Source organism: Pseudarthrobacter adonitolis, assembly GCF_055412845.1.
Map to the genome: position 1 here is coordinate 1 of NZ_JBVAYW010000004.1, position 115,343 is coordinate 115,343.

General features: G+C 63.8%; 99 protein-coding genes, 3 tRNA genes, 7 pseudogenes and 1 riboswitch (1 of these 110 running past the window's edge). Of the genes and pseudogenes, 61 read left to right on the top strand and 48 right to left on the bottom strand.

Annotation, left to right across the window (positions count from 1 at the left end; translation table 11 throughout):
• Window positions 1-512 (top strand): annotated as a pseudogene (locus tag ACZYZ4_RS06050) (hypothetical protein); the annotation flags it as partial.
• 156 nt (window positions 513-668) lie between these two features.
• Here ACZYZ4_RS06050 and ACZYZ4_RS06055 read toward each other — a convergent pair.
• The gene (locus ACZYZ4_RS06055; protein ID WP_463859106.1) at window positions 669-1,367 is read right to left on the bottom strand and encodes a helix-turn-helix transcriptional regulator; all 699 of its coding nucleotides are present in this window, start codon (window positions 1,365-1,367) and stop codon (window positions 669-671) included.
• A gap of 73 nt (window positions 1,368-1,440) precedes the next feature.
• Between ACZYZ4_RS06055 and ACZYZ4_RS06060 the strand changes: the two genes are divergently transcribed.
• The 3 genes and pseudogenes from ACZYZ4_RS06060 (at window position 1,441) to ACZYZ4_RS06070 (ending at window position 3,988) form a co-directional block, all read left to right on the top strand.
• On the top strand, window positions 1,441-2,181 hold the full coding sequence (locus ACZYZ4_RS06060; protein WP_463859108.1) for an alpha/beta fold hydrolase: 741 nt from the start codon (window positions 1,441-1,443) through the stop codon (window positions 2,179-2,181).
• Window positions 2,182-2,247: 66 nt separating this feature from the next.
• A pseudogene (locus ACZYZ4_RS06065) lies at window positions 2,248-3,231 on the top strand (IS481 family transposase).
• 487 nt (window positions 3,232-3,718) lie between these two features.
• Window positions 3,719-3,988 carry a hypothetical protein gene (locus tag ACZYZ4_RS06070; protein WP_463859110.1) on the top strand — a complete coding sequence of 90 codons (270 nt, stop codon included), beginning with the start codon at window positions 3,719-3,721 and terminating at the stop codon, window positions 3,986-3,988.
• 415 nt (window positions 3,989-4,403) lie between these two features.
• On the opposite strand, the gene ocd is transcribed toward ACZYZ4_RS06070, so the two are convergent.
• The 3 genes from ocd to ACZYZ4_RS06085 form a co-directional block, all read right to left on the bottom strand.
• A complete protein-coding gene (gene ocd, locus ACZYZ4_RS06075; RefSeq protein ID WP_463859112.1) occupies window positions 4,404-5,435 on the bottom strand; it encodes an ornithine cyclodeaminase in 1,032 nt (343 codons plus the stop codon).
• A 174-nt stretch (window positions 5,436-5,609) separates the two neighbouring features.
• Window positions 5,610-6,041 (bottom strand): Lrp/AsnC family transcriptional regulator, encoded by a 432-nt coding sequence (locus ACZYZ4_RS06080; RefSeq protein WP_463859114.1) that lies wholly within the window; start codon window positions 6,039-6,041, stop codon window positions 5,610-5,612.
• Between the two features lie 90 nt (window positions 6,042-6,131).
• Window positions 6,132-6,314, bottom strand: a complete 183-nt coding sequence (locus ACZYZ4_RS06085) for a DEAD/DEAH box helicase family protein (protein WP_463859115.1) — start codon at window positions 6,312-6,314, stop codon at window positions 6,132-6,134.
• A gap of 489 nt (window positions 6,315-6,803) precedes the next feature.
• Here ACZYZ4_RS06085 and arfB point away from each other — a divergent pair, with 489 nt between their 5' ends.
• Entirely contained in the window at window positions 6,804-7,226 is a 423-nt protein-coding gene (gene arfB / locus ACZYZ4_RS06090) for an alternative ribosome rescue aminoacyl-tRNA hydrolase ArfB (RefSeq protein ID WP_463859472.1), read from the top strand.
• Window positions 7,227-7,426: 200 nt separating this feature from the next.
• Here the strand turns inward: arfB and ACZYZ4_RS06095 are convergent, their stop codons facing one another.
• The 6 genes and pseudogenes from ACZYZ4_RS06095 to ACZYZ4_RS06120 form a co-directional block, all read right to left on the bottom strand.
• Window positions 7,427-7,618, bottom strand: a complete 192-nt coding sequence (locus ACZYZ4_RS06095) for an acyl-CoA carboxylase biotin carboxyl carrier protein subunit (protein ID WP_463859117.1) — start codon at window positions 7,616-7,618, stop codon at window positions 7,427-7,429.
• Window positions 7,600-7,785, bottom strand: coding sequence for a hypothetical protein (locus ACZYZ4_RS06100; RefSeq protein ID WP_463859119.1), 186 nt, complete (start codon window positions 7,783-7,785; stop codon window positions 7,600-7,602). Before ACZYZ4_RS06100 ends, ACZYZ4_RS06095 begins: the two co-directional genes overlap by 19 nt.
• On the bottom strand, window positions 7,782-8,468 hold the full coding sequence (locus ACZYZ4_RS06105) for an ATP-binding protein (protein WP_463859121.1): 687 nt from the start codon (window positions 8,466-8,468) through the stop codon (window positions 7,782-7,784). Before ACZYZ4_RS06105 ends, ACZYZ4_RS06100 begins: the two co-directional genes overlap by 4 nt.
• A complete protein-coding gene (locus tag ACZYZ4_RS06110; RefSeq protein ID WP_463859123.1) occupies window positions 8,468-10,141 on the bottom strand; it encodes a 5-oxoprolinase subunit B/C family protein in 1,674 nt (557 codons plus the stop codon). Before ACZYZ4_RS06110 ends, ACZYZ4_RS06105 begins: the two co-directional genes overlap by 1 nt.
• 19 nt (window positions 10,142-10,160) lie before the next feature.
• Window positions 10,161-11,510 carry an MFS transporter gene (locus tag ACZYZ4_RS06115; RefSeq protein WP_463859125.1) on the bottom strand — a complete coding sequence of 450 codons (1,350 nt, stop codon included), beginning with the start codon at window positions 11,508-11,510 and terminating at the stop codon, window positions 10,161-10,163.
• A gap of 116 nt (window positions 11,511-11,626) precedes the next feature.
• Window positions 11,627-11,772: pseudogene (locus ACZYZ4_RS06120) on the bottom strand (LamB/YcsF family protein); the annotation flags it as partial.
• A gap of 106 nt (window positions 11,773-11,878) precedes the next feature.
• Here ACZYZ4_RS06120 and ACZYZ4_RS06125 point away from each other — a divergent pair.
• Complete coding sequence (locus ACZYZ4_RS06125; RefSeq protein WP_463859127.1) at window positions 11,879-12,616, top strand: GntR family transcriptional regulator; 738 nt, start codon at window positions 11,879-11,881, stop codon at window positions 12,614-12,616.
• A gap of 17 nt (window positions 12,617-12,633) precedes the next feature.
• Complete coding sequence (locus ACZYZ4_RS06130) at window positions 12,634-12,969, top strand: hypothetical protein (RefSeq protein ID WP_463859129.1); 336 nt, start codon at window positions 12,634-12,636, stop codon at window positions 12,967-12,969.
• A gap of 55 nt (window positions 12,970-13,024) precedes the next feature.
• Here ACZYZ4_RS06130 and ACZYZ4_RS06135 read toward each other — a convergent pair whose 3' ends face one another.
• Complete coding sequence (locus tag ACZYZ4_RS06135; protein ID WP_463859131.1) at window positions 13,025-13,774, bottom strand: LysR family transcriptional regulator substrate-binding protein; 750 nt, start codon at window positions 13,772-13,774, stop codon at window positions 13,025-13,027.
• Between the two features lie 101 nt (window positions 13,775-13,875).
• On the opposite strand from ACZYZ4_RS06135, the gene ACZYZ4_RS06140 reads away from it, so the two are divergent.
• The 3 genes from ACZYZ4_RS06140 to ACZYZ4_RS06150 all read left to right on the top strand — a co-directional run bounded on the left by ACZYZ4_RS06140 (window position 13,876) and on the right by ACZYZ4_RS06150 (window position 15,133).
• Entirely contained in the window at window positions 13,876-14,280 is a 405-nt protein-coding gene (locus tag ACZYZ4_RS06140; RefSeq protein WP_463859133.1) for a DUF5997 family protein, read from the top strand.
• 203 nt (window positions 14,281-14,483) lie between these two features.
• Complete coding sequence (locus ACZYZ4_RS06145; protein ID WP_463859135.1) at window positions 14,484-14,753, top strand: type II toxin-antitoxin system Phd/YefM family antitoxin; 270 nt, start codon at window positions 14,484-14,486, stop codon at window positions 14,751-14,753.
• Window positions 14,750-15,133 carry a PIN domain-containing protein gene (locus ACZYZ4_RS06150; protein WP_463859137.1) on the top strand — a complete coding sequence of 128 codons (384 nt, stop codon included), beginning with the start codon at window positions 14,750-14,752 and terminating at the stop codon, window positions 15,131-15,133. The genes ACZYZ4_RS06145 and ACZYZ4_RS06150 overlap by 4 nt, the downstream gene beginning before the upstream one ends.
• 58 nt (window positions 15,134-15,191) lie before the next feature.
• On the opposite strand, the pseudogene ACZYZ4_RS06155 reads toward ACZYZ4_RS06150, so the two are convergent.
• Window positions 15,192-15,455 (bottom strand): annotated as a pseudogene (locus ACZYZ4_RS06155) (VOC family protein); the annotation flags it as partial.
• 158 nt (window positions 15,456-15,613) lie between these two features.
• Between ACZYZ4_RS06155 and ACZYZ4_RS06160 the strand changes: the two are divergent.
• The 3 genes and pseudogenes from ACZYZ4_RS06160 to ACZYZ4_RS06170 all read left to right on the top strand — a co-directional run.
• Entirely contained in the window at window positions 15,614-16,219 is a 606-nt protein-coding gene (locus ACZYZ4_RS06160) for a hypothetical protein (RefSeq protein ID WP_463859139.1), read from the top strand.
• Window positions 16,220-16,272: 53 nt separating this feature from the next.
• Entirely contained in the window at window positions 16,273-16,875 is a 603-nt protein-coding gene (locus tag ACZYZ4_RS06165; RefSeq protein WP_463859141.1) for a DUF6919 domain-containing protein, read from the top strand.
• Between the two features lie 90 nt (window positions 16,876-16,965).
• Window positions 16,966-17,097: pseudogene (locus ACZYZ4_RS06170) on the top strand (FadR/GntR family transcriptional regulator); the annotation flags it as partial.
• Window positions 17,098-17,168: 71 nt separating this feature from the next.
• Here the strand turns inward: ACZYZ4_RS06170 and ACZYZ4_RS06175 are convergent.
• On the bottom strand, window positions 17,169-18,719 hold the full coding sequence (locus ACZYZ4_RS06175) for an APC family permease (RefSeq protein WP_463859142.1): 1,551 nt from the start codon (window positions 18,717-18,719) through the stop codon (window positions 17,169-17,171).
• 53 nt (window positions 18,720-18,772) lie between these two features.
• Window positions 18,773-20,212: a flavin monoamine oxidase family protein gene (locus ACZYZ4_RS06180; RefSeq protein WP_463859144.1), complete on the bottom strand. Its 1,440-nt coding sequence runs from the start codon at window positions 20,210-20,212 to the stop codon at window positions 18,773-18,775.
• Between the two features lie 107 nt (window positions 20,213-20,319).
• Here ACZYZ4_RS06180 and ACZYZ4_RS06185 point away from each other — a divergent pair, with 107 nt between their 5' ends.
• A complete protein-coding gene (locus tag ACZYZ4_RS06185) occupies window positions 20,320-21,057 on the top strand; it encodes a TetR/AcrR family transcriptional regulator (RefSeq protein ID WP_463859146.1) in 738 nt (245 codons plus the stop codon).
• Between the two features lie 97 nt (window positions 21,058-21,154).
• On the opposite strand, the gene ACZYZ4_RS06190 is transcribed toward ACZYZ4_RS06185, so the two are convergent.
• Complete coding sequence (locus ACZYZ4_RS06190; protein ID WP_463859148.1) at window positions 21,155-21,283, bottom strand: hypothetical protein; 129 nt, start codon at window positions 21,281-21,283, stop codon at window positions 21,155-21,157.
• Window positions 21,284-21,429: 146 nt separating this feature from the next.
• Window positions 21,430-21,512: transfer RNA gene (locus ACZYZ4_RS06195), tRNA-Leu, on the bottom strand.
• Window positions 21,513-21,842: 330 nt separating this feature from the next.
• Between ACZYZ4_RS06195 and ACZYZ4_RS06200 the strand changes: the two genes are divergently transcribed.
• The 7 genes from ACZYZ4_RS06200 to pknB are packed head-to-tail and all read left to right on the top strand — an operon-like array spanning window position 21,843 to window position 31,194.
• On the top strand, window positions 21,843-22,586 hold the full coding sequence (locus tag ACZYZ4_RS06200) for an FHA domain-containing protein (RefSeq protein ID WP_463859150.1): 744 nt from the start codon (window positions 21,843-21,845) through the stop codon (window positions 22,584-22,586).
• Window positions 22,583-23,065, top strand: coding sequence for an FHA domain-containing protein FhaB/FipA (locus tag ACZYZ4_RS06205; RefSeq protein ID WP_463859152.1), 483 nt, complete (start codon window positions 22,583-22,585; stop codon window positions 23,063-23,065). Before ACZYZ4_RS06200 ends, ACZYZ4_RS06205 begins: the two co-directional genes overlap by 4 nt.
• A gap of 2 nt (window positions 23,066-23,067) precedes the next feature.
• Window positions 23,068-24,702: a PP2C family protein-serine/threonine phosphatase gene (locus ACZYZ4_RS06210; protein ID WP_463859154.1), complete on the top strand. Its 1,635-nt coding sequence runs from the start codon at window positions 23,068-23,070 to the stop codon at window positions 24,700-24,702.
• Window positions 24,699-26,096, top strand: a complete 1,398-nt coding sequence (locus ACZYZ4_RS06215) for an FtsW/RodA/SpoVE family cell cycle protein (RefSeq protein WP_463859155.1) — start codon at window positions 24,699-24,701, stop codon at window positions 26,094-26,096. Before ACZYZ4_RS06210 ends, ACZYZ4_RS06215 begins: the two co-directional genes overlap by 4 nt.
• Window positions 26,093-27,550 (top strand): peptidoglycan D,D-transpeptidase FtsI family protein, encoded by a 1,458-nt coding sequence (locus ACZYZ4_RS06220; RefSeq protein ID WP_463859157.1) that lies wholly within the window; start codon window positions 26,093-26,095, stop codon window positions 27,548-27,550. The genes ACZYZ4_RS06215 and ACZYZ4_RS06220 overlap by 4 nt, the downstream gene beginning before the upstream one ends.
• The gene (locus ACZYZ4_RS06225; protein ID WP_463859158.1) at window positions 27,547-29,232 is read left to right on the top strand and encodes a protein kinase domain-containing protein; all 1,686 of its coding nucleotides are present in this window, start codon (window positions 27,547-27,549) and stop codon (window positions 29,230-29,232) included. The genes ACZYZ4_RS06220 and ACZYZ4_RS06225 overlap by 4 nt, the downstream gene beginning before the upstream one ends.
• Window positions 29,233-29,247: 15 nt before the next feature.
• Window positions 29,248-31,194: a Stk1 family PASTA domain-containing Ser/Thr kinase gene (pknB, locus tag ACZYZ4_RS06230; protein WP_463859160.1), complete on the top strand. Its 1,947-nt coding sequence runs from the start codon at window positions 29,248-29,250 to the stop codon at window positions 31,192-31,194.
• A gap of 94 nt (window positions 31,195-31,288) precedes the next feature.
• Here the strand turns inward: pknB and ACZYZ4_RS06235 are convergent, their stop codons facing one another.
• Genes ACZYZ4_RS06235 through ACZYZ4_RS06245 form a run of 3 tightly spaced genes read right to left on the bottom strand, consistent with a single transcriptional unit; the run spans window position 31,289 to window position 32,885 of the window.
• Complete coding sequence (locus tag ACZYZ4_RS06235; RefSeq protein ID WP_463859162.1) at window positions 31,289-31,930, bottom strand: anthranilate synthase component II; 642 nt, start codon at window positions 31,928-31,930, stop codon at window positions 31,289-31,291.
• Window positions 31,927-32,097: a hypothetical protein gene (locus ACZYZ4_RS06240; protein WP_463859164.1), complete on the bottom strand. Its 171-nt coding sequence runs from the start codon at window positions 32,095-32,097 to the stop codon at window positions 31,927-31,929. Before ACZYZ4_RS06240 ends, ACZYZ4_RS06235 begins: the two co-directional genes overlap by 4 nt.
• Window positions 32,098-32,099: 2 nt before the next feature.
• Window positions 32,100-32,885: a class E sortase gene (locus tag ACZYZ4_RS06245; RefSeq protein WP_463859166.1), complete on the bottom strand. Its 786-nt coding sequence runs from the start codon at window positions 32,883-32,885 to the stop codon at window positions 32,100-32,102.
• 175 nt (window positions 32,886-33,060) lie between these two features.
• Between ACZYZ4_RS06245 and ACZYZ4_RS06250 the strand changes: the two genes are divergently transcribed.
• Both ACZYZ4_RS06250 and ACZYZ4_RS06255 read left to right on the top strand, forming a co-directional pair.
• Entirely contained in the window at window positions 33,061-33,315 is a 255-nt protein-coding gene (locus tag ACZYZ4_RS06250; protein WP_463859168.1) for a cell division protein CrgA, read from the top strand.
• 19 nt (window positions 33,316-33,334) lie between these two features.
• Window positions 33,335-33,967: a DNA-3-methyladenine glycosylase I gene (locus tag ACZYZ4_RS06255; protein WP_463859169.1), complete on the top strand. Its 633-nt coding sequence runs from the start codon at window positions 33,335-33,337 to the stop codon at window positions 33,965-33,967.
• 351 nt (window positions 33,968-34,318) lie between these two features.
• On the opposite strand, the gene ACZYZ4_RS06260 is transcribed toward ACZYZ4_RS06255, so the two are convergent.
• The 3 genes from ACZYZ4_RS06260 to ACZYZ4_RS06270 all read right to left on the bottom strand — a co-directional run bounded on the left by ACZYZ4_RS06260 (window position 34,319) and on the right by ACZYZ4_RS06270 (window position 36,914).
• Window positions 34,319-34,792 (bottom strand): carboxymuconolactone decarboxylase family protein, encoded by a 474-nt coding sequence (locus ACZYZ4_RS06260; protein ID WP_463859171.1) that lies wholly within the window; start codon window positions 34,790-34,792, stop codon window positions 34,319-34,321.
• A gap of 686 nt (window positions 34,793-35,478) precedes the next feature.
• A complete protein-coding gene (locus ACZYZ4_RS06265; RefSeq protein ID WP_463859173.1) occupies window positions 35,479-36,360 on the bottom strand; it encodes a rhomboid family intramembrane serine protease in 882 nt (293 codons plus the stop codon).
• An 8-nt stretch (window positions 36,361-36,368) separates the two neighbouring features.
• Entirely contained in the window at window positions 36,369-36,914 is a 546-nt protein-coding gene (locus tag ACZYZ4_RS06270) for a peptidylprolyl isomerase (protein ID WP_463859175.1), read from the bottom strand.
• Window positions 36,915-37,070: 156 nt separating this feature from the next.
• Here ACZYZ4_RS06270 and ACZYZ4_RS06275 point away from each other — a divergent pair, with 156 nt between their 5' ends.
• Both ACZYZ4_RS06275 and ACZYZ4_RS06280 read left to right on the top strand, forming a co-directional pair.
• Window positions 37,071-38,018 (top strand): hypothetical protein, encoded by a 948-nt coding sequence (locus ACZYZ4_RS06275; protein WP_463859176.1) that lies wholly within the window; start codon window positions 37,071-37,073, stop codon window positions 38,016-38,018.
• 135 nt (window positions 38,019-38,153) lie between these two features.
• Window positions 38,154-39,029, top strand: a complete 876-nt coding sequence (locus ACZYZ4_RS06280) for a glycosyltransferase family 2 protein (RefSeq protein ID WP_463859178.1) — start codon at window positions 38,154-38,156, stop codon at window positions 39,027-39,029.
• A 20-nt stretch (window positions 39,030-39,049) separates the two neighbouring features.
• Here the strand turns inward: ACZYZ4_RS06280 and ACZYZ4_RS06285 are convergent, their stop codons facing one another.
• The 12 genes from ACZYZ4_RS06285 to dnaA all read right to left on the bottom strand — a co-directional run bounded on the left by ACZYZ4_RS06285 (window position 39,050) and on the right by dnaA (window position 52,225).
• On the bottom strand, window positions 39,050-39,994 hold the full coding sequence (locus tag ACZYZ4_RS06285; protein WP_463859179.1) for a DMT family transporter: 945 nt from the start codon (window positions 39,992-39,994) through the stop codon (window positions 39,050-39,052).
• A gap of 70 nt (window positions 39,995-40,064) precedes the next feature.
• Window positions 40,065-40,140: transfer RNA gene (locus ACZYZ4_RS06290), tRNA-Ala, on the bottom strand.
• Between the two features lie 72 nt (window positions 40,141-40,212).
• The gene (locus tag ACZYZ4_RS06295; RefSeq protein ID WP_463859473.1) at window positions 40,213-40,329 is read right to left on the bottom strand and encodes a DLW-39 family protein; all 117 of its coding nucleotides are present in this window, start codon (window positions 40,327-40,329) and stop codon (window positions 40,213-40,215) included.
• Between the two features lie 69 nt (window positions 40,330-40,398).
• Window positions 40,399-40,472: transfer RNA gene (locus ACZYZ4_RS06300), tRNA-Ile, on the bottom strand.
• 99 nt (window positions 40,473-40,571) lie between these two features.
• Window positions 40,572-41,243: a DUF3566 domain-containing protein gene (locus ACZYZ4_RS06305; protein ID WP_463859180.1), complete on the bottom strand. Its 672-nt coding sequence runs from the start codon at window positions 41,241-41,243 to the stop codon at window positions 40,572-40,574.
• Window positions 41,240-43,918, bottom strand: a complete 2,679-nt coding sequence (gene gyrA, locus ACZYZ4_RS06310; protein ID WP_463859181.1) for a DNA gyrase subunit A — start codon at window positions 43,916-43,918, stop codon at window positions 41,240-41,242. Before gyrA ends, ACZYZ4_RS06305 begins: the two co-directional genes overlap by 4 nt.
• 62 nt (window positions 43,919-43,980) lie before the next feature.
• A complete protein-coding gene (gene gyrB, locus ACZYZ4_RS06315) occupies window positions 43,981-46,071 on the bottom strand; it encodes a DNA topoisomerase (ATP-hydrolyzing) subunit B (protein ID WP_463859183.1) in 2,091 nt (696 codons plus the stop codon).
• Between the two features lie 374 nt (window positions 46,072-46,445).
• Window positions 46,446-47,003: a DciA family protein gene (locus ACZYZ4_RS06320; RefSeq protein WP_463859185.1), complete on the bottom strand. Its 558-nt coding sequence runs from the start codon at window positions 47,001-47,003 to the stop codon at window positions 46,446-46,448.
• On the bottom strand, window positions 46,996-48,198 hold the full coding sequence (recF, locus tag ACZYZ4_RS06325) for a DNA replication/repair protein RecF (RefSeq protein WP_463859187.1): 1,203 nt from the start codon (window positions 48,196-48,198) through the stop codon (window positions 46,996-46,998). Before recF ends, ACZYZ4_RS06320 begins: the two co-directional genes overlap by 8 nt.
• 45 nt (window positions 48,199-48,243) lie before the next feature.
• A complete protein-coding gene (gene gnd / locus ACZYZ4_RS06330; RefSeq protein WP_463859189.1) occupies window positions 48,244-49,128 on the bottom strand; it encodes a phosphogluconate dehydrogenase (NAD(+)-dependent, decarboxylating) in 885 nt (294 codons plus the stop codon).
• Window positions 49,129-49,148: 20 nt separating this feature from the next.
• Window positions 49,149-50,273, bottom strand: coding sequence for a DNA polymerase III subunit beta (gene dnaN / locus ACZYZ4_RS06335; RefSeq protein WP_463859191.1), 1,125 nt, complete (start codon window positions 50,271-50,273; stop codon window positions 49,149-49,151).
• 530 nt (window positions 50,274-50,803) lie between these two features.
• Complete coding sequence (dnaA, locus tag ACZYZ4_RS06340) at window positions 50,804-52,225, bottom strand: chromosomal replication initiator protein DnaA (protein WP_463859193.1); 1,422 nt, start codon at window positions 52,223-52,225, stop codon at window positions 50,804-50,806.
• A 468-nt stretch (window positions 52,226-52,693) separates the two neighbouring features.
• Here dnaA and rpmH point away from each other — a divergent pair, with 468 nt between their 5' ends.
• The 8 genes from rpmH (at window position 52,694) to ACZYZ4_RS06380 (ending at window position 58,435) form a co-directional block, all read left to right on the top strand.
• On the top strand, window positions 52,694-52,831 hold the full coding sequence (rpmH, locus tag ACZYZ4_RS06345; RefSeq protein WP_003800212.1) for a 50S ribosomal protein L34: 138 nt from the start codon (window positions 52,694-52,696) through the stop codon (window positions 52,829-52,831).
• Between the two features lie 40 nt (window positions 52,832-52,871).
• A complete protein-coding gene (gene rnpA / locus ACZYZ4_RS06350) occupies window positions 52,872-53,282 on the top strand; it encodes a ribonuclease P protein component (RefSeq protein ID WP_463859195.1) in 411 nt (136 codons plus the stop codon).
• Window positions 53,275-53,670: a membrane protein insertion efficiency factor YidD gene (yidD, locus tag ACZYZ4_RS06355; protein ID WP_463859197.1), complete on the top strand. Its 396-nt coding sequence runs from the start codon at window positions 53,275-53,277 to the stop codon at window positions 53,668-53,670. The genes rnpA and yidD overlap by 8 nt, the downstream gene beginning before the upstream one ends.
• Window positions 53,671-53,686: 16 nt before the next feature.
• A complete protein-coding gene (gene yidC / locus ACZYZ4_RS06360; RefSeq protein WP_463859199.1) occupies window positions 53,687-54,667 on the top strand; it encodes a membrane protein insertase YidC in 981 nt (326 codons plus the stop codon).
• A complete protein-coding gene (locus ACZYZ4_RS06365) occupies window positions 54,667-55,233 on the top strand; it encodes a Jag family protein (protein WP_463859201.1) in 567 nt (188 codons plus the stop codon). The genes yidC and ACZYZ4_RS06365 overlap by 1 nt, the downstream gene beginning before the upstream one ends.
• A gap of 20 nt (window positions 55,234-55,253) precedes the next feature.
• Entirely contained in the window at window positions 55,254-55,904 is a 651-nt protein-coding gene (gene rsmG / locus ACZYZ4_RS06370) for a 16S rRNA (guanine(527)-N(7))-methyltransferase RsmG (protein ID WP_463859203.1), read from the top strand.
• A gap of 86 nt (window positions 55,905-55,990) precedes the next feature.
• A complete protein-coding gene (locus ACZYZ4_RS06375; protein WP_463859205.1) occupies window positions 55,991-57,058 on the top strand; it encodes a ParA family protein in 1,068 nt (355 codons plus the stop codon).
• A 66-nt stretch (window positions 57,059-57,124) separates the two neighbouring features.
• The gene (locus ACZYZ4_RS06380; RefSeq protein ID WP_463859207.1) at window positions 57,125-58,435 is read left to right on the top strand and encodes a ParB/RepB/Spo0J family partition protein; all 1,311 of its coding nucleotides are present in this window, start codon (window positions 57,125-57,127) and stop codon (window positions 58,433-58,435) included.
• Window positions 58,436-63,680: 5,245 nt separating this feature from the next.
• Here ACZYZ4_RS06380 and trxA read toward each other — a convergent pair.
• The 5 genes from trxA to ACZYZ4_RS06405 all read right to left on the bottom strand — a co-directional run bounded on the left by trxA (window position 63,681) and on the right by ACZYZ4_RS06405 (window position 69,728).
• On the bottom strand, window positions 63,681-64,007 hold the full coding sequence (gene trxA, locus ACZYZ4_RS06385; protein ID WP_463859209.1) for a thioredoxin: 327 nt from the start codon (window positions 64,005-64,007) through the stop codon (window positions 63,681-63,683).
• Window positions 64,008-64,043: 36 nt separating this feature from the next.
• Complete coding sequence (gene trxB, locus ACZYZ4_RS06390; RefSeq protein WP_463859211.1) at window positions 64,044-65,000, bottom strand: thioredoxin-disulfide reductase; 957 nt, start codon at window positions 64,998-65,000, stop codon at window positions 64,044-64,046.
• Between the two features lie 246 nt (window positions 65,001-65,246).
• A complete protein-coding gene (locus tag ACZYZ4_RS06395; RefSeq protein ID WP_463859213.1) occupies window positions 65,247-66,800 on the bottom strand; it encodes a protein kinase family protein in 1,554 nt (517 codons plus the stop codon).
• 181 nt (window positions 66,801-66,981) lie between these two features.
• Complete coding sequence (murJ, locus tag ACZYZ4_RS06400) at window positions 66,982-69,135, bottom strand: murein biosynthesis integral membrane protein MurJ (RefSeq protein ID WP_463859215.1); 2,154 nt, start codon at window positions 69,133-69,135, stop codon at window positions 66,982-66,984.
• 92 nt (window positions 69,136-69,227) lie between these two features.
• A complete protein-coding gene (locus ACZYZ4_RS06405; protein WP_463859475.1) occupies window positions 69,228-69,728 on the bottom strand; it encodes an NUDIX hydrolase in 501 nt (166 codons plus the stop codon).
• 207 nt (window positions 69,729-69,935) lie between these two features.
• Between ACZYZ4_RS06405 and ACZYZ4_RS06410 the strand changes: the two genes are divergently transcribed.
• The 3 genes from ACZYZ4_RS06410 to ACZYZ4_RS06420 all read left to right on the top strand — a co-directional run bounded on the left by ACZYZ4_RS06410 (window position 69,936) and on the right by ACZYZ4_RS06420 (window position 72,772).
• Entirely contained in the window at window positions 69,936-71,444 is a 1,509-nt protein-coding gene (locus ACZYZ4_RS06410) for a CCA tRNA nucleotidyltransferase (RefSeq protein WP_463859217.1), read from the top strand.
• Window positions 71,441-72,025 (top strand): histidine phosphatase family protein, encoded by a 585-nt coding sequence (locus ACZYZ4_RS06415; RefSeq protein ID WP_104060355.1) that lies wholly within the window; start codon window positions 71,441-71,443, stop codon window positions 72,023-72,025. Before ACZYZ4_RS06410 ends, ACZYZ4_RS06415 begins: the two co-directional genes overlap by 4 nt.
• A 603-nt stretch (window positions 72,026-72,628) precedes the next feature.
• Entirely contained in the window at window positions 72,629-72,772 is a 144-nt protein-coding gene (locus ACZYZ4_RS06420) for a hypothetical protein (protein WP_463859219.1), read from the top strand.
• 14 nt (window positions 72,773-72,786) lie between these two features.
• Here ACZYZ4_RS06420 and ACZYZ4_RS06425 read toward each other — a convergent pair whose 3' ends face one another.
• Window positions 72,787-74,316: a glycosyltransferase family 39 protein gene (locus tag ACZYZ4_RS06425; protein WP_463859221.1), complete on the bottom strand. Its 1,530-nt coding sequence runs from the start codon at window positions 74,314-74,316 to the stop codon at window positions 72,787-72,789.
• A 171-nt stretch (window positions 74,317-74,487) separates the two neighbouring features.
• Between ACZYZ4_RS06425 and ACZYZ4_RS06430 the strand changes: the two genes are divergently transcribed.
• From ACZYZ4_RS06430 to ACZYZ4_RS06485, 12 genes and pseudogenes are all read left to right on the top strand, one after another.
• Window positions 74,488-75,954, top strand: coding sequence for a glycosyltransferase family 87 protein (locus ACZYZ4_RS06430; protein ID WP_463859223.1), 1,467 nt, complete (start codon window positions 74,488-74,490; stop codon window positions 75,952-75,954).
• Window positions 75,947-77,386 (top strand): phytoene desaturase family protein, encoded by a 1,440-nt coding sequence (locus ACZYZ4_RS06435; protein WP_463859224.1) that lies wholly within the window; start codon window positions 75,947-75,949, stop codon window positions 77,384-77,386. The genes ACZYZ4_RS06430 and ACZYZ4_RS06435 overlap by 8 nt, the downstream gene beginning before the upstream one ends.
• Before the next feature lie 56 nt (window positions 77,387-77,442).
• On the top strand, window positions 77,443-79,431 hold the full coding sequence (locus ACZYZ4_RS06440) for a penicillin-binding transpeptidase domain-containing protein (RefSeq protein WP_463859226.1): 1,989 nt from the start codon (window positions 77,443-77,445) through the stop codon (window positions 79,429-79,431).
• A 98-nt stretch (window positions 79,432-79,529) separates the two neighbouring features.
• Window positions 79,530-81,212 (top strand): ABC-F family ATP-binding cassette domain-containing protein, encoded by a 1,683-nt coding sequence (locus ACZYZ4_RS06445; RefSeq protein ID WP_463859228.1) that lies wholly within the window; start codon window positions 79,530-79,532, stop codon window positions 81,210-81,212.
• Window positions 81,213-81,382: 170 nt separating this feature from the next.
• Entirely contained in the window at window positions 81,383-82,156 is a 774-nt protein-coding gene (locus tag ACZYZ4_RS06450; RefSeq protein WP_463859230.1) for a DeoR/GlpR family DNA-binding transcription regulator, read from the top strand.
• A complete protein-coding gene (locus ACZYZ4_RS06455) occupies window positions 82,153-83,349 on the top strand; it encodes an MFS transporter (RefSeq protein ID WP_463859232.1) in 1,197 nt (398 codons plus the stop codon). The genes ACZYZ4_RS06450 and ACZYZ4_RS06455 overlap by 4 nt, the downstream gene beginning before the upstream one ends.
• Window positions 83,350-83,377: 28 nt before the next feature.
• Window positions 83,378-84,875 (top strand): annotated as a pseudogene (locus tag ACZYZ4_RS06460) (bifunctional phosphatase PAP2/diacylglycerol kinase family protein).
• 175 nt (window positions 84,876-85,050) lie between these two features.
• On the top strand, window positions 85,051-86,013 hold the full coding sequence (locus ACZYZ4_RS06465) for an ABC transporter ATP-binding protein (protein WP_463859234.1): 963 nt from the start codon (window positions 85,051-85,053) through the stop codon (window positions 86,011-86,013).
• Window positions 86,014-86,027: 14 nt separating this feature from the next.
• Window positions 86,028-86,915, top strand: coding sequence for an ABC-2 transporter permease family protein (locus ACZYZ4_RS06470; protein ID WP_463859236.1), 888 nt, complete (start codon window positions 86,028-86,030; stop codon window positions 86,913-86,915).
• Window positions 86,916-86,934: 19 nt separating this feature from the next.
• Window positions 86,935-88,302 (top strand): sensor histidine kinase, encoded by a 1,368-nt coding sequence (locus ACZYZ4_RS06475; RefSeq protein WP_463859238.1) that lies wholly within the window; start codon window positions 86,935-86,937, stop codon window positions 88,300-88,302.
• On the top strand, window positions 88,295-88,987 hold the full coding sequence (locus ACZYZ4_RS06480) for a response regulator (protein WP_463859240.1): 693 nt from the start codon (window positions 88,295-88,297) through the stop codon (window positions 88,985-88,987). The genes ACZYZ4_RS06475 and ACZYZ4_RS06480 overlap by 8 nt, the downstream gene beginning before the upstream one ends.
• A gap of 126 nt (window positions 88,988-89,113) precedes the next feature.
• Complete coding sequence (locus tag ACZYZ4_RS06485) at window positions 89,114-90,430, top strand: M18 family aminopeptidase (RefSeq protein ID WP_463859242.1); 1,317 nt, start codon at window positions 89,114-89,116, stop codon at window positions 90,428-90,430.
• 12 nt (window positions 90,431-90,442) lie between these two features.
• Here the strand turns inward: ACZYZ4_RS06485 and ACZYZ4_RS06490 are convergent, their stop codons facing one another.
• Window positions 90,443-92,653, bottom strand: coding sequence for a PKD domain-containing protein (locus tag ACZYZ4_RS06490; protein ID WP_463859244.1), 2,211 nt, complete (start codon window positions 92,651-92,653; stop codon window positions 90,443-90,445).
• Between the two features lie 455 nt (window positions 92,654-93,108).
• On the opposite strand from ACZYZ4_RS06490, the gene ACZYZ4_RS06495 reads away from it, so the two are divergent.
• From ACZYZ4_RS06495 to ACZYZ4_RS06530, 8 genes are all read left to right on the top strand, one after another.
• Window positions 93,109-93,924, top strand: coding sequence for a glycosyltransferase family 2 protein (locus ACZYZ4_RS06495; RefSeq protein WP_463859246.1), 816 nt, complete (start codon window positions 93,109-93,111; stop codon window positions 93,922-93,924).
• 1 nt (window position 93,925) lies between these two features.
• On the top strand, window positions 93,926-94,930 hold the full coding sequence (locus ACZYZ4_RS06500; protein WP_463859247.1) for a glycosyltransferase family 2 protein: 1,005 nt from the start codon (window positions 93,926-93,928) through the stop codon (window positions 94,928-94,930).
• Window positions 94,927-96,276, top strand: coding sequence for a glycosyltransferase family 2 protein (locus ACZYZ4_RS06505; protein WP_463859249.1), 1,350 nt, complete (start codon window positions 94,927-94,929; stop codon window positions 96,274-96,276). The genes ACZYZ4_RS06500 and ACZYZ4_RS06505 overlap by 4 nt, the downstream gene beginning before the upstream one ends.
• A 14-nt stretch (window positions 96,277-96,290) precedes the next feature.
• Window positions 96,291-98,519, top strand: coding sequence for a hypothetical protein (locus tag ACZYZ4_RS06510; RefSeq protein WP_463859251.1), 2,229 nt, complete (start codon window positions 96,291-96,293; stop codon window positions 98,517-98,519).
• A 286-nt stretch (window positions 98,520-98,805) separates the two neighbouring features.
• Entirely contained in the window at window positions 98,806-99,336 is a 531-nt protein-coding gene (locus ACZYZ4_RS06515; RefSeq protein WP_463859477.1) for a glycoside hydrolase family 16 protein, read from the top strand.
• Between the two features lie 70 nt (window positions 99,337-99,406).
• Window positions 99,407-100,744 (top strand): hypothetical protein, encoded by a 1,338-nt coding sequence (locus ACZYZ4_RS06520; protein WP_463859253.1) that lies wholly within the window; start codon window positions 99,407-99,409, stop codon window positions 100,742-100,744.
• A 155-nt stretch (window positions 100,745-100,899) separates the two neighbouring features.
• Window positions 100,900-101,385: a hypothetical protein gene (locus ACZYZ4_RS06525; RefSeq protein WP_463859254.1), complete on the top strand. Its 486-nt coding sequence runs from the start codon at window positions 100,900-100,902 to the stop codon at window positions 101,383-101,385.
• A complete protein-coding gene (locus tag ACZYZ4_RS06530) occupies window positions 101,382-102,398 on the top strand; it encodes an aminoglycoside phosphotransferase family protein (RefSeq protein ID WP_463859256.1) in 1,017 nt (338 codons plus the stop codon). The genes ACZYZ4_RS06525 and ACZYZ4_RS06530 overlap by 4 nt, the downstream gene beginning before the upstream one ends.
• A gap of 33 nt (window positions 102,399-102,431) precedes the next feature.
• On the opposite strand, the gene ACZYZ4_RS06535 is transcribed toward ACZYZ4_RS06530, so the two are convergent.
• The 7 genes and pseudogenes from ACZYZ4_RS06535 to ACZYZ4_RS06565 all read right to left on the bottom strand — a co-directional run bounded on the left by ACZYZ4_RS06535 (window position 102,432) and on the right by ACZYZ4_RS06565 (window position 111,835).
• A complete protein-coding gene (locus ACZYZ4_RS06535; RefSeq protein WP_463859258.1) occupies window positions 102,432-103,931 on the bottom strand; it encodes a lipopolysaccharide biosynthesis protein in 1,500 nt (499 codons plus the stop codon).
• Window positions 103,928-104,494, bottom strand: a complete 567-nt coding sequence (locus ACZYZ4_RS06540; protein WP_463859259.1) for a glycosyltransferase — start codon at window positions 104,492-104,494, stop codon at window positions 103,928-103,930. Before ACZYZ4_RS06540 ends, ACZYZ4_RS06535 begins: the two co-directional genes overlap by 4 nt.
• 722 nt (window positions 104,495-105,216) lie before the next feature.
• Complete coding sequence (locus tag ACZYZ4_RS06545) at window positions 105,217-106,296, bottom strand: glycoside hydrolase family 16 protein (protein ID WP_463859261.1); 1,080 nt, start codon at window positions 106,294-106,296, stop codon at window positions 105,217-105,219.
• Between the two features lie 3 nt (window positions 106,297-106,299).
• A riboswitch (cyclic di-AMP (ydaO/yuaA leader) is annotated at window positions 106,300-106,464 on the bottom strand.
• Window positions 106,465-106,604: 140 nt separating this feature from the next.
• Window positions 106,605-107,239 (bottom strand): annotated as a pseudogene (locus ACZYZ4_RS06550) (PglD-related sugar-binding protein).
• Entirely contained in the window at window positions 107,236-108,363 is a 1,128-nt protein-coding gene (locus tag ACZYZ4_RS06555; protein WP_463859479.1) for a DegT/DnrJ/EryC1/StrS family aminotransferase, read from the bottom strand. The pseudogene ACZYZ4_RS06550 and the gene ACZYZ4_RS06555 overlap by 4 nt, the downstream one beginning before the upstream one ends.
• 235 nt (window positions 108,364-108,598) lie before the next feature.
• The gene (locus ACZYZ4_RS06560; protein WP_463859263.1) at window positions 108,599-111,265 is read right to left on the bottom strand and encodes a LuxR C-terminal-related transcriptional regulator; all 2,667 of its coding nucleotides are present in this window, start codon (window positions 111,263-111,265) and stop codon (window positions 108,599-108,601) included.
• 330 nt (window positions 111,266-111,595) lie between these two features.
• Entirely contained in the window at window positions 111,596-111,835 is a 240-nt protein-coding gene (locus tag ACZYZ4_RS06565; protein ID WP_463859265.1) for a hypothetical protein, read from the bottom strand.
• Window positions 111,836-111,994: 159 nt separating this feature from the next.
• Here ACZYZ4_RS06565 and ACZYZ4_RS06570 point away from each other — a divergent pair, with 159 nt between their 5' ends.
• From ACZYZ4_RS06570 to rpsR, 5 genes are all read left to right on the top strand, one after another.
• Window positions 111,995-113,299, top strand: a complete 1,305-nt coding sequence (locus ACZYZ4_RS06570) for a serine/threonine-protein kinase (RefSeq protein WP_463859266.1) — start codon at window positions 111,995-111,997, stop codon at window positions 113,297-113,299.
• Window positions 113,296-113,784, top strand: coding sequence for a hypothetical protein (locus ACZYZ4_RS06575; RefSeq protein WP_463859268.1), 489 nt, complete (start codon window positions 113,296-113,298; stop codon window positions 113,782-113,784). The genes ACZYZ4_RS06570 and ACZYZ4_RS06575 overlap by 4 nt, the downstream gene beginning before the upstream one ends.
• 251 nt (window positions 113,785-114,035) lie before the next feature.
• A complete protein-coding gene (rpsF, locus tag ACZYZ4_RS06580) occupies window positions 114,036-114,341 on the top strand; it encodes a 30S ribosomal protein S6 (protein WP_011693941.1) in 306 nt (101 codons plus the stop codon).
• Window positions 114,342-114,414: 73 nt separating this feature from the next.
• Complete coding sequence (locus ACZYZ4_RS06585) at window positions 114,415-114,996, top strand: single-stranded DNA-binding protein (RefSeq protein WP_252575441.1); 582 nt, start codon at window positions 114,415-114,417, stop codon at window positions 114,994-114,996.
• Window positions 114,997-115,124: 128 nt separating this feature from the next.
• A protein-coding gene (rpsR, locus tag ACZYZ4_RS06590; protein WP_003800144.1) for a 30S ribosomal protein S18 crosses the window boundary here: on the top strand, window positions 115,125-115,343 show its 5' portion. Its footprint extends 21 nt past the window's final position; only the first 219 of its 240 coding nucleotides appear in the window; it begins with the start codon at window positions 115,125-115,127; its stop codon lies off the right edge, out of view.

Here is a 115,343-nt window from a genome sequence, read left to right on the forward strand (position 1 = left end):
CCTCCATGGCCAGGCACGTCCAGGCCATGGTCGAATTCCAGGACGCCGGCGCCGAGGTCTTCGACTACGGCAACTCCATCCGCGACGAGGCCCGCACGGGCGGCTACAACCGCGCCTTTGAATTCCCCGGCTTCGTCCCGGCCTACATCCGCCCGCTGTTCTGCGAGGGCCTGGGCCCGTTCCGCTGGGTGGCGCTCTCCGGCGACCCGGAGGACATCGCCGTCACCGACAAGGCCATCAAGGAACTCTTCCCCGAGAACAAGCACCTGCACCGCTGGATCGACGCGGCACAGGAACGGGTCGAGTTCGAGGGCCTGCCGGCCCGGATCTGCTGGCTGGGCTACGGCGACCGCGCCAAAGCCGGGCTGCTGTTCAACCAACTCGTCAAGGAAGGCAAGGTCAAGGCCCCCATCGTGATCGGCCGCGACCACCTGGACTCCGGCTCCGACCGCGCCCTCGACGTCGCCAAAGAACGCGGCGTCCGCATCCCCATGCACGAGGCGAAGAACTAGAACCTCGCAGTGGTCACGCAGACCACGGTGACGAAAACGCAAGACCTCCCTCACTTCCTGTGGGAAAGGTACGCCCCCGTATGGTGATTTGAGACAGGGTTTAGGAGCATCTGTCTCATGCCTAGCTGTACTGACCGGAGAGGTTGATTGAGTGACTCACTCGCCCCGACCGTGCACCGGTCTGGCGTTCGCTGGGGGTTCTCCGACCTCGTGGATGGTATGGCCGCCGCAAGCCGTCTTGGTTACGCTGGCTCGCTCGATGCGCGACACGGTGAACCATCGCATTGCGTTGCGCAGTCGGCACCACCCAACTAGGTACCACTGGCCGTTCGTGGAGGCGAACAGCACTGGCTCAACGTCGCGGGTGGTCGTGGTCTCGTCTCTCGATGTGTAGCGAATGCGGATCACTCGCTGCTCGGCCATCGCCTCCTCCAGTGCCGACTTGATTGCGCGAGAAGAGGAGGGAAGCGCGTTGACCCAGACGCGGTGGGCCAGCTTGTCGGCTCGTGCTCGGGTTTTGGGATCGAGGACGTCCAGGATCTTCTGGATACCTGCTGCTGCCAGATCGGCGTAGGGGGCATCGGGTGCAGCGGACACGGCTGCCATGAGCGCCACGGCCTGCGCTGGGGACAGGCTGACAGGCGGCAGGGACGCGCCTATAGCCAATCCGTAGCCACCGCCCGGACCTGGGCGAGACCATATAGGCGCACCGCTGTTCTCTAACGCATCGAGGTCTCTCTTAATTGTGCGCACGGATACCTCGAACTCTCTCGCCAACCGTTCGGCGGAAACCCCCCGCGCGCCGCTGCGGCGCAACATCTCGGATAGAGCATGGAGCCGTTCGACTCGCTTCACAGTTCAGACCCCGACAAATTCATGACATAAATAGTGACATACCCTTGTCCGTAGTGCCTGCGAGGGTAGTGACATGACAACTACTACAAGCAGTCCGACCATCATTCTCATCGCTGGCCACTGGCTGGGCGCTTGGGCTTGGGATGAAGTCCTTGAACACCTGACAACCGACCACTCTCGTGCAATCGCGATGACACTGCCCGGTCTCGACGGGGATGATCCCGAGCGTGCGGCGAAGACTCTCGATGATCAAGCCGCAGCGGTCCTAGACGTCATCACTCAACTCGGGGTCTCCGAGGATCAGCCCGCAACTCTCGTCGCTCACAGCGGGGCGAACGCCCCGGTCAGCCTCGTCCTTGACCGACACCCTGAGCTTGTCCATCGAGTGGTGTGGGTCGACTCCGGCCCTGTGGCGACGGGAAGCGCCTTCGCCCCAGACATCCCGGAGGAGTTGGAGGAGCTTCCGCTGCCGTCCCTCGACGTCCTCGCACAGCAGGCGAGCCTCGAAGGCCTGAGCGCAGAGGTCCTCGAGCGTTTTCGGGCCCGGGCCGTCCCTGAGCCCGGCCCCGTGCTTCGTCAGCCCGTCGAGCTCACGAACGATGCCCGCCGCAAGGTCCGGACCACCCTGGTGTGCTGCTCGATCCCGAGCGCGCAGGTGCTGGAGCTGGCCCGCGCAGGCCATGCCATGTTTGCCGAAGTCGCGAACATCGAGCACCTCGACGTCATTGACCTCCCGACGGGGCATTGGCCTATGTGGAGCCGTCCCCGCGACCTCGCCAAGGCCATTCAGTCAGCGGCTTCTCGAACCAACTGAACTGCACGTACAACCTGAAGGGGTCAGCCGAATACGGCTGGCCCCTTTCCGTCTCCGAGGGAATTCATGACACACCCAAACGCTGCTCTCACACCACGCCACCGGCTGAAGGTTGCCCGCCTCGTCGTCGATGACGGTTGGCCGATCAGCGAAGTTGCCGCCCGATTCCAGGTCTCGTGGCCCACGGTCAAGAGATGGGTCGAGCGATACCGGGTAGGCCAGTCGATGCAAGACCGATCCTCGCGGCCACACCACTCGCCGAATAAAACCAGCGCGAGACCAGTCGCCGTTGCATCACCCTTCGTTTGCGTCTCCGCGAGGGACCCGTTCAATTGGCTTTCCGTTTGGGAATTGCCCCGTCGACGGTTCATCGCATCCTCACCTCGGTTCATCTGAACCGCCTGTCGCATGTCGACCGTGCCACCGGTGAACCCATCCGTCGATACGAGCACGACCATCCCGGCTCCATGATCCATGTAGGTGTGAAAAAGCTCGGCAACATCCCCGACGGCGGAGGCTGGCGCTACGTCGGCCGCCGACAAGGCGAGAAGAACCGCGCCAAGACACCCGGCAAGCCGCGCAATAAACACAGCGACCCACTTCTGGGCTACGCCTACGTCCACACCGTCATCGACGATCATTCCCGCGTCGCCTACGCCGAAATCCACGATGACGAAACCGCCCAAACTGCCACAGCGGTGCTCGTTCGTGCTGTCGAGTGGTTCAACCAGCGGGGCATCACCGTCGAGCGGGTTCTGTCTGACAACGGGGGCGCCTACCGCTCACACTTGTGGCGGACACATGCGCCGAACCTGAAATCAAGCACAAGCGCACCGCCCGTATCGCCCACAGACGAACGGCAAGATCGAGCGCTTCCACCGCACCCTGGCCGACGGCTGGGCCTACGCCCGCTGCTATACCTCCGAGGCTGAGCGTCGTGGGGAGCTACATGGCTGGCTGCACCACTACAACCGTCACCGACCCCACACCGCATGCGGCAGCCAGCCGCCCTTCTCACGATTGATCAACGTGTCCGGTCAGTACACCTAGCCGTCGTAAATACAGCCCGGAGTTCACGTCCGAGGCCATTCGGCAGAACCAGGCACTTCCGGCGTCGTCCGCAGCGCTGCCAAGGCAGGCTTTGGCGCGCTTGTCATTAAGCAGTAATCCCAGGATCTGGGGCACATCATCGCCACCGCGGACCAGTCAGGTATCGCCCTCCTTGTGGTTGATGACGACGTGGGGTGGCGCCAGTTGGATGCGCTCTCCTGGACTCGGCCCTCAACGCCTCAGCCGAAGCCGGCAGCTCACTGTCTACGCTGGGCGTGGGCGACCTTTTCGCGTTGGCTAACGCCATCGCAGCCATGGTTGGTGGTGCCACGGCCATTAAAAATCTGCAGGGACAGGTGTTGGCCTATTCGACCCTCGCACACCAGTCGATCGATGAGGACCGGCGCCAAGGAATCTGGGACGCCAGGTTCCCTATCTTCCAGAAAACCCGGGCCAGCATGCTTCCGCCTTCCGCTCTCACGGTGCGGTGCGGATCGAAGAGGTCCGTCCGGCATTGGACCGGCTGGCCATAGCCGTCCGGGCAGGCAAGGAGCCTCTCGGATCCATCTGGGTGGTGGACCCCAACGGCGACCTGGACTCGGCCGCGGAACAAGCGTTGGAACGGACTGCGGATATTGCAGTCCTTCATATGCTGCGGGCCCGCAGTGCCTACGGCCTGGCACGCCAGCGCGCGGAGCTTCTCCCGCAGACTCCTGGAAGGCGGCGACGACGTCACGCTGATCGCGGCTCTGGCTAAGCGTTCATGTGCTGGAATTCCATTAGACACGGATCTGCGGCCCAACAGCCGGTGAGGTACTGAACCCCCTATGCGCTTCGGAGTTTGAGGGTGTCGGTTCGGCGCTCGTGGCGGCGCTTGCGACTCTGCATCGGGAACTACCGCGATGTGGCTTCCGCGATGAGTGGACAGCCGAGTGTTGGGAGAAGGTGCAGTCCGGGGTGTGGTCGTGGTCCTCGAAACGGGCGAACCGTCAACCGCGTGGCCACGACTGGCCAAGGCAGGCTACCTCCTCGTAGGCAGCGCCCCCGAGCACCTCCGTGTCCGGGCGCCCACTCGATGCCTGCAAGGCATCGTCCATCCCGGTTTCCGGGTGGCCGCCCCGCTGCAGCCGGATGAGGATGACAGCGGAGGGTCCCGGAAGGGCATGGCTGACTTAGGATCCAACCGGAGACAATGCGCCCACTAGGCCGAAGAGGTCTTTGGGGTCTTCCGGGTTGGCGACAAGGTCAATGTCTACGAAGAAATCCGAACCGTCTACGGCGTCGCGGACGAAGCGCAGGGCCGCGAAATCCTCGATAGCGAAGCCCACAGAGTCAAAAACCGTGATCTGTTCCGAGGTTGTGCGCCCCGGGGCATCGTCGCTCAAGACTTGCCAGAACTCGGTGACGGCGAAATCGGCGGGCATTTGCTGGATCTCGCCTTCAATCCGTGTCTGCGGCGTGTACTCCACGAAAACGTCGCCAAGTTCCAGGATGGCGGCATCGAGTTCGGTCTTCCCGGGGCAGTCCCCACCGATGGCGTTGATGTGGACGCCGGGGGCAACGAGATCGGCCGTGAGGATGGTGGCGTTGGCCTTGTCAGCGGTGCAGGTCGTGATGACGTGCGCCCCCTGCACGGCGTCGGCCGCCGAGGACGCCACGGTGATCTCGAACCCCAGCGGTACGAGGTTGCGGACGAACTTTTGTGTTGCGGCAGGGTCGGTGTCCCACACTCTGAGCGCGGTTATTCCGAGGGCGGCCCGGAAGGCCAGGGCTTGAAACTCCGATTGGCTACCGGTTCCGATCATGGCCATGATCCCGGAACCGGGACGGGCAAGATGCTTCGCGACCATACCCGAGGTGGCCGCAGTCCGGAGGGCCGTCAGTAAGGTCATCTCCGCCAGGAACGTCGGGTATCCGTTGTGGACGTCCGCCAGGACGCCGAAAGCCGTCACAGTCTGGAAACCACGGGCCGGATTTGACGGGTGCCCGTTTACGTATTTGAAGCCGTAGGTTTCGTGATCGCTCGTGGGCATCAGTTCAATGACCCCGAACGGGGTGTGGCTGGCGACGCGGGGAGTTTTGTCAAAAGACCCCCAGCGGCGGAAATCGTCCTCGAGGTAAACGATCATCTCCGAGATGATCGTCTCCACTCCCCGGCCGGCAGCCCATCGCACCATGTTGTGAACATCGACGAAACGCGTCATTTGCGTCACTCTTTCCATCTAGATAGCTGATGCCCTCACGGTATGCCGCGTCGATATGCGTCCACAATTACCGAATAGCTCTATATTTGCTAGAAATGCTGGCAGAATGCCAGGCGGATCTACGCACTTCGTCCGTCTTCGATGGTCGCTTGCAGCGGGTAGGGACTTGAAGCACTACCTCAATACGGAGCTGAGCAATAGGCTGGTTTCGCTGTTGACGATGCCGTCGACTGCGCGGATCCTACCCAGCACATTGTCGAAACCGCCGAGGTTTTCGGTGGCCAGCTCCGCCACAAGGTCCCAGCCGCCGTTAGTGGTGTGCAGTGCCCGGATCTCAGGGAAACCCCTTAACTCTCGGATCACCTTGCTGGCAGACCTTCCCTCAACTGCGATCAGGGTGATGGCGTGGATGGCCAGCGGGTCCACTTCGTCACGGACCCTGGCTGTGAAGCCAACGATGGTTCCTGAGGTGAGAAGACGATCGAGCCGGCTGTTTACGGTTGCCCTGGCCACGCCCAGTTTGCGGGCGAGGCTGGCCACTGACGCCCGGCCATCCTCACGAAGAGCGGAAAGAAGCTGCCGGTCAATATCGGTTAGGGCCGTCATGTACAAAATGTACAACAAGCATCGGCAAAATGTGTCTTCACTCAACGGACCGAAAGCATTTCCCCAAGTAAGCGTGCACATCACCGATCCTTACCGTTCATGCCAGTGGTAGTGCACAAAGACTGAGTGGGGCATAGACGCTCCAGAGGCAAACTCAGAACAGACGGTGAAGCACAGGCCGAGGGATCCGAAGTAGCTGAAGTCCTCCGGCAGTGAGGTCCAGGGGACGATGTTGGCCACTTCATCGAGTTCGGCAACGAGAGGGACCCGCAAGCGTGCGGCACCTGGTGCCTGTTTCCTTTCCGGTGAGGGATGTGGCGGGGTCGAATTCTTCGATTACGGGGGTGGGTGTGGTCCAGTCGCGGAAGGTGTTGTGGGACAGGTCCCGGCACATCCGTTGGGTGGTGTCGTGGTGGGTGTTTCGGTGAAGGTGATGGTATTGGCGGACTTCATGGCGCTGTCCGTGTCGGTCAGCTCCACGTCGAGGGGGCTGCGAACGTGGATGGCCTCGAACGGGTCATGGCTGCCAGTTTGGAGGCGAACTGCCACTTGCGGTCATGGTGCTGGCGGGTCGATGCGTTCTTCCGAGACTCTTCCTGCTCGCGGATCCTGGCTGCCTTTCTTCGCCGCTGACTTGGACGCCCTACGGTGTCCGGGAGCCGGCCGCAAGAACGCTGGCTGAGTTTGTAAGAGCATGGGCGCTATCAGGTAGGCCCTAGGCTGAGGGCTTTGATCGCGCCCATAGTGTGCAACGCTGGTTCCATGGATCTGGAGGTGTCGCCCGCGCTCACGATTCCCGCGTCGGAACTCGGCTGGCGGTTCTCGCGATCGGCCGGGCCAGGCGGTCAACACGTCAACACAACGGACAGCCGCGTCGAACTCTCGTGGAACATCGCCGGCTCCGCCGCGCTTTCGGATAGCCAACGGCTGATGCTGCTCACGCGTCTCGAACGACGCCTCGTGGCCGGGGTGATCACCGTGGCCGCCTCCGAGCAGCGCTCCCAGCTGCGCAACCGCGAGAGCGCCTTGGTCAAGCTCTCCGCCCTCGTGGCAGAAGGACTTGCCCCCGAAGGCCCCCGCCGCCGGGCGACCAAACCCACCCGGGGTTCGAACCGCCGGCGCCTCGCCGCCAAGGAACAGCGGGCGGCGACGAAACGGCAACGGCGGCGGCCATCCGCCGAGTAGCGCCGTGGACGTTCCTCGCCGGCTTGGGAATCAAGACAGTCCGCGATCTCGGCAGCACCTAGCACTTCGCCATGGCCGGCGTGCTGGTGGCGCTCTCAAACCACGTCGACTAAAGCACCGCCACACGTTAGGAAACGTCCGGCCGGTTGAGAACACCGGCCGGACCTTCCTTTGTCAGGGCCGCGGCAGGCACGAACGGTTCAGCCGATCAGTGCCAGCACGGCCCCGGCGTTCACCACGCCCCCGGCTTCCGCCCGGATCCCGGTCAGCGTACCGGCGCGGTGGGCGGTCACCTGGGCCTCCATTTTCATCGCTTCAAGAACGACGACGGCGTCCCCCGCCGAAACTTCGGCGCCCGGCTCCACGAGCCACTTCACCACAGTCCCGGCCATGTCGGCCCCAGCTCGCCGGGGTCAGCGGCACCAGCCGCAGCACCGCCGTCGTACTCCCCTTCAAAGGAAACCCCCGCCGGAACGGACGTGCCGGACCGCGCCCAGCAGTCCAGCAGCGCAGCAGGAAGGCCGACGGCGAGTCGCCGGCCGTCGACGTCAACGGTCATGGTGCGCCGTCCCGGGTGCCCACCACCACCACGTTGCCGTGCTGGTCCGCCAGGACCTGCGCCCCCACATGCCGCGGCCGGTCCAGGTACCGCTCCACAAAGCACTCCCCGCGCCCGAAGGCCACCATCGCTTCACGCACCGCAGAATCGAAGGACTCCTCGATCTGATCCATCTCGCGGACCACCTTCAGCCCGCGCCCGCCGCCGCAAAAGGCCGCCTTGACGGCGATCGGCAGGCCGTGCTCCTCGGCGAACTCGCGGACCTGCGCAGCCGAGCCCACCAGACCGTCGCTGCCGGCCACCAAGGGGGCACCGGCGCGGACGGCGATCTCGCGCGCCGTTATCTTGTTGCCCAGCTGACGGATCGTCTCCGAGGTGGGCCCGATCCAGGTCAGGCCGGCGTCCAGGACCGCCTGGGCAGCCGGCATTCTCGGACAGGAAGCCGCATCCCGGGTGCACCGCGCCCCGGACTCCGCCGCTACGCGCAGCAGGTTGGGGATATCCAGGTACGTTTCCGACGGCGCGTTGCCGCCTAGGCTGTACGCCTCACTGGCGGCGGACACGTGCATGGCGTCGGCGTCCACGTCCGCGTAGACAGCCACGGACTCCAGCCCGGCGTCCTCGCGGGCACGGGCAATGCGGACGGCGATTTCTCCGCGGTTGGCGATCAAGGCCTTGCGCATCAGTTGCTTTCGTCTGAAATGTCTGGGGAAGAGTTGGGAAGGTTGGTTGGCAGTCCGTAGCCGGGAGCCCAGCGGAACCGGATGCGGCCACCGATCGGAACCTGGGCGGCCAGGTCCAGCTGGTGGTCCACCACCACGCCGATCACGGGGTAGCCGCCGGTGATGGGATGGTCGGCCAGGAAGAGTACGGGCTGTCCTTCCGGCGGTATCTGGAGCGCGCCGGCCATGGTCCCCTCGCTGGGAAGCTCCCCGTCCCTGCTCCGCCGCAGCGGCTCACCGTCCAGGCGCATGCCAACGCGGTTCGAGCGGGGCGTCACCGCCCACTCCTGGGCGCAGAGCGATTCCAGCGCAGCGGCGTCAAACCAGTCATCGCGGGGTCCGGGAACGATATCCAGGACCGTGACGCCGGTGTCCGGGAAGTCGGGCTGCAGTTCGGGGTTGCCCACAACGTTGGAAGACGTGGCAACTCCCGCGCCCAACAGCTGCCCGGCCGCCAGCGGCGCAGGCCCGATCCCCGACAAGGTGTCCGTGGACCGGCTTCCCAGCACCTCATCGGCTGCCGCGCCGCCGCGGATGGCCAGGTAGCTGCGGAAGCCGCGCCCCGGTGCTCCGACGGTCAGGATCTCGCCGTCGAGCAGGGCAAACGCCGTGGCCATGGGCACCTCGCGCACCCGCTCGGACTGGTCGCCGTCGCCGGGAACATCCGACGGCGTCACGACAGTCAGTGCCGACGGCGCGCCGGCCACTGCCAGCACCTGGTCCCCCACGGCCTGCACGCGTAGCCCGCCGGCAACGGTTTCGACGACGGCGGCCGACGGCTGGTTGCCCACGATCCGGTTGGCGCGGCGCAGGGAGGATCGGTCCAGTGCTCCGGCTGCCGACACCCCGAGCCCGGCGTGCCCGGGGCGGCCGAGATCCTGGACCAGGCTCTGGAGTCCCGGGGACAGGATCCGCAGCCCGGACTCCACGTGCAGGTGTGCAGGGCCAGCCGCGGCACCAGCCTGCGGTTCCGCAACCTCAACGAGCTCGCGCACGGCCCGGAACTGCACGCGGTCACCGGGCGCGGCCAGGGCAGGCTGCTCCTGGCCGAGGTCCCACATGGGTGCTGCGGTGCGGCCGATCAACTGCCAGCCGCCCGGGGATTTCCGCGGGTACACGGCCGAATAATTGCCGGCCAGGGCTACGGAACCGGCTGGAACGGCCGTCCGGGGCGAACTCCGGCGCGGGACTTCCAGCACCTGGTTCTCCCCCACCATGTAGCTGAACCCCGGCGCGAAGCCGCCGAACGCCACCGTCCAGACCTGGCGGGTGTGGGCGGCGATGACGCCGTCAGCGCCCAGCCCGGTGAGCCGCCCCACTTCGGCGAGGTCGTCGCCGTCGTACACGGTCTCAATCTGCACCAGTTTGCCTTCGGCATGGGACTGGACCGTCAGGTCCATCTCCAGCAGCCGGGCCGCCATCCTGCGCGCCGCAGCGGGTGAATCCGCCTTGACCATCACGGTTTCGGCGGCGGCCAGGACGTCCACCTGGCCGGGCAGCGGCTGCTCCAGCAGGAGGGCCTGCAGGGCCAGGACGTGGTGGAGCCCGGAGAGTTCGGCGAGCACCGCCGTCGTACCTACCGGCCTGACGGCGAGCACCCGGGCCGCGGCAGCGGGCTTGCTGACTGTTTCCATGGGGACCAGGCCGCGCCGCTCAGGCGTGGCTCTCCTGCGCGTCGTCACTGTGCAGCAGGCGGAGGTCCTCTTCCGGCTGCGGGTTCCGGCCGATGGCCAGGCCCACGATGGTGACGATGGACGCCAGCAGCAGGTAACCGGCGATCAGGTACCAGTTGCCGGAGGCCGCGTAGAGGGCGGTGAAGATCAACGGCGCCACGGCACCACCGATCACACCCGCCAGCGTGTAGGCCAGGGAGCTGCCGGCGTAGCGCAGGCGGGCCGGGAACTGCTCGGTGATGTAGGCGGCCTGCGGTCCGTACATAAAGGCGTGGAGAGCCAGGCCCACCACAACGCCGATGGTCAGCATGACCTCGGACTTGCCCTGGATCATGAGGAAGAACACCGGGATCCAGGCAGCAGTCGCGGCGGCCGCAATGCCGTAGACCATGCGGCGGTTGAACCGGTCGGTCAGGGCGCCGGCCAGCGGGATCAGGAACAGCTGGAACGCGGAGCCGATCAGGATGGCGGCCAGCACGTTGCCCGTGGTCATGCCCAGTTCCCGGGTGGCGTAGACGGCCACAAAAACGGTGAAGAGCGCGTAAAGGACGTCCGGGCAGACGCGGGACAGGGCGGCGGAGATCAGCGCGCGGGGCTGGGTGGTGAAGACTTCCTTGATCGGTGCCTTCGGCTGGTCGCCGTGGGCCGCGATGGCCTTGAACACCGGGGTTTCCTCAAGCTTGAGACGGATGATCAGGCCGAAGACCACCAGGAGGGCCGAGGCCAGGAAGGCTACGCGCCAGCCCCACGAGAGGAATGCTTCAGTGCTGAGGGAGGCGGCGAGGACGGCCAGGACGCCGTTGGCCATGAGGTTGCCGGCGGGCGGGCCGATCTGGGCTGCGGAAGACCAGAAACCACGCTTGTTGGGGTCACCGAATTCGCTGGACAGCAGAACGGCACCGCCCCATTCGCCGCCGACGCCGATGCCCTGGGCCAGGCGCAGGAGCACCAGGATGATGGGGGCCCAGATGCCGATTGCGGAGTAGTCAGGCAGCCCACCGATGAGGACGGTGGCGACGCCGATCAGCACCAGGGTGAAGACCAGAACGTACTTGCGGCCCACCTTGTCTCCGAGGCGGCCGAACACGATGCCGCCGATCGGGCGGGCGAGGTAGCCCACCGCGAACGCGGAGAAGGACAGGAGGAGCCCCACAAATTCATCGTTCGAGGGGAAGAAGATCTTGGGGAAGACGAGGGCCGACGCCACCGAGTAGATGGCGAAGTCGTAGTACTCAAGCGACGTGCCGGTAAGGCTGGCGACGTACGCCTTGAGCGCGCCGGGCGGCGGCTTCCTTGCCGCGGCCTTTGCTGCCTTGTTGGTGCTGGTCATGGTTTCCTCCGGGGGGATGAGGGGTGGTGCGGGGGCCTGTGAGGCCTTGGGAAGGGGCTAGAGGAACGAGCCGATGCTGACACCGGCGTCGCCGAGAGAGGACTTCACAGCAGTGAGGTCCTGCGGATGACGCTGGGATCGCCGGCGTGGAATCCGCAGGCCACGTTCGCGCTCCAAACCGAGCCGAACATCGCCAGGTCATCGCCGAGGCTCAGCGTCCGAAGGACTCGCCGACGTCGCTATTCAGGTCAATCGTTGCCATTTGTGATCCCTGTCTCATTGAGTGGTCCTACTAGGATGCATTGGATTTATAGATTGTTCAACAATCCTTCGATTCAACAATGTGACGATCGTGTAAATTCTCGAGTATGGCATCTTCAGACCCGCTCGTCCCCTCTTCCCGCGGTTCGGCGAATCTCACGGCGGACCGGGGTACCCGGACCGCCGCAGGCCGCCTGCGGGTGGCAGTTCCGTCCGTGGCGGAGCGTGTGGCGGACGAACTCCGCCTGCAGTTGGCCGAGGGAGCACTGCTCCCGGGAACACGGCTCACCGAATCCACCATCGCCGAGGACCTGGGCGTCTCCCGGAACACGGTGCGTGAGGCCTTCGCCGAACTCGCCAGCGAACGGCTGGTGGTCCGTCATCCCAACCGCGGCGTCTTTGTGGCAAGCCTGGAGGCAGGCGACGTCCACGACGTATATACCGTCCGCCGCGCCATCGAGGTCAGCGCCCTGCGCGCCGGAGGCAGCCCGGAGGATGTGGCCGCCGTCCGGGCCGCCGTCGAGGAAGGCAAGCGCGCCGCGGCTGCCGGTGACGACGAAGCCCTGGGCACCGCAAACCAGCACTTCCACGGCGCCATCGTGGCCATGGCCGGAAGCCCGCGGCTGAACAGCATCATGGGCCAGGTCCTGGCCGAGATGCGCCTGTTCTTCCACAAAGCCACCGTGGACGCGCAGTTCTACCAGCACTATCTGAAGGACAACGAGACGATCTGTCTGGCCCTGGAATCCGGCGAACTGGACCGTGCGGCTGACCTCCTCCTGGCGTATCTGGACCGCTCTGAAGACAACCTGAGCGAAGTGCACGGCGAAGCCGGACCAGACTGAGCCGGTAGGCTGAAGTGATGAAACGCCGCCTTGCCGCCCTGTCCGCCGTCCCCCTGATACTCCTGCTCTCCGCCTGCGGATCGGTTCAGGAAGTCGCTGAAAACACCGCGAACGATGCCGCCTCCAAGGTGGCAACCGCAGCCTCGGACGAGGTCAAGAAGCAGGTCTGCACAGTGGTGGAGGACGGGCTGGTCAGCGTTCAGGACAAAGCATTGCTGAGCGGGCTGGTGTCCGCCGCGGACGCTGCGGGGGTCCCCGCTGAAATTACGACGCCATTGGGCCAGATCGCCGAGGCCGGGGACCAGGTGCCGGCTGAGTCAGTCGCAGCACTAACGGAAGCCTGCTCGGCTTAGTTCCGACTTTTCGCCGGCAGCGCCGGCCAAATAGCCGGCACCGTCGGAAATTTTGCTAGCGCTTGCCTTTTTTGCGTGAACCCTTGCCGCGGCCCTTGTCCGGATTTGGGGCGTACCGCTGAGCCACCTTCGGCTTCTTGACGGCCGGTCCGCGCCGGTCCGGCTTCGGTTCCTTCTTGGGCTTCTCCTGCTGGGCCGAGGGCTGCCGGGAGCTCGCCGCGGTGCGGCCGCGGACAATCCCGATGAACTCCTCGATGATGTCGTCCGTGGAATCGCTGGGCCAGGCCAGCGCGATCTCCGTGCCCGGGACACCCGTCAGCCGGCGGGCGACGGTGTCCTTGACATTGAAATGCCGGGCCACGGACATGGGCAGGATCACCAGGCCCGCGCCGGACGCCACCACCTGCATGGCCGCTTCCGGGCCACCCATTTCGGCGACGTCCAGGAAAGTCTCTGCCGACAGGTCGGCCAGGGCCACCTCCTCAAACACTGAAATCTCGTGCCCCTTGGGCGCCACCACCACCGGCTGCTCCTCATACAGGGGGATCACGTTGAGGCCCTCGCGCTCCACCGGAAGCCGGACAAAGCTGAGGTCCGCGGAACCGTCACTTAATACGGAAAGCTGGGCGCCGTCGTCGGACATAAACGACTCCAGCGGGATGTCCAGCACGCGCTCTTCCCAGCGGCGGATCCACTTGCCCGGGGTCACGCCGGCCACATAGGCGAAGCGGAGCACGCGGGGCGCCTCCTGCTCCGGCGAGTCGGCGGGGCTGGCGTTCTGGGGGGATTCATTGTCTGCGGGCACGTCTTCACAGTACCGCCCGCACGGCCCCGCAATGCCGGAACTGGTGCAGAGTTGGTGCAGAGTTGGTGCCTTACGGGCGGGCAGCCGGATACCCTTGAACCATGACCTCTGCAAACTCCCAGTCCATGAAGCCGGCCACCGTTGCCAAGAAGCTTGGCATCTACCTGCCGGCAACACCGCAGGAGTTCCAGGATTCAACCATCAGCCGCGCCGATTTCGCCGAACTCCAGTCCAACCCGCCGGAGTGGCTCATGGAGCTCCGCCGCAACGGCCCGCACCCCCGCCCGGTGGTGGCCCAGAAGCTGAACGTCTCAATCAGCGGCCTGGCCCGCGGCGGTGTTGAGGACGCGCTGACGACGGCGGAAATCACCGCGCTGCTGCAGGCTCCCCCGGCATGGCTGGTCACCGAGCGCTCCACCCACGCCGCCGTCCGCACCGAAGCCCAGCGGGTCAAGGACGAAGCTGCCAAGAAAGACGCCAAGAAGGCCCGCGCCCAGGCCGAGTAGCCTCCGCGTTGTGAGTCACTTGCGCTGGCCGAGTGGCCTGCGCTTTTCATAGGCTTGTTCGCGGCTCCGGACCGTGATGGTTCGGATCCGCGGACAGGCCTCTGTTGTTGCCGGGGCCCTACGGTCGTAGTGCCGCCTAGCGAAACGTCTAGATTCTGTTGCTAACAGTAGAACAAGGGCTACATCAAGCGTAGAATGCAGCCATGGACAAGGTAGGGGTTCGGGAACTCAAGCAAAATCCAAGGGCTGTCATTGAGCGGGTTGAGCACGGAGCCACTCTTGAGATAACCCTCCAAGGCCGTGCGGTTGCAGTGATCTCACCTGTAACGCATCGCAAGAAGTGGACTTCATCCGCTGAAGTGGCAATTGCCCTGAAGCTCGCCCAGCTCGGCGCAGACCAGACCGGGTGGCTCACGGAACATGAAGAATCCAGAGATGCCGATCCCCTTGTTGATCCGTGGACTACCCCGTGATCCTCCTTGACACGAATGTCTTGATCGCACCACCGGCCGTGTGGCCAGCCGGCGCCGTGCTCGGCTCGAGCATCATCTCTCTGGCGGAGCTCCAATTCGGAATCCGATCGTCAGCGTCTGAGAAGATCCGCCGCAACAGAGTGCACCGCCTTGCCGTCTGGCGGGAACTAATGGACTGGATTCTCTTTGACGAGCATGCCGCCGAGAGTTATGGCGAGCTGGCTGCGCGGGTCAAGCGCTTGAGGCCCCAACACGCCAGAGGTAAGGACATAATGATCGCCGCCCAAGCCCACTCGCTCGGCATTCCGTTGATGACCCGCAACGCCAGGGACTTCGAGCTGGTCGAAGATGTGGTGGAGATTCTAGGCGTAGGCGACTGAGGGCGGGGCCGACAGTGTCGCGCGCGTGCCACCGCCAAGGCTGAGTAGTTCCGCTCGCGTACTCGGCCTGCACATCCGGAACCCCGAACGTGATGGCCGCGATCCCGGCGTCGTGCAGTGCGTTCATGTAGTTCGCACCGATCGGGTTGTCGCTTGGTTCCAGCAGCAGCCCCACCGACCCGGCATCTGCGCCCGGATCCTTGATGATGAAGAGCTAGTACTCGGGCATCGCCATCAGTGTCTCGAACCCGAGGGTCCCGGTGTAGAACGTATGGGCGGCGGCCGGATCCTGGACATGGATGCTGCACATTTTCAGTCTCATGGTGCCAAGCTACCCGGCCCGCGGCAGGTGCGGGAACCTCCAGCGCGGAACTCCGCCGGCTCAGACCGTCCCTGCCATTGACCCCGATGCCTGGAGGGGTTGCAATGGAAGGAGCAACCCGGAATCCTGGGCCGGGCCTGACGCGGGGAGGTGCCGCAGTGCCGGCATTTGCAGAATCCGTCCTGTTTGGAGCGTTGCAGCTGAGTTTCTGGGGTGCAGTGCTGGTGTGCGCGGTGGCAGCCACGGTCCTAGCTGTCCGCCAGCATTCGACGCCGGACCCTGCCGTCCGCGCCCCGGACCCCGTGTTCTGGGACGTCTTTATGGGATCTGCGGTGGCAATCCCGGCGATCCTCATTCCCACACTTGCGTCGCCCTGGTCCGGCGCGGTCCTCACCGCTCTGGGCACAGGGGCGGGCGTGGCCGTCTACCGGGGCAGTCCCCAAATCCTGGCCTGGCAGGAACACCGCCGGCAGCAGCGGCAGGACCGGCCCGTTCACACCGCCGCGCAGGCTGAACATGACGCACTCCTGTCCCGGTGGAGCCGCTACGAATTGGACCCTGCCTGCTGCATCGACTACCCGGCCATGACTGACGTCCGGCTGCCCGAGACGTCCGCGCTGTTCCGGGCCATGCGGGAGGCAGAGCAGCTGCGGGCCATGCCGCACCAAGGGTACGCTCCCGCTGTCGTCCGCTTTGGCCTTGCCCTCGCCGCGGCGGAACGGGCTGCCGGCATCCCTGCCGGAATCACCGCCAGCGGACATTAACTGCTGTGTCGCCGCCGCTGGAGTCCGGCGGCGGGGCGCCGTAGCATCCGAGGATGGAACCCATAGAAGCGGAAATCCGTGACAAGTTCGGCAGGCGCCTGGAGGATAAGGGGGTTTGGCGGCAGGCCATCACGCTTGCAGCGGCCGGGGAACTGACGGCGCGCTGGCTGGAGGGCAAGAGCGAGTACCAGGCGGCCACCTTCACGGCTCGCTACGACGTCGAAACGGAACCCATCGCGGCGGAGCTGTCCGCCCTGAACAGGAGCGGGCTGTTCACCAAGGAGTCCCAGCCCGGCCTGCGGACCGAAAACTCCGCCCAGCGGCAGTACGTGACCGGCTTCTGCAGTGCAGAAGCGGCCGTGGAACTCCTGGCCCTTTCCACCCGAACTGAACTGGTGACCGTGGCCCATGCCCCGGGCGAGGCCAGCAGCGCTGCCATCCCGGTAACGCTCGACGGCGACGAGGTAGTTACAGTCCTCGGCTCCAGCGAGACTCCGGTGGAGGAAGAGCAGATCCGGGACTGGGCGGAGGAAACCAATGAAACACTGGCGCTGCTGCTCGCCGACTCCTGGTACGTGGAAATCCTGGATCCAGTCTGGGGCCGCAATGACGTGCTGCTGCCCGCCGTCCTTGAAGCCCTTACCGTCCTGCCGTAAGCCCACGCTATTTGTAACTCGGAGTTTCCGGCCTTAAGCGCAAAGACCGGCCGGCCCGCTCCCAACATGTGGCGGCCGCGGGTAGAAATTCGGGGCAGCTTCGCACTGACCCCGCCCGACGACGGCCCCCAGCCAGTCCCGGGCCGCCGCCCCGTGGCCAGCGTCGAAGACCGCCTCCACCTGCTGGAATTCCGGATGGGCGTGGAGGCCGAGGCTACGGCACGCCCACCCGCCTAGGCTCCTAGCGGCCACGGTTCAGCATGCCGCGGCTTGGGCAGGAATTCCAGGGACGCTCAGTTCCCGCGGGCCAGCACCTGCCCCTTGAAGAACTCGGGCCGCAGCCGGGCCATCACCAGCATGATCACCACTCCCAGCAGGATCACTCCCATGCCCAGGATGAACACCATGCCCAAACCGCCCACCGATGATCCGGATCCGTACCCGGGATCCATGGAATCGGAGGCGGTCTTGAAGAACATCACCAGCAGGATGACGCCGCCCAGCAGTGGCGCCAGGAACTTGAAGAAGAAGGCGCGGCCATTGCTGAATGCCTGTGCCCGGAAGAACCAGACGCATGCCAGGGCCGTAATGCCGTAATAGAAGCAGATCATCATGCCCAGCGCCGTGATGGTGTCCCAGAGAGCGTTCTCAGAGGTGGTCCGGGTGATGACGTAGAAAGCTGCGGCGGCAACGCCGGCGGCAATCGTGGCGTAATTCGGGGATTTGAAGCGCGGGCTGACCTTGCCGAAGCGGACCGGGAGTGCCTTGTAGTGACCCATCGCCAGCATGGTCCGCGCCGGAGACACGAACGTGGACTGCAGCGAGGCGGCCGAACTGCTCAGGATGGCGAGGGACATCAGGATGGCGAACGGTCCCATTACCGGCCCGGAGAGGACCGCGAAGATGCTCGACTGGTTGTCCGGATTCCCGGCTCCCAGGCCGGTTTCGCCGACGCCGGCGAAGGACAGCGTTGCCAGCGCAACCGTCATGTAGATCACCACGATCACCACCACGGTTACGGTTGCCGCCCGCCCCGGAGTCTTCTCCGGGTTCCTGGTTTCCTCATTCATGGTCAGGGTGACGTCCCAGCCCCAGTAAATGAAGATGGACAGAGATACCCCGGCAGCAAAGGCTGAGAAGGATCCAACCGCGAACGGGTTAAACCAGTCCGGTGAAATGGCAGTTGCATCAAAAGCGGAGCCGTTGGCCACGTGGCTGAAGGCAGCAACGGCGAACCAGCCCAGCACCAGCAGCTGGAACGCCACCAGCACGTACTGCACGCCCTTGGTGGTTTCCATGCCCCGGTAGGAAATCCAGCAAGCCACAGCGATGAACACCAAGGTGGTGGCGATGTTCAGCGGCAGGTTCTTGCTCAGCTCGCCCAGCTCCGGGTTCCCGAACAGCTGGGCCAGCATGAGATAAAAGAAGTCGACGGCGACAGCTGCCAGGTTGGACAGCACAATGATGGTGGCCGCAATCAGCCCCCAGCCGCCCATCCAGCCGATCCACGGACCAAAGGCGCGCGATGCCCACGTGAACGAAGTACCGGCGTCGGGCATGGCATGGTTCAGTTCGCGGTAGCCAAACGCCACCAGAATCATGGGGATAAAGCCCACCAGGAAGATCGCCGGCAGCTGAACGCCCACCTCCGATACCGTTGGCCCCAGCGCCGCGGTCAGCGTGTACGCAGGCGCGATGCAGGAAACACCGATCACGACGGCGCCGACCAGTCCCACCGCGCCGGCCTTCAGGCCCTTCCCGCTCAGGCCCTTTTCGGCCAGGCCCTTGTCCAGGGCGCCATTCGAGGTGCTGGGTGGCTGTGCTGTCGCTTCTTTGGGGCTCATGGCATTGCCTCTCGTGTGGTCATTCGACGCTGAATGGGTTGGGGCTGGTGCGCTCAGCCGACGGCGGCTGCAGCCTTTTGCGGTGCACCGGAAATGACAGTTGTGGCTGCTGGACCCGCCGCAGCCACAATGCGCGCCGCTGTGCGCTGCCCCATCCGGACCGCGCCGTCCACATGCTGGTAGCCTTCGGCGGCGAGGTCGGACGAGGACCAGTAGATCGGTCCCACGGGGGCGTGCTGGTCCTTGCCATAGCGGTGCAGTCCGCCCAGATCGTAGCTGGCGGCGTACGCACCGCGGGTCCATTCCTCGGAGCCCCAGTCGGATTCGTAGTACACCTCGGGCGCCAAGGCATTGTCCCCCAGGAATCCGGCGATCGACTCCAGCACCACGCGTTTGCGCTCGTCGGCACCCAGCTCGAAGACGGCGTCGGCCTTTTCATCCGAAATGAAGCCCACGAGCGTTCCGCGTGAATCACCGTGGTTGGTGTTGTCGTAGACCTCCTGGACCAGCGAACCGGCGCCGAAGCCCGTGCCGGACAGCCCGTCTTCACGCCAGAACGGCGTGCTGTAGACGGCGTGGACCTTGATCACCAAGCCCAGCGACTGGTGCTGGTGCATCTGGTGCTGCCGCCGCGGAAGCGGCGGGTTAAAGGAGACACGCGAGTAGAGGTTGGGCGGCACGGCCATGATCACAAAGCGTGCGTTCACGGTGGCCCGCTCCGAAACAGCGGTCACGCGGTGGCGGCCGCTGTTTCCGCCGTCGGGGTCTTCGCTCCAGTGGATGCTGCGCACCGGACTGTTAAGTACGACGTCGGCACCCAGTTCCGCTGCCTGCAGCAGGGACACCTGCTGCATCCCGCCGATGACCCGCTTGTCCAGGATGAAGTCCTCATCGGTGAGGTGGCTGAAGGATCCGGCCGAGGCGGCCATCAGGACTGCCTGCAGTGCCGAAAACGCGTGTGCGGGCTTGGTGAGCATGCCGCCGGCGATGAACAGGCCGATGTTGTTGCAGGCCTCCTCGTCGTTGGAGTTCCGGCGCAGCCAGTGGTGGAAGGAGATGGTGTCCAGTTCACGGGCCTTGGGGTGCGCCCAGGGCTCGGTGGCTCCGATTTCCGCGGCGAGGCCGTCCAGAATGCCGATGAGCTTGTCCATTTCCGCGCCGGTGGCTTCACTCACCGGGAAGGAATCACCGGTGTAGCGGGTCTTGCTGCCGTCCGCGCCGACATAGACGGATTCGCCCTCACGGTAGCGGGAGTATGTCTTCAGGCCCAGCTCGTCCAGGAGCTCCAGCAGTGCAGCCTGGTCCGGGGAGACCCACTGGCCCCCGATTTCCAGCATGGCTCCGTCAATGGTGTCAGTCCAGGTCCGGCCGCCCACGCGGTCCCGTGCTTCCAGCACTGCCACGCTCAGGCCGGCCTTCTTCAGCTCGCGGGCAGCGGTGAGCCCGGACGGTCCGGCGCCAACGATCACAACGTCGCGGTCAAGATTCAGCATAATATCCTCTCTGTGGCCGTCCGAGTGACACAAACCACTAAATGAATGCCATTCATTTACTAGAACTATAGCTGTTTCGCGGCCTGCAAGGAAGGCCGGGTGGAATAATGCTGGGGAAACTGCCCGCAGAAAGGCCAGCAATGCCGGCATCACCAGCCGATTCACGAACTACCATGGAGCGCGAACCCATGCCGAAAACCGGTGCGGCGCGGCGCCGCGCTGGGCGGCCCGCCGCAGCCGTCCTGGACCAGGCGGGCATCACGGCAGCAGCCCTGCGTCTGATCGGCAAGAACGGCTACGACGGACTCACCATGGCCGCACTGGCCCGCTCACTTAACGTGGCGCCGTCGGCCCTCTACAACCATGTGGAATCCAAGCGGGACGTGCTCCTGCTCGTGGAAGACCACTTGACTGCCCTGGTGGATGTGACCGCCTTCGCGGCGGAACCCTGGGAGTCCGCGGTGCGGAAATGGGCCTGGAGTTACCGGGACGTCTTCGCGGAGCACACGCCCTTGATTCCAGTCATCGCAGTACTTCCCGTGACTGACGCACCGCAGACCCTCGCCATGTATGAGACCGTCAGCGCCGGATTCCGGGCGGCCGGATTCCCGGAGGAGCGGATCGTGTCCGCCATCGTGGCCCTGGAATCATTCATCTTCGGATCCGCCTACGACGTCACCGCCCCAGACGACATTTTCGATTCCGGCACCATGGCGGAGTCGACGCCGAGCTTCACGGGTGCAGTCCGGAGCCTGGCCGCGCAGGGGCACGAGAAACCTGCGGACGTGGCCTTCAGCCTGGGGCTTGAGGCGCTTATTGCGGGCTTCGGGGCGTTACGGGAGTAGGCGCAGGGCCTTCTCGGCCATCCTGCTCCACCACGCCAGATTCTGCCAGCCACTCTATGGAGCGCCGCCGCATGGCTCGATCATGGAAAGAGAACCATCAGGTCTGAAGCTCGGGGAACTCTGGGAGCGTATTCTCGAACCGCCGGAATGCTCCCTTGGGGTCGATTGCGCGCCAGAGCAGGTCCTTGGCGCGTTCGTCCTGCACGTCCGCGACGAACGATTCCATGTCGCGGTAGGATTCCTGCGGTCAGCATGAGTCAACCGGTGTCCTTCGCATGCTATACCCACGGCTATGGCGCCGGCAGGCCGGATTCGGGCCCCAGCGTAAAAGAAAGGAACCCCGGTCCGAAGACCGGGGTTCCTTTGATTGCGTGCGCGAGGGGGGATTTGAACCCCCACGCCCTTTCGGACACTGGCACCTGAAGCCAGCGCGTCTGCCGTTCCGCCACTCGCGCGCAACTTCTTTTCCATGAATCACGGCCGGTTTCCCGGATCCGCAACCTTGTAAAAGCAGCGAGATCAAGCATAACGGACATCGGCGGCAAAACACCAATTGAGTCCCGGGCGCGGTCAAATTCTGCGCCGGGAGGGGGCCGACGGGAACCACGCAGAGAACTTTTCCGGGGGCCCGGCCGTTGTGGATTAAGGGCATTCACAGGCCTGCCCAGTAGTATCTGATGTAGTAGTGCCCGCCGCTGCCAGGCAGGCCGCCGGGTTCTGAACTGCGTTGTTGGTTGAGTTCCGGAACGAAAACTGCACCGCAGCCGGGGGAAAGGAGAAGGACCATGGGATTGCTGGACAAGGTCGAGCGCGGCATCGAAAAAGCCGTCCGCGGTGTCTTCTCCACCGGTTCGCGCGCCCAGGTGGAACCTGTGGAAATCGCCAGCCGGCTCCGCCGCGAGGTGGACAACAAAGCCCTCACCATTGCCGCCGGCCGCACGCTGGCCCCCAACGTCTTCGACGTCCAGCTCAGTGACGGCGACTTCAAAAGGGCGCAGGAATGGGGCACACCGCTGGCCGAAGAACTCTGCGACGTTGTCATCAACCATGTCCGCAGCCAGGGCTACACCCTGCAGGGCTCGGTGCGGATCTCGTTCCGCCGTTCCGAGAAGTTGCGCGCCGGCGACTTCGAGATCGTCTCATCCACTGAGAAGTCCAAAGCCGGCCCCGGAGTCGCGTCGGCCAGGCCCAACCTGCCGGCGGCCCCCAGCCGCTCGCCCGTGCGGCTACAGCCCGTCCTGGACATCGACGGCCAGCGGTACTCCCTCAATGCCCCGTCCATCGTCCTGGGCCGGTCTTCCGAGGCCGACATCCTGGTTGACGACACCGGCGTATCGCGCCGCCACCTTGAGATCCGCACCGCCAGCGGTGTCACCAGCGCTGTGGACCTTGGCTCCACCAACGGCAGTTACGTCAACGGCCATAAAGTGGCAGGCAGCACAGAACTGACCGACGGCTCCACCATCACGATGGGACGGACAAAGATCATCTTCCGCCTGCTTCCCACCAACCCTGGTGGCCGCCCATGAGCGACCTGACCATCACTGCGCTGCGTTTTGGCTTCCTGATCCTGCTCTGGGTCCTCATCTTCAGCATCGTCTCGGCCATGCGCCGGGACCTGATGGTGGGCCGCAAAGCCGCCGCCGGCACCCCGACCGCCCGGCAGGTCCGCAAAAATCCGGAACTGGCCGAGGCTCCGCCGCAGCCCCTCAAGCAGCAGGCCCACCAACTGGTGGTCATCGAAGGCCCGCTCAAGGGAACCACCCTCCCCCTGGCTGCCAGCCCCATCCTGTTGGGCCGCGCACAGGAAGCCACGCTGGTACTTGAGGACGACTACGCCTCAGGCCGCCACGCGCGGCTTTTCCCGCAAGGCAGCCGATGGTTCATCGAGGACCTCGGCTCCACCAACGGCACCTACCTGGCCGACCAGCAACTTACCCGGGCCCTGCCCGTTGAGCTTGGCGTACCCGTGAGAATCGGCAAGACGGTCATCGAATTGAGGCCATAGCCATGGCCGCTGACCTTCCCGCCGGCGAGGCCATGCCCGTCCAGCGGCCCCTCATCATGCGCTATGCGGCCCGCTCGGATGTGGGACGCATCCGGGCCAAAAATGACGACTCGGCATACGTCGGCCGCCATTTGGCAGTGGTCGCGGACGGAATGGGCGGCCACGCCGGCGGTGATGTTGCTTCCGCCGCCACCGTACTGGACATGCTGCACCTGGACCACGACGACTACGACGGCGATGCCAGCACGGTCCTCGCCGACGAAATCCAGACAGCCAACTCCCTGCTCTCCGAGCTGGTGCACATCAACCCCAAGCTCGCTGGCATGGGCACCACCGTCACATCCCTGCTGCTCGCCGACGGCAAGCTGCACTTCGCGCACATCGGCGACTCCCGGGCCTATCGCCTGCGCGACGGCGAATTTGAACAGATCAGCATTGACCACACGTTCGTCCAGCGACTGATTGATGAGGGCCGGCTCCGTCCCGAAGAGGCCGAGACCCACCCGCACAAGAACGTCCTCATGCGCGTCCTGGGCGACGTTGACGCCAGCCCCGAGCTGGATCTGGACACCCTGGACGTCAAGCCCGGGGAGCGTTGGCTGCTGTGCTCGGACGGGCTCAACTATGTGGCCGGACACGTGGTGGAGCGGACCGTCCGCGAGACAAAGGACCTGCGCGAGTGCGTCGAAACCCTGGTCAACCTGACGCTTGAGGCCGGCTCACCGGATAACGTCACCGTGGTGATGGTGGAAATTACCGAGGAAACGCCCGACGACGTCAGCACCGCCGCCGTCGACATCATCCCTTCCCAGCTGGTCACCGAAGCCCCTGCCGCGGACAACGACGCGGACAGCGCCTCACCGGACCCCGCGGCGGCCGGCGAAAAGCCCGTCGCGGAAGAAGCCGCAGAAAATTCGTCCGCCGCCGAACCGCCGCCCTCCACCGACCCCCACCTCGGCGAGCACCTTTCCGCCGAAGTCCTGCGGCAGGAACTCGCGTCGCGCCCGCACGAACTGGTCGGCGCTGCGGCCACCGCGGCCGAGTCCGGCTCCATCCCCACCATCGCCGGCCGCACCGTGGCCCGACGGGCCGCCACCGTCCTGACGCATAAGGCCGACGCGCCGCTTGCGGAGGCGGATGACGTCCTGGGGCAGCCCAAACCCCGCCGCTGGGTCACCATGTCCATCGCTGCGTTCGTACTGGTGGTGCTGACGGTGGGCCTCTGGCTCGGCTATGCCTGGACCCAGACTCGCTACTACATCGGGGAGTTCGATTCCCGCGTGGCCATCTATAACGGCGTGTCCCAGCGGCTTGGCCCCATCCAGCTTTCAACCCTCGAAGCAGTAACAGAGATCCGGATGGATTCCTTGCCCCAGTTTTCCCAGCAGCGCGTCCGGCAGACAGTTCCCGCGCGTGACCTCTACGACGCCCAGCGGATCGTGAAGAATCTCGAAGGCACCGGCACCATCGCTCCGGCGAATGAGTGCCTTACGCCGTCGCCCGCTCCGGCCGCAACAACTGCGCCGGCGGCAGCAACCACCGCGCCCGCCCCATCGCCGGACCCGTCCGCTCCTGCGGCGGCTCCGCCCCCGTCCGCCTCACCCAGCCCCACTGCCACCTGCGAGGGGGGCCAATGAGCCAGCTCAGCACCATACCCAAACCCCGGCGCAACGTGGAGTTGTTGCTGCTGGTCCTCGCCCTGTCTGTAGGCATCGGCGCCAACATGCTGGTGGGCGTTGACCAGGAGAAGGCGTTCGACTCCGATTTCTGGTTCCAGTCCAGCCTCCTCGCGGTGGCAGCCCTGGTCTTCCACGTGGTCCTGCGGATCCGGGCTAAATATGCTGATCCGGTAATACTTCCTTTGGTGGTCGCACTCAACGGCTTGGGTCTTGCCATGATCCACCGCCTCGACGCCCCCGGGGAGGACACCGGTAACAACCAGCTGCGCTGGACCCTGATCGCCATGGCCGTGGCCATCGGCGTGATCTGGTTCCTCAAGGACCACCGGGTGCTGCGCCGCTTTACCTACATTTCGCTGGCGGTGAGCGCGCTCCTGCTGATTCTTCCGCTGGTGCCCGGCATCTCGGCCGGTGAAATCCTGGGCGCCCGGGTCTGGATCCGGGTGGGTTCCATGACGTTCCAGCCAGGTGAGATCGCCAAGATTACCCTTGCTATATTCTTCGCCGGTTATCTTTCCTCCAACCGCGACCTCATTCTGCTGGCCGGCCGCAAGATCGGCCCGCTGCAGTTCCCCCGGTTCAAAGACATGGGGCCCATGATCACCGCCTGGCTGGTGAGCATCGGTGTGCTGATCTTCCAGCGCGACCTTGGGTCTTCCGTACTGTTCTTTGGCCTGTTCATCGTGATGATCTACGTGGCTACCAGCCGTATCAGCTGGGTAGTGATCGGCGTGGCCCTGATCCTCGGCGGCGGCTTCGTCGCCTCACAGGTCTTCTCGCACGTCGGCCTCCGGATTGACGGCTGGCTGAACGCCTTTACCGAAGAGGTCTATGACCGCTCACCGGGCGGCAGCCACCAAATCGTGCAAGGCCTGTTCGGCATGGCCAACGGTGGCCTGGTGGGAACGGGCTTTGGCCAGGGCCGGCCAAACCTTGTTCCCTTTGCGAACAGCGACATGATCATCGCCTCCCTCGGCGAGGAACTGGGCCTGATCGGGCTCTTCGCCGTCGTCATGATGTACCTGCTGCTGTTCACCCGCGGCTTCCGGGCGGCCCTCGGCACGCGGGATGCCTTCGGAAAGCTCCTGGCCTGCGGGCTCTCGTTCGCGGTGGCGCTGCAGTGCTTCGTCGTCATCGGCGGCGTCACCCGGCTGATCCCGCTGACCGGGCTCACCACACCGTTCCTGGCGGCAGGCGGCTCCTCCCTGCTGGCCAACTGGATCATCGTGGGCCTCCTGCTGATGATTTCGCACACGGCACGTGGCCCCGTCGACACCACACCTTTGCCACCTTCCAAGGGAACTGAACCCCAAGCCGTCGACACACCTACTGAGGCGGTGAAATCCCTGTGAACCAGGCAATCAGGAACGCGTGGGTCGCCGCGATCGCCATGTTCGCCCTGATCTTCGGCGCCATCAGCTACGTCCAGGTAGTGGGCGCCGACGACCTCAAAGTCAACGCCTGGAACAACCGCGCCATCCTTCAGAACTACTGCAACGACCGCGGCGCCATCATCGTGGGCGGAACACCCGTTGCCGAATCCGTCGAAGGTTCGGAACAATGCAATTTCCAGCGGACTTACCCCCAGCCGGCACTTTATGCAGGCCTCACCGGCTACTTCTCGCAGAACTACGGTGCCACCGGCCTGGAAGTAGCGATGAACGACCAGCTGGCCGGCAGCTCAGACCAGCAGTTCTTCGACCGGATCGGCCAGCTCTTCCTGGGCAACCAGCCGAAGGGTGCCTCGGTGGAACTCACCATCGATCCCGCGATACAGAAGCTCGCATACGACCTCATCCCGGACGGCCAGCGGGGATCCATTGTGGTCACCAACCCCAAGACCGGGGCCATCGTGGCCATGGTGTCCAAGCCGTCCTACGACCCCAACCTGATCGCCACCCAGGACCCCAATGCCGAAACCGCCAACATCAATGAGCTGGTCAAGGTCCCCGGCATCAATCTGAACCAGAATGTCAGCGGCCCCACTGGAGAGCTGCTCGCTCCGGGATCGGTTTTCAAGCTCGTGGATACCGCCGCGGCCCTCAGTTCCGGGAAGTACAACAAGGACAGCGTGCTCCCCAACCCGGCCGAGATGCCCTTCCCGGGGATCCAGTACAAACTGCCGAACTACGCCGGGGGCAACTGCTATACGCAGGACACGGCCAGTTTTGCCTTCGCGCTGCAGCAATCCTGCAATACGCCATTCGCTAGCATTGCCATCGACCTCGGACGAGATGCGATCGCCGAGCAGGCGGCAAAGTTCGGCTTCGGCGAGGAGCTGGGCGACCAGCTGAAGCTCCAATACGCCCGAGGCAACGGTTTCCCCGATGACCTGGACCGGCCAGGCCTGGCCCAGTCTGCGATCGGCCAGAAGGACGTGCGCGCCACTCCGCTGCAGATCGCCCTGATGACCGCGGCCATCGCCAACAGCGGCGTGCAGATGAGCCCCAGCCTGGTCAAGACCGTGCGGTCCCCGGACCTCCGGGTCATTGACGAGCCCCAGCCTGACGCGCTCCGGACGTCCACCACCCCGGAAATTGCCCGGCAGATCACCGAATGGATGACCAGTGCGGTGAGCCAGGGCATTGCCCGCGGCGCGGCCGTCCCCGGTGTGCAGGTGGCCGGCAAGACCGGAACCGCTGAACTGGGCAACGGCCTGAACAACTCCTGGTTCACCGGGTTTGCCCCGGCGAACAACCCGGAGGTGGGTGTCACCATCGTCATGGAGGGCGTAGACATCACCACCGGCGCACAGCTAACCAGTCCGAACGCGAAGAAGATTTTTGAGGCGGTGTTGAATAAGTGAGGCCTACAACGGGAATCACCCTCGGCGGCAGATTCCAGCTGACCACGCGGATTGCGATCGGCGGGATGGGAGAGGTCTGGAAGGCAAAGGACCAGGTCCTAGGCCGTATTGTCGCCATCAAGGTACTCAAGGAGGAATACACCGGGGACCCCGGTTTCCTCCAGAGGTTCCGTGCCGAGGCACGCCACACCGCTCTCCTGAACCACGTGGGCATCGCCAATGTCTTTGACTACGGCGAGGAGGATGGCTCCGCGTACCTGGTCATGGAGCTCGTCCCGGGCCAGCCGCTGAGCAGCATCATCGAGCACGAGCAGGTATTGTCCCCCGACCGGACGCTGTCCATGATGGCGCAGACCGCCCGCGCGCTTTCCGTCGCCCATGCCCAGGGGCTGGTCCACCGCGACATCAAGCCGGGCAACCTGCTGATCACCCCCGACGGCCGGGTCAAGGTCACCGACTTCGGCATCGCCCGCCTCGCCGACCAGGTCCCGTTGACGCAGACTGGCCAGGTGATGGGGACCGCCCAGTACCTCGCCCCCGAGCAGGCCACCGGCCAGACCGCGACCGGCGCCTCGGACATCTACTCACTCGGCGTGATCGGCTACGAGTGCCTCACCGGGCACCGGCCGTTCTCCGGCGAATCCCAGATCGCCATTGCCCTGGCCCAGGTCAACGACGCCCCGCCGCCGCTCCCGGAGACTCTGCCCAAACCGGTCCGCGCGCTCCTGATGTCCATGCTGGCCAAGGACCCCAAGAACCGCCCGGCCAACGCCATCAAGCTGTCCGAAGCTGCCGAGGCCATCCGCAATGGCGATATTAGCGCCGCGCACGCGGCCGTTCCCGGTATGTTGCTCTTCGAGGCGACCACCGGCCCCATTACCGCACCGGTGGACATTGCCACGGCACCCACCGGCGTCATCGGCCAGAAGTACAGCAATACGACGTCGACGTCTGCTCTGCCCGTGCTTGGTGCCGCTGCCGGAGGCGCTGCAGTCGGCGCCGTGGCCGCGGGCGCAGCCACAGGAGCCGGGAGCACGCTTTCGCGTGCGGACTCCCTCGCTGCGGAGCGCAGCTGGGTGCAGGAGGGAGAGAAGTACGACGACGAGCCGTCCGACGAGCCCGACCGACGCGATCGCAGCCCCTGGAGGTGGCCGTTGGTCGCCTTGATCGTGCTGGTCCTGTTCGCGCTGGTGGGGTTCTTCCTGACGCAGCAGGGGATTTTTAATCCGGCCAACACCGTCACCGACTCGGCCTCCAGCAACCCGCCGTCCACCAGCGCCAGCCCGTCACAGACCTCGGCATCCGCTACGCCTAGCCCCAGCCGGACCAGCGACCCGCCCGCTCCAACTCCGCAAACGGTTAACATCATTCCCGAGGAATATCTCGGCAAGGATTATCGGACGGTCCAGTCGCAACTGTCCGCTAAAAATCTCGATGTCACCATCCAGTCGCAGGTGGACGCGAATTCCACGCCAAACACCGTCATCGCTTTGTCCCGGACGGGAAGGGTGGAAGTTGGCTCGGCAGTGACAATTACCTACGCCGTCGCACCCCCTGTCCCAACACAGACGCAGTCCTCCGCTCCGCCGTCGTCGCCCCCGACCTCTGCTGCGCCAACATCCGCCCTGCCCAAGTGCAACCCTGGCCAACTGCCCGGTTTGCCGCCTACCTGCGCGCCGTAGCCGTCAGGATTGACAGTGAATGACTCGCCCCGCACCCCGCTGCACCGGGAGGACAGCCTCCCGGTGGACAATCAGCGTGTCCTGAGCGATCGCTACGAACTCGGCGGAATCATCGGCCGCGGGGGGATGGCGGACGTCCACCGCGGAGTCGATACCAGGCTGGGCCGGACAGTTGCCGTCAAGCTTCTCCGCCCGGACATGGCCAGGGATCCGCAGTTCCAGGCGCGGTTCAAACGGGAAGCGCAGTCCGTGGCGGCGCTGAACCACCCTTCCATCGTGGCCATTTACGACACCGGCGAACATACGCGTCCGGACGGCTCGGAGGACAGCGTCCGGGTGCCCTACATCGTGATGGAGTTTGTCGAGGGCAGGACCATCCGCGACCTCATCCGGGCCAAGGAAGTCAGCATTGACCAGGCCATCGACTTCTGCCTGGGGGTGCTCTCTGCCCTTGAATACAGCCACAAGGCGGGCATCGTCCACCGGGACATCAAACCCGCCAACGTGATGTACTGCGAAGGCTCCAATTCCGTGAAGGTCATGGACTTCGGCATTGCCCGGGCCATGGCCGATTCGTCTGCCACCATGACGCAGACCCAGGCCGTGGTGGGCACCGCGCAGTACCTCTCGCCCGAGCAAGCCCGGGGCGAAACCGTGGACGCGCGCAGCGACCTCTACTCCGCAGCGTGCCTGCTGTACGAAATGCTCACCGCCCGTCCGCCCTTTATTGGTGACAGCCCCGTCTCCGTGGCGTACCAGCACGTCCGGGAAATTCCGGAGCCAGCAAGCAGCGTGAACCCGGAGGTCTCCGCCGCCCTAGACAGTGTCCTGGCCAAGGCTTTGCAGAAGAACCGGACGGACCGTTTCCAGGACGCAGCTGCCTTCCGGCGTGCGCTGCGCGCCGCCCGGGCGGGCGTTTCCGTGCCCGCGCTGGCCGCAACCGAAGCCCCCACCGATCCCAACGACCACGTCCCGACGCCGGAACGCCCGCCCGTGACAGAGGCGTTCGGGCTCACCGGTGCCGGATTCCTGGACGATGCCCCCACCGGCCGGCAGCGCCACGCGGACGACACCCGCACTGACGGGAGAGTTCCCGTCATGGCGGCCGCCGTCCAGGAACCGTCGGATGTCGATGAACTGCCCCTCGGATTTGCACCGGAACGTGAGCGGACCGCCCGGCAGAAGTCCCGTCGTCGTGCGTGGATGGCTACCCTGGTGATTTTCACCCTGCTGATCCTTGGCGGCGGCGGTCTCTGGCTGTACAACACCGTGAACCGGCCTGCGCCCTTGCCGCCCCAGGTGAAGATCCCGGCGGTGGCGGCCCTGACGGAGTCGGCAGCCCTGCAGGAACTTTATGGTGCCAACCTGCGTCCGCAGATCAAACGGAACAAGCACGAGACCATACCCAGCGGGACGGCCATCGGCACTGATCCGGTGGCCGGAACCTCGGTTGATCCCAATGCTGAGGTGATCCTGAACATCTCTGAAGGCCCAATCGCGGTCAAGATTCCGGAGGCCCTTCCAGGCCAGACGGAGGCAGCAGCGCGGGACATCCTGCGCCAGAGCGGCCTGCAGGGCGCCGCGTCCACCACCACCGCCAACAGCGCCACCATGCCTGCCGGCAGGGTGATCACCACCAGCCCGGCACCGGGTCAGATGGTGGGTGTGGGCACCACTGTGGAAATCGTCATCTCCACCGGGAAGGTGGCCATGCCTGGACTGATCAACCGCACACGCGCCGAGGCGGAAACGGCACTAAAGGAACTTGGCCTGGTCCCCAACGTCAAGGAAGTGGAGAACTCCGAGGTGGCAGCCGGCGTGGTCACAGGTCAAAGTGAGCCCGTGGATGCCGCCGTCGATCAAGGTAAAACGATCACAATAGAGGTGGCCAAGGAACCGGCCCCGCCGCCGCCACCCACACCCACCGAGACTCCGAGCGCCACTCCAACCAAAAAGGGCTGACCCCCACTCGCTCCTTAAAGCAACGCGGGGTCACTTCGCGCCCATGTTCCCTTTCGGGCTGGGCGCGAGGTGACCCCGCGTTCGTGTGTGCCTGTCAGTGCTGGATGAGCGGGCTGAGCGTGGCGGCACGGGCTGCCGCTCCCGCCATTCCCAGGGACTCGAGCCAGTTGCCCAGCATCTGGTAGCCGCCTTCGGTCAGGACCGACTCCGGGTGGAACTGCACACCGCACAGCGGTGCGGTGCGGTGCTGCAGGCCCATCACGACGCCGGTTGCTGTTTCGGCGGTGATCTCCAGGACGTCGGGGATCGTTTCCCGGATCGCTGCCAGCGAGTGGTAACGCGTCGCTGTGACCGGGGAGGGGAGCCCGGCGAAGACGCTGGTGCCGTTGTGCTCCACCAGGGACGTTTTGCCGTGCATCAGCTCCGGCGCGTGGGTTACGGTGCCGCCATAGGCTTCAGCCAGGGCCTGGTGGCCCAGGCATACACCGAACATCGGCTTGTTGTTCGCGCCGCACCACTTGATTAGCTCAATGCACACACCCGCTTCGGCGGGGTTCCCCGGACCGGGTGAGATGAGGACGCCGTGGCGCGTTTGGGTCAGCTCGATGGCTTCGGCGAGGGTCACGTCGTCGTTGCGGACAACGGTGGTCTCGGCGCCGAGTTCCTGGAGGTAGCCCACCAGGGTGTAAACGAAGCTGTCGTAGTTGTCTACGACCAGGATTTTGGTTGTGGTCATGGCTGGCTTGCAGAACCAATCGTTGAGTCGGTGAATGCGGTGAACCCGGACATCCAGGGGAACAGGAAGTGAACCATCAGGATCAGTGCGCCGGCGATGAGCACCAGCGACGTGAAGATCCGGAGCCAGAGGGGACCCGGCAGGTGGCGGAAAATCCAGCCGTACATACTCAGCTTCCTCCCACCGCTGCCACCACCTGGGCAGCGATCTCAGCGGGCGGCCCCGCCGAGGCAGGCCGCCAGCTGTCCAGCAGCGCGTAGGCGATGATGCGTTCCTCGGCGCCGAAGCGCGGATTGCAACTGGTCATGGTGAGGAAGCTTTCGGTGGGAGTGACGCCGGGGCGGGTGGGGACCGGTTCCAGGACATCGGTCCGGGACGGCATCACAATCTGGTTGTTGCGAAAGACATAAATGTAATAGCCGGCCTTGGTCTGGACGTAGATTTTGTCCCCCGGGACAAGGGTGTGGATATTGTCCAGGACGGCACCGTGGGTCTGCCGGTGACCGGCCACGGCGAAGTTCCCGACGGCGCCTGGCATGGTTGTGTTGGTGTAGTGGCCAAGCCCCAGCGTATCCAGGACATCCCCGGTGGTTCCCTGCACGATGGGCCGGGTGTAGTTGGTGCCAAAGCGCGGGATGTACATGATGCCGATGGTGCCGGCATGGCCTGGTGCCGCGGAAACAGCCGGGGCACCGTAATCCACGGGCGCCGCCGCTGGGTTCGGTTCCGGGACTGCGGGCACTGTACCGCGCAGCCCCTGGGCGAATTCCTTGATGACGGCGCTCTGCTTGGCGTCGGATTCGATGTTGGTCCACCACAGCTGCCAGCCCACAAAGAGCAGGAGGATGATGCCGGCCGTGATGAGCAGTTCGCCGAGCACCTGCACGGTTGCACGCAGAATAGTGGCGCCGGTGCCCGGAACAACGGCGGGCCTCGCCTTCTCCTGCAATACCACGCGTTCTCCTCCGGGGTGGCCGCGATGGGCGTTTGAGTGCCCAGAACTACGGCTAGAATTGACTGCTAGTAAGAATCCAGATTTGACCAAGATCGCGCAGACCGCTGGCAACTTCCTTCTTGCAGGATATCAAGCCCGAGACGCCGAGCTTGATCCAGTCCGCCAAGGAGAGCACGTGCCCGAGCCAAAGCCACGCAAGAAGACTTCCAACGCCGCGCAGCCCGCTTCCGGGGCGCAGACGTACAAGCCCAACGCTGTCTGGTTCAAACCGGTGATGTTCGGACTGATGATCATCGGACTCTTCTGGATCATCACGTTCTACATCAGCGAGGGCCGGTTCCCAGTACAGGCCTGGGAGTCGTGGAACATCGTGGCCGGCTTCGGCATTGCCATCATCGGCTTCCTGATGACCACACGCTGGCGTTCCTGACCCTGGCGGCAGGACCTGTATGACTCCCGCGGCCGCCGCCCAGCCCCGAAACGAGGGTGTGGACGGAACCGTCCTGGGCGACGACGGCCTCGTCCGTCCGCCGTGGGCCGCCGTGGATCCGCTGTTGCGCGAGTACTACGACTCCGAATGGGGCCTGCCTGTCCGGGACGAACAAGGCCTCTACGAGCGCATCTGCCTTGAGGGCTTCCAGGCAGGTCTCTCCTGGGCCACCATCCTCCGGAAGCGCCCTGCCTTCCGTCAGGCTTTCCTCGACTTCCAGCCGGACGCTGTTGCCGCTTTTACGGAAGCGGATGTTGAGCGCCTGCTCCAGGATCCCCGCATCGTCCGCAACCGGCTCAAGATCCGTGCCGCCATCACCAATGCCCATGCCACCATCGCGCTTCGCGAGCGGGAAGGCCTGGTTGACTTCGTCTGGCAGTTCCAGCCCCCAACCACTCCCCAGCCGGTCACGCACGCGGAGATCCCCACGCAGTCACCGGAATCGGTGGCGCTGTCCAAGGCGCTGCGGAAGCACGGATTTTCGTTCGTTGGCCCCACCACTATGTTTGCACTGATGGAAGCCATCGGCATGGTGGACACCCATCTTCTGGACAGCCACCGGCGCGGTTCTTCAGGCGTCTGGACGGATTGACCAGCATCGGGCGGCCGGCTGACCGGGCGCCCCGCCGCTGGCTGACCGAATATCCCGTGGGTTAAGCCTCCAGCTGTTGGGAAAGTTATCCACAGTGTGCATAACTTTCCCGGCGCCGGAAGCCATAGCCGCCCGTGCGGGCCACGGCGCGGGACCGGATGCACGGCGCTCGGACGGACAGTTATTAACAGTGTGGATTAGCTGTGGATAAACTCACGCTGTTAGTAGCCGTCCGCCTAATAACTGTCCGCCGGAACGCGACGTCCTTGGTGTCCGCCTCCCCGGAGGACACTCAGCAGTCCGCTCAAGGCCTGGGCCGTCTCTGCTGTTTGCTACCGGAGCGGTACCCGCTCAGCGGATCCGGCGGACCGGATGGTGACTGGTGACGGACACCCGGTTAAAGGCGTTCATGCTGATCACCAGCCAGCTCACCACCGAAAATTCATCGGCGCTGAGGTGCTGACGGGCGTATCCTTCCTCAAGCTCGCGGGCCCGGTGGTCCGGCAGCTCGGTGATGCATTCGGCCAGCACCAGCGCCGCCCGCTCCTTGTCCGTGAACAGGGCCGTCTCCCGCCATGCCGGCAGGACAGCGAGCCGCTGGTGGCTCTCCCCGGCATCCACGGCGTCCCGCACGTGCATGTCGAGGCAATAGGCGCAGCCGTTAATCTGCGAGGTCCGCACGTTGAGCAGTTCAATAGTCTTGCGGTCAATCCCGGCCGCGTCGGCGGCTTCGCGCACTTTCAGCCCCAGACCGTTGAGGGCACGCCATACCGCGGGGTGCTGCTTGTCGAGGTAGATGTGCTGGGTTGTGGCGTTGGCGCTCAAGGCGGTCCTCCTGGCTGGGATCTTGTTGGGTTCGGTTGCTGCGTACGAACACCCTCCCACAGACAGGTGTTTTCCACTTACTAACACTGGACTACCCACAACTTATCCACAGTTGTGGACAACAATCCACAGGGCGGGTCGGCGGTACCTCCTCAGGTGCCCCAGTCTGGGAAACACTGAAGGTTAACTACATGTCTGTAAGTTATTAACACTGTGAATAACCCTGTTGATACGGGCGGCCTGGATCCCCTCCTGTTGGCGCGCAATGCGGGAAATGGCCAAGATATCCACAGGCCGGGCTTATGCGGCGTGTTTTTCCACTTAACCACAGGCGCTTCCCCAGGTGTTGTCCACAATTGTGGACAACGAGAGGATCAAATCCGGGAAAAGGGCGGACATTCGGGCGCAGGGGACCATCGCAATCCTGAACTACATCCGTGTAAGTTACCAACAGTGTGGATAACACCTGTGGATAACTTTGAACGTGGGTGAGAGCCCATAGCGGCCGCGGCCTGGCCTTCGCCCCGGCGGCTGGGCTCAGACCGGAGGTCCACCCGGCACGCGCGGCGGCGCCGTGCGGAAGCGCAGTGCGGAGGCTTCACGGGGCACAGCAAAAACCCCGCTGTCCGCTGGGACACCGGGGTCTTGAAGTGGTCAGTAGGAGGTGGGCCCGAGGACCCGGGCGCTCAGCCGGCCGTGACGCGGAGCCAGCTCGCCAGGGCCAGCAGGAGAACCACTGCGGCCAGTCCGGTCGCGTGCAGCAGGCCCTGCCGCGGGCCCCGGGGCGTGTACGCAATCACCGCAGCGCAAAGGGCTCCGGTAACAAGCCCGCCCAGGTGCGCCTGCCAGGCGATCTGGGGGACCACGAATCCGATCACGCCGTTGATGGCGATCAGGATCCACAGTTGCCGTGTATCCCCGCCACGGTGCCGCTGCACCAGGAGCATCGCCCCGAAGAGTCCAAAGATGGCACCCGAGGCGCCCACCACTCCGGCAAGAGGCACGCCAGGCACGTAGCCGGGAGTGAGGAGAAGGTAGCCGACGGAGCCCCCGATGGCGGAGATGAGATACAACGCCAGGAAGCGGACGCGGCCCAGGAGCGGTTCGAGTGCTTGGCCGAAAATCCACAGCATGTACATGTTCAGCACAATGTGGAGGATGAATCCCTGTGAGTGCAGGAAAGCCGCCGTCAGCATCCGCCAGGGTTCGAACTCACCAAATTCGGGAGTGGCAAACACATTGGCGAACGCCAGGTTCTGGTAGATCCACTCGCCGGGAACCACCCATTGCAGAACGTACATCACCGCGCACAGGGCGATAATTCCGAATGTCACCACGGGTTTGCCGGTTGCCACGGCGCCGCCGTAGACAGTCTTGACGCCCGGCGTCGTCCGCCTTGTTTCGTTGACGCAGTCAACACACTGGAATCCGACGGCGGCCGCCCGCTGGCAGTCCGGGCACGCTGGACGCCCGCAGCGCTGGCAGCGCACATAGGAGGGCCTGTCCGGATGCCTGGGGCACACCGGAACCTGCGCGGACGGCTCAGCCGCCGGAATTCCGTAGCTCATGCGATGGGTTAGAGCTGCTCGATGTCGATGCTGTTGATGGTGACGTCCTCAACCGGGCGGTCACCCATGCCGGTGCGGACGCCCTCGATGGCGTCGACGACCTTCTTGGAGTCCTCGTCAGCAACCTCGCCGAAGATGCTGTGCTTGCCCTGCAGCCAGTCGGTGGGGATGGTGGTGATGAAGAACTGTGAGCCGTTGGTGCCCTTGCCCGCCTGCACGCCGGCGTTGGCCATGGCCAGCTTGTACGGGGCGTTGAAGCTGAGTTCGGGGTGGATTTCGTCGTCGAACTTGTAGCCGGGTCCGCCCACGCCACGGCCCAGCGGATCGCCGGCCTGGATCATGAAGTCCTTGATGATGCGGTGGAAGATGGTGCCGTCGTACAGCGGCGTGCCCGTCTTGTCCTCGCCCGTCTCGGGGTGGGTCCATGCCTGCTCGCCGGTGGCGAGGCCGACGAAGTTTTTGACCGTCTTCGGGGCGTGGTTCCCGAAGAGGTTGACGACGATGTCGCCGAGGCTGGTGTGAATGGTTGCTTTTGCAGTTGCGATGGCAGTCATACGGCCCATTCTTTCACGGCGGGTCAACGCGGAAAGCGGCTTGACCGGGAGTTCCGCGCTCGGTGAAATCAGCTGGAAATCCGCGGGAAGAATAGCCGGTGCAGGTCAATCCACGTAGGCTAACAACAGAACCGTCACATTAATCGGGAGGTAGTTGTGAATAAATCGGATCGTATTGCCCGTGACCTTGAACAGTCAGTCAACAACGCAGTTGAGTATGCAAAGGACTGGGCATCCCCCCGTGTGGAAGCAGCAGTGGATTGGGCAGTTCCCCGCCTGCAGCACAGCCTGGACACCGCATCCCCCAGGATTCAGGAAGGGCTCAAGACCGCGGCGCACAACCTTGCCGACGGCGTCGCAACAGTGACTCCGCGCATCCAGGAGGGGCTGGCCCAGCTCGCCCCGAAAATCCACGACGCCGTTGAGGTCGCCACCCCGCGCCTGCACGAAGCCCTGGACAAGGCCACCCCGGTCATCCAGAACGCCCGGGACCGTGTGGTGGTGGAATACCTGCCGCGCCTTTCTGACCAGATCGGCCACGCGTCCGACGCCGTGCACCGCACCTTGGAAAGCGCGCCGTCACACGTGGACGCCGTGGCCAAGAGACTCTCCGACTCCGGTGTGGTGCACTCCCTTCAGGAGCAGGCACAGACGGCCGGCACCCAGCTCAAGGCCGCCGCGCACGAAGCCGGTAAGGCAGTAGGCATCCAGATCGCGGAGCCCCAGAAGCCAAAGAAGCGCGGTTGGCTCGTGTTCGGGATCATCGCCGCAGCCGTCGCCGCCGGTGTAGCGGCCTGGAAGGCCTCCAAGCCCGTGGAAGACCCGTGGAAGACTCCTTCTCCTGTCACGCCCACTCCGGCACCGGTTCCTGCCACCACCCTGAACGACGCCAAGGATACGGCCGAGGACGCGGCCAGCAAGGCTGCAGCAGCCCCGACTTCGGCCGCTGACGCCCTGGCCGACCAGGCAGAAGATGTTGCCGGGGACTCCAAGGACACGGCGGAGGACGCAACGGAGAAAGCCAAGCACGTCGCCGATGCCAAGACCGCCATCAAGAACATTGCGGCCAACATGAATGGCTCCGTGGACAAGACCAGTAACTAGCACTTCCGGCGCCGTCGCGCCGTCCATTGAAGGGGCTCCGCCTGGTGCGGGGCCCCTTCAGTGTTTTCCCAGTGTTTGTCCGGACTTGACCGGCCACTGGCAGGACAAATCCCGATCGGTGCTAAATTTGAACTGATGTCAGCCGATAAATCCTCTGGGGATGCCTTGAACGACGCAGCACAGCTGCCGCGCGTGTCCATTGTCATCCCGGCCTATAACGAGGAAAGTGTCATCCGGCAGTGTCTCATCGCCGCGGTGTACCAGTCGGTGCCGGCCCACGAGATCATCGTGGTGGACAACCTCTCCACCGACCGCACCGCCGCCATCGTGGCGCAGATGCAGCTGGAATATCCGGAAAGTCCCATCATCCTGCTCAGCCAGGACCGGGACCAGGGCCTGATTCCCACCCGAAATTTTGGCCTCAACCACGCCACCGGCGACATCCTGGGACGCATCGACGCCGATTCGGTTGTCGAGCCGGACTGGGTGGAGCAGGTCCAGAAGGCCTTTTTTGACCCGTCAGTCCAGGCAGCCACCGGACCGGTGGTCTACTACGACATGCCGATGCGCCGGTTCGGGCTCAAGGCAGACGACAAGATGCGCCAGCTGATGCTCAAGCTCGCCAAGCACCAGTACCACTTCCTGTTCGGCTCCAACATGGCCCTGCGCGCTACGGCATGGGAAACCATCCGGGACGAAACCTGCCGTGATGAGAAGGACGAGATGCACGAGGACATCGACCTCTCCCTGCACCTAGCCGACCACGAACTCAAAGTCCAGTACTGGCCCCAGATGGTGTCCGGGATGTCCGCCCGCCGGCTCGAGGATTCACCGCGGGACTATCGGTATTACGTGACCCGCTTCGACCGTACCTACAAGGCGCACAACGTCAAGAAGATGGCCCTCAAGGCACCCATGGTGGTGTTCTTCTCGGTCTACTTCCCGGCGAAGCTCCTGCGGGCGATCCACACGGTCAACACCGCCCAGCCTGTACGCCGCGGCGGACAATAAGCCCGTCTCACGGCCCGGCGTCAGTCCGTTCCGAGTTCAGCCAGACGGTCCGACGGCGGTTCCTCCGCACGCGCGCCGGAGCCTTCGCGCCGCTTCCTGAAGCCTGACCGCTGTCCCAGAACCACGACGGCGAGGCCAACGAGGATGAGCCCCAGCCCGCCGTAGGTGCCGGCGGGCAGTGTCTCGTGAAGGAAGACCGCGGCCAGGACGGCTGCGCCGGGGATCTCCAGCAGGATGATCATCGACACCAGCAGCGGGCTCATCGTGGCCAGCAGGTGGTTAAAAGCTGTGTGACCTACCAGTTGGGCACACACGGTGATGGCCAGGATCCCAACCCATCCAACGGCGTCGAACCCCACCAGCGGCTGGCCACTGAAGAGCGCCAGCACCGCCACAATAGCCGCGCACATCCCATAGCAGAACGTGGTGTACGTTCCCGTGGTCATGGTCTGACGGGCCTTGCCGCCGGCAAGCGTGTAGAGGCCGGCCAGGGCTCCGCCAGCGACGGCCAGCAGGTCGCCCAGGAGCGCGTCAGGCGAGGATCCCATGTCGAACCCGGTAATGGTGACAACGCCACCAAAGGCGATCCCGAGCCCTGCCAGCACCTGCCAGCGGTGCCTGGTGCCACGGAAGAGCTGGAAAACAGCAATCCAGGCCGACTGCAGGCAGACCAGGGCGGTGGCGGCCGCGACGGAGGTGAGCTGGAGGGACGTGATGAAGCAGGCAAAGTGGAGGGCCAGGGCTACGGCGGCCAGCAGCGACCAGCGAAACTCCGGTCCGGTGATCCGGCCGAACTGCCGGGGTTCGCGGAGCAGAGTGGGGGTGGCCATCACGGCAGCCCCGATGGCATTGCGCCAGAAGGCGATGGCGAGGGCGCTGACGGTGGTGGCACCGAGGGTCGCGGCGATCAACGGCCCCGACGACGCCACGCCCAGGACCCCAACGGCCGCAAGAAGAAGGTTCACCGTTCAACCCTACTGTTCTGCATTAACGAAAAAGTCCCGGACAGCATTTCGGCTGTCCGGGACTTCCTTATGGTGGAGGCACGGGGACTCGAACCCCGAACCCCCTGCTTGCAAAGCAGGTGCGCTACCAATTGCGCCATGCCCCCATAAGAAGCAACCCTTCAATCATACCCTAGAACCGTGGAGCCTTATGCAAGGTCCCGGTCCGGGAATCCGGGCTATTCGACCTTGTCGGTCGACTGGCTCCAGACTGTTTTCCGGGCCTCGGATTCCTGCGCTTTCCTGTAAATCAGGACGCCTGCGATCGCAGCTGCAAGTACCAGCAACTTCTTCACATGCTCCCCGTTCCGGTCCCGCCTGCCGTGAAGCAAACCAAACCTTCCTTCGAACCTGCACAGGTTCCGTGGGCGTACCAGGACTTGAACCTGGGACCTCTTCGTTATCAGCGAAGCGCTCTAACCGCCTGAGCTATACGCCCCGATGCCTCATCGGGCCGAGACATGACTTTACAGCACATCCCGGCCCGATCTCAAATCGAGGCATTTCGCCGGAGAATTTCCGGTGAAATTATGGGTTTTCAGTCGTCCGTGAGGGTAACGCCGATGCCGCCAACAAGCGTTGCGGAGATGTTGTAAAGCACCGCTGACAGCATGGACAGCGCCGTCAGCAGGACAACGTTCACCACGGCGATGATGGTGGCAAAGGAAGCCACCTGGCCCAGGGATGCGACCTTCTTCAGTTCGAACCCGCCGCCTTCGGAGCCTGCCAGGGTGCCCAAGAGGCTGTCCACCTGATCAAAGATTCCGGTGAGGTCCAGGACAGTCCAGAGGACGATGGCGGCCACGACGGTGACGATTCCCAGCGCCACCGACAGGAGGAATGCCATCTTCAGGACCGACCAGGGATCCACCTTGCTGACCAGCAGCCGTGCACGCCTGACCTTGGCCTTTGGTGCAGGCTTGACCAGGCCGGGCTGGCCCTGCGGAGACCGGCCCTGCACTGGGCGCTGGCTGGTCTGGCCTGCCGGAGGCCTGCCCTGCCCGGCACGCTGTCCTGCCTGGCCTGCCGGAACCCGATCCTGCGCAGGGCTCTGGCTGGGAAGGGCGGGACGCTGCCCCGGCGCGCCGGTAGGGGCCGGTGGACGCTGCTGCGGACGGACGGGGGCGTTCACCCGAGGTGCTGCCGCGGGCGGCGGCGTTCCGCCGGGGACATTGCTGCTCGGTTTGGGATATGAGTCGGGATTACTCACTCGTTACCTCCGGTGTAGTCTTCGTTCGGCTCAGCGTCGCCGGAGGCGTCCTCTGACTCAACCGCCGGTGATGTGTCTGCCTTTGATGCTGACCCTGCGGATCCCTCGGGGGACCCGGCCTCTTCAGCCAACGTTACGTCATCGTCCGTGAATTCTTCGCCCTCGAGGCCGCGTTCACTGTTCCGGGCCACTTCAATGATGCGGTCGTTCTTGTCCGGCTTTGCGAAGATAACGCCCATGGTGTCGCGGCCCTTGGCAGGTACGCCGGCCACTGATGAACGGACAACTTTTCCGCCTTCCATGACCACCAGGACCTCGTCCTCTTCCTGGACAATCAGGGCGCCCACGAGGTGGCCCCGTTCCTCCTGGTATTTGCCCACCTTGATGCCGAGGCCGCCGCGGCCCTGCAGGCGGTATTCCTCCACAGCGGTGCGTTTGGCGTACCCGCCCTCGGTGACGACAAAAACAAACGAACCGTCCGTGACGACGTCGGCCGCCAGCAGTTCATCGTCCTCGCGGAACTTCATGCCGGTGACACCGGACGTGGCCCGGCCCATGGGACGCAGGGCATCGTCGGTGGCGGTGAAGCGGATGGACTGGCCCATGCGGGAAACCAGCATAAGGTCATCCGTTTCGGAGACCAGCTGGGCGGAAACCAGTTCGTCCTCGTCGCGCAGGTTGATCGCGATGACGCCGGCGGAGCGGTTGGTGTCGTAGTCCTCCAGCCGGGTTTTCTTGACCAGGCCGCGCTTGGTGGCCAGCACCAGGTAAGGAGCCTGCTGGTAGTCCCTGATGTCCAGGACCTGGGCGATGTGTTCGTCCGGCTGGAAGGCCATCAGGTTTGCGACGTGCTGGCCCTTGGCATCACGGCCGGCCTCCACCAGTTCATAGGCTTTCGCCCGGTATACGCGGCCGAGGTTGGTGAAGAACAGGAGCCAGTGGTGGGTGGTGGTCACGAAGAAGTGCTCCACCACGTCGTCGCCGCGGAGCTGGGCGCCCTTGATGCCCTTGCCGCCGCGCTGCTGCGACCGGTAGTTGTCGCTGCGCGTGCGTTTGACGTAACCGCCGCGGGTGATGGTGACAACCATTTCCTCTTCGGGGATCAGGTCCTCCATGGACATGTCGCCGTCGAAGCCCATCAGGATCTTGGTGCGGCGATCATCACCGTGCTTGGCCACGATCTCGCCCAGCTCGGTGCTGATGATTTCGCGCTGGCGTTCCTCGGAGGCAAGGATCGAGTTGTACTCGGCGATCAGGGCCTCGAGTTCGGAATGGCGGTCCTGGATCTTCTGGCGTTCCAGGGCTGCCAGGCGGCGCAGCTGCATGTCCAGGATGGCCCGGGCCTGCAGTTCGTCGATGTCCAGCAGTTGCATCAGTCCGTCGCGCGCGGCTTCGGTGGTGTTGGACGCACGGATGAGCGCGATGACTTCATCCAGCGCGTCCAGTGCCTTCAGGAGCGCACGCAGGATGTGCGCCTCTTCTTCGGCCTTGCGCAGCCGGTAGCGGGTCCGGCGCGCAATGACGTCCATCTGGTGCGTTACCCAGTGGCGGATGAAGGCGTCCAGGCTCAGCGTGCGCGGAACCCCGTCGACGATGGCCAGCATGTTGGCGGAGAAGTTGCTCTGCAGCTCGGTGTGCTTGTAGAGGTTGTTCAGCACCACCTTGGCCACGGCATCGCGCTTGAGCACAATGACCAGCCGTTGGCCGGTACGGCCGGAGGTCTCGTCGCGGAGGTCCGCGATGCCGGAGATCTTGCCGTCCTTGACCAGTTCGGCGATCTTGATGGCCAGGTTGTCCGGGTTGGCCTGATACGGCAGTTCGGTGACCACCAGGCACGTGCGGCCCTGGAGTTCCTCGACGTTGACCACCGCGCGCATGGTGACGGAGCCGCGGCCCGTCCGGTACGCGTCCTCAATGCCTTTGTGGCCGAGAATGGTTGCGCCGGTGGGGAAATCGGGTCCCTTGATACGGAGGAGCAGCTCTTCGAGCAGCTCCTCGCGGGTGGCCGTTGGATTGGCCAGGTACCACTGGACGCCGTCAGCCACTTCCCGTAGGTTGTGCGGCGGAATGTTGGTGGCCATGCCCACGGCGATGCCGGAGGATCCGTTGACCAGCAGGTTGGGGAAACGCGCCGGCAGGATGGTGGGTTCCTGGTTCTTGCCGTCGTAGTTGTCCTGGAAGTCGACGGTTTCCTCGTCGATGTCCCGGACCATCTCCATGGCCAGCTGGGCCATTTTGGTTTCGGTGTACCGCGGGGCGGCAGCACCGTCGTTGCCCGGCGAACCGAAGTTGCCTTGGCCAAGGGCCAGCGGGTAGCGCATGGTCCAGTCCTGGATCAGGCGGACCAGCGCATCGTAGATCGCGGTGTCGCCGTGGGGGTGGTACTGGCCCATGACCTCGCCCACCACACGGGCGCACTTGTTGAATGATCGCTCCGGCCGGTAGCCGCCGTCGAACATCGCGTACAGCACGCGGCGGTGCACGGGCTTGAGGCCGTCGCGCACGTCGGGAAGGGCGCGGCCCACAATAACGGCCATGGCGTAGTCCAGGTACGAGCGCTGCATTTCCGTCTGCAGGTCCACCTGCTCCACACGGTCAACCAGCACGTCGCCTTCAAGAACGGTTTCCGGAAGATCGGCGGATTCCGCCGGGTTCTCGGGTGTCTCGTCACTCATCGTTTTATATTTTCCGTTTCAGGTATATGTCGGACTTGGAATATCTACTCGGCGACCCGGGTTCAGATATCCAGGAACCTGACGTCCTTGGCGTTCTGCTGGATGAAGTTTCGGCGGGACTCCACGTCTTCGCCCATCAGCGTGGAAAAAGTCTGGTCCGCTGCCAGCGCATCGTCCATGGTGACCTGTAGGAGGGTCCGGTGGTCCGGATCCATGGTGGTGTCCCAGAGCTCGGTGTAGTCCATCTCGCCCAGGCCCTTGTAGCGCTGGATGCCATTGTCCTTCGGGATACGGCGGCCGGCGGCCTGCCCGGACAGCAGCTTGGCATCGCGCTGCTTGTCACTGAAAACGTAGTCGTGAGGCGCGTTGGACCACTTGATCCGGTACAGCGGGGGCTGTGCCAGGTAGACGTAGCCGTTTTCGATCAGCGGGCGCATGTAACGGAACAGCAGCGTCATGAGCAGCGTGGTGATGTGCTGGCCGTCAACGTCGGCATCGGCCATCAGCACGATCTTGTGGTACCGAAGCTTGCTGAGGTCAAAGTCCTCGCCGATGCCGGTGCCGAACGCGGTAATCATGGACTGGACCTCGGCGTTGCCCAAGGCCTTGTCCAGCCGGGCGCGCTCGACGTTCAGGATTTTGCCGCGCAGGGGCAGAATGGCCTGGGTTTCAGGGTTGCGGCCGCGCTTGGCGGAACCGCCGGCGGAGTCGCCCTCCACGATGTACACCTCGCAGCGGGCGGGGTCCTTCGAGGAGCAGTCGGAGAGCTTGCCGGGCATGCCGAAGGATTCCAGCGGGCTCTTGCGGCGGGCGTTGTCGCGGGCCTTCCGAGCGGCCATGCGGGCCTGAGCCGCGGAAATTGCCTTGCGGATAACATCGCGGGCGGGGCCGGGGTTGCGTTCCAGCCAGTCGCCCAGGCCGTCGGTGACAACGCGCTGAACGAAGCCCTTGACCTCGGAGTTGCCGAGCTTGGTCTTGGTCTGGCCCTCAAACTGTGGTTCGGCCAGCTTCACCGAGATGACCGCGGTGAGGCCTTCACGGATATCATCACCCGTGAGGTTGTCGTCCTTTTCCTTGATGATGCTCTTTTCCCGCGCGTAGCGGTTGATGAGGGAGGTCATCGCGGCGCGGAAACCCTCTTCGTGGGTGCCGCCCTCGTGGGTGTTGATGGTGTTGGCGTAGGTGTGGACGCTCTCGGAATACGCGTTGGTCCACTGCATTGCCATTTCCAGCGCTATATGCCGTTCCTTGTCCTCGGTTTCGAAGGAAATGACGTCCTCGTGGACAACATCAACCTTCTTGCCAGAGTTCAGGTGCTTCACATAGTCCAGGAGGCCGTCGTTGTACTGGTACACCACGGTGCGGTGCTCAGCGGTGACCTCACCTTCAGTGACCACCACATCAAGGTTAAGATCCTCATCGGTGTCCGCGTTCGCCGCTGCGGTGCGCTCGTCCGTGAGGGTGATCCGCAGGCCCTTGTTCAGGAAGGCCATCTGCTGGAAGCGGGCGCGGAGCGTCTCGAAATCAAACTCGGTGGATTCGAAAATACCAGCGTCCGGATAGAAGGTCTGGGTGGTGCCGGTGGTGGCGCTCTCTTCACCCTTGACCAGCCCGCCCTGGGGCTTGCCGCCGTCGGCAAAGGACATCCGCCAGACGTTGCCCTGGCGCCGGACTTCAGTGTCCACCCTGCTGGAGAGCGCGTTCACCACGGAAATACCCACACCGTGGAGGCCGCCCGAGACCGCGTAACCGCCGCCGCCGAACTTGCCCCCGGCGTGCAGGATGGTCATAACAACCTCAACAGTGGGCTTGTGCTCGGTGGGATGCATGTCCACCGGGATTCCACGGCCATCATCTACAACCTTGACGCCGCCGTCGGCCTGCAGGACTATTTCGATGTGCGTGCAGTACCCGGCCAGCGCCTCGTCAACAGAGTTGTCCACCACTTCATAGACCAGGTGGTGCAGGCCGCGCGGTCCGGTAGAGCCGATGTACATGCCCGGGCGTTTCCGGACGGCTTCGAGACCCTCAAGTACGGTGATGTCGCTTGCGCCGTATTCCCGGGGTGTCACGGCCTCCGCCGGCGTATCGGGGGTAGGGACGTCCTCCGCTGCGCGTTCCACTGCCTGGGTATCTGTATTGTCGTTAGCCACAGGTGCTGTCGACTCCTCTTTTTCGATGATGGCCGGCGGCAGCCTTCCATGGGAAAGCATCCGCCAACAGGCACAAGCTGATGGCGCTGACGGATACGTCGACGTGCGGGACCGAAGTCCGCCTGCGGAGAGCGTGCGGAAAACGGACTCAGTCAACGTTTCACCGGCGCCCAGTTATCTGCTGTGATTCTATCGTGAAATGGGCCGCAGACCCGCATTCCGGCGGGCGTCGCGGGACCCGGATGTGCCTATGCGAGGCCATTGACCCCACCTAGGGCGCCCTCGCGGTCCTGCCGCCGGGTTCCTATACGCCCCAAGGGCGTTAGACCGCCCTACACGCCGCCGGACGAATATTCAAGAGCCGACGGCGGCGGCTAGCCGTAGGTATCGCGCGGCCCGCGGCCGTTGACGGTACGTCCGCCCTTGCGCCAGCTGGGTGCCGACGGTCCGAGCACCTGGATGCTGGTGACCACGCCATCGCCCAGCTCCGTGCGGAATTTCTCCAGCAGGCTGTTGCTCAGCAACCGCAGCTGCGTGGACCAGGCTGTCGAGTCGCACCGCACGTGAAGCGTGGTATCGGTGAAGCTCTCCGGGGTGCAGTGCGCTGAGATCTCCGGGCCGACCAGCGTGGCCCACTCTGCCATGACCGAACCCACCGCTACCGGCGAGCTCCAGCCACGTTCGGCCACGAGGCGTCCCACTACTTTGCCGAGCCCCAGCGGATCACGGCCGGTGGAGTGGAACTGGCTGAAACCCCGGGTATCGCGGATCCCACGTTTTGTCTTGGCGGCGCCGGCCTTGAGGGGTGCCTTTCGGCGGATTTCGCCGCGCGCTGCCGCGGCCTCCCGCATGCGGTTCAGCGCCGCCTGGGGCGCATCGATATTGTCAGGATCACGGCCGGGCTGCAGCCCGCCCTTTTCATCCTTATTCATCGATTCCTCCCGGAATGACCTTCACCCGCCGGCCGGAGAGTTCCTCCGGGATATCGGCGTCGACTGCGGCGGTCACCAGGACCTGTTCCGCGCCGGAGACTATTGCCGCCAGTTTACGCCGTCGCTGCACATCGAGCTCGGCGAAAACGTCGTCGAGGATGAGGATCGGGGCAGACCCGCCGGTCCGTGCATCATCGAGCATGACGTAGTAGGAGGCGAGCCGGAGGGAGAGGCACATCGACCAGGTTTCGCCATGCGAGGCGTACCCCTTGGCGGGCGCTTCGCCGAGGATCAGTTCCAGCTCATCCCGGTGCGGCCCCACCAAGGAGATTCCGCGTTCAAGTTCCTTGCGGCGGGAGGCCGCAAAAGCCTGGACATAGCGCCCGGTGAGATCCTCAACGGTGAGGTTCCGCAGATCTTCGGCAGCGGCCGACTCTCCCGCCAGCGAACCGCCGCCGGCACCCGGTGCTGCGCCGCCGTCGTCGTCCATCAGGTTTTGCAGTGTGGACCGGTAGACGGCGTTGGCTTCCTTGGAGCCATCCGTGAGCTGGGCATATGCCTTGGCCAGGTGCGGGCGCAGCAGTTCAACCAATTCCAGCCGTGCGTGCAGCAGATCGGCGCCCGCCCGGGCCAGGTGCTGGTCCCAGACATCGAGGGTGGCCTCATGTCCGGCAGTGAATTTTCCGGCCCGGGCGGATTTGAGCAGGGCGTTGCGCTGCTTCAGGACACGGTCATAGTCCGTGCGCGTCGCCGAATGCCGGGGCATAAGACTGACCAGCAGCTCGTCGAGGAACCGGCGGCGGTTGGACGGATCTCCCTTGACCAGCGCCAGGTCCTCAGGGGCGAAAAGCACTGTCTGACAGATTCCGAGGAGGTCCCTGGCCCGGACGGGATTGCTGCGGTTGATGCGCCCCCGGTTGGCGCGGCTGGCGTTGATCTCAAGTTCCAGGACCGTGGTCTGTTCGCCGCGGACCAGACGGGCCCGGACCAGCGCGCGGTCCGTGCCGAACCGCAGCAGCGGAGCGTCGGAACTGACCCGGTGCGAGCTGAGAGTGGCCAGGTACCCGATGGCCTCCATGAGGTTGGTTTTGCCGATGCCGTTTGACCCGACGAGCACGGTGACACCCGGTTCGAGGGGAAGGTCAACCTGGGCGTAGCTGCGGAAGTCAGTCAGCGAAAGATGTTCTAGGTACACGCGGTGTTCGACAATTCTCGGAACCGCCGGGTCCCGGGGTGGATGTTACTTGGCGGGACGGGTGGCATGCCCGCCGAACTGGTGACGCAACGCGGAAACCATCTTCATTGCCGGTGAGTTTTCTTCGCGGGACGAAAAGCGCGCGAAGAGTGCAGCCGTGATGGCCGGTGCCGGAACAGCGTTGGCGATGGCTTCCTCAACGGTCCAGCGTCCCTCGCCCGAGTCCTCGACGTAGTCATCGATGGATTCGAGTCCCGGGTCCTCGTCCAGCGCCTTCACCATCAGGTCCAACAGCCAGGATCGGACCACGGTGCCCTTCTGCCAGGCACGGAATGTACCGGGCAGGTCGTCAACAATGTCCTTGGCGGCCAGCAGTTCGTAGCCTTCGGCGTAAGCCTGCATCAGGCCGTATTCGATGCCGTTGTGGACCATCTTGGCGTAGTGTCCGGCACCGATTCCGCCGACGTGAACAAAACTGTCCGCCCGCTCGCCTTCCGGACGGAGCACATCAAAAACCGGTAGTGCCCGCTCAATATCGGCGGCATCACCGCCAGCCATGAGTCCGTACCCGTTCTGGAGGCCCCACACTCCGCCGGAAACACCGCAGTCGGCGAAACGGATGCCCTTCTCTGCCAGCGCAGCACCATGTTTCTGGTCCTCAGTAAAACGGGAGTTACCGCCGTCGACCACCAGGTCGCCGGCGTCCAGCTTGCTCCCGAGTTCGGTGATGACGGCATCGGTGATGTCGCCGGAGGGGACCATCACCCAGATCAGCCGTGGAGCCGGAACAGCCGCAATCAGCTCATCCACGGAGGCAACATCGGTGACCTCAGGGTTCCGGTCAAAACCCGTGACCTCAATGCCGCCCTTGCGCAGACGTTCGCGCATGTTGAAACCCATCTTGCCAAGGCCGATCAGTCCAATATGCACGTGAGTCTCTTTTCTGCTGCCTAGTTGGGGAGGCGGACGGGCATAACCAAGTAACGGTAGTCGTCCTGGTCCTCACCGGCGGCGTCTACCTGAGCCGTGATCATGGCGGGTTTCGGCGCCGTGGTGAAGGAGAACCTGACGTACTTCGTTTCGATGACACTCAGGCCTTCCACCAGGTAGTGCGGGTTGAAAGCGACAGTGATGTCGTCACCGGAGAGCTGGGCTTCGAGCTCTTCGGAGGCCTGGGCATCTTCGCCGGTGCCGGCGTCCAGGTGCAGCAGTCCTTCCGTAAAGGCGAGGCGAACCGGTGTGTTGCGTTCGGCCACGAGCGACACACGGCGGACGGCTTCCACAAGTTCCTGCGTCTGGACGGTTGCGTGGATGGGGGTGGAATCCGGGAACAGCGAGCGGATCTTGGGGTAGTCGCCATCCACGAGCAGCGACGTGGTAGTGCGGCCGCCGCTTTCGAAACCGATCAGGCGGCTGTCATCGTCGGCAAGTGCGAGGTTGATGTCGCCGCTGTTGCCAAGGGTCTTGGCCACTTCGTTCAGGGTTTTTGCCTTGACCAGCGCACTGGTGGAAATTCCGGGGGTGGTGGGCTTCCACGGCACTTCGCGCATGGCCAAACGGTAGCGGTCGGTGGCCAGAAGGGTGATGAGATCGTCCTCGATCTCCATGCGGACGCCGGTGAGGATGGGGAGGGTGTCATCCTTGCTGGCAGCAATGATCACCTGGGAAACAGCCTGGGCAAAGGCGTCTCCCGGGACGGTGCCGCTGATGGCGGGCAACGCAGGCAACGGCGGGTATTCGGCCTCGGGCATGGTGGCCAGGTGGAAGCTGCTGCGGCGGCAGGTCAGCGTCACTTTGTTGCCATCGGTTTCGACGACCACCGGAGCGGAAGGAAGGCTTCGGCAAATGTCCGCGAGGAGGCGGCCGGAAACGAGGATGGTTCCCTCAGCGCTGATGTCCGCGGGGATTTCCAGGCGTGCGGAGGTCTCGTAGTCAAAGCTCGAGAGGCTGACCGTGCCGGCTTCAGCCTTTAGGAGCAGGCCGGACAGCACTGGAACCGGGGGCCGCGGAGACAACGACCGGGCTGTCCAGGTGACGGCTTCTGCCAGGACATCCCGGTCGACTCTGAACTTCACGGAAGGGTGCCGCCTTTCATTTTGCTGCTGCCTTGTCTGAACCGGAAACTCCCACAGGGAGCCCAAAAGTAGGGGCGCCCCAACAACGGAACCTGCATGGTTCTTCGATTGCTGAACCACAAAGAAACCCGAGGATGGGAGCGCTGCTGACAGCTTAGCCGGAAGACAGCTGATTAACCCATCCCCGGTCAGGACCCCTGGGGTGCGTAGGCCCTTGGGCCTGGCCCGGTTCGGGGTGCGGATCGAGATTGTTATTTGAGGGAAATCAATTTCTTGGGATTAGTAGTGTTAATAACTGCTGTGGATACTGTGGATAACTCGATCCGGCCGCAGGATCCAGCGGTTGAGCCCTGTTCATGGATTGTGGGCGAAGCAGGTTTTAAACAGGCTGTGGATGGGGATAACAATTTTTGGCTTTTCGCTGATCCACAGGCGCCTTAAGGGTTTTAAGCCCATTAAGCGCGGTTGTCCCCTTAAGTATCCACAGGGTTATCCACATGCACCTGTTAATAAGGTATAGAGGCGGCGGCTCAGGAGTTGCGCTGCTGCTGCTTGATCCTGTTGGTGAGTTCGGTGACCTGGTTGTAGATCACACGACGCTCAGCCATGAGCTCACGGATTTTGCGGTCTGCGTGGATCACCGTGGTGTGATCGCGGCCGCCGAGCTCCTGGCCGATCTTCGGCAGGGACATGTCCGTGAGCTCGCGGCAGAGGTACATGGCGATCTGCCGGGCCGTCACCAGAGTGCGCGTCCGCGACTTGCTGCAGAGTTCTTCCATGCTGAGCTTGAAATACTCGGCCGTCTGGATCAGGATCTGGCTCGACGTGATTTCCTGGGCGCCGTCGTCGGTGATGAGGTCCTTCAGGACCATCTCCGCCAACGCAACATCGACCGGCTGGCGGTTCAGGCTGGCGAATGCCGTCACCCGGATCAGCGCGCCCTCGAGTTCGCGGATATTGCTGGAGATCTTGGAAGCGATGTATTCCAGCGCATCGTCCGGGGCGGAGAGGCCTTCGCTGAGGGCCTTCTTCCGCAGGATGGCGATGCGGGTTTCGAGTTCGGGCGGCTGGATGTCCGTGAGGAGGCCCCATTCGAAGCGGGACTTCATCCGGTCCTCGAATCCTGCCAGCTGCTTGGGCGGCAAATCCGAGGTGATGACCACCTGTTTGTTGTTGTTGTGCAGCGAGTTGAACGTGTGGAAGAACTCCTCCAGCGTCCGGTCCTTGCCTGCCAGGAACTGGATGTCATCGATCAAGAGCACGTCCACGTTGCGGTACGTGGTCTTGAAGCTGGCGCCTTCGTCATCGCGGATGGAGTTGATGAAGTCGTTGGTGAACTCTTCGGAATTCACGTACCGGACCCGGATTCCGCTGTATAGGCGGCGGGCATAGTGGCCGATGGCGTGCAGGAGGTGCGTCTTGCCCAGCCCGGAATCACCGTAGATGAACAGCGGGTTGTAGGCCTTGGCTGGCGCTTCGGCCACCGCCACGGCAGCTGCATGGGCAAAGCGGTTGGACGAGCCGATAACGAAGGTATCGAAGACGTATTTGGGGTTCAGTCGGCCGAATTCGTGAGAAGTGCTCGGCAGCATCGGCTGCGGCTTCTGTTCGATCAGCTGGTCCGGGGAGTAGGAAGGTTCGACGACGGGTTCCGGCTCTTTGTGGAGCGGCACCAGATCGGTGTCCACGTCGATTGCGCAGCGGATGTCTTCGGAAAAGACGTTGTGCAGGGCGTCGTCCAGGGCGTCCTTGACCTGGGTCTGGAGGACTTCGCGGGTCAGTTCGTTGGGAACGGCCACCAGAAGGGTGGATCCGATCAGGCCCTGCGCCTGCGCCAAGATGACAAAGCCCCGCTGTCGTGGTGAAACGCGGTCGTCCTGCTCGAGCAGGCTCACAACTCGACGCCAGGAACTTCCGACAGTATTGGCGTGGTTGGCTTCGTCTACTGTCATCAATCAGTTCCTCAAAACTTGCGTGCCTGCATTACGTGCAGCCCCAAGTCCCGAACCAGGATGCTGGTTCAGCTTCATCCACAGGGTTATGCACAGTCCGTGGATAATCGGCTACTGAGCCACTCTAGGGGATCAAAAGGCCAGAAGATAGCTGGGAAGTAGCTTGTGGATAATTACACCGTTGTGGTTCGAAAACAGGCCCTGTGAGCCACTTCATCCACAGGCTGTGGGGCCAGGTTAACCACAGCCGGTACCAGGGACCCAGGGGTACCCCGGTTTGACTCTGGGAGGCGTTTTGCCCTAACGTTGTGAAGTCCTTTGTGTACGCTTTTTGGCCCCATCTGAATCTCTCCGACGCACCGCGTTTGAGCAGCCGGGGGAAGCGTGCATATACAAAACTTAGCGTCGGCCAGTTCTTCCCCTTTACTGATCGGGTGGGCGCACCTTTGATCCACTGGAGTAACTAACGTGAGCAAGCGGACTTTTCAGCCGAATAACCGCCGTCGAGCCAAGAAGCACGGCTTCCGCCTTCGTATGCGTACCCGTGCCGGCCGTGCCATCCTGGCAGCCCGTCGTGGCAAGGGCCGCACCGAACTGTCGGCCTAGATATCTGACTCGTCGGTTAACTTTTCTTTGCGAGTTTAAGGTGCTGGCCACCCGTAACCGTTTGAGGACTGCAACCGATTTTTCAACAACTGTACGTTCCGGTGTCCGCAATGGACGCCGGAACGTAGTGTTATATGCGGCAGCTATTGCTGCCGACGAACCCAGCCGGATCGGGTTCATCGTTTCCAAAGGTGTCGGGAACGCTGTGGTCAGGAACCTCGTTAAGAGGAGACTGAGAGAAGCCGGTGCTGCCTCGCTGCGCGAGTACGGTACCGGGTTCGCCATAGTGGTACGGGCGCTGCCTGCGTCCGCTGCCGCCAGCTGGGATCAACTGCTGGCGGACTACGACGCCGCACTGGAAACAACCATGAGCCGGTTGGGCAGCCGCCTTCCGCGGGCTGCTGTAAACGGTTCAACCGGTACAACACAGGAAGGGACACAGCGTGCGTAAGGTAACTGCCGCCGTCGTCCACTTCCTCCAGCCTGTTGCTGCCGCCCTGGGCACCTTCCTCTGGAACCTGCCCAGAAACATTCTTATTCTGCTGCTGATGGCCTACCGCAAGGTGATTTCTCCCTTGTATGGCCAGGTCTGCCGCTTCTTTCCTTCCTGCTCGGCGTACGCCCTTGAGGCGATCACTGTCCATGGCGCAGTGAAGGGCAGCTGGCTTGCGGCCAGCCGCCTTGTGCGCTGCCATCCGTGGAATGCCGGTGGTGTGGACCATGTCCCCGCCGGCCACCGCCACTGGCCCGATCACCGGACCCCCACAATTGTTGTGCTGAACAACCCGGACAAGTACCTGGCTGCTCAGACTGATGGAGAAGGCCGCCTTGCGGCCTGACGAATAGGGATATCGTATGGACTTCTTTGAAACAATCATGTTTCCGTTCAAGTGGCTTGTGTCCATCATCATGGTGGGCTTTCATGAGGGTCTGAGCTCCATCGGCCTGCCGGAGGCTTCCGGCTGGACCTGGACACTGTCCATCATCGGCCTGGTGCTGGTGATCCGGGCCGCACTGATCCCGGTGTTCGTCAAGCAGATCAAGGCGCAGCGCGGCATGCAGCTGCTGCAGCCGGACCTGAAGAAACTCCAGGACAAGTACAAGGGCAAGACTGACCAGCTCTCCCGCCAGGCCATGGCGCAGGAACAGATGGCCATGTACAAGAAGCACGGAACCAACCCGTTCTCCGCCTGTTTGCCCATGCTGATCCAGATGCCGTTCTTCTTTGCGCTCTTCACCGTGTTGTCCGGCATTTCGACGGCGAGCCGTGACGGTAAAGGCATCGGCGCGATGAACCACGAACAGGTGGTTCAGTTTGACCAGTCCACCATTTTCGGGGCGCCGTTGTCCGCGACGCTGCTGCACGGCACACCCCCTGGCGGCAATGTGGTTGCCGTTTGGATCCTCTCCATCGTGATGATCCTGGCCATGACGGCCTCGCAGTTCATCACGCAGAAGCAGATCATGGCCAAGAACATGTCCGAAGAGGCCATGGCCAGCCCGTTCATGCGCCAGCAGAAGATGATGCTCTACATCCTGCCGGTCGTCTTCGGCGTAGGCGGCATTAACTTCCCCATCGGTGTGCTGATCTACTGGACCACCACAAACCTTTGGACCATGGCGCAGCAGTTCTTCGTAATCCGCCGCATGCCGACGCCGGGATCCCCTGCTGCCAAGGCCCTGGCTGAACGCCGTGCCGCCAAGGGCCTGCCGGCTCTGCCCATTCTGGGAGGGAAGAAGGCCGACGCCGAAGCTGAGGCCGCCGCCGCAGCCGCGATCATCGAGGCCAAGGGTCAGCGCATTCAGCCACAACGTAAGAACAGGAAGAAGAAGTAATGTCAGCCGAGAGCACCGAACACGCCCTTTCCGACGAGATCATTGACGATCAGGACGAATCAGCGACTGACGCCGATGCTTCCCCCAAGGGATCCGCTGCCAGCCGCCTCGAAGAGGAAGGCGACGTTGCTGCCGATTACCTGGAAGAGCTCCTGGATATCGCTGACATCGATGGCGACATCGACATCGAAGTTCGGAACGGCCGCACGTATATTTCCATCGTTGCTGAAGAAGAAACCGATAGTCTCGACAGCCTCGTAGGCGGAGACGGCGAAGTCCTGGAGGCCCTTCAGGAATTGACCCGGCTCGCTGTCCTCTCCGCAACGGAAAACCGCTCACGCCTGGTGCTGGACATAAACGGCTACCGTCAGCAACGCGCCGGCCACCTCCAGAAGATCGCGGAGGATGCAGCAGCTTCGGTCAAAGAGTCCGGCAAAGCCGTGGCACTGGAGCCGATGAGTGCCTACGAACGCAAAATCGTTCACGACGCCGTCGCTGACCTGGGACTCGTCAGCGAGTCCGAGGGCGAAGGCGCCGGGCGTCACATCGTTGTATCCGCAGACTAGAGAATGCTGAACCGCTAATCATGGTTGACATCACGGCAGCAGAATTGCTGGCGGCCGAGAAGATTTTCGGTGACCGCCTGGACTTGGCCAAACGCTACGTAGAGCACCTGGCCACGTCCGGAACGGAACGCGGGCTGATCGGGCCGCGCGAGATCCCACGGTTGTGGAGCCGGCACGTCCTTAACTGTGCCGTCATCGAAAGCGAGATCGCGCACGGCAGCCATGTTGCCGACGTCGGAAGCGGAGCCGGACTTCCCGGACTCTGCCTCGCCATTGCTCGGCCGGACCTTGAACTGACACTGATCGAGCCGCTGGAACGGCGGGTGATCTGGCTCCAGGAAGTGGTGGACGATCTCGGCCTGACAAACGTCACGGTGATGCGGACCCGCGCTGAACTGGCAGTCGGCATGGTTGACGCCGATGTTGTGACTGCCCGGGCTGTGTCCGCGTTGAGCAACCTCGCCGGCCTGACTATCCCCCTGCTTGCCGGCAAGGGCGAGGTTGTGGCCATTAAGGGACGCAGCGCAGGTGAGGAAATCGAAAAAGCCGCGAAGGTCATCCGGAAGCTCGGTGGCGTCCAGACCTCAGTAGTGACTGTCGGTGAAATCCTTCTGGAGGAACCCACCACGGTGGTCCGGATCGTCGTCAACAAGTCCCGAAAGATCTGCTAGTCCGGGCCCGGTAGCCTTGGTCTGCAGGGCGAAGCGGTTAGGCTAGACAACGGCAGCAAAAGCCGAACGAGAGTGAGTGTGTCCCAGTGACCAGTAGCGAAGCCTCCACACAACGGATACCCCCGTTTGTGTCTTTGGGGTCAGCACGATCAGTTGCTGGCATGGGTTCCGCGCCGGGACGAGGGGAAAGTCACCCCAATCCGGTTACAGAAAGGGCAACTCTTGCCTCTGTTTCACGTGAAACAACAACGGGTGGCAGGATCAACGTCATGGACACCATGGACGACTCCAGTCCTATCGCCCGGGAACTCGCGCACGAGACCAAGCGCCGCGAACGGCTGGTTGGCCGGAAACTTCCCAAGCCGGAGAAGACTCGCATCTTCACGGTCTCCAATCAAAAGGGTGGGGTCGGCAAAACCACCACCACTGTGAACATTGCCGCTGCCCTGGCCGCAGCCGGCCTGAACGTCCTGGTCATTGACATCGATCCCCAGGGCAACGCATCCACCGCCCTCGGCGTCGAGCACCACGCGGATGTGGACAGCATCTACGATGTCCTAATCAATGATTTCCCACTTGCTGACGTGGTGGCCCCCTGCCCGGACATCAGCAACCTGATCTGTGCTCCTGCCACCATTCATCTGGCCGGCGCGGAGATTGAACTTGTCTCGCTTGTGGCCCGTGAACAGCGGCTCCGCAGAGCCATCGATGTGTATGCCAAGACCCGGGCGAAGAACGGCGAAGAACGCCTCGACTACATCTTCATTGACTGCCCGCCAAGCCTCGGCTTGCTCACGGTTAATGCCTTCTGCGCTGCCGGCGAGGTCCTCATCCCCATCCAGTGTGAGTACTACGCCCTGGAAGGCCTCAGCCAGCTCCTCAAAAACATTGAGATGATCCAGAAGCATCTGAACGCGGATCTGGTGGTCTCCACTATTCTCCTCACGATGTATGACGGCCGAACCAATCTTGCCGCCCAGGTGGCAGCGGAGGTTCGCCTGCACTTCCCCGAGCAGGTCCTTGGTGCTGTAGTCCCCCGCTCGGTGCGGATTTCAGAAGCCCCGAGCTACCAGCAAACAGTCATGACCTACGATCCTTCCTCCAGTGGAGCCCTGTCTTACCTGGAAGCCGCAGCCGAAATCGCTGAACGCTAGAATCTTCAAGAACTGCAACAACCGGAGTCCGGCAAGGTCTGACTCTTCCATCGGAGGGATTTATCCATGAGCGAAAAGCGACGTGGCCTAGGCCGCGGTCTTGGCGCACTCATTCCAAGTTCCGCCGGTAGTGCGTCGGGCAACGGCAGCGCTGTGTCGCGGCCTGTGGATCTCTTCTTTCCGGAAGGCCGTAAGAAAGTCGTTTCCTCCGACGACACCTCAGGGAATGGCGGGGCAGCATCGGATGCTTCCACATCTCCCGAGACGATGGCTTCCGCGTCGGTTGCGCCGGCTCAGGCCAACGACGCATCGGTGACGAAGAAAGCAGCCACGCCGAGAACGGCCTCCCCCGCGAAGCCGCCCGCCAAGGCAGCAGACAGGCCGCCGGCCACAAAAGCTCCGGCCAAGGCTCCGGCGAAAGTTCCGGCAAAGAGCCGTGTAACTGCACCGGCGGTGGATGCTGCGCCCGTGCCGGCTGATGCCGTGACTGACGTGTCTGTATCCGAGGCACTCGAAGCCCAGAGCAGTAAGCCGGATAACGGTGTAGATCTTGTGGAAGTCCCCGGCGTACGCTTTGCCGAGATTCCGGTCACCGACATCCATCCGAACCGGAAACAGCCCCGCTCAGTCTTCGATGAAGATGACATGGCGGAACTCATCCACTCCGTGCGTGAAATCGGCGTTCTTCAGCCAATTGTGGTTCGTACTTCAACCGAAGAGGGTGGAGAACCGTACGAGCTGGTGATGGGTGAGCGTCGCTGGAGGGCAGTACAGGCGGCCGGGATGGAAACTATCCCTGCCATCGTCCGGGACACCACTGATGACGACCTCCTCAGGGACGCGCTGTTGGAGAATCTGCACCGCAGCCAGTTGAACCCGCTGGAAGAGGCGGCGGCCTACCAGCAGTTGCTTGAAGACTTCGGAACCACTCACGAGCAGCTTGCGGATCGCATTGGTCGTTCACGTCCCCAGGTCACGAACACGCTGCGTCTGCTTAAGCTTCCACCCCTGGTTCAGCGTCGTGTGGCGGCGAGCGTTCTTTCCGCTGGCCACGCTCGTGCATTGCTGGCCCTGCCGGATGCGGCAGCCATGGAACGTCTCGCCCAGAAGATCGTGGCTGAGGGCATGTCTGTTCGGGCAACCGAAGAGGCCGTCACTCTCTACCAGGATCCTGCGAAGCCTGTGAAGAACAACATCCCCCGTCCGGGGGCCCGCCATGAGCGACTGGACTATCTGGCATCCTCGCTGTCCGACCGCTTGGACACCAATGTCAAGATTTCCTTGGGTGTCCGCAAGGGGCGCGTCAGCATTGAATTCGCCAGTGTTGAAGACCTGAACCGCATCATGGAAGTTCTTGCGCCAGGATCTGAGAACTAGCTTCTCTGTTCAAAGAAGGGCCTGTTTCACGTGAAACAGGCCCTTCTTTGCGTCTGAAGGACATTCCATCTCTGCATTCTCCGAGTTGATAATGGTTGCGGCCATATTGGTAGTGAGGGAGCCCCGTGTCCTGACCCCCGGTTCGCATGGCATAGCACTGTAGCCCGCGGGCATTGTCGTTGGCGGTGGGATGTGAGCTTGGCATCGTCGATGGCCTTGGACTGCTCCAACCGACTGGCGGCAGCCCGGTGGATGGAGCACGCGAAAGACCGCTGGACACCCTGATTGGACTCATGATGCTTTGCCCAGAGATGGTCTTGTTTCGCCGAAGCAGTTGAAGAATGCGCCGATTCCGCTGGTTTCTTGCCGCCGAGTCTCGGTTCCCACCCGCGCAGCAGCGGAAATGTGGGATTCGTTGGCCTTGTGCCCACCCTGTTCCGTGGTGCTGGTGGGCCTGGGACATATCCGTGCAGGTGTTATCCTGAGCCTCTGCCCGGCCGGTTGAGCATGAGGGACGTGCAAGAATGGACATCTCCCCCGGGCTTGTGGCTTGGTCGGATTGCGTCATCCAAGCGCTCCTGCAGGGTCAGGTTCGACTCGTGAAGGCGACTCCCGTCGGCGGTTTTCGTGAAACAGCAATGGACCGCTCGCGAGATCGTGGTGTCGGCTCTAGACATGACGACCTTGGGTTGATTTGGCCCAGGCCCTCGACGCATAAATCCAACGTGTCGCCTGATTCATAGCTGCGGATGCGGTGGAAGTGACTCCCACTTGGCAGTATCGGAGGAGTTGCGCCTGCAGTCAGCGTCGAGCAGGGACACTCCTACCCTTGCGTGCAGTCAATGCCGGGTAGGGACGCTCCTCCCCTAGATGGCTGAGCAGGCTCGGCCTGCGCCCAACAGTGGTTCAAATAGTTTCACGTAAAACATAGAAACGAACCGAGTGTTCCGTGGCCCGATTATCCCCATGTCCCGAGTATCCTGAAGACGCCAGCGAACGGGGTGCATCTCGAATTGCGTCAGCTACATCCCCGATGCCCTCCCAGCTCGAGCCCCGAGGGACCTAGCGGTTCGTAGTATTTGGAGTTCACGACTGAGAGCCGATGATGACCTCACACTCCGTCTCAAAGGACTTCCTTCCTCACTCCCTTGGGAGGTGACTGTTGCCACGGCAGGCTACATGCTGCTGGCACGGTGGATGCCGACCCAGGGCTCAGTGGACCCATGGCAGGGCGCTCCAGAGGCTAACATCCGGCGGGGGGACATTGTCGGAGGCCAGTGTGGTCACATCCGTGGTAGCCGAGTCTGGTGCCCGTGTTCCATTGCGTCGCCGCGAGGCTGAACGCAAGCCTTACAGGCGCATCCGAGGTCCCTGTGAGACGGCAGTCAGCGACGCGCCCCTGATCTTGGGGTAGCTCAGAAGTGACGGGATAGGGTCGGACTGCGGTCCGCGTGTGCGGATCAGTAGCATCGGCGTCGGCAGGCAGGCAGGGCCTTGGCCTCCCCCAATGCGTCCTGTCGTCGAACGGTCTTCTTCGGGGATGGGATAGCTCGGCAGAATGGAATCTGCAGGGCGGCTCAATACACGCCAAGTTCTGGAATGTGCATCAATCCCCTGTGCTGTCCAATGGACTCGCCGGCTACCGCATCCGGGAGGACCATCCGTGACCAGTCCTGCAACACTCTTAGCCGTCAGCGCGTGGTCGGAGCAGCTCGGCACAGCGCGTCTCTGGAACAGTTCCTCGATTTGGGCTCTCCCCCGTATGACGCGATCCCGCAGTAGACGGAACAAGCCCAGTTTCAAAGTGTCCGGGAAGGAAGGGAATTGATGGTGGACTGACTCGTCTGGCTCTGCGCCAGCATGTGGCGGTTGGGCTGGCCGAAAAGGTAGGTACCCGAACGGGTCGCGACGCCAGTGGCACGTACCTCAGGTGATTGGCGAAACGGCCGTGAGCCAGGATGCGGCCAGGCTGGAACTACTCTAGTGAAAGGCAAGCATACGGCCAGCCAGCATGATTGTGAGTTGTGGGCCCCCTTTCATCATGGGGCAAGGCGAACTCACCACAACAGCAGTTGAAGCGGACACAGCCACGGGGCTGCAAGATGTGAATTGCGCGGTGGATATTGCTGTGGATAACTTTGTGGATAGAGTATTTGATGGCATGCATCACCAAGGGATTCGGCGCACACCAGCCCATCCAGGAACCAGCAGTCTGCACGGGTATCGGAGAGTCTCTGCAGTCCTGTTTCACGTGAAACAGTGCTGAACCCCTGTCGGGCGCTCTCGGGGCACGGAAAGCGACGTCAATAGTTGGATTTCTGGCAATATTCCTGGCCCACATGGGCGTCCTTCTCTTCCGTGATATTTGTCTCGGGATCGCTTCCAACTTGAGTGCGATCGCTGACCTCAAGTTCGGACTCATCCGTACAGCGGGGAAGAATTTCAGACAGGTGGATAAGCCTGTGGATATCAATGTGGATAACATTTGGGGATAAGGTCGAAGTCAGTGGATCACCAACGCGGCGGAACCCGCCGGGTGAACCTAACAGTCACGCTTCTGATGTAAGAATTCCCTCATCAGCTGACATCAACTATCGTATGGTCGAGGTCCTTGCCGATGGAGCTGGCCGGTCACGTAGCGCTCCACCGTTTGACCACGCGGGCCGGCGCAAGCCCTCGGGTTCAAGACCTGCCCACAGCGTGCGTGTACATCTGGGGCCCGGCGGATTGCGCAGACGACTACCTCGTGAGGACTTTGACTATGTGTGCCGCCTCGGCCGGAAGCTGTACCGCGGGCTGACATGTTGATGTCGATGGTGGGCGACTCTACTACCCTCATTCGTTGACCGGACGGGGCTCGTCGATCTGCGAATCGGGATGTGCGTGAGGCGCTGAAGCCATAGGTCCTACGCTACGGGCCGCTTAGAGTGCGGCCATGTTCGTCCATTCTAGGTTCGGACTAACGTTCCCTCGCCGATACCGCAGGCTGTGTTGCTTGGGCCCGGCTGGGGCTCAGCCGCCGCGCAAGCACGCATAGGAGCAGGTGGGAAGTGTGGCGGGTTCCTGGCGGTGCAGCGCGTTCCTGCGGGATGGAAGACTCGGCTTCGTGGGCCCGGCGTACCTGGTGTCCGGTGCGACGGGTTGTACGGACTTCGGACCGTTTCGCAAAGGACTTGGCGTGGCGTTTGCAGCCAGCTGGGACTTCGCTGCCGAGGCTACCTGCCAGCCGCGTGGAGCCGGGGGTCTCTGGCAGCCTATCTAGTGACGGACGGGATCCCTTCGCTGAGGTCGTTTCACGTGAAACATAGGTTTCTGACCTAGTAAATTGCGATGCCAATCCTGGACTGAACGTGTATCACGTGAAACAGTACGCCGCAGAGAGGCATCCGAGTTCTATCCCTCCCACTCTGGATTTCCTCTCGAGGCGCGCGGGGAAATCCGGGCACGGAGGCGTTGATACGATCATGAGCGTTGTGCAAGGGATCAGGCCGCAACAGGTGTGTGTCGGAGTGGTGGATGTGCACGGCCTAGGGCAATGTCGAGCATGGGCTATCTCCGCATGGCACTTCCTCTTCGCGCCAACCATGTCAATGGATTTCATGCCCAATAGGAAGATGCGGACGAATAGGTCCTGTCCACGAGTGCGACGACGACGGGAGGGCAGATCACACGGGTGGGGCCCGGGCGGCTTCTGATCCTGCTTCGAGGCTAGAGGCATCGTCGAAGAGGCATTATGAATCTCCAGGCTTCGGTCCAGAAACCGTCCCGACGGCATCTTGATTGTGCCGGCAGGCCTCCCGTACGGCGTGAATACGCCCTGTTTCGCTGAGTTTCTGGATACATGTGGCCTGTGGGGTCGATATGCGGCGGACGATACTGCTCTGGTTGTAACTGGTGGCCGCAAATGAGCTGGCAACAGAAGCGGCAGATGCAACTGCCGTTGGGCTGAAGTTATGAGAATGGGGCATATTGAGGAGCAGTGCGTCCCCTTCTGGGCGTCGCTGCCCCATTCATGCCCAGGATTTCGCTCCATTTGATCGGATCGTCCGGCCAGCAGCGGCCAGGCTCCCGACCAGCTACGCCGAGCCCGATCCAAGCATCGGAACTGCAGTTTCTCGGTGTGCCATCGGAACTGACGTTTCTCGATGCGGCAGATGCCCCATCGATGTCTGACTCATTCCAAGGGCGGCCAACGCGGCTGGAACGTCAAGAATCCGGCCCGGCGTTCGTTGCTCCGTGCCGTTAGGGTCCCGAGCGATTTTGAAACCGTTCGATTGGGCCTCTTTGTCCTACAAGTCAACTTTTTTACGCTGTCCAACATTCTACTGAATGTCAGCCCCGGAGGCAGATATTGTAGACAGTGAGTGAACGGGGCGTAGTCCACCGGCATCCCCGCGAACCTGATCCAAGTCATCAATACTGGAGGCGGCCGCGATCAGTCTTTTTGCCTATAGGAAGAAACCGTCCCCTGCGGGATTAGGCGGTGTTTCACGTGAAACACCGCACGTGGTTCGGATCTCTGCGCAGAGGAAGACCCTGCGCGGGATTGGAATTGGGGGTTGATTGAACCACTGTCGGCGAGTCGAAGCCCTTTCGCCGTGAATCATCTGAAGTTTCACTCGGATTGCAACATCAACAAAGTAGCCATCACGTCGTCGACGGAATTTTCATCCCACCGGGCGAACGCGGACTTGCCCTGCGACGCTCCGTTTAGCGATCATCAATGTTTCACGTGAAACAAAGCCCGGGGTCCGCATCCGTGTGCTGAAGAAGGACCTCGGGGACTAGAAAGCGAGATTCAATCGATCTACTTTCCCCGACCTGGGCCGAGCCGCAATCGCCGTGCGGCAACTGAAATATTCTTCGGATGGAGCCGTCAGGAGTTCTCCACACAGTCTCCGTTGTTCGGTTCTGCAGAGAATTCGAAGCCGACGTATGATGCTCCGCGTTCCGATCGGAAACGTTTCACGTGAAACGAAACAGTCGAATTTGGAGGACCGGACCTTGAGATAGCAGCGGGCCAGACATTTGCAGCCCGCCGGCCCTCAAGGTAAGTCTTCCAGGCCCTGCCCTGGACTCCAGGAAGCTCTCTGATCGATTAGTGACGCCTGGGAACGGATCAGGGTTGATTACAACCATATGGAGTCTCGAAAGGGTTGTCTTAAATTGCTGTGGCCACCGCTTCAGGAAAGCAGTGGCCACGGACCGGTGTCACCGGTCATGCTGGACCGGAGGCCCTACGTGACTAGGACAGGACGTCCGCAAATTCCTTTTCGAAGAACTGCTTCGGCCTCGCACCGATAACAGTGCTCTTCACCTGGCCGTCCTGGAAGAGGTAGACGGCGGGGATGGACGTGATGCCGTACTCGGCGGCGATGGCGGGGTTGTCATCGACGTTGACCTTGACGACGTTAACCTTCTCGCTGTATTCGACCGAGATCTCGTCGAGGATGGGTCCCAGCTTGCGGCAGGGGCCGCACCATTCAGCCCAGAAGTCCACAATCACTGGCTTGTTGGCCGACAGTACGTCCGCACCAAAACTTGCATCTGTTACGTCTTTAGCGTTGCTCATAACCTTGTCTCTCTCTTCGAATGGCGGATACGCGGATTACGCGTGAAGGTCTGCGAGGTAGTGTTCCACGTCGATCGCAGCAACACATCCGGAACCGGAGGCCGTGATGGCCTGACGGTACGTGGGATCAACAACATCGCCGGCGGCGAAGACGCCCGGGATGCTGGTCTTGGAACTCCGGCCCTCAACGGCGATGGTGCCGGCCGCCGTGATCTCCAAGGCGTCCTTGACCAGGTCGGTGCGGGGATCGTTTCCGATGGCAACGAAGACGCCGGTGACGGCGAGGTCGGACACGGTGCCGTCCTGCAGGTTTTTGATCTTGAGCCCGATGACTTTGTCCGCTCCGATGACGTCGTCAACGGTGCTGTTCCAGATGAACGAAATCTTGTCATGGGCCAGGGCACGGTCTGCCATGATTTTGGAAGCTTTAAGTGTGTCGCGGCGGTGCACAACGGTGACGGACCTGGCGAACTTGGTCAGGAAGAGGGCTTCTTCCATCGCCGAGTCTCCCCCGCCGATAACCGCAATGTCCTGGTCCTTGAAAAAGAAACCGTCGCAGGTTGCACACCAGCTGACTCCGTGCCCGGAGAGGCGCTTTTCGTTCGGGAGGCCCAGCTCACGGTAAGCGGATCCGGTGGAGAGGATGATCGCCCGCGCCCGGAAGGTCTCCCCGGTGCCGATGGTGACAGTCTTGATGTCGCCGTCGAGGTCCAGCGCTGTGACGTCCTCGAACTGGATTTCGGTTCCGAACCGGGCTGCCTGCTTCTCGAAGTTCTCCATAAGGTCCGGCCCCATGATGCCTTCGGGAAAGCCTGGGTAATTTTCGACGTCGGTGGTGTTCATCAGTTCGCCGCCGGCGGTGACTGATCCTGCCAGAAGCAAGGGCTTCAGGTTGGCGCGCGCCGTGTAGACAGCGGCCGTGTACCCGGCCGGGCCCGAGCCGACGATGATGACATCACGTACTTCGGACGCGGTGTTTTCTGCGTTGCTCACTGAACGGTGAACCTCTTCCTTAGTCGATGCGCCGGCTTTTGCGGCCGGCCACATGGCACAACTGAATCTCGGTGGTGAATATTCCAGGCGCCGCGCGAACGGAGAAAGCGTCAGTGGTCACGACCCCGTCACCTGGACGGGACGCCCTACCAGATTACCGTCTGAAGACAGCTGAGCCGCGTCTGTTACTGCGGAGCAATGCTCCGGCCAGAACAGCCGCGGCTCAACAGGAACGACGCTGGTGCCCTACTGGATCTTGATCTCCGCCAGGCGTATGCCAAAGCCGTAGCGGGTCTTCGGGGCGGCCAGCTTGGGAAGCGTCTTGATGGACACGATCACGTACTGTGCTTGCACCGGTTCGGCCAGCGGCATGGTCAGATCTGTTGACGTGAAGCTGTTGGTCCCCACCAGCTTGGCGCCGTCCAGTGATGGACGGTCATTGGTGAAGACACTGAGGTTGCCGCCCGAGGCTCCGAGCTGAGTCAGGGTGATGGAGGAAACTGTGGCAGGGGACTTCAGCTTGACGAACAGCGGCACACCGTCCGTGGCGAGACCGCCCCAACCCTCGGTCGCAAACTCCATGTCCGACCAGTAGCTGGCGGCATTGCCGTCAAAGGCCTTCACAAGATCCACGTCGTAGGTGGCTGCGAAGTCAAAATCTCCTTGGCGGGTGATGTTGTCGATGGCCGGCGGTGCTGCTGGCGGCGCGGAGCTCTGGTTGGGGGAAGGCGACCCGGTGTTTGGCTGGGTGGAGCCCGTCGGGTTGGGGGATGGGGCGGCTTGAGGGCCAGTTTTGAAGAGACTGCCCAGGTTGGTGACCGCAAAGACCAACCCTGCAATCAGCACCACGGCAAGCAGTCCGCCCACCAGCCAGCGCATGGAGCGGGGCTCACGCTCGGGCTCTTCGTCGTCGTAATAATCATCCGTCCCGCCGGAAGGCGGTACTGCCGCCGCAGGAGACACCTTCCGGGCAAGCGACGGAAAGGCACCCGCTGCACCATCGGAGCGCGCGGGCGTTCCGGAGCCCACGGCCTCGTCGGAACCTGTGTCCTGGGAGCCGTTGGAATAATCTTCCTCAGACCACAAAGAAACCTTGGGCGTATCGGAGCCCGCACCGGTCCTGGTCTCAGCGGGTCCGGAAAATGACCGGTTTTCTGCAGCCTGCACTGGTTGCGGTGCGGTTGCGTGCTGATGTGCAGCAGTGGCAGCGGCGGCCCCTCCGCCAGCGGCCCCGGTCTTGGCAGACCCCGACGCCGGACGGACCGCCGGACGGACCGCCGGGCGGAGCGGCGGACGGGCAGGAACAACCGGGGGCACAACCGGCGCGGCAGACCGGAATGAGTCAACCTGGCTGGGGTGGTTGTCCGCGTAGTTGATGTAGCCGGCGTCGATGTTGACTTCGTCGTCGTACGGTTCCGGTTCGTGGGAACGGGCCTGGCCGAAAATTTCGCTGCCAAGGGTATCCGTGAAGAACGGCTCGACGTAAGGCGCGTCGGAGGCAACCACGAGGTCCAGCAGGTCTGCCGCGGACGTGTGGTTGGTGATGAGGTACGTGGCGGCCTCGGTGACCCCAAGGTCCAGGACCTGTACGTTCCCCGGGCGTTCACCGGTAGCCACCTCGCGGGCGCTCTGGGCCACTTGCTCGGTGTTGTCCGGGCCGGCGACCAGAATGCTGACCGGTCGGTTGAGAACCTGGTCCACCCCGTCCAGCACCAGATCCTGGTCGTGTGAGGTCAATACCGTGGCTGTGACCTTGTAGCGGCCGCCGAGTACTGATCCAACGTCGATCGGGTGGGACACGTGTTCCTCCTAGACTGTCCGGGAATGCCGGCGTAGATGATGCCACCGCCGGTCAGAAACCGGTCAAAAGCCGTCCGGCGAGCCGGTCTGCGCTTGCCTGCAACTACCCCTGTGCACTGTCGATCCTAGCCGATGGGCCATGGCCGCCGTGGTCAACAGGCAACCAAAAACCGCACGAAGATCACTTTTTTCGAGGCCGTCGTGGCTTGAAATGGGGGTTCTGTCCGGCCTGGCCCTGGAACGTGCGCCGGCCGGGAAGGGGAATCTCGTCGCGCAGCAGCCCGCCCCGCGCTGTGCCGGGTACGTCCTCGGCAGGAAGGTATACAGCGGCGGGTTCAGTGCCCCCGCCAGCGATCCCGTCAGTTTCCCCATTGGCGCCCTCACCTGGACCCGAAGCGGCAGACACTCCGGGATTCCCTCGAAGAGTTTCCGGCGCCGAAGGCGCTGCGTGGGGTTCCGGTACGGGTCGTGCGCGGAATGACACGGCGTCGAATTCGCCGGAGATCCGGGGAATCAGTCCAGTGTCCACCGCGACCGTGGCGCGTTCCGGCGTCGGACGTTCCATTCCGGAAACGTCGGCACCCGCAGCCGACGACGGCGTTCCCCCGGTGCCGTCCGACGGCCCGGTACCGCGGCCCAGCCGTCCCAACAGGGGGCGCATGAGGTCGCGGAGTTCCGCGACGTGGAAGATCTTGAGTAGGAAGAGGTAGGCAACCAACATGATGGGTCCGACGACGATGACGGTCACCAGGGCGGCGGGCCGGCCGCTCCAGGCGAAGCCGTCCGCGCTGTAGCTGCCCATCAGCCACAGGGCCCCGGCGCCCGTGATCGCGGAACCGAGCGCTGCATAGCCCATCCGGATATACGAGTTGGCGATCCGCGGCCCGTCGAGGTGGCCCAGGAGCCGGCGCAGGAAGTAGGCGCTGATGACTACCGAGAGAATGTTGCCCACCATGTACAGCAGGGCGATGGCGTAGATGATCTGGCCCACCGGCAGGAACTGGATCCCAAAGGCACCGGCCACGTAGACAACGGCAAGCAGCAGCTGGATATGGAAGGGCGTGCGGGCGTCCTCGTTGGCGTAGAAAACCCGCGACATCATGAAGTTGGCGCTCATGAACGGGGTGCTGAGCGCGAGGATGGTGAGCGTCTGGGCCAGCATCACGCCGTCCTGGCGTGGACCACCGGAGAAGAACATGCCCAACGGCCCGGCCAGCGCAAAGAGAGCCAGCGCGCCGAAGACGGTGGCCACCGCCATGGTGCGGAGGCCGTGCGAGAGAGCGTCGCGAAGTTCTGCGCGGTTGCCATCCTGCGAAGCGCGGGTCATCCGGTTAAAGAGGACAGTGGCGAGGGAGAGCGCAATGATCGAGTGCGGCAGCAGGTACAGCTGGCTGGCCACCTCAAGGACCGCGTTGCCGGGCAGCATCTCGGCCGCCGGATCCCCCGCAGCCTTCAGCCGGAGCCGCTCGGCACCGGGAATAGTGGCGATACGCATGACGTATAGGAATGCCAACTGCCCGACGGCGGCGGTCAGGAGCGTCCACACGCTCAGCTTCGCTGCCTGGCCGAGCCCGACTCCCCGCCAGCCAAACCGGGGCCGGAGACCCAGCCTCAGGCGGATGACCGGGATCAGCAGGATGGCTGTCTGGGCCACGACGCCTAATGTCGAGAAGCCGGCCACAAGCAGGGTCTGGGAGGGGCCCCAGTTGTCCAGTGTGTGCGGATTAATGCGATTCTCGCCGAAGATCCAGATGAACATGCCCAGGCCGCCAATGGCCACCAGGTTGTTCATGATGGGCGCCCACATGGCTGGCCCGAACGCGCCGTTGGCGTTGAGGACCTGCGTCAGCAGGGAGTAGAGGCCGTAAAAGAAGATCTGGGGCAGGCACCAGAAGGCGAACGCAACTGCCAGGGCCTTCTGCTGCGCCGAATAACCCTGTGTGGTTAACTCAATGACCCACGGAGCAGCGAGCGTGACCAGCGCGGTCAGGCCAAGCAGCAGGAGCACGGCCAGCGTCAGGAGCCGGCTGATGTAGTCCGCTCCCCTGTCCGGGGCCATGCTCGCCTTGATGATTTGCGGCACCAGCACGGCGTTGAACACACCACCGGCCACCAGCAGGAAGATCAGGTTGGGCAGGTTGTTGGCGTTGATGAACGTGTCGTTAACCGTGGAACCGAGGCCCAGCGCGGCACCCAGCATCCAGGTCTTGCCGAAGCCCAGGAACCGGGATACCAGGGTTCCTGCAGCCATGATGGCGCTGGACCGGGTTTCACTCGCGGTTTCGCTCGGGGCGGTGCGGCCTGCTTTATCGGAGGGGGAATTGGTAGCTGACATCGAGTTCATCGTCTCACCCGGACGCTGTTTGTACCGCAACGGACGGACTGCATGCCGGTGCAGGCATACACGCTATTCCGGCGGAGGCGGCCTTAGAGGTGTTCGGGCAGGACATCCCGGGCCAGATCCGCGATGCGGCGCTCATTGGGGAACGAAAGCTTCCGTGCGAGTTCCTTGATGGGGACCCATGCGACGTCCACGGCTTCGTGGTCCGGATCGTTTTCGATAGTGAGTTCGCCGCCGGTGGCGCGCAGCAGATAATGGTGCACGGTCTTATGGACGCGGTGCCCGCTGACAGTGAACCAGTAGTCGATGCTGCCCAACGGCGCCAGGATGTTGCCCTCGATGCCGGTTTCCTCGGCAATCTCGCGGACTGCGGCCTGCTCGTTGTCTTCTTTGCCTTCCGGATGGCCCTTGGGCAGGCACCACTCCAGCCGTCCGCCCCTGTTAAGGCGGGCAATGATCGCAACCCTTAGTTCGCCGTCGGATGTGTCCACCACAACGCCGCCGGCGGAAATTTCCTCAACCGTAGGGAGCGAGGCCGGGGCCGAGTGCATGGCAGGCGCGACGTGGGCACCAATTGCCGACGGCAACGGTGCGTTTGTCCTCCTGCCGGGAGCGCTCGGTACGGGTTGGGCCATGGAGTCCACTCTAACGACTCTTGTCCGATCATGATGACCGGAACATGACATCAAGATGGACTGCGTATGACGCACTTTGAGGGGCTGTAGGCGAATAGGCGCGATCTTGAGGAGAATTTGGCCTGCCAAGCCGCTGGTTTCTGACAAGCTTAAGTAACTATGGCGCACGCACATCACAAGATTGATTCCAACACCGTCGATTTCCAGGTGGACCCGGTGGTCCTGGAGCTCGGGCAGCGCTTCGTCGACGCCGGCCACGAGCTGTCCCTCGTAGGCGGTCCGGTACGGGACCTCTTCCTGGGACGCACCTCGCCCGACCTGGACTTCACCACTGACGCCACCCCGGACCAGACAGTTGCCCTGATCAAGAAATGGGCGGACAACTTCTGGGAAATCGGCCGCGCCTTCGGGACGATCGGCATGCGGAAGGCCGGCTTCCAGATCGAGATCACCACCTACCGGGCCGAGGCTTACGATCCGGAGTCGCGCAAGCCCGCGGTGGCCTTCGGCACCTCACTCACCGACGATCTCCTGCGCCGCGATTTCACTATCAACGCCATGGCCCTGCGGCTCCCGTCCCTTGAACTCATTGATCCGTTCGGCGGCGTCCGGGATCTCAACGCGTCCGTCCTGGCGACGCCCGGTTCACCCGAAGCCTCCTTCTCCGATGATCCCCTCCGTATGATGCGCGCAGCCCGGTTCGCATCGCAGCTGGGCATTTCCGTGCACGACGACGTGCGGCTGGCCATGAGCCAGATGGCCGAGCGGATCAACATCATCTCGGCTGAACGGGTCCGTGATGAGTTGGTCAAACTCATCTGCGGTGCCCATCCCCGGGTCGGTGTGGACCTGTTGGTGGAAACCGGCCTCGCCGAGTTCGTGCTGCCTGAGGTGTCCGCCCTGCGGCTGGAATCTGACGAGCACCACCGCCACAAGGACGTCTACCAGCACTCCCTTCAGGTCCTGGAACAGGCAGCTACCCTGGAATCAGATGCCGACGGCGCCGTGCCGGCCCCCGATTTTGTGCTGCGTTTCGCGGCGCTGATGCACGACGTCGGCAAGCCGGCTACGCGGCGCTTTGAACCGGGCGGCGCGGTCAGCTTCCGCCACCACGACATGGTGGGATCCAAGCTCACGGCCAAGCGCATGAAGACCCTGCGGTTCGACAACGACACCATCAAGGCGGTCGCCCGGCTGGTGGAGCTGCACATGCGTTTCTACGGCTACGGCGATGCCGGTTGGAGCGACTCGGCCGTCCGCCGCTACGTCACGGACGCCGGCCCGCTGCTGGAGCGGCTGCACCGGCTGACCCGCTCGGACGTCACCACGCGCAACCAGCGGAAGGCAGAGCGTCTCGCCTTCGCCTACGACGACCTGGAAGACCGGATCGCCGTGCTGCGCGATCAGGAATCCCTGGACGCGGTCCGGCCCGATCTGGACGGTGCCAAAATCATGGCCATCCTGAATCTCAGACCTGGTCCCGTGGTGGGCCGTGCCTACAAGTTCCTGCTGGAGGAACGGATGGAACACGGACCGCTGCAATCGGACGACGCCGAAGCGAGGCTGCTCGCCTGGTGGGCGGAGCAGCCCGAGGCAGCACCCCCGGTTCCGGAAGCAGAAGCGCCTCCCGCCGCCGTCGAACTTTCCCCGAACGAGGAGTCCAAATGACTGACCCGATGACCGCGCCGCGCCCCCAGCTCTGGATCCTGCGCCACGGTGAGACTGAGTGGTCCAAGAGCGGGCAATACACCGGGCTCACCGACCTGCCCCTGACCGTGGAAGGCGAGCAGCAGGCCGTGGAAGCCCGGAAGGTGCTGGACCAGGTGGACTTCGACCTGGTCCTGACGTCCCCGCTGCGCCGCGCCCGGCGGACAGCCGAGCTGGCGGGCTACCCCGACGCGCAGCATGAGCCGCTGGCGGTGGAATGGAACTACGGCGACTATGAGGGCATCAGTTCAGACCTGATCCGTAAGGACAATCCGGATTACCTGATCTGGACGCATGGTGTGCCCAACGGCGAATCCCTGGACGAAGTGGCAGCCCGCGCCGACAAGATTGTGGCCCGCGTGCTGGAATCCGGGCTGGACAACGTGCTGATCGTGGCGCACGGGCACTTTTCCCGGATCCTTACCGCGCGCTGGCTGGAACTCCCGCCTGCCGAAGGCCGCCATTTCATTCTGGGAACGGCGAAAGTCTGCACGCTCGGCTGGGACAAGAGGACTCCGGCCATTGTCCGCTGGGGACTCTAAAGGCGCATTGATAAACTTTCTTGAAAAACTTTGCGAATTAAGTGGCGCATTGCTGCGTTCGTAGGATAGTTTTATTCCTGACCCCAGAGCGTCTTTGCCGGGGTCGCGGCGCGCGTTGCCTGGCCAGTCAGCCGAGGCAGCGGTATAACAGAAAAGGAGGTTGGGAAAAATGATTACTTTGACTAGCGGATGGAAGATGACCATCACCGCGAACCCGACCTCTGCTGCTTGTGCGCGCCGTCTTAATGGAGTTCCTGCCTCCTAACCTTCCTGCAACTGGTCCCGCCCCCCGCGGCGGCGTCACCTGCAATGAGGTCTATCCAGGCCCCTCCTCCTCGGACGGCTCGCATTAGGCGACGCCTGCTGGACGTCTCCTATCGGCGTCCCTTCAAGGCTGGTCCTCGCGGCGACGCAGCATCTCCATAGTTCGGAACTCAGCTTCTCGGTTGGGGTCTGCACAGCCGCTGCAACACCGTCCGTCTTCGCATTTGCGATCTATTCATAACCACAGGGCATTTCACTGCCTAATTATGCCGTTATTGCTCCGACATTAAATGGCTTTATTTGTCATGCCCAATTTCACGCCGAAAGGAGGTGACCACCATGATCAAGAGAATCAAGAAAGCACTATTCTTCCTGCGGCGGCCTGTCCGGGATGACCGCCGGGAATTCAACGGGCAGCTGCTGGAGCGGCAACGCGAAGACGTTTTCGTCCTGTTGCACCAGCAAATGGGCGGCATGAACTGACGGGAAGCCCCTTCCTAGGGGCAGTTGAAGATCACCAGCTTCAGCCGCTCGTACGGCATCCTTCCCGTCTCTGTGCACCCCGCCGATGCGAACGCAGAAAGATCGTCGGGATCGGCGCTGCCGTCTCCGACGAACCACACGTTTCCCCTGCCCGACAGCCGTTCCGGTGCGACCACGGCGTCCTCCCCCCATAGGGTTCCTGACGCTGCGGGGCTGTCGGCAAGGGAAAGATCCTGCACATCTGAGAAATCGTCAGGATAGGCAAGGGTCATGTCACGGAGGTAGGCGTGCTCAAAGACCATGGCTGCCGGGGCTGGGGCTTCGGACGAAACGAGGTCGCCGATCTTCCGCTCCGTGTCCGGCGGTTCGTTGACCAAGCTCTTGATGGTGAGCTGGGGAACCAGGCTCACAGCGACGACGGCGATCATGGCTATGTAGCGAAGCCATGGGCGTCCGGCCGGAATGCTGACAATGCCCAAGCCCACCAGGAGAGCGAACGCGGGCGCCGTGAACGTGAGGTAGCGGGCCACGTAAACCGGCTGCGCGACGATACTCACAAGCATGAGCCCGGCTATCGGTACGGCTACTCCTGCCAGGCAAAGGACTACCAGCGGGCGCCGTGAAGGCGTCCGGCGTGACGCCCACAAACCCCAGAGGATCAGGCCGGTCTCAAGGACGCCGAGAAGCGCTACGAAGGCCAGTATCCAGTTCGGCGGAAGATTCCCGGTGGGGCGGTCTTCTCCGTAGAAGTATTGCTTGACTGCCGCGGTGCTGATGGTCTGCGCCAGGGACCGGTCCTCGATCCAGTCAACCTGGGCTTTCTGGCCCATCGTCAAGAGGAGGAATGGCATGGCAGCGGCGCCGGCGGCAGCGCAGGCCGCCATCGTCGCAAGCTGTCGCCGGCGGAGAAGTAGGGCGGCCACAGCGTGCGACGCCACGGCCAAAACGAAGAACATGAACATCCAGACCCCCAGCACGGCGCAGAGGCCATAGAGAACCCAGTCAATGACTCGGTTGGACTTCCATGCCCTGACCAGCAGGTAGGTCAGGACGACGGCCAGCAGCGCTGTGAATGCTGATTGCCGCGCTTCGGTGCCGGCCCACACCATCCTGGGAAGCACTGCCAACACCAGGCCGGAAACGACGCCGAGCGCGTCCGACCCCAACTTCCGCCCCAGGACGACCGTCCCGGCGCATGCTAATCCGACGGCCAGCGCCGACGGCGCCCGCATGGATAATTCGGAAAAGCCGAAGACCGAAGTCCACGCGTGCATCAGGAAGTAGTAGAGTCCGTGGACTGCATCGACAGACTGCAGGAGCACTAACAGCTCCGCTGGGTTACGTCCGGCAGCGGAGATGGTCGCGATCTCGTCGTCCCAGAACGAGGGAATCCAGGAACCAACAAAAGCGACGCAGAACGCCAACAGCCCGATGCCCGCCGGAACCGTCCAGGTGTTGCCGCGCGCAGGCAGCAGCCGCTTGCCCCTCCGGGCAGCCTTTTGCGGTTGGAGCCGGTCCGGAACGTCCGGCAGTTGATTCAGCACAACAATCCCCCTGAGGTCCGTGTCTCTCGGAAGCAGCCTGACCCGAGACCTGCTCCCCTGCGAGAATATCGCGAGTGGGCCGTACCAAATCGGCCCAACATACGCATTCGACCTTATACGTTGGGGCTGAGCCCCCGGCTGTCAGGGCACTGTCCCGGTAAGCTCTCAGACATGCAGGAGACGAAGCCACCGGCGCACCCACGGCGCGCCCGCTTGGTTGTTCCGAGCCGCAGCGACCTGTTGCTGAAGAACTTCACGGAACTGATCGGCGGGCCGATGGGTGCCCGGTCGGCGCCCGGCCTCATCTCCCCCGGCGTATTTACCGTGGAACGCGTCCTGATCATCCTGACCGTGGTGGCGGCGTTGGCCGGCATCGCAATCAAGGGCTACTGCCGGGCCAACGGCTGGGCGAGCCCCGGCCAGTTCTACTCCACGTGTTATTCCGACTTCCCGGAATTTTTCCGCAACCGCGGCCTGGGAGACGGCACGTTCCCGATCCTGAGCCCGGGATCTCTTTTTGAAGACCCCGTCCTGATGGGACTCATTGCCGTAGGGACTGCCTGGCTGGTCCCGGGCGAGGGCGCCAGTGACGCGCGGATCCTCGGTTACTTCGACCTTAATGCCACCCTGGTTGCAGCCGTTTGGATTGTCACGGTGCTGACTACGGCCCGGATGACACAGCGACGCCCCTGGGATGCGGCGATGGTGGCACTGGCACCCGGCATCGTGCTGGCCGGAACCATCAACTGGGACATGTGGGCCGTGGCCTTGTTGGCGCTGGGAATGCTGTGTTTTTCGCGTGAAAGGCTGGTCCTGGCCGGCACCCTGATCGGCCTCGCCGCAGCGACCAAGCCTTACGCCGCCCTGGTTCTCGGAGCCATCCTCCTGCTGGCCCTGCGTACCGGGCGGATCCGCGGGTTCCTGGTCACGGCCGGCGCCAGCGCAGCGGCCTGGCTGGCCATTAACGTGCCTGTTGCGGTCTCCAATCCGTCCGGCTGGGGGTACTTCTTCAGGTTCACCGAGACGAGGGAGGCCGGCTACGGGTCATTATGGTTCGCGTACAACCTGGTGGCCCGGCGCCTGCGCTGGCCGGTGCTGGATCCCACAACCATCAACTGGCTGGCCCTGGCCGTGTTCCTGCTGGCCTGCGCCATGATTGCCGCGGTGGCGCTGACAGCAGCACGCCGGCCGCGGCTGGCCCAGTTGGCGTTCCTCATCGTGGGTGCTTTTGTCCTGACCAGCAAGGTCTATTCGCCACAGCATGTCCTGTGGCTCATTCCGCTGGTGGCGTTGGCACGGCCGCGGTGGCGGGATTTTCTCATTTGGCAGGGCGTTGAAGGCCTGCACTGGGCAGCTGTCTGGATGTACCTGGGCCAGGTGACCAGCCAGGGCCCGACGCAGAACAATATTGATATGCCCTACTACGTCCTGGCGGTAATAGCACATATGCTTGCAACGGTATATTTGATGTTCCGCCTTGTGTGGGACATCTATGACCCCGACTACGATCCCATCCGCCGTCATCACCTTGATGATCCGCACGGCGGCCCGTTCGACGGACGGCCGGACTGGTTGAGGTTTTCTCCCCGCCATCCCTCACTCGCGGTCCTCCCCTGGCGGGCGAAGCACCATGACTGACGTCGCCGTCGTCGGGTCGGGACCCAACGGGCTGGCTGCCGCCGCTGTGATGGCCCGCGCGGGCCTCTCAGTTGAAGTCCATGAGGCGGCAGACACCATCGGAGGCGGTACCCGCACCGCGGAACTGATGCAGCCGGGGCACCTCCATGACATCTGCTCGGCCGTGCACCCCATGGCGCTGGCGTCCCCCTTCTTCCGGGACTTCGAACTGGGACGCCGGATTGAACTGGTGGTCCCGGAACTTTCGTTCGGATCACCGCTCGACGGCGGACGGGCGGCCCTCGGCTACCACAGCCTCGATCGGACGGTCCAAGGCCTGGGCAGGGACGGCGACGCCTACCGCAGGCTTCTTGGCCCGCTCGTTAACCGCGTTGACGGCGTGATGGATCTGACGCAGCACCAGCTGCTCAGAATTCCCCGGGAACCCATGGCGGCGGCGCTCTTCGGGCTGCGGACACTGGAGCAGGGATCGCGGCTGTGGAACACGCGGTTCAACGAGGACCTTGCGCCTGCACTGCTCAGCGGCGTGGCTGCCCATGCGGTCTCGCAGCTGCCCACGCTGGCCTCGGCCGGCGCAGGGCTCATGCTCACCGCACTGGCCCACGCCCAGGGCTGGCCGATTCCGCTGGGCGGATCGGTCTCCATCGCGGCCGCGCTGGAAGCCGACATCCGTGCCCACGGCGGGGTGATCCATACGGGAGCCCCGATCGAGAGCCTCCAACAACTCCGCGGCGCGCGGGCCACTCTGCTGGACGTGGCCCCCCGGGGTCTACTGAACATTGCCGGCGACATACTCCCGGCCCGGTACCGGCAAGCCCTGGAGGCGTTCCGCTATGGGAATGGTTCCTGCAAGGTGGACTTCATCCTGTCCGGTCCCGTTCCGTGGGCGGCCAAGGAACTGGGCGACGCCGGCACGGTGCATGTCGGCGGCACACGCGCGGAGCTGGCACGCGCGGAGAATGAAGTGTCCGCGGGCAAACACCCGGAGCGCCCTTACGTGCTGGTGGCCCAGCCATCACGTTTCGACAGCGGCCGCGCACCGGCCGGGCGGCGGATCCTCTGGGCGTACTGCCATGTGCCCGCCGGATCGACCCGCGACATGGGCGAGGCCGTGACCGCCCAGCTGGAGCGCTTCGCGCCCGGGTTCCGAGATGTGGTGGTGCAGACTCGGGTGACCACGGCGGCGGAGCTGGCCAACTACAACCGGAACTACGTGGGCGGGGACTTCAGCGCCGGGATCATGGACGTGCGCGGACTTCTCCAGCGCCCGGTGGTCTCCCGCGTTCCGTGGCGGACGCCCGTGCCCGGCGTGTATCTCTGTTCGTCCTCCACGCCGCCTGGCCCCGGCGTTACGGGGATGCCAGGGTACTTCGCCGCGAAACATGCCTTGAAGGACATGTTTGGGCTTAAGGTTCCCTCGCTCGGCCTCTAAGCCGGGGCACGAATCGGTGACAGCAGGCTCGGTCCAAATCGGGGCATAATAGCGCGGTGGGGAACTCAAGAAAACTGTCACTTGCCATAGCTGGACTCATCCTCGGCGCCTCCCTGGTTGCCTGCGACGACGGCAGAGGGGGTGCTGAAAGCGCGGCCAAGCAGTTTGCGTCCGCGCTTTCCACGCTCGACGTCGGCTCGGTCGCCTTTGACGGCAAAGACTCCGGGGTGGCCAAACAACAGATCCAGGACGTATTCAAGGCCCTGGAGCCGGACAAGCCCACCGTGGCGGCCGGCGAGCTCACGCTGGACGGCGACACTGCAACCGTTCCGTTGAACTACACCTGGAAAATCGGGACAGCCGAGTGGAAATACACGGTCTCCGCAGAGTTCACGAAATCCGGGGACAAATGGCTGGCTGTCTGGAACCCGGCAACCCTGGTTCCGGGACTCGCCGATAACGAAATCCTCAGCAAGGGCACCCAGTCGCCGCAGCGCGCCGACATCCTGGGCGCCGGTGACGCGAAGCTTGTCACGTACCGCCCCGTGGTCAACGTGGGGATCGACAGACTACTCCTGGGATCCGCGGATGCCGCCGCCTCGGCCACCAAACTGGCCGAACTGGTCGGTGTGGATCCCGCCGCCTACGCCCAGCAAGTTGGGGCCTCCGGCGCCGAGGCGTTCATCCGGGCCATCACCCTCCGTGATGAGGGCCGCACCATCACGGACGCGCAGATTACGGCCATTCCGGGTGCCCGCGCCATCCTGGAAGCCCAGCCGCTGGCACCCAGCCGCACGTTCGCAAGGGCTGTCCTCGGCACCGTCGGAGAGGCTACGGAGGAACAGATCGAGGCGTCCGACGGCGTCCTGACCGCCGGAGACGTGACCGGCATCGGCGGGCTCCAGCAGCAGTATGACGCACAACTCCGCGGCACCGACGCCGTGGTGATCCGTGCGCAGCGGTCCGACCTCACCCGCGAACAGATCCATGCCGCCGGAACGGATCCCCGGAAGGTGGTCTTCCAGATGGCTCCGACCCCCGGCACGCCCCTGAAAACCACTCTGGATCCGACCCTCCAGTCACTCGCCGAGAGCACGCTTGCCGGTGTCGGCCCGGCATCGGCCATCGTGGCGCTCCGCCCCTCCACCGGTGCGGTTCTGGCCGCGGCCTCCGGCCCCGGAAGCAACGGCTACAACACCGCAATGCTGGGCCAGTACGCTCCCGGGTCAACCTTCAAGATCGTCGATTCGCTCGCCATGCTCCGCAACGGACTGACGCCCGATTCGAAGGTGGAATGCACACCCACCCTTACCGTGGACGGCCGGACGTTCAAGAACGCGGAAGGCTACCCGGAAACGTCGCTGGGGTCGGTGGCGCTCCGCGACGCCTTTGCCCACTCGTGCAACACGGCGTTCATCGCTGCGCGCGACACGGTCACACAGGCCCAGCTTGAGGCTGCCGCCGTCGCCATGGGCTTAGCGGTAGAGGCCCCCTCGCTGGGCGCCGCGGCGTTCCTCGGGTCCGTTCCGGGCGAGGCTGCCGGCACCGAACATGCCGCCTCGATGATCGGCCAGGGCAAGGTTCTCCTGTCCCCGCTGGCGGCGGCCATCATGGCCGGGTCCGTGGGCAAGGGATCCCCCGTCTCACCGCAGCTGGTCCTGAATCCCGACGCCGGCGCTGCCGCGGCAGACACCTCAGGCGCGGCGACGACGGACGCGGGTTCGCCGTCGTCGACCGTTACGCCCGAGGCGCCGTCCAAGGCGTCCGGCCAGCCGATCACTGCCGCCGAGGCCGGGGCGCTGTCCGACATGATGCGGGCGGTGGTCACGTCCGGCCACGCCGGCTTCCTGTCGACCGTTCCGGGCGCTCCGGTGGGCGCCAAGACCGGCACTGCGGAGTTCGGCAAGGAGACCCCGCCCAAGACGCACGCCTGGATCGTGGCAGTCCACGGTGACCTGGCAGTGGCCGTGTTTGTCGAGGACGGCGGCCTCGGAGCCACCACATCCGGGCCGCTGCTCAAGCAGTTCCTGGCCGCCGCCGGCTAAGGCCCGAGTTTTTGTCCGGCTAGTGCGCGCAGAACTGTCTCGAAGGCAGATTACCTGGACAAAAAATCGTGTGGGGCGGCCATGGGAAGATTGTTGGCGTGGCCCACATAGACATTTCCGGTATTGACTACTTCCTCTCCGATGGCACGCAACTGCTCAACGGCGTGACTTTCAAGGTCCCGGACGGCACCAAAACGGCCCTGATCGGCCCCAACGGCACCGGCAAGACCACCCTCTTCCGGATCATTTCCGGCGACCTCGTTCCGGACGAAGGTGTGATCGGGCGCTCCGGAAACATGGGCATCATGCGCCAGTTCGTGGGCCAGGTCAGGGATGATTCCACGGTCCGCGACCTTCTGGTTTCCGCCGCCCCGCCGGCCCTGGCGGCCGCAGCCAAGGAAGTGGACTTGGCTGAGCTCGCGATGGTGGAGGACGACGACGAGCCCTCCCAGATGCGGTATGCGCAGGCCATCGTGGACTGGGGAGATGCCGGCGGCTACGACGTGGAAACGGTCTGGGACGAGGTCTGCATGGCCGCCCTCGGACTGCCCTTTGACCGCGCACAGCACCGCCCGGCGTCGAGCCTTTCCGGCGGCGAGCAGAAGCGGCTGGTGCTGGAGGCCCTGTTCGCGGGACCTGACGAACTCCTGCTCCTGGATGAACCGGACAACTACCTCGATGTGCCTGGCAAGCGCTGGCTTGAGGACAAGCTCAACGGGTCCAAAAAGACTGTCTTTTTCATCAGCCACGACCGCGAGCTGCTGAACAATGCCGCCGGACGCATCGTGACCCTCGAACCGGGCATCAACGGCGCCGGTGCCTGGGTGCACGGCGGTGGCTTTGGCTCCTACGTCGACGCCCGCGCCGACCGGAACGCCCGCTTCGAAGAGCTCCGCAAACGCTGGGACGAGGAGCACGTGAAGCTCAAGGAACTCGTCAACATGTACAAGAACAAAGCGGCATTCCGCTCCGATATGGCCAACCGCTACCAGGCCGCCCAAACGCGCCTGGCCAAGTTCCTCGAGGCCGGCCCGCCCGAAGCATTGCCGATCGAGCAGAACGTGCGCATGCGCCTCAAGGGCGGCCGGACCGCCAAGCGCGCCGTCGTGGCTGAAAAACTGGAACTGACCGGGCTGATGAAGCCGTTCTCCACCGAAGTATGGTTCGGTGACCGCGTGGGTGTGCTCGGCTCCAACGGCTCCGGCAAGAGCCACTTCCTGCGCCTGCTCGCCACGGGCGGGACGGACCCGGAACGGGAGCACCTCCCCGTGTCAGACGTCGATATTGCCGAAGTACCGCACGAGGGCACCGTGAAACTCGGCGCCCGTATCCGGCCCGGATTTTTTGCCCAGACCCACGTTCGGCCCGACCTCCTGGGCAAAACCCTGCTGGAGATCCTGCACCGCGGCGACGAACACCGGTCCGGCCTGGGACGCGAGGCCGCCGCCGGCGCTTTGGACGGCTACGGACTGGCCTCACAGTCGGAGCAGAAGTACGAGTCACTCTCCGGCGGCCAGCAGGCGCGGTTCCAGATCCTGCTCCTGCAGCTCTCCGGCGCCACGCTCCTGCTGCTGGATGAGCCCACGGACAACCTGGACCTGCATTCGGCCGAGGCGCTGGAAAAGGCCATCGACCACTTCGAGGGAACCGTCCTGGCAGTCACCCACGACCGCTGGTTCGCCCGCACCTTCGACCGGTTCCTGGTGTTCGGATCAGACGGCCGCGTCTACGAATCCCCCGAGCCCGTGTGGGACGAAAAGCGGGTTGAGCGCGCCCGCTGACCCCGGATGCTCTCTCACTTCCTGCAGGTTTTCGGCAAACGCTCTCTCAGTAGGCGAGAGAGCGTTTGCCTTTTTTGTGCAGAAAGTGAGAGAGCGTTTGCTGTCTTGGTGCAGGAAGTGAGAGAGCGTCAGGTTGCGATCATATGATCAGAAATTGCTATCATATGAGCATGAAGACTGAAGAGCGGCACCGCCTGATCGGGGAACTGCTGCGCCGCAAAGCCGAGATCTCGGTGGAAGAGCTGACCCGGGCGTGCGACGCATCGGGCGCCACCATCCGCCGCGACCTGGAGATGCTCGCATCGCATGGCGTGCTGCGCCGGGTCCACGGCGGTGCCAGGAGCCTCATTGCCGGCGGCGAAAACCCCGGCTACGGCCAGCGCGAACTCGAAGACCAGGCCGTCAAGGTCAGGATCGCCGCCGCCGTGGCCGGCCTGCTGGGAGAGCGCGAACACGTGTGGCTGGACAGCGGCACCACAGCCACGGAAATTGCCCGCGTCCTCCGCGGGCGCGAACTGACGCTGATGCCCATGTCCCTTCGCTCCCTGACGACGGTCACGGACGACGGCCCGCACGCCGGCGAGCGTCCTGCCCTGCTGCTCCCCGGCGGAAGCCTGGTTCCCGGCGAACTATCCTTCCGCGGCCCGCTCGCGGAGGCCAACATCCGCTCCCTGCGCTTCGACACGGCGGTGGTCACGCCCTGCGCCTTGAACCTCAGGGACGGCCTCCTGGCCCATGATCTGGAAGATGCCGCAGTGAAGCGGGCTGGACTCGAATCGGCGGGGCGGGTGATTGTTGCCTGCGCCGGTGCCAAATGGAATGCCACCGCGATGGCCCTGGTTGCCCCCTTGGACGCAGTGAACGTGATAGTCACGGACAAAGACCTGAGTGCGGACGAACTCGCACACCTTAACAACCTCTCGGTGGAAGTAGTTAAAGCATGAGCATTAACACCAGCACGACGGCCGGACCGTCCCTCAAGGCAGCAGCCGCCGCCACTTTTGTGGTCTTCGGAATCAACGGCTTTGTTTTTGCGAGCTGGGCCGCCAGGATCCCCGCCGTCACTGAGACGCTGCACCTGACCTCCGGCCAGATGGGCACGCTTCTGCTGTGCATAGCCGTCGGCTCACTGCTGGCTCTTCCGACGGCGGGACTTGTGGTGGGGAAGATCGGCACCGCCAACGCGGTGCGCGCAGGCGGTCTGCTGTCAGCTCTGGCCGGGGTGGGTATTGCACTCTCCCTGTCGGCGGAATCGATCCCGGGCACCGCCATTGCGCTGTTCTTCTTCGGCATCGGCGTCGGGCTGTGGGATGTCTCCCAAAACATTGAAGGAGCCGACGTCGAGCACAAGCTTAGGCGCACCATCATGCCCCAGTTCCATGCTGCCTTCAGCGGCGGGGCCTTTGTGGGGGCGCTGATCGGTGCTGGCCTGTCAACGATCGGTGTCGGCCTGCCGTTGCACTTGCTGGTCATCGCCGGTGTGGTGGTGGTGGTAGCCCTCGTGGCGCCCCGCTATTTCCTCCCCCACGCCGCCCAGGCCGCTCCGGTCGAGGGTGAACCGACGGCTGTGAAGGGGCCATCGGCCTGGCGTGACAGCCGCACCCTGCTGATAGGCGTTGTGGTCCTGGGCGCAACACTCACCGAAGGCGCCGGAAACGACTGGATCGCCAAGGCCACCGTTGACGGCCTGGGCAGTTCGGAATCCACCGGCGCCCTGATGTTCGCCTTGTTTGTCCTGGCGATGACGGCGATGCGGCTCGTCGGCGGCCGCGTGATCGACACCTACGGACGCGTTATAGTGCTCCGGGCCAGCATGGCCGCGGCCACGGCAGGTCTGTGCCTGTTTGTGCTCGCGGGGAACATCTGGCTGGCCGGGGTTGGCGCTGCGCTGTGGGGCGTGGGCGCTGCGCTGGCCTTCCCCATGGGGATGTCCGCGGCCGCCGACGATCCGAAGCATGCAGCCGCGAGGGTTTCGGTTGTATCCACTTTGGGGTATGTTTCCTTCCTCGCCGGCCCGCCGTTGCTGGGCTACCTGGGCGACCTCACGGGAATTCATCTGGCGCTCCTCGCGATCCTCGCCCCGATCCTGGTGGCCTTGCTCCTCGCCGGAGCCGCGAGGCCCCTGTCCTCCAAGTAGGGAGGGACCACCGATATAGGGTGGGGAGATGTACAGAGCGTGGCGCAAAGGACCGGGGTGGATCAGCCGAATCGACCGGCACCTTGTCCGCGGCGTGTCGTCGCTTCCGGGCGGAAACCACGATGAGTTCTTCCGTCGCCTCTCCGCGTCCGCCACTCACGGCAAACTGTGGATGGTGGCAGCCGCGATCATGGCCGCGTTTCCCGGCAAGCCCCGCCGGGCCGCCCTGCACGGGCTGATCGCCCAAGCGGTGGCATCGGCTGTTACCAATGTGGTGTTCAAGAGCCTGTTGCCGCGGGCACGGCCGCTCCCTGAGCATCTGCCGGTCTTCCGGTTTGTCCATCCGCAGCCCACCAGCTCGTCCATGCCATCGGGGCATTCGGCCTCGGCCATCGCCTTCGCGCTCGGCGCCGGGATGGTTTAAGCCGGGTGTCGGTGCAGCACTTGCGCCGGCGGCACTGGGGGTGGCCTACTCACGTGTCCACACCGGAGCCCACTGGCCATCGGATGTGTTCTTCGGTTCGGCGATCGGCGCAGGTGCGGCGCTGGCGACCCGCAAGTGGTGGCCCGTCCGCCCACCGTTTCCCGAAGTGTCCCGGACCGCAACCCACGCCCCGGAACTGCCGGGCGGCGAAGGGCTCAGCATCGTGGTGAACACCCTGGGCGGCTCATTCACCGAACAAACGGCAGACGCGCTCCAGGGAGTATTCCCGAAAGCGAATATAAAAACGGTCGAACTGGGAGAGAGCCTAGAGGAGGCCATCCAGGCCACCGCATCCCGCCCGGACACGCGTGCCCTGGGCGTGTGGGGCGGCGACGGAACTGTTGGCACCGCGGCCGCGGCCGCCGTCGAACATTCTCTTCCCCTGTTGGTGCTCCCGGGCGGAACACTCAACCACTTCGCGCGGGACACGGGGACTGCCAACCTGAAGGACGCTGTGGCAGCCGCAGCCGCGGGTGAAGCCGCGCGCGCCGACGTCGGCGTTGTGACGGTGGAGCGCGGGCTGGCAGGCAACCCGGAAAGAGCTGACGTGGTCATGCTGAACACGGCCAGCATAGGCCTGTACCCCAACCTGGTCCGGCGCAGGGAGCAGTTGCAGCCGGCCCTCGGCAAACCGCTGGCCGGCGTGGTTGCAATGTTCCGGACCTTCGCCGCGGGAACACCCACCACCCTGACAGTGGACGGTGTCCGGCACAAACTCTGGATCGCGTACATCGGACGCGGCCGCTACTACCCCCGGGACCACGCGCCCCTGTCGCGGCCCGTGCTGGACGACGGCATCCTGGATGTCCGCATGATCACCGCCGACGAATCCTTTGCCCGGCTCCGGCTCCTGTGGTCGGTGCTGACCGGTACGGTGGCGACGTCCCGGATCACCCACCTGCGGGAGGCCCTGGAGGTCCGCATTGAGTCGGAGGGCTCCCCCATGGCACTGGCGGTCGACGGCGAAGCGCTGGCGGGCGTGCGCAGCGTCCTGTTCCGGGTGGAACCGCGCGCCCTGACGTACTACTCGCCCCGCACCTAAGGCGGCTGCGTCCCGGAGGGGACCCCTAATCATCCGTGCGGACTACCCTGATTCGACCCTGAATCATCCCCGAGACAGGCGAAATCCGGCCGTGCCGTCGGTAGCGTGGAGCGTACACACGAAAACTTCCCCGCATCCCGCAGCCACCTGGCTGCTGTTCTAAGGAACATTTCCCATGATTGAGGCAACAGGCCTGACCAAGGTCTACGGCAGCAAAACGGCGGTTGACGGCGTCAGCTTCACCGTCAAGGCAGGGCAGGTAACGGGCTTCCTGGGCCCGAACGGTGCCGGCAAATCCACCACCATGCGCATGATCATGGGACTGGACCGGCCGACGTCGGGCACGGTGACCGTCAACGGCCTGCACTACGCCGATCACAAGGCCCCCCTGCACGAGGTGGGTGCGCTGCTGGACGCCAAGGCGGTCCACACCAGCCGCAGCGCCTACAACCATCTGCGGGCCATGGCGGCGACGCACAACATCCCCACGTCCAGGGTGCACGAAGTCATCGAGATGACCGGCCTGGAGGCCGTGGCACGGAAGAAGGCAGGCGGCTTCTCGCTGGGCATGGGGCAGCGCCTTGGCATTGCCGCCGCGCTCCTTGGCGACCCGCAGACCCTGATCCTGGATGAGCCGGTCAACGGCCTCGATCCGGAGGGTGTGTTGTGGGTCCGCAACCTGGTCCGCTACCTCGCCGGTCAGGGGAAGACGATCTTCCTGTCCTCGCACCTGATGAGTGAGATGTCCCAGACCGCCGACCACCTGATCGTGATCGGCCGCGGCAAGATCATTGCCGACGCCCCCGTGCAGGACATCATTGCGGGCACCCGTCAGGTCAAAACCCTGGTCCGCACGTCCGCGGCCACCCAGCTGTCGGCCCTGCTGTCCGGCGATGGCGTGACTGTGGACCAGGGCCAGCCCGAAACCCTGGAAGTGACCGGCCTCGACGCGCGGCAGATCGCCCAGGTGGCACTGGATAACCGGGTCCTCGTCTACGAACTCACCCCGCAGCAATCGTCTCTGGAAGACGCCTACTTCGACCTCACCAAGGACGAAGTGGAATACCACTCACACCTGACCGGTGGCCCCGCCGCCGAGTTGACCCTGGAAGCCGCCCCGGCAACGGCAGGAAAGTAAGGACGATGACCACCATGACTGATACCCAGACTTCCCGGGTCCGTGCCACCGCTGGTACAAAGGGGGTGACCTTCGCCGGTGTGCTGCGGTCCGAATGGATCAAGCTGTTCTCCCTGATGTCCACCCGCATCCTGCTGCTCCTGACCCTGGTGGCGATTGTCGGCGTCGGGACCCTTGCCGTCCTGATCCGGTTCTCCTTCCTGGATGAAATGGCCCGGCAGGCCAGGGACCAGGGCCAGACCCTGACGCCCGAAATGATGGCGCAGACCTTCCCGCCCGGATCGGGCTTTGACCTGTACAACCTGCCCAATGCCGGACTGCAGATCGGCATCCTGGTGTTGGGCTCGCTGGCAGTCCTGTTCATCTCTTCCGAATACGCCACGGGAATGATCCGTTCCACTATGAACGCCGTCCCGCGCCGCACACCGGCCTTTGTGGCCAAGGCGATCCTGCTCGCCGTGATCTCCTACGTCATCACCACCATCGCCGCCGTGGCCACGTTCCTGATTGCCATGCCGGTCTTCCAGGGCCTGGGCTTGGACCTGGACTGGTCCACGGACGGCGTGCTGTACAGCGTCTTCACGGGCGGCCTCTACGTTGCCGGGGTGGCTTTAATCGGCCTGTCGCTCGGCGCACTGCTGCGCAACTCCGCCGGCGGCATCACCGTGCTGGTGGGCCTATTCTTCGTATTGTCCATCGCGGCGAGCTTTATGACCTTCATCCCGGGTGACTTCTGGAAGTACGTGCCGCAGTACCTCCCCAGCGACGCCGGCGGACGGTTCCTGTCCATCGGCCACACCGACGGCGTCATCGATCCTTGGCAGGGCGGCCTGATTTTCCTGGGCTACGTTCTGCTGTTCCTGGTTCCGGCCATGCTTGTGCTCAAGAAACGCGACGTCTAGCGGACACTAGGCTCAGAGCATGAATGAAGCGGCTCTGGTCAGGGACGCGCCGGCCAGCCAGGCCGACGCGTCCTTTGCCGAAATCACGGCCAAGCGCCGCGGCCTCCTCCGGCGGTACCTCTACCAGCATCCGAGGGTGATGGACGGCGTGGTGGTGTTCAGCTATGGGCTGCTGGTGGCACCGACCGTGGTGGACGCGGTTTCGTCCGGTGCCTGGCTGGCAGCGGCACTCCTCTTCGCGGTCGCGGGGGCCCTGTTCTTCCGGCGCTCCCACCCAGTGGCGCTGGCAGCCTTCGTCGCGGTCATGGAAGTGGCGGTCACGCTGCTGCACCCGTGGGGTTCCAATGTGTCGGCGGGGCTGTGGTTCTCGCTCTACGCCGTGGCCGTGGTGCACACGCGCCGGTTCGCGCTGGCGGCCATGGCCGCCGCCACGGCGCCGCTTGCCCTGCTGTACCTGCTGGCCGCCGTTGGTCCCATGGAGAATTCCTTCGTCCACGACGCCGACGGCAATCCCGGGGACTTCCACCTCCTGACCAGCATCGCCACCGGCGCCAGTATCGCCCTGTCCAACGTCATCGCCACCGGGATCGGCATCTCGGTGCGGCAACGGCGGGAGCACGAGCAGGAGATCGCCGCCTGGGCGGCGCGGACGGCCAGCCTGGCGTCCGTCAACGAACGCAACCGGATCGCCCGCGAAATGCACGACGTCGTGGCGCATTCACTGACGGTGATGGTCAGCCTCTCCGATGGCGCCGCCGTCGTGGTCCGGAAAAATCCCGACCGCGCCGGCGAGGTCCTTGGTGAACTGTCGCGGACCGGCCGGACCGCGCTGGCGGACATGCGGCGTGTCCTGGGTGTACTTCGGGACGACGCCGGCGGGACGGCGCCACGGCAGCCGCTCGCTTCCGGCGACAGCCTGGCGAAGCTCCTGGAGGGCTTCCGGACCGCGGGTCTGCCGCTGCACTACTCACACACCGGCCCGGCGCTGCCAGACGACGCGGCCTTCCAGCTGACGGTTTACCGGATAGTTCAGGAGTCACTGACCAATGTGCTCCGCCACGGCCGGTCGCTGGGACGGGTGGACGTGGGGATCGTCCGGGCCGGCTCCACGGTCACCATTGAAGTGCTCGACGACGGCAAGGGAGTCCCGGGTCCGGGCACCTCCGACGGCGGCGGGCCGGGTTCAGGCGGGCCGGGTTTCGGCGGCGGGCCCGGTTCCGGCCAGGGACTGGCGGGCATGGCCGAGCGGGCGCGCATCTACGCGGGCACCGTGGTGGCCGGACGGCGCGGCCGCGGCTGGCGGGTCGATGCCGTCCTGAGCTGGCCCGCCGACGACCCCGCGGAAACCCACAACCATCCACCCCAACTGCAAGGCACCCGTGACTGAGACCCAACCGATAACCGTCCTGCTGGTGGATGACCAGCCGCTTCTCAGGATGGGCTTCCGCCTCATCCTCGAGGGCGAGGAAGACCTGCATATTGTGGGCGAGGCCTCCGACGGTGCCGAGGCGGTACGGCTGGTCCGCGACCTCAACCCCGACGTGGTGCTGATGGATGTCCGGATGCCCGTGCTGGACGGTATCGAGGCAACCCGCGCCATCACGGCCTCCGGATCCTGCGCCCGGATCATCATCCTCACCACCTTCGACGTGGACGAATATGCGTTCGCCGGGCTCCAGGCAGGCGCGTCCGCCTTCCTCCTCAAGGACGTGGCGCCGTCGGAGCTGGTCAGCGCCGTCCAGGTGGTGGCCAGTGGGGATGCCGTGGTGGCCCCGCGTGTCACGCAACGGCTGCTGGAGACCTATGTCCGCGCTGCTGCCATGCCGGCCCCCTCCGCCGCACCGCGGGACCCCCTGCTCGAAGACCTCACCCCGCGCGAAACCGAAATGCTCGAAGCCATGGCAGAGGGCCTCTCCAACGCCGAAATCGCGCACCGGTATTTCCTTTCCGAAGCAACGGTAAAGACCCACGTTCGCCGGATCCTGACCAAGCTCCACCTGCGCGACCGGGTCCAGGCAGTGGTTTACGCCTACGAGACCGGCTTGGTGGTCCCGAGTAATCCTGACTACTGACGCACAGGTTCCGCACAAGATTCGAATCCATGAGCAACGACACGGCGGCCGGGATGCTGCTGGCGGTATCGCAGATCGCGCTGACCTACACCGCCGGGCTCAATGTGACCATCTAGACTCGGAACCATGTCTTCACCTTCCGCTGCCGTTGACCACATCCAAGACCTTGGCACGTACGTCAGCGCATCGCCGTCGAGCTTCCACGCCGTTCACGAGGCCGCCCGGCGGCTGGACGAAGCCGGGTTCACGGGCCTGGACGAGCGTGACCCCTGGGCTGGCGGGGCTGGTTCGTTCTACTTGGTCCGTGACGGCGCGCTGATCGCCTGGGTGGTCCCGGAAGGCGCCGGACCCACCACCGGGTTCAACATCCTCGGCGCGCACACGGACTCCCCGTCCTTCAAACTCAAGCCCAAGCCCACCACCGGAGCATTCGGCTGGCTGCAGGCCGGCGTGGAGGTCTACGGCGGACCGCTCCTGAACTCCTGGCTGGACCGCGAGCTGCAGCTGGCCGGCCGGCTGGTCATGCTGGACGGAACCCAGCACCTCACCGCCACGGGACCGATGCTGCGCTTCCCGCAGCTGGCCATCCACCTCGATCGCGCCGTGAATGACGCGCTGACCCTGGACAAGCAGCGGCATATGAACCCGGTGTGGGGGCTGGGCGACCCTGCCGGTGCGGACCTCCTCGCCGTGCTCGCTTCCCACGTCCGTGGCGGCGCTTCCGTTGATCCGGCCAGGATCGGAGGGTACGACGTCGTCATTGCAGACACGCAGGCGCCTGCGGTTTTCGGGGCGAACGGGGAGGTCTTCGCCTCCGGGCGCCTGGACAACCTTTCCGCGACGCATGCCGGGCTGGCGGCGCTGATCGCGCACGGTGCTTCTCCCGCTTCTTCCGCCGGGGCGGGTGGGCCGATCGCCGTCCTCGCGGCGTTCGACCACGAGGAAATCGGCTCCAACTCCCGTTCCGGAGCCTGCGGACCCATCCTCGAAGACGTGCTGGTGCGGATCTCCGACGGCCTCGGCGCAACGGTGAGCCAGCGGCGGCAGGCCCTGGCGGCGTCGTTCTGCGTTTCCGCCGACGCGGGCCATGCTGTCCACCCCAATTACCCGGAGCGGCACGATCCCGCCAACCACCCGGTCCTTAACGGTGGCCCCCTGCTGAAGATCAACGCCAACCAGCGGTACGCGACCGACGCCACCGGAGCTGCGTTTTGGGCCCGGCTCTGTAGTGACGCGAAGGTGCCGTACCAGGAGTTCGTGTCCAACAATGTGGTGCCTTGCGGCTCCACCATCGGCCCACTGACCGCGACCCGCCTTGGGATCCGGACCGTCGACGTCGGAGTTCCCTTGCTGTCGATGCATTCAGCGAGGGAGCTCTGCGGTGTGGACGACCCGCACAGGCTGGCCACGGTCACGGAGCTGTTCTTCCGGACAGCGGCCTAGGGAGCCGGGCCGTCAGCTCGCCGGCTTTAGGGCGGTCCGCCAGGCGGCAACGGCGCGAGGTGCGCTGAACGTCCAGGTGGCAGCGTCACTGGCCCCGGCCGTTACTTGGGGTTTGTCGGCCTGTTCCGCGATTTGGCCACCGGTGGCCTCCCAGCGCTCGGTCCAGCCGCTGGGTGGGGATGTGACGGGCGTTGCGCAATCACACCCGGCACCGCCGATCAGCATCGCGCCGTCGCTGGCCGTGGTTAAGCCAGGAACAGTAATGCTGACAGCCGAGTAGCTCGCGTCAACAGCGGTGACGACGGGACTGTCCAGCGGCGTTGTGTTGTCGACGCCGCGGTAGGCGGTGATGCCGCCGCCCCACTTGGCGGTTGCACTCAAGGTCCAGCTGTAATCGGGCGGATCGGACGAACCCACCACGTTGTAGTAGGCGAAAACCCGTGCGCCGGAGGTCGACGAGCTGTTGATGGACAGTGCGTTCACGATGGGGGTCCAGCCGGACGGGATGGAAGCCATCGAACGGTTCAGGTCAGCTGTGATCGTTGCGACCAGCACGTCACCGGGCTGGGTGCCGGAGGGCGCGGTCAATGACACGGACGTGGAGGCTGTTCCTGAATAGGTGGTGCTTGAATTGACGGCGGTCACCCCGGTCGCCGGAATGGCCGGACCCACCTCGATGGTTGACGTGGCGGACGTTGAGCCGCCGCTGTTGGTGGCGGTCAGTGTCGCGGTGTACGTGCCGGCCCCGGAGTAAGTGTGTGAGGGATTCTGGGCCGTGGACGTGCCGCCATCACCGAACGTCCAGGACCAGGAGGTCGGAGCGCCGGTCGAGGTGTCGGTGAAGCTGACGGGCAGGGGAGCTGAACCGGTGGTGGGTGTGGCAGTGAAGGACGCTACGGGCGCCGGGGTGACCGCACCTAGGCTCCTGTCAGCGAACCAGTAGCGCTTGGTGACTTGGTCGCTGGCCAGGACGACGAGGCCCGTGGTGCTGTTCACGCTCTGCTTGGTGGTGGTCACATTGTTAATGTTCGGGGAGGCGGCGTCCTGGATGACCGGGGTGCCGCGGCCGGATCCGAAGACGGGATTGTCCATGGAGGCGGTTTTTTCATAGATGCTGCCTGCCACGCCGGAGAACGAGCAGCCGCTGACGGAGGTTGATGGTGCCGTCTGGAACGCGTGCACCAGATTGTTTTGGGTGTCCAGCACAATCTGCGGGCGTGAGACACAGTCGCCCACCGTGGAAATTGTGGACTTCGAGAAGGAACCAGTGCCGGGTTTGAACACCAGCAGCTGCAGCTGGGGCAGCGCCGGGTCCCAGGAGACGTCGTTAAGGCTGGTCTTCACAGCGGCGAAGACGCGGCCGGAGCTGTCGGCCTGCAGAGTTTTGAGGTTCAGGTGGTCATCGGACTGTTTGTTGCCCTGGATCGCCGGCTGGACCTTCCACGATGACGCCGCCGCCGGTGCCGTTCCGTCAGTGCGGGTTGCCCAGTTCACGGACCCGGTGAGCTGGTCGCTCCACATCACGCCGATCTTGTTCTGGCCGAAGGCCACGACGGCTGAGATGTCGTCAGGTGCCGGATTCGGGTTGGAGACAGGAATCACGAAGGGAGTGGCCCAGCTGGTGCCTCCAGGGGCGGAGTTGTTGACATAGACCGTGTTGGTGAACCCGGCGGTCGAATTGCCGGCCACCTGCGTCCAGGTGGCCCAGATCGCACCGGTGGAGTCCTTATCGATGGTCATCGTTTCGCTGCTGTTGGTGCTGATGGTCGTCGGGAAGCCGCTGTCCAGCGTGTAGGTGCCATCGGAGTAGCTGTAGCGGTACAGCTTCGCCGGTTTGCCGGACTTCGAAACACTGGAGGCCACGACGTGGGAGGCGATGTAAAGATGCTCGCCGTCCCACAGCGTGTCCGCCAGGGTGGTGCCGCGGGTGTCGTTCAGAACACCGGTGTCCACCCACGTCCCCGTGCCGCGGTCCAGCCGGTAGATACTCCAGCCGCTGCCGGACGTCCACATGTCTGCCCACCACGAACCGTCGTTCCACCACAGTTTGCTCTGGGGCTTGTCCGACGTCGGCGGGTTGCTTACGCCCGAATAGCTCAGGCTCGGCGTGCCATAGGTCGGATCAGCCGATGCCACAGGGGACGTAGCCAGGAGGGATCCCGCCACGATCAGGGCCGTGATGAGCGTTTGGCTCAGCCACCTGACGGTACGAGCAATCTTCATCGGGGCTCCTGGGCGCTTGAAAATCGTCAGCCTGAAGTCCGTTATGCGCGCTGGCCCAGAAACAGCGGTCAAACCCCAGTTAGGCGACAAGCCTATGCCCGGGCAGGGACGCTGCAATGAATTCCCCTATACCTAAATTGTGGGCGGAATGAGAACCCCTATACCTAATATTTGTATCCGCGGATAACCCCTGTACTTGGGTAGGGAACGTTATCCTGGGCTCAAAACTGAGTACCTACTACTGGTGACACCGCCTCAGACCAGCCATAGGCTCTTCCTCACGGCCAGAGTCAAAGGCTAAATGAGAGCTGGGGCCAGAGACCAGACCCATGACCGGATAAAGCGCTAATGCCGCGCCCGACTCCTTGGTCGGACGCGGAGTTGACTAAATCCGCAAACGTCATGAAGTGGTGAGGTATTTGTCCATTTCCACCCAGCTCCCAATTTCATTCTCGATGCCGGCTATAGAAGCCGCCAGGGCCACAATCAGCGTCGTCATCCCAACGCTGAACGAAGCGAAAAATATTCCGTGGGTCCTTCGTCGAATTCCCTCGTATGTGGACGAGGTTGTGATCGTCGATGGCCGTTCCACGGACAACACAGTGGGCGTAGCACAAGCAATCCGCGACAACCTCGTCATCGTCAATGAGCAGCGCAAGGGAAAGGGTGTGGCCCTTCGCTCCGGGTTTGATGCAGCTTCAGGCGACATCATCGTCATGCTGGACGCGGATGGGAGCATGGATCCCCAAGAGATTGGCTGGTTCGTTTCCCCACTCCAGCACGATTACGACTTCGTTAAAGGCTCACGCCATGTCACGGGAGGAGGGTCCGAAGACCTCACCCGCCTCAGGAAGGCAGGCAACCGCGCGCTGACCGGGCTGGCCAACGCGGTCCTGCACAGCAACTACTCCGACCTTTGCTATGGATACATAGCGTTTCGACGGGAATGCCTGGAGATCCTGCAGCTGGAATCGGACGGCTTTGAAATTGAGACCGAGTTGATTGTCCGGGCGGCCAAGGCCGGTCTGCGGATTGCAGAAGTCCCCAGCCTGGAGCTGGATCGCATCTCCGGCGCGTCGCATCTGCAGACGTTCCGCGACGGGTGGCGGGTACTGAGCACGCTCGCGCGCGAATGCACCATGTGGGAGGCGCCCACCGCCGGCGCCAGGCCGGAAGCGCTCCGCCGGGTGAAGTATGCCTACGCAAATGTCAGCGTCCCACGGACGCCCACGGACCCCCAGACAGTTCTCTCCCTGGTTCGGGGAGGCTAGCATGCTGGATCGGGATCGCATTGCACGTCCCACCGCGTCGATCGTCATTTGTGCCTACACCGAACGGCGCTGGGACCTCCTGCTGGACGTCATAGAGTCCGTCCGGGCCCAGACAGTTGCACCCCAAGAAGTCCTGGTGGTGATTGACCATAACGAGGACCTCTACGAGCGGCTCATCGAGATTGTCGATGACGTGACGGTGGTGGAGAGCAGCGGCCCCCGCGGGCTTTCCGGAGCACGCAACACCGGCGTCGGCCTGGCGGACTCAGACATTGTGGCCTTCCTTGACGATGATGCCGAGGCCGCGCCGGACTGGCTTGAACGGCTGCTTGCCTTTTACGACGATCCTGACGTGCTGGCCGTCGGCGGACGCGTCGAACCGGTGTGGGAAACGGGCCGGCCGGGCTACTTCGGTGAAGAGCTCGACTGGATCGTCGGATGCAGCCACCGCGGAATGCCCAAGGTGGCCTCCGAGGTCCGGAATGTCATCGGCGCAAACATGTCCTTCCGGCTTGAAGTCCTGCGCCAGGTTGGCGGCTTCAACCTTTCGCTGGGACGCCAGGGCACCTTGCCCCTCGGCTGCGAGGAGACCGAGATCTGCATCCGTTCAAGGATGGGCTCACCCGGATCGCGGATTGTTTACGAACCCGCGGCTTTGGTACGCCACCACGTGCCGGCGGACAGAGGGACATTGCGCTACATGCTGTCGCGTTCCTGGTCCGAAGGGATCTCCAAAGCCCAGGTCAGCCGGGTGGTAGGCCACAAACGGGCTCTGGGCCCGGAACGCCGGTACGTGCGCAGCGTCCTGCCGCGGGCCGTATTTGCGGGAGTGCGCGATTGGGGCCGGGGCGACAACCCACAGGGGCTCGGTCGGGCGGGAGCTGTCATTGCGGTCCTGGCATGCACCGCAGCCGGGTACGTACGCGGACGCCGGATAGCCCACGTCGAGGGCCGTCCGCTGTCCGGGACTGCCCTTACGGGCGCACCGTGGAGGGAGGTCCAGTGAGCGAACGCGTCGGTGAGCTTGTAGAGGAGAGGGCTGCCTTTGAGCTGGCACCGGCCATGGAGAGTGCCGTCCCGCCGGAGTGGGCGGGAGCCCGCTGGATCGGTGCCGTTGATCTGGAATGCCTCACCGATCACACGCAATTGCAGCTGCTCAGTCATGCGGGCTACGACCGCGCACGGCTGTTGGTGCGCCAAGGGACAGCGGTTCGTGGCTTCGTCGATGTGGAGGCTCCAGGGGGAATAGTCCAGCGGGACGCTCTGGAGGAGGCTGCTGCTGGCCTTCCAGCGGTTGTGCCGTTGACCGCAGGAGTCGCAATCCCGTCCATCACCGTTGTCGTCTGCACTCGGGACCGCTCCGCACTGCTCAGAGGAGCACTGACTGCCATCCTTAGGCTCGACTACCCCAATTTCGATGTCCTCGTGGTGGACAACGCGCCAAGGACTGCCGAAACCGCCAACATGGTGTGCGACGAGTTTGACGACCCTCGGATCAGGCTCATCACCCAGCCCGTCCCTGGACTCTCCCAGGCGCGGAATGCAGGCCTCCGCCACGCACAGGGCGACATCGTCGCGTACACCGATGACGATGTTGTTGTCGATGAGGCGTGGCTGCGCGAAATCGCCGCCGGTTTCGAACGCATGCCCGGCACGGCCTGCGTCACGGGACTCGTGCCGGCAGGGGAGCTGCGTTCACCGGCCCAGGGATACTTTGATGACCGCGTCAGCTGGTCCAAGTGCGTGGCGCCGAAGGTGTACTCCCTTGCCGAGCCGCCTGCGGAACTTCCAACGTTTCCCTTCTGCATCGGCGCATTTGGAACCGGGGCCAACTTTGCGTTGGACCGCCGCGTGGCGCTTGCTCTGGGCTCCTTCGATGCAGCCTTGGGGGTTGGAACTCGAACCGGGGGAGGCGAAGACATCGATATGTTTACCCGGGTGATTCTGGCGGGGTACTCCCTGGTTGTTCAGCCCTCAGCAATTGTCTGGCATCGGCACCGTGACGACTTACAGGCGTTGCGCGTCCAGGCGAGGGGGTACGGCCTGGGCCTCGGTGCCTGGCTCGCTAAGATCCTGTCCAACCCGGAAACGGCAAAGCTCGCCCTGGCACGAAGTCCACGGGCTGCCCGAAAGTTTCTGCGGAATGCACGCGTTCAACGTGGGTCCTCAGAAGAACGCCCACTCGGCGACGACTCATGGGATGCCCAACTCGCTAAGGTGCTGCGCTTGGAGCTTTACTCGGTCGCCCTTGGACCGCTTAGTTACATGCTTGAACGACGCCTTGGGGCAACTAGGCCCACGGAAACGAATCGGACCGCACTCAAGCTTGGACACTCACGCAAGGCAACTTAGGAAGGTCTCACATCATGGCCCTACTGATTAAGGGCGACGTTTCCACGCCGATGCCACAAGGATCACGGACACGCTCCAGGTTTCGGTATGCCGAACTCGCATTAGCCGCCTGCGGAGTAGCCACCGCCTTTCTCATCCTGTTGGACGTGGGCGGGGCACCATTGGCCGCTTTCAAATTAATTGTTTGTCTTGTAATCCCGGGATGGGTGGCTCTATCCCGGATCCCTGACTTGGATCCCGCCGCCCGGCTGGTCTGGACTGTGGCGGTGAGTACCGTGGTCTACGCGACGGTCGCGGTGGTGTTGGCATGGACCGAGTCCTGGCATCCTCGCCCGGTTGCAGCCATCCTCGTTCTCGCCGGTTCCGTGGCGATTGTTTCCCTGTCCCCAATTGGCGGCTGGGATCCTGGTGCGCCGTCGAGGCGTCACAAGTTGCCCCGACAAATCAGGGCCTACGTTCCTTGGCTGATCCTTGCTATCGCCGTTCCCCTGTGGATAGCGGGGCTGGGCATGACCAGCGACGGAAAGCTGGATGGCTTCGGCCTGCTGCGTATGTTCCCTCCCATCTGGTATGCAGCGGTCGTTCTCAACGTGGCGCTCTGCATATGGGGCGTCGCGGCCCGAAAGCAGTTTTCGAACAGGCTGATGAGCGTTTCGGTAACCGCCCTGGTGCTCATGCTGTATTCGTCTGCCACGCTTCTGGCGAGTGTTCCCCGCTTGCCCTGGACGTACAAGCACATAGCCGTAACGGACTACATTGGGGCGTTCGGCCACGTTACACCGTCCCTGGACATCTACAACCGGTGGCCCGGATTCTTTTCCCTGAGCGCCTTTCTGGGCGAAGTTATGGGTTATAGGGACGCGCTCGACTATGCGGGCTGGGCTGAGACTGGATTCGCCCTCGTCGACACGGTGATTGTCCTTGCTATCGCACGGAGCATCTCCAAAAATACCCGCGTCTATTGGACAGCTACCCTGGTTTTTGTCTTGGCCAATTACGTCAACCAGAATTACTACGCCCCCCAGGCGTTCTCCTACTCGCTGTACCTCATCATGTGTCTGATAGCGCTGACTTTTCTTCGTTGTACGCCAGCGAAATGGGTCGCGGTGGTCGAAGACCGCTTGCGGGACAGGCCAATGGCGGCTCGCCTGCGTGCCCGCACTTCGCCTGCGCTGGGGGAAAAGTGGGAGCAACCGGGCCCGAAGTTTCAGATACTGGCCGTCGCCGCGATCGTGGTGATACAGATCGTGATCGTGGTGAGCCACCAACTTACTCCGTACTTGGCCGTCCTGGCACTCTGCCCACTCTTCCTCCTTGGCTATTTCAGGCCACGATGGCTGGGACCCTCGCTTCTCGTCATCGCGCTGATCTACCTGATTCCCAACGTTGCCTACATTCGGAGTAAGTATGGGTTGTTCAGCGGCTGGAACTTCTTCAAAAACACGGGGTACAAGGCGGGGCCGGCGGAACCGCTGATCTTCGGTGAGTGGACGCTGACCGGGCAGACCCTTGCCCATGGCGCTGTCGTCCTGACGGCAATTACAGGCCTGTTGGCGATAGCCGGGTTCGTCCGCCGCATGCTTCGTGGGGAAATACGGACGACGCTCGTGGTGGCATGGCTGGCCTTCGCCCCCATACTGGGGCTTTTTGGTCAGTCATACGGCGGTGAGGCACGGTTCCGTGTCTACCTTTTCGCCTTGCCCTGGCTGGCCATCGGTGTGGCGTGGCTCTTCTTTTCTGGACCCATCCGCACCCGCAAGGCGGCGGCGGGAGCCACCGCGACCCTCTCTATCATGGCCCTGCTGTTTACCCTTGTGTACTTCCAGCCCGAGGCAGACTATCGGGTGTCCAAGGAGGAAGTCGTCGCCGGTAAATGGCTTGATTCACGCGTGCAGCCAGGGGACTCCGTTTTCGGGACCAACTATTTTTTCCCGCTCCTTATAGGACCCAATTATCCCTATTACCTCAAGGGTGGCACCGCAACTTCCCTCGCGGCTTACCTTAAGGATTCAGCGGAAAACATTTCAGTGGAGAGTATCAAGCAGTATGCCCAACGGGTGCGCGACGCCGACAGGACTTACATCGTCCTTTCGGATGGACAGCAGCAACGTGCCATCCAGCGCCAACTTTTTGAGGCAGTCCTTCTGCCTCAACTCGAAAAGAAGCTCATGAAGGCTAATGACGTCGAGAATGTTTTCAACAACGGAGCAGTCCGAATTTACGAAATCCGAAATGCAGATTAGGCAACTGTCCGCGTCAACGATTCGGCGATATGTCCTGGGAGTCATGGGGGGCCTTTTGATGGGAGTGTTGATATTGTCGGTGGTAATTGGAAACGACACGGGAAAGATGCCAGTCGGTGACCTTCCCGGTTGGCGCCAGACCGGCTTCCAGGATTTCGTTCTCCCGGCCGAGCACGGCAAGGTCGGCGAAGTCTACGGACCGGATATGCGTGGATACGCCGGATTCCCTGACACTTCCAGGCACGGAGCATATGCCCCGGATTCCGTCTTGTCAGTTTCCGATGGAATGCTTCGGTACTTTCTCCATGAAGACAACGGGCAGCCCAAGGTGGCCAGTGTAGTTCCCTTCGGATATTCAGGGCAGCTATACGGGCGGTACTCCATTCGGTTCCGTTATGATTCCCTGCCTGGCTACAAGATCGCCTTTATGCTTTGGCCGACCAGTGATCAATGGAGCGACGGGGAAATAGATTGGCCAGAGGGCCAGTTGAACGGCCCTCTATACGGCGTTTCGGCAATTAGGGGCTCATCGGCTTCAGGGACTATCAAATTTGACCCCCCGCGCCGGATCTACTCGCCGACCGGTCCCGGGGACTGGCATATCGCAACGACTGAATGGACACCCGGGAAAGTGAAATGGTTTTGGGACGGTGCCCTTGTCGGTCAAACAGCCGTGCCTTCCGGGGTTCCCGTGAGCCCCATGCGTTGGACGCTCCAGGCAGAAACCGCGGATGACGCCTCTGTGGCGTATCCCAGCCAGTCAATCTCAGGCCAGATGGAAGTCGACTGGGTGGTGCAGTATGCCTACGCTCCCTAACACCCGTATAGACCTGCTGCCGGCATGGCGGACTAAGGCCCGGCGGCGCGGTTCGGCACAAACTGACGTGGTGGCACTGACTGACGATGCTGCTGAATTGCAGGCAGAACAGGCTGGTGTAGCAGTCCCAACCCATCCCAGCCTGACCGCCGTCTTTCAGGCCCTCGACAGATCTGGTCCATGGTTGCTCCTTCGAGGTGAGGAGGACCTCCTCCGTCCATCCGGAGATGTCGATATCCTGGTCTCCAAGGCCCAGCTGCCTGGCTTGGACTCCTTGCTGAAGACCGCAGGGTTCGCCCGTGTTCTGGCACCGGGTCACGGCAGCCACCGCTTCTATTTCAGCTATTCCCGGACCGATGACCTGTGGCTCAAGCTGGATATTGTCTCCGACATCAGTTTTGGGACTAACCAGCAGTGGAAAACCTCCCTCGCAGGCCGCTGCCTTGATACCAGAACAAGGAGAGGGCAAATTTGGTTGCCAGCGACGGCCGATCAGGCGTGGCTGCAATTGCTCCACCTATTTCTGGATAAGGGAGAAATCGTGCCAGCGCGCGCAGAGTTGGCACGGCACGCAGGGGATCTTGCCTCTGCTGAAGATGATTTGGCGAGGAGAATTGATCGGTACTTAGGGCCGGGCAGTGCTGTCGAGTTGCTAAATCTTGTCCGTTCCGGGAATTTCGACGGGGTGCCAGCGGTCTCTGCGAGGCTCAGCGCTGCCTGGACTGCCCGGTCTGTGCTGAGCACCATGGCCCGTGGAGGCGTCAGCCGCGCACTTCGGACTGTCTCGCCGATCCTGCAAGGCAGGCCCGGAAGGGGACTGGCGGTAGGAGTAATGGGGCCAGATGGTGCCGGCAAAACGAGCCTTTTGAGAAGCCTGTCCGACACTTTGCCTGTTAGCGGAAAGTACGTGTACATGGGACTGTGGGCGGCGGGCCCACGGGACGACCTGCTGAGGCGTATTCCTGGGGGAAGGCTGGCCAAGAAAGTGGTCCGTATTCTCGGCGGATCCTTGGACGCCAGATATCAGCGCCTGCGCGGCTGCGTGGTCCTCCTTGACCGTGTGCCGCACGACGCGCGTCTGCCCGGATCAATCGACAATAGCTTGGGTGGCAGGATCTCGGCTGCCTTTGCCCTTGCCCTCGCGCCGGAACCCGATGTCCTTCTTGTGCTTGATGCTCCCGGTGAGATGATGTTTGCCCGGAAGGGAGAGCACTCCGTCGAAGTTTTGGAGGCGTGGCGGCGGGCCTATCTCGACCTGGCCAAAGGGCTCCCCGGGACCGCTGTCCTTGATGCCAGCCAACCGCAGGACGCGGTACGTCAAGTGGCGACGGCAATCGTATGGAACGCCGTGGTGAGTGGCGCGGCTTCCCCGGTACGGTCACGCAAATCCACGGAAGCACGGGCATGACTGATCTCCATCCCGGACCCAACGGCCATCAGGATAGGGAGGGCCCTGAGCCGGATCCCTTGGTTCTTCAACGGTGGAAGCTTCTTGACTGGCGGTTCCTGCTTCCCAATCCGCAGCCGCGGACCGTGGGGTTCGGTGGTGCAATGGATTCCGGGATGGAAGAAGCGCTCCGGCTGCTGGATCCGGGTGCAGTCCGTATCGGGATGGAGGACGGCGCTCCCCACCAGCTCTTTGAGATGGTGTTGCTCTCGGAACCGGATGCCCGTCTTTTCAAGGCCGGAGCTGAAGCAGTACAACTCGGTGGCTGGTTGTGTGTCCGCATTCGCCGTTCTTTTCGAACCCGTAGTGGACCGAGGACTTTGCTGGGGTGGCAGCGGAGTCTCAAGCGGCAAGGTTTTCAGGAGGTCTCCGTTCACTGGTACGCGCCCAGCCTTGACTTCCCTTCACGAATCGTGCCGGTTGGCTCGCGGACAGCAGTTCTCGAGACTCTGCGCAGACACAAGGGCATCCGCTTCGGAAAGACAAAACAGTTCATTGGCCGCGTGGCGCTGGACCTTGGGTTGTTCGCCGTGGCAATACCGGAGGGCGTGGTTACAGGCCATCGAAGTCTTGATACGTGTATGCCGGCGGGAGAACTTTGAACTTTATTGACGCGGTCCTCAAGGCGCGCTACGAGGAGCTCGGTCTCGATCAGTACGGGGTGGGGCGGGAGTGGACCACGGTGATCCTCACTCCCCAGTTCGCTACGTCTCGGCACATTGTGGCCCTCATCACGCCCGACTATGCCCAGCGGGCGCGCCTGGTTGTCAAGGTACCCCGGCAGCCCGGGGACAACGGAGGTGTGCGGCGTGAAGCCGCTATGCTCCAACAGCTGTGGGCACTGAGTCCGGACAGGGCGGAGGCAACGCCGGCGATCGTGGGCGTCGTCGACGTCGGGAACCATTGCGTTCTCGTCGAAACGGCCATGACTGGGGACCCGTTGGACCCCGCTCTGGTAACACTAAACCTTCCCGGCGCCGTGAGGTCGGGCGTTGAGTTCGTTGCGGGCCTACCAGTTACTGAACGGGCCTCCACTAATGCGGATTGGTACACCCGGAAGTTAAGCCAGCCGCTAGGTGAACTTTCGGAGCTCGTGGCAGGACACTCCGAGGTTGTGTCACTGGTGGAGCGGACCCATGAACTGCTGGCAGCGCTCTGTACTGCAGAACTGCCGGCTGTTTTCGAACATGCTGATCTCAGCCATCCGAACATCTTTGTGCGGCCAGGGGGAACGCTGCAAGTGGTCGATTGGGAGCGTTCATCCTCGGATGGACTTCCCGGGCACGACCTTGTCTTCTACCTTCAGTACTTGAATGAGTCGGTACGGAGAGCCTTTTCCCGGCCTGAACAGATGGCGGCGTTCACCGACGCATTCGCCCCTGACGGCTGGGCGTGTGGGCCGCTTCGGAAGCACCTGGAGGCCAGGGGGGTAGACCCCGGGCTGCTTCCCTTACTGATAGTCGCGACGTGGGCACGTTCCGCTGCCACTTTGGGCGCACGGTTGGCGGGTGAACGCTCGTCCGGCCAGGAGCCGCATCATGTACGGGAGACGGTTCTTGCTGACCGCGACTTTTGGTTGTGGCGGCATGCCATCGAGACGGCCGGACGGCGCTGACTGCGATGTCGGTTTCTCGCGCCCGGATTGCTTTTACCGGAGGAAGGTCAGCGCCAGAAGTTCGCGGTAGAGAGATGGAAATCCAAGCCTGAGTGCCCCGAAGGCGGCGGCTACGCATACAGCCACAATCACTATGACGGTTACAAGCTCGTTTCCCAGCGGCAGGGTACGTACCCCGAGCCCCACCAACGCGACGGTGAGGCCGCATACCAGTCCCGGAATCATGGCGCGCAGCAACTGGCTGCCCCTGACCCCGATCACTTTTGCCGCTACTGTTTGCATGCCCGCCGAAAACAGCAGCGTGACCCCGAACTGGGCGGCGGCCACGCCTACAATCCCCCACTGAGTGGCGAACAAGAGTACCGGGATCAGGACGGCAAGCCGGACGCTCGACACCCAAATCGACAACGCCGGGCGTCCAATCGCCTTATAGACGTCGTTGGCCCCGGCGCCAAGGGATCGAGCGGAAGCGTAAAGGGCGAGGAAGACCAGAGGCAGGACCGCTGCGTTCCATTGATCTCCGAACAGCACAGGAACGAGTGCCGGAGCCACCACAGCGAGGCCGACGCCTGCGGGTACACCGTAAAGCGCCTGCACCTGGACGCTCTTCAGGTAGCCCTTCTGGAGCCGACCCGGCTCATTCCGGACCCGCGAGTATAGGGGAAACATCACAGAGGATAGGACGAAAAAGATGTTAATGATGAGCAGTTCGGGCAGTCGGAACGCCAAGGTGTAAAAACCCAGAGCCTGGGCCCCCAGCATCCTGCCGATGATGAGGTAGTCGATGTCAAAGATGAGCCGCGCGAGCAGATTACTTCCGGCCACGGGGATACCGTAGGACAGATTGGCCTTGAGGGATTGCGAATTAACGCGCCAAATTCGCCAGGAGACGTGCTCAGGCAACAGAACCCAGCACGAAACTGCGTACATCACGGAGCCAGTTGCGGTACCGATTGCCAACGACCAAGCACCGTAGCCGGCGAAGGCGAGGATCATGCTCAAGGCGCCGGTTACCACGGCGCGGATCACGGTAGCGGCAGTGAGGCGTTGAAAGCGTAGATCACGCCGGAGCAAGGATTCCGGGACGGCCGCCAAGGCAGTGGCCAGCAAGGAGACTGCCAGTACCTGGACCAGGGACGCCACTTCCTCGCGGCCGAAGAATTCTGATATCAGCGGCGCTCCGATCAGCGCCCCTGCGACGAGCACACCGCCCACGAGCATGGAAATCAACAAGGCTGACCGTGCAATCTCGGCCGAACGCGGCAGATACACCAGGGCCTGCGCCACCCCGGCGTCGGCCAAGGTTTCTGCGTACGCCATCACCACGAGGGCAAGTGCTACTAGGCCATACTCTTCCGGGGACAGCAGCCGGGCCAAAACGATGGTGGTCAGCAGCACGGTGCCCTTGCCCACTACCTGAGCAAGGCCCTGCCACATCGCTCCGCGCACACCCAAGTTGGCCAGGGTGCCGGAGGAGAGGGAATCGGCGGGCGTGCGGGATTCCGCTCGCGGCCGGGGCTTGCCGAATCTCACGGGCAGGGCTCCTCTGCCTGACGCTCGTTTTGGTGCCCAGCGATAGCTTGTTGCAATTCATCCAGATACTCGCCGGCAACTTCCTCCCATGTCCGCTCCTGGGCGTTGGTGCCGGTGGGGGATAAATCCGAGGTCAGATGGTGGATGATGTGCCGGACGAACAGCGAGGTATCCGGTTCCACCGTCAGCAGCGGATGCGGTTCCTGTTCCCGAGCGGCAACAGGAGTAGCCACTACCGGGAGACCGGCAGCAAGGGCTTCGCGGACGGAGTTCCGGATTCCGACTCCATGTTCGTCCGGGAAAGCCGCCACCTGTGCGGCCTGGAAGACTTCGCCTACGGACGGCACGTTGGCGAGGACGTCCACCCTCGGTCCGGCCAGTGAGAGGATCTCATTTGTAGGTTGACGGCCAGCCACAACGAACTTCGCTGTGGGAACCTCGTTCCAAACGAGGGGGGCAATGCGGTTGATGAGGACCGCCGCGCTTGCGATGTTTGGTCCGTAGTTCAGGCTGCCAACGAAGCAGACTACGCGGCTGCCTTGCTTTTGAACTGTCCGAGCCAAAGGTTCTGATCCGTTGGGAATGCTGCGGACAGGCCGCCCCAGGAGGCGTGACCAATCAGCGGCATCCTGTGCTCCGACTGTCAAGAGTCGGGCCCTTGCCGGCAACTGACGCTCAGCGCTGATGATCTTTCTGCTCTTTCGCGCGCGGTAGGCGGCTCTCCATCCGGAGGCCAGCACACTCTCCGCGCCAACCCTTTTCGACCATGGATCCACCGTTTGGAGGACCAGAGGTCCCTTAAGGTGGGAGGCAAGGAAAAGAACGTGAGGCCCATGTACCAAAACCGCGTCACACTCGCCCGATAGCTGCTCTGCCCGTTGGAACGCCGGCCTCGTAGCCCGTTCCTGAGCGCCGACGTCGTGGTTGCTAAAAAGGGACCTGACCAGAGATGCTGAGCGTTGCCGGGTAGGTAAGACATGCACTTCGTCGCAGCGCGTGCGGATTTCGGCCGGCAATTCGACCGGCCCGGCGAAGGTGAGGAGCGTCACTGCCACATCCCGGGGAAGATTCCGCAACACTTCGAACGGAATCATGGAACTGCCATCCCCCAGCATGGGGTCCCTGTTGGGCACGCTTTCTGTGACGTACAGAAGCCTCATTACAAGAGTTTACGGGAGCGGCCCAGCGTTTCGCCGTTCCGGCGCCGACAACTGCGGGTTTACACAACGTTAAAGAAAGCGGACGACGGTGGAGGTCCCGCCGTCGTCCGCTGTCTTAGGAGAGGTTACTGCCAAGCCCGCACGTAGTCGACAGTCATCTGTGAAGCTGCTCCGTACGCCGCTGGACCACGGCCGGAACCGGTATTCAGAACGAGGTAATGCGGATGGGTCGCCGGATTATCGCTGACAAACGTCTTGACTAGTACGCCGTCCATGTAGATGTCCGTGGTCGACGCTTTTCGCTGCATGCCGAATACGTGCCATTCGTTATCCCACGAGCCTCCCGGCTGGAACGTCTGCCACTGCCCGGCCCCGTTCATGTAGTTAGACGTCATGGGTCCCTTGGGCTCCGCAATGTCAATCTCGTTATTCGTAGGCCAGGACTGTCCGGTAGTCCACCATGCAGGCCAGTTGTAGATGTTCGTGCCGTTCCCCGAGAACTTGATTCGTGCTTCGACGTAGCCGGTAGTGAACTGGTAGCCCGTTGTTGCACCACCTCTGGGATTTGTAGAAATCAACGCGCCAGAGGTCGATGAGCTGAGCGTGAGGGCAAGGGTGCCATTGGAGACGGCAACATTATTGGGGTCCGTCTTAACGTTGTTCATCGTGCCGCAGGTGGGAGAGAACCAGCAGTTGGACCATTTGCCCGTGTCAAGGGCCGTGCCGTTGAATTCGTCGGCGAAAGCCATGGTCCACGCCCCGGGCACACCAACCGGCATAGCGCCGGTTGTTGCAAGCGGTGCCACGGCGGGCGCGGGCGCGGGTGCCGGCGCAGGTGTCGTCGATGCCGGGGCGGGAGCAGGTGCAGGCGCCGGCACCGGCGCCGGCGCGGTGGTGGGGTCCGTGGCCGGCAGTGGGGCCGGAACAGGGTTGGTGTTGCGCTTGACCTGTCCCGGGGCCTGGGCACGATTGGACGTGTCCGCGACGCGGCTCAACTCGGCGCTTTGGGGCCCTTGGTCGGAGACCTGGCCGAGGGAAACGACTCCCAGGAGGGCGACGAGTGCGGCCGCCGTCAGCGACATGTTGCGCTGGGTCTTGGCACGGCCCGCGGACTTCTTCAGCACAGACCGTCGCTGGGTGGGCGCCGCGGCTTCTTTGGAATAGGGGCGCGCGTCAGGGCGCGGCTGATCATGGGGTGCAGGCATGGGTGATTACCTCTCAACGCCTGCGGAGTTAGCTGTCGGATTCGGATGAGGCCATCCGGCCGCGCAATGCGGCTTCACCCCAAGGGCCGGCTTTAAAGCCGTGGCCCGGACACTCTGGGTCCCCCGCCTCTGCCTAATGATGTCGTGGACTCCGGGCAGCGGCAGAGCTTGGCGTCTGCCCGGATTTGGGCCTGGAAGGTCGGCCCACTTGATCGACCGTACATGACCGGACCTGATTAATCACAATCAGGTAACGAAAGTCACGCCGTCGGAGCGGCCCCTTGCGCCCGGCCTCGGTTGCCCTTCGTTTAACCCTGATCGATAGGGTGCGCCGGGACGCCGACCCACGTTTCGCCGTCGGGCACGTTGCTCAAAACGGCCGCCCCCATACCCACCGTGGCGTAGGCCCCCACGGAGGTCCGTTCCCGGACGCTGCAGTTCAATCGCAGGTAGGCCGCCCGGCCGATCCGGACTCCGCCGCCCAGCGACACACCGGCGGCGAACGTCGCGAAGTCCGCCACGTCGTCGTCGTGCGTGAAAGTCACGGACGGCATGGCCGCAACATGCGCCGCAAGCGTGACCGAAGCCGTCAGCGTCACATTCCGCAGCAGGATGCTGGCCCGGCCGATCCGGCAGCCCTCGGGGCACTCCACGGTGGGGTCGATCGCCGTGGCGTACCGGCATCGCGCACGCCCTGGGCCGCTAGCCGTTCCACCACGGCTTCCCGGGATTTTCCCGAGTCCAGGCATACCAGCACCAGTGCGTGCGTGAACTTGGAGGCGTCGTCAATGGTCCCCAGCACCGGCGCTCCGTCCACGGTGACGCCGGTCATTTCCTTGTCGTCGTCGAGCAGCCCGACGACGTCGTACTGCCCGCTGGCGCGGACCATGGTCAGGACCTCCCGGGCCAGCCCGCTTGCTGCGACCAGCACCAGTTCGCTCACCGGCGTACCCCGGCGGCCGCCCGTACGCTGTTCATGACCCGGTTCAGGCCCACGTTGTCCAGGCCGTGGAAAATCGGGAGAACTAGGGTCCGGTCCGTCAGCCGTTCGGTGTTCTGGAGCCCTGCGTTGCCAGTATCGCGCCACCGGTAGGCAGGCTGCCGGTGTGCCGCCATGGTGCCGCGGCGCGCCGAAATTCCGGCATCGGCCAGGCGGGCCAGGAGCCCTTCGCGGTCGGTCGCGAAGTCCGGGAGCACCTCGAGCCAGAAGGACTGGAAGTTGGTGGTTCCGTACGGTGGGTCGGCCACGAACCGGAGCCCGGCCAGGCCGGAAAGGCCTGCCTCATAGCTTGCGGCCATCTCCCGGCGGCGAGCCACGATCTCGCCCAGCCGGCCCAGCTGCACGATGCCGACGGCGGCCTGCAGATCCGTCATCTGGTAGTCGAATCCGACCTCGACATACACCTCTGGCGCGGCCGTGCTGTATCGGCGACGGTCCGCCGCCGGCACGTTCAGGGAGTGGCCGCGGAGGCTCCGGGCCCGTGCCGCCCAGTCCGCCCGGTGGGTTGTCAGCATGCCGCCCTCGCCCGTGGTCAGCACATTATCCGCGTGGAACGACCACACGGCAATGTCCGCCCCCGTGCCCACGGGCCTGCCCTTGTATTCCGAGCCAACAGCGCAGCCGGCGTCTTCGATAACGGTGATTTCGTGACGGTCGCACAGCTCGCGGACGGGGTCCAGGTCAACCGGCACGCCAGCCTGGTCCACCACGATCACGGCCCGCGTGTCCAGGGTCAGTGCCGCCCGGACCGCAGCCGCAGTCACGGTGCCGGTGGCCGGATCCACGTCGCAGAACACCGGCCGCGCCCCGACATACGTCACCGCATTCGCGGTGGCGATGAAGGCCAGCGATGGAACCACCACGTCATCGCCGGGACCGATGCCGGCCACCACCAGCGCCAGGTGCAGCGCGGTGGTGCCGCTGGAGGTCGCGACGGCGTGGCGCACCTCCTTCAGGGCGCTGAACCTCGCCTCGAACGCCTTCACTTTCGGCCCTTGCGTTAGCATGCCGGAGGCGAGGACCTCGGCCACGGCGCGGGCTTCGTCGTCGCCGAGCCACGGTTCCATGACGTTGATGCGGGCCAGGACGGTTTCCGCAGTCACCTGGCACCGGCCTTTCTGGCGACCGTTCTCATGTCCGAATCCTTTCCACGTTTCGCTCCCGGGGTCTGTGCATTCCGTACTGCAAAATTAGTCCGATGCATGCCGTTCCGGCGCGGAAAGCAGGCGGTCGTGTGGGCACCGGCAGGGAACACTGCGGGAATTGCGGGTACCTGCAGCGCCCTGTGCCCCAGCCGATGTCCTAGAGGACGGGAAGGACGAATTGTTCCTTGGCCTGGGCGGCTTCCTTGCCCGTCGCGAGGGCTGTCAGCTGGGCGCGTGATTCCACTCCGAGTTTCCGGTAAATCGCGGTGAGGCGCACTTCCACGGTCCGGACAGAGACATACAGGGTGGCCGCGATTTCCTTGTTCCGCATCCCGCGGGCCACCATGCGCACCAGCACACGTTCGTGGTCTGCAAGCATCAGGATCGCGGGGTTGCCGGGGGCACCTGCCGGTTCCACACGTTCGTCGAGCAGCAGCGAGTCGACGTGCTGGGCCCACGCGTGGGCCCCGGCTTCGTCGAACATCACTTTTGCTCGAAGCAGACCGTCCCGGGCGCTCCGGAGGCGGCCGAAGGCGCCGAGACGTTCGGAGTAGCACAGCAGTGTCCTGGCACGTTCCAGCAGTGATTCCTGGGGGTTTGTGCCGGCGAGGGCGTCACTGAACAGCTGGAGCGACTGCTCACCATCGGCCAGCATCGCCCGGCTCCGGGCGACAGCCATCATGAGCCAGGGCGAACGCAGGCCAACTGCATGGCTTTCCAGGTGCCACAGCGCCTGGGCGGCCTCCCGGTGCCGGCCCAGCCGGACCAGGACTTCCACCAGATCGGACTCGGAGCGGAGCAGCGTGGGGTTGCTGAAAGCCTGGCCTATCTCCCCTGCCCGCGACAGCTGCGCGAAGGCCTTGGCGAGGTTTCCCCGCATGAGGGCAAAATGCCCCTGGCACGCGGCCAGCTGCGCCGTAATCGAAGGGTGGCTTTCCGCCCCTGAGAAGTGCTGGGCGTCCGTCGCGTAGGCGCGGGCGAGTTCCTCGTTTCCGATCGCATTGGCCCGCCAGACCCGGAAGACGTGCCGCATTCCACGGTGGTATTTGGTTTCCGGTTCTGCGAGCTCGAGATCTTCGATCAGTTTCACCGCCTTCCGGACGTTCCCCGCACGGATTTCATTGTCCACTGCGAGGAACTGCGCGGTTTCGCGCCAGTTGACGGTGTTTGCCTCCAGGAAGTTCCGCACCCGGGCAAAGGCCTCCTGGGCGGCCAGATGGTGTTCGGCATAGCTCAGCGCGCGGCCCTGTACCAGAAGGGTGGCAACCGTTTCGTGCCCGCCGTCGGGCTTGCGGCCGATGTCCTCCGGTGTCCCGCTGATCGCTTCGATGAGTTGCCTGGCGCTCTCCGCCAGGGCCAGGCAGTCCGGTGAGGCGTGGTCCTTGAACTCCTCCGCGTACCGCAGCAGGCTGGTGGCATCCGCAAGCTCCCAGCGGTCCGCATAATAGAGCGCGCCGGCCACGAGCAGGCGGTTAGCGAAGGCCGGATCGTGCTGCCCGAACTCCTTCACCAGCCGGAGCACCATGCTGGAGCGCACGGTGCCGCCCTGGATGAACTGGATCTCGAAGGCGAGGCCGGTCAGCCGAAGGATCAGGGCAGGGTTCCGCGTCACGCGCTGCGCCCAGTCCAGGTAGCGCTTGGCGTAGACGAATTCACCCCGGTTCAGCAGCAGCTCGGCCACGGTGGTGAGCCTCGCGGCCGTCTCCGCTTCCCACGGGTTGATGGTCAGGGCTCGTTCAACGTATTCGACGGCGAAGGGCACTTCGCCGCTCCGGATTAGGTCAACGGCAAAGCGGAGTAGCCCGAACGGGGTCTGCCGTTCCAAAGCGGTAAAGCTAAGGTGCCAGCGGTGGGCGTAGGGATCCGCGGGCTCCGCCGCTGCCGCCATGGCAGAGTGGCTGGCGGTCCGCGTTGCCGGTGTCATGGCCGCATACACGTAGCCCCGGAGCAACTGGTCCTGGATCCTCAGATGCGGCCCGGACCTGCCCACCATGCCCTGTGCCAGCAGTTCGTCGATCCCGCCCCACAGCTGGTCATAGGCTCTTTCCAAGGTGGCGATATCGCTGCGGCAGGACAGCGAAAGCAGGTCAAGGACCTGCCTCGCGACAGGCGAGAGTCCCCCCACGGTGGCAGCGAACTCCGCTTCGAAGCTTCCCTTGCCGGGCAGCGGAACCGGCAGCGCGTATTTTCCGTCTGCCACACGTTCCAGCAGCAGCGTAAAAAGTTCGACGGCGGCGAGCGGGTTCCCTTGGGTGGCAGCGGCGACTGCGTGGACCGCCGCCGTCGCGGTCTGCCGGGCCGGAATGGCCTCCAGCATGCGGACCGTGTCGTTGTAGTTCAGCGGCGCCAGCTGGAGGGCGGGAAGGGATGCGAACGGGCTACCGGCTATCTCTTCCCGCACGCTCATGAACAGCGCCATGTCCGTTCCGGTCAGCCGGCGCGCCAAGTAGCCGATCACCGCCTGGCTGCTGGGGTCCAGTTGGTCGGCGTCATCGATGACAATGACGGTCCGGGACGACGAGCGCTGGTGCAGCCCGTTGAGCAGCAGGGTGGAGACAGTTGGGACGTCCATGGCGCCAGTGGAATCGCGCAGCAGTTCGTCGGCGAAGCGGTTGAGGACGGGGTCATCGATGCCGGTCAGGAGCGCGGTGAGCCCCGAGAGCGGCCAGTCGGACTCTGAGGCACTCGCTGTCAGGAAGACGGTGCGGACATCGGAGAGGCGGGGAATCTCGGAGAGGAGGGCGGACTTACCCGTCCCGCGCCTGCCCACCACCTTGAGGGCTGAATCGTTAGGACCCCGGATTACGGAGAGTATCCGGTCCAATTCCCTGCTTCGGCCTATTAGCGACATGTGGTCCCCATCCATCGAAGAAGGAGACCGAACTGCTTGCTATCCAAAGATCCTGGGGTCCATCCAGCCGCTTGCGCGACACGCGGACCGGTTTTCCTGGCCGCCTCATTGCGTCCAGTACGGTACCCAGCCGTTCTTGCCAATATAGACCTGTTCCGCTGCGGGCACCAGAGACTTTTTGCGCCGCGAAGCGGGAGTAAAGTGGGGTCTGGTCAGGCCGCCAGGGCGAGCATCGGAATGGCGCCGCCCAGATGGGTGCGGCCGCGCCCCGGGTGCGAACCGCCACGACGACAGCCGATCTTGCTACAGCCCTGCTTTGGCGGAGACGGGGCTATTCGGCCGCTCCGCCGACAGGCGCTGCGGCGAAGGATCGTAGGTGCGGATTCCCTCCGTGATGTCCTTGTTGAGCTGCGTCAGCCGCCGGACGATCTCCGCAGCGTCCTGCGCCGCGGATTTCGGCCAGCCGTAGCAGGCGGCCACGGCTTCATCCAACTGCTTGTGCAGCTCATTCGAGCGCTGGGCACCGGAAACCTCGCTTGCCATGGTGTTATCTCCGGGGGTCGCGTGACGCTTGCCGGGTGATCGCCTGACGCATGCGTTGAGGCTAGCCCAATCCGCCATCCGCTTGCTGGGGTTATCCAAAGAAAGGCTGGCGGGCCCCACGCTTGGCTAGACTTGCGCCTGAGACGAAAGGCGACCCACATGGTGAAGGAGCTTGACACCCTGGTGCCGGGAACGGTGCTTCAGGAACGCTACACAGTGGGAGAGGTGCTTGGCCACGGCGGGATGGGCACCGTCTATCGGGGCACCGACAAGGTCCTTGACCGCGAGGTGGCGCTGAAGATTTTCCGCCCTGACGTCGCGGATGCGAACGAGGTCCGTCGGCAGCACAGCGAAATGCGCTTGTTGGCAAGGTTGAACCATCATGGCCTCGTTACTCTTTTCGACGCCGGCACCGCCGTCCAAGGCCATCACGAGGTGCCTTTCCTCGTCATGGAGCTGATCCCGGGAAGCGACCTTCGCCGCCGTATCTCCGCCGGGCCGTTGACAGGGGCCGAGGTGGCGCGCATTGGAGCCGAGCTCGCCGAGGCGCTGCAGTACATCCACCACCATGGCGTAGTGCACCGGGATGTGAAACCGGCAAATATCCTGCTGGCCAAGTACGCCGGGGGCGCCGGGTTCCGCCCGAAGCTCGCAGATTTCGGCATTGCCCGGATGGTTGAAGGAGCCCGGCTGACTGCCACCAACATGATCCCCGGCACGGCAGCGTACCTGAGCCCGGAACAGGCCATCGGTGCGTCCGTGGGCCCGCCGGCAGACATCTACTCCCTGGGCCTCGTTTTGCTCGAAACCCTCACCGGGAAGGTGGAATTTTCCGGACCTCCCTTGGAAGCCGCCGTTGCCCGGCTTTCCCGCGACCCGGTGATCCCGGATGGTTTAGGTCCGGGCTGGAAGGCGCTGCTGGAAACCATGACGGCCAGGGAACCTTCCATGCGGCCAGGCGCCGGCTGGGTTGCCGAGGCACTGAACGGCGAGGGGGAATGGACCACTCGCGTGGAGCCGGCCGCTGCCGTTGAGGTCCCTGCACGCGGGCTTCCGCAGCAGACCCTGTTCTTGGGCGGAGCCGATGCACCGCAGCCTCGCGCTGCAGATGGAGGCGATGGCGGAGCCGCAGGCAAGATACTGCCCGCCCTGCCGGATAGCGAAGCCACCAACGCGTCATCTTGGCAACCCCTGCTCCCGTCACACCGGCCCGCGTCGGCACGGCAGCGTTCCGAGCCCCCGCAGCCCGGAACTTGGCGGTTCTGGCCGGACTCGCTGCGTCTGCGCGGCCGCAGGCTTTGGATCATCGCTGCGCTTATGGCTGTGGTTGCCGTCGTTGCTGGCGTTGTCGTGTTGGGCGGGCTGCAACGCCCGGCATCCGTGCCGGCTAACACTCCCGGACCGGCTACCCCCGGACAGATGGGCGAGCACTTCACCGAGCTGGAAGAGAGTGTCAGGCCATGACCGTCTCACTGCGCCCAAGCCCGAGAGATGGCGACCCGGGGATGCTGCCGGGGAACCGCCGTCGCGTCCACCGCCATCCCAGGACGGCCTTGGCGTTGTTCCTCGGCGCCGTTCTATTGGCGGGGTGTGCCGCTGCACCCGAGCTGGAGGAAGCCACGGCTGGAAGGTTCCAGGCGCGGGTTGCCACTGCGAAACAACTCGCAACCGAACAGAATTTCCCGCGCGCTCTGGCTGAGCTCGACCAGTTGGGGCGAGAGGTGCAGGCCGCTGCAGAACAGGGTGACGTCTCGTCGCAGCGGCGTTCCCGCATTGAATCTTCAATCAGCAAGGTCCGGGCAGACTTGGAAGCGGCCAGCGCCGCCGTCGAACCTGCCCCCGCACCGACAACTTCCACCCCGGAACTTTCCCCGGGGGGTGGGGACAGGGAGGACAAGGAAGAAGACGGCGGCAAGGGCGGGGACAAGGGCAAAGGCAAGGATGATTGACCCGGGACGGTATCCCAACAGGCGCGGGCCACGGTTTTCCACATAGGGCCGGGTGGGCTTCCACCTTGGAAGCAGGGCATCTAGCCTTGAGTCAATCGCGAATCGCCTATCCGGTCCAAATGCACTAAGATATTGAAGTCTGTGCTGCGCCCTGCCTCCGTTCTGTTGGCCGGGCATCGCACGGCATCGCAAATGAACCTCCTGTTACGGAAATGCCGTAACCGCTTAGCCCAAAGGAGGTGGGTTCACATATGCGTCCTTACGAATTGATGGTAATCATCGACCCCGAGGTCGAAGAGCGTACCGTTGAGCCGTCGCTTCAGAAGTTCCTGAACGTCATCACCAACGATGGTGGAACCATCGAAAAGGTTGACATCTGGGGCCGTCGTCGACTGGCTTACGAAATCAAGAAGAAGTCCGAAGGTATCTACGCAGTGGTGAACTTCACCGCCAAGCCGGACACCGCCAAGGAACTTGACCGCCAGCTGTCTCTTAACGAGACCATCATGCGCACCAAGATCACCCGCCCCGAAGAGCAGAAGGTTGTTGCTGAGTAATTTCAGCTCCGATTTTCAATCTTCACCCCGCAGGATCGAATTCTTCACTCAGGATCGAACAAGGAGGCAGTAGATGGCAGGCGAAACCACCATTACGGTCATCGGTAATCTCACCAATGACCCGGAATTGCGGTTCACACCGTCAGGTTCGGCAGTAGCGAACTTCACCATCGCTTCCACCCCGCGCACCTTTGACCGCCAGTCCAATGAGTGGAAGGACGGGGAAACCCTGTTCCTCCGCGCAGCGGTATGGCGTGAAGCAGCCGAGAACGTCGCCGAGTCCCTCACCAAGGGCATGCGCGTGATTGTTTCCGGCCGTCTGAAGAGCCGTTCCTACGAAACAAAAGAAGGCGAAAAGCGCACCGTTATTGAGCTCGAAGTCGATGAAATCGGCCCGAGCCTGCGTTACGCCAATGCCAAGGTCAACCGCACCCAGCGCTCCGGCGGTCAGGGTGGGCAGGGTGGCTTCGGCGGCGGCAACAGCGGCGGTGGCTTCGGAGGCGGCAACTCTGGTGGAAACCAGGGCGGCAACTCCGGTGGAGGTTTCGGTGGCGGCAACCAGCAGGCTGCACAGGAGGATCCCTGGGCAACGCCCGGTGTATCCAACGCAGGCGGCGGCTGGGGCAACGGCCCCGATTCCGAACCTCCCTTCTAAACCAATCATTTAGGCCCGACGCCGGGACCGCCGAAAGTGCCGCAAGGCACTGGACGTGTCTGCCGCCGTCGGACCACCACCATCCCGTGGATCAATATCCACGGGCTCCATAGAATAGGAGCTCCACGATGGCTAAGGCTGAACTCCGTAAGCCCAAACCAAAGTCCAACCCCTTGAAGGCCGCTGACATCACTGTCATCGACTACAAGGACGTAGCATTGCTGCGCAAGTTCATCTCCGACCGCGGAAAGATCCGCGCCCGTCGCGTCACTGGCGTCACGGTGCAGGAACAGCGCAAGATCGCCCAGGCAATCAAGAACGCCCGCGAAGTTGCACTGCTGCCTTAC

Bases quoted from the DNA above. Each gene is read 5' to 3' on its own strand.
- ACZYZ4_RS06060 (WP_463859108.1), top strand. From the start codon at position 1,441: ATGACAACTACTACAAGCAGTCCGACCATCATTCTCATCGCTGGCCAC.
- ocd (WP_463859112.1), bottom strand. From the start codon at position 5,435: ATGACGCGTTTCGTCGATGTTCACAACATGGTGCGATGGGCTGCCGGC.
- ACZYZ4_RS06080 (WP_463859114.1), bottom strand. From the start codon at position 6,041: ATGACGGCCCTAACCGATATTGACCGGCAGCTTCTTTCCGCTCTTCGT.
- arfB (WP_463859472.1), top strand. From the start codon at position 6,804: ATGGATCTGGAGGTGTCGCCCGCGCTCACGATTCCCGCGTCGGAACTC.
- ACZYZ4_RS06095 (WP_463859117.1), bottom strand. From the start codon at position 7,618: ATGGCCGGGACTGTGGTGAAGTGGCTCGTGGAGCCGGGCGCCGAAGTT.
- ACZYZ4_RS06100 (WP_463859119.1), bottom strand. From the start codon at position 7,785: ATGACCGTTGACGTCGACGGCCGGCGACTCGCCGTCGGCCTTCCTGCT.
- ACZYZ4_RS06105 (WP_463859121.1), bottom strand. From the start codon at position 8,468: ATGCGCAAGGCCTTGATCGCCAACCGCGGAGAAATCGCCGTCCGCATT.
- ACZYZ4_RS06110 (WP_463859123.1), bottom strand. From the start codon at position 10,141: ATGGAAACAGTCAGCAAGCCCGCTGCCGCGGCCCGGGTGCTCGCCGTC.
- ACZYZ4_RS06115 (WP_463859125.1), bottom strand. From the start codon at position 11,510: ATGACCAGCACCAACAAGGCAGCAAAGGCCGCGGCAAGGAAGCCGCCG.
- ACZYZ4_RS06125 (WP_463859127.1), top strand. From the start codon at position 11,879: ATGGCATCTTCAGACCCGCTCGTCCCCTCTTCCCGCGGTTCGGCGAAT.
- ACZYZ4_RS06130 (WP_463859129.1), top strand. From the start codon at position 12,634: ATGAAACGCCGCCTTGCCGCCCTGTCCGCCGTCCCCCTGATACTCCTG.
- ACZYZ4_RS06140 (WP_463859133.1), top strand. From the start codon at position 13,876: ATGACCTCTGCAAACTCCCAGTCCATGAAGCCGGCCACCGTTGCCAAG.
- ACZYZ4_RS06145 (WP_463859135.1), top strand. From the start codon at position 14,484: ATGGACAAGGTAGGGGTTCGGGAACTCAAGCAAAATCCAAGGGCTGTC.
- ACZYZ4_RS06165 (WP_463859141.1), top strand. From the start codon at position 16,273: ATGGAACCCATAGAAGCGGAAATCCGTGACAAGTTCGGCAGGCGCCTG.
- ACZYZ4_RS06175 (WP_463859142.1), bottom strand. From the start codon at position 18,719: ATGAGCCCCAAAGAAGCGACAGCACAGCCACCCAGCACCTCGAATGGC.
- ACZYZ4_RS06180 (WP_463859144.1), bottom strand. From the start codon at position 20,212: ATGCTGAATCTTGACCGCGACGTTGTGATCGTTGGCGCCGGACCGTCC.
- ACZYZ4_RS06185 (WP_463859146.1), top strand. From the start codon at position 20,320: ATGCTGGGGAAACTGCCCGCAGAAAGGCCAGCAATGCCGGCATCACCA.
- ACZYZ4_RS06190 (WP_463859148.1), bottom strand. From the start codon at position 21,283: ATGGAATCGTTCGTCGCGGACGTGCAGGACGAACGCGCCAAGGACCTG.
- ACZYZ4_RS06200 (WP_463859150.1), top strand. From the start codon at position 21,843: ATGGGATTGCTGGACAAGGTCGAGCGCGGCATCGAAAAAGCCGTCCGC.
- ACZYZ4_RS06205 (WP_463859152.1), top strand. From the start codon at position 22,583: ATGAGCGACCTGACCATCACTGCGCTGCGTTTTGGCTTCCTGATCCTG.
- ACZYZ4_RS06210 (WP_463859154.1), top strand. From the start codon at position 23,068: ATGGCCGCTGACCTTCCCGCCGGCGAGGCCATGCCCGTCCAGCGGCCC.
- ACZYZ4_RS06215 (WP_463859155.1), top strand. From the start codon at position 24,699: ATGAGCCAGCTCAGCACCATACCCAAACCCCGGCGCAACGTGGAGTTG.
- ACZYZ4_RS06235 (WP_463859162.1), bottom strand. From the start codon at position 31,930: ATGACCACAACCAAAATCCTGGTCGTAGACAACTACGACAGCTTCGTT.
- ACZYZ4_RS06240 (WP_463859164.1), bottom strand. From the start codon at position 32,097: ATGTACGGCTGGATTTTCCGCCACCTGCCGGGTCCCCTCTGGCTCCGG.
- ACZYZ4_RS06255 (WP_463859169.1), top strand. From the start codon at position 33,335: ATGACTCCCGCGGCCGCCGCCCAGCCCCGAAACGAGGGTGTGGACGGA.
- ACZYZ4_RS06265 (WP_463859173.1), bottom strand. From the start codon at position 36,360: ATGAGCTACGGAATTCCGGCGGCTGAGCCGTCCGCGCAGGTTCCGGTG.
- ACZYZ4_RS06270 (WP_463859175.1), bottom strand. From the start codon at position 36,914: ATGACTGCCATCGCAACTGCAAAAGCAACCATTCACACCAGCCTCGGC.
- ACZYZ4_RS06280 (WP_463859178.1), top strand. From the start codon at position 38,154: ATGTCAGCCGATAAATCCTCTGGGGATGCCTTGAACGACGCAGCACAG.
- gyrA (WP_463859181.1), bottom strand. From the start codon at position 43,918: ATGAGTGACGAGACACCCGAGAACCCGGCGGAATCCGCCGATCTTCCG.
- ACZYZ4_RS06320 (WP_463859185.1), bottom strand. From the start codon at position 47,003: ATGAATAAGGATGAAAAGGGCGGGCTGCAGCCCGGCCGTGATCCTGAC.
- dnaA (WP_463859193.1), bottom strand. From the start codon at position 52,225: ATGACAGTAGACGAAGCCAACCACGCCAATACTGTCGGAAGTTCCTGG.
- yidC (WP_463859199.1), top strand. From the start codon at position 53,687: ATGGACTTCTTTGAAACAATCATGTTTCCGTTCAAGTGGCTTGTGTCC.
- ACZYZ4_RS06365 (WP_463859201.1), top strand. From the start codon at position 54,667: ATGTCAGCCGAGAGCACCGAACACGCCCTTTCCGACGAGATCATTGAC.
- rsmG (WP_463859203.1), top strand. From the start codon at position 55,254: ATGGTTGACATCACGGCAGCAGAATTGCTGGCGGCCGAGAAGATTTTC.
- ACZYZ4_RS06380 (WP_463859207.1), top strand. From the start codon at position 57,125: ATGAGCGAAAAGCGACGTGGCCTAGGCCGCGGTCTTGGCGCACTCATT.
- trxA (WP_463859209.1), bottom strand. From the start codon at position 64,007: ATGAGCAACGCTAAAGACGTAACAGATGCAAGTTTTGGTGCGGACGTA.
- murJ (WP_463859215.1), bottom strand. From the start codon at position 69,135: ATGTCAGCTACCAATTCCCCCTCCGATAAAGCAGGCCGCACCGCCCCG.
- ACZYZ4_RS06410 (WP_463859217.1), top strand. From the start codon at position 69,936: ATGGCGCACGCACATCACAAGATTGATTCCAACACCGTCGATTTCCAG.
- ACZYZ4_RS06415 (WP_104060355.1), top strand. From the start codon at position 71,441: ATGACTGACCCGATGACCGCGCCGCGCCCCCAGCTCTGGATCCTGCGC.
- ACZYZ4_RS06420 (WP_463859219.1), top strand. From the start codon at position 72,629: ATGATCAAGAGAATCAAGAAAGCACTATTCTTCCTGCGGCGGCCTGTC.
- ACZYZ4_RS06430 (WP_463859223.1), top strand. From the start codon at position 74,488: ATGCAGGAGACGAAGCCACCGGCGCACCCACGGCGCGCCCGCTTGGTT.
- ACZYZ4_RS06435 (WP_463859224.1), top strand. From the start codon at position 75,947: ATGACTGACGTCGCCGTCGTCGGGTCGGGACCCAACGGGCTGGCTGCC.
- ACZYZ4_RS06450 (WP_463859230.1), top strand. From the start codon at position 81,383: ATGAAGACTGAAGAGCGGCACCGCCTGATCGGGGAACTGCTGCGCCGC.
- ACZYZ4_RS06455 (WP_463859232.1), top strand. From the start codon at position 82,153: ATGAGCATTAACACCAGCACGACGGCCGGACCGTCCCTCAAGGCAGCA.
- ACZYZ4_RS06465 (WP_463859234.1), top strand. From the start codon at position 85,051: ATGATTGAGGCAACAGGCCTGACCAAGGTCTACGGCAGCAAAACGGCG.
- ACZYZ4_RS06470 (WP_463859236.1), top strand. From the start codon at position 86,028: ATGACTGATACCCAGACTTCCCGGGTCCGTGCCACCGCTGGTACAAAG.
- ACZYZ4_RS06475 (WP_463859238.1), top strand. From the start codon at position 86,935: ATGAATGAAGCGGCTCTGGTCAGGGACGCGCCGGCCAGCCAGGCCGAC.
- ACZYZ4_RS06485 (WP_463859242.1), top strand. From the start codon at position 89,114: ATGTCTTCACCTTCCGCTGCCGTTGACCACATCCAAGACCTTGGCACG.
- ACZYZ4_RS06490 (WP_463859244.1), bottom strand. From the start codon at position 92,653: ATGAAGATTGCTCGTACCGTCAGGTGGCTGAGCCAAACGCTCATCACG.
- ACZYZ4_RS06495 (WP_463859246.1), top strand. From the start codon at position 93,109: ATGCCGGCTATAGAAGCCGCCAGGGCCACAATCAGCGTCGTCATCCCA.
- ACZYZ4_RS06500 (WP_463859247.1), top strand. From the start codon at position 93,926: ATGCTGGATCGGGATCGCATTGCACGTCCCACCGCGTCGATCGTCATT.
- ACZYZ4_RS06510 (WP_463859251.1), top strand. From the start codon at position 96,291: ATGGCCCTACTGATTAAGGGCGACGTTTCCACGCCGATGCCACAAGGA.
- ACZYZ4_RS06515 (WP_463859477.1), top strand. From the start codon at position 98,806: ATGCTTCGGTACTTTCTCCATGAAGACAACGGGCAGCCCAAGGTGGCC.
- ACZYZ4_RS06525 (WP_463859254.1), top strand. From the start codon at position 100,900: ATGGAAGAAGCGCTCCGGCTGCTGGATCCGGGTGCAGTCCGTATCGGG.
- ACZYZ4_RS06545 (WP_463859261.1), bottom strand. From the start codon at position 106,296: ATGCCTGCACCCCATGATCAGCCGCGCCCTGACGCGCGCCCCTATTCC.
- ACZYZ4_RS06555 (WP_463859479.1), bottom strand. From the start codon at position 108,363: ATGGAACCGTGGCTCGGCGACGACGAAGCCCGCGCCGTGGCCGAGGTC.
- ACZYZ4_RS06565 (WP_463859265.1), bottom strand. From the start codon at position 111,835: ATGGCAAGCGAGGTTTCCGGTGCCCAGCGCTCGAATGAGCTGCACAAG.
- ACZYZ4_RS06570 (WP_463859266.1), top strand. From the start codon at position 111,995: ATGGTGAAGGAGCTTGACACCCTGGTGCCGGGAACGGTGCTTCAGGAA.
- ACZYZ4_RS06575 (WP_463859268.1), top strand. From the start codon at position 113,296: ATGACCGTCTCACTGCGCCCAAGCCCGAGAGATGGCGACCCGGGGATG.
- rpsF (WP_011693941.1), top strand. From the start codon at position 114,036: ATGCGTCCTTACGAATTGATGGTAATCATCGACCCCGAGGTCGAAGAG.
- ACZYZ4_RS06585 (WP_252575441.1), top strand. From the start codon at position 114,415: ATGGCAGGCGAAACCACCATTACGGTCATCGGTAATCTCACCAATGAC.